We start from the raw sequence: 115,343 nt of genomic DNA, 5'->3' as shown, positions 1-115,343 counted from the left end.
CTCTTGAAAAAGCAGAAGACCTCCCAATGCCAAAGCCTGACAAAACGAATATTTCGAAATGGAATTTAACGAATTTCAAACAGCATACAGTCGAAAGTGCGCCATTTGAATCATTAGAAGAGCTTCCTGAAGAAGTGAAATCTCTCATTGATTTAGAGGACACAGATAAGACAGTTTACATTCAGCGTGATCAAACGCCAGCCTATTTGTCTCTTTCAGCTGAAGCGAAAGACAAAGGTGTGATCTTCACGGATCTTCATACAGCGATCCGTGAGCATGGAGATTTAGTGAAACAATACTTCATGACAGATGCAGTGAAAGTGGATGAGCATAAACTAACAGCTTTACATGCTGCTTTAGTGAATGGCGGGGCTTTCCTCTATGTACCGAAAAACGTAGAGCTTGAAGCACCAATTCAAGCTGTTTATCTTCATGAAAATGACGAAACGACTTTGTTCAACCATGTCATCGTTGTAGCAGACGATCATAGTGCTGTGACATATGTAGAAAACTACATCAGTACAGCAAAACCGGAAGAAGCGATCTTCAATATCGTTTCTGAAGTGTTCACAGGCGCAAACGCCCGCGTCACATACGGTGCTGTAGATAACCTTGCAGAAGGAGTCACAGTATATGTAAACAGACGCGGTATGGCAAATGGCCGTGACAGTAAAATCGAGTGGGCTCTTGGCCTGATGAATGATGGAGACGTTGTGTCTGAGAACATCACAAAACTGATGGGCGACGGTACATTCGGTGATACGAAATCAGTTGTTGTCGGCCGAGGAAACCAAACAGAAAACTTCACAACAAGCATCATCCACTTCGGTAAAAATTCTGAAGGATATATCTTGAAGCATGGTGTGATGAAGGATCAAGCATCCTCTATCTTTAACGGAATTGGTAAAATCGAGCATGGCGCAACAAAGTCAAATGCAGAGCAGGAATCACGTGTCCTCATGCTGAGTGAGAAAGCACGCGGTGACGCAAACCCAATTCTATTAATTGATGAAGATGATGTGACAGCAGGGCATGCTGCTTCTGTTGGACGTGTCGATCCAATTCAATTGTACTACCTCATGAGCCGCGGGATTTCCAAAGAAGATGCAGAAAGACTTGTGATTTACGGCTTCTTAAATCCAGTTGTAAAAGAACTGCCGATTGAAGGAGTTAAAAAGCAGCTTGTTTCTGTGATTGAAAGGAAAGTAAAATAATGAATATCAAAGACGTTCGTGAGCAATTTCCAATCCTTCATCAGCAAGTGAACGGACATGATTTGGTGTATTTGGACAGTGCAGCGACTTCTCAAAAACCAAGAGTGGTCATTGATGCAATGAATGAGTATTACCGGTCTTACAACTCGAACGTCCACAGGGGTGTTCATACCCTTGGCACAAGAGCAACGGACGCATACGAGGGTGCGAGAGAGAAAGTTCGTGCATTCATCCGTGCTTCATCTGTTCAGGAGATTATTTTTACTAGAGGTACAACAACTGCGCTAAACACAGTGGCGATCAGCTATGCTAGAGCCAACCTCAAAGAAGGCGATGAGATTGTCATTACGCATATGGAGCATCATGCGAATATCATCCCTTGGCAGCAAGCAGCAAAAGCAACTGGCGCCACATTGAAATACATTCCGTTACAGGAAGACGGCACGCTATCGCTTGAAGATGTGAAGCAAACGATCACACATCAAACGAAAATCGTCGCTGTCACACATGTCTCAAACGTATTAGGAACCATCAACCCGATTAAAGAAATCGCCAAAATCGCCCACGATCATGGGGCAATCATTGTCGTCGACGGTGCGCAAAGCACTCCGCACATGCAAATTGATGTTCAGGATCTAGATTGTGACTTTTTCGCATTCTCTGGGCATAAAATGTGTGGACCGACTGGCATCGGTGTGCTTTACGGGAAGAAGGACCTTTTGAATAATATGGAGCCTGCTGAGTTTGGCGGTGAAATGATCGACTTTGTGGATCTATATGATTCCACATGGAAAGAGCTGCCGTGGAAATTTGAAGCGGGAACACCGATTATTGCTGGAGCAGTTGGACTAGGAAAAGCAATTGACTTCTTGAATGACATTGGTATGGAGGAAGTCAGCCGTTACGAGCATCAGCTTGCGACTTACGCGCTTGAGCGCTTTAAGGAGCTTGACGGTGCGACTGTTTATGGACCGCAGCACCGAGCTGGGCTTGTGACGTTTAACTTAGACGATGTCCATCCGCATGATGCATCAACTGTTCTGGATACGGAAGGTGTCGCCATTCGTGCTGGACACCACTGTGCACAGCCGCTTATGAAATGGCTTGGTGTATCAGCGACTGCAAGAGCAAGCTTCTATCTGTATAATACAGAAGAAGAGATTGACAGGCTCATTGCAGCGCTCCGTAAGACAAAGGAGTATTTTACGAATGTCTTTTAATGTAAACTTAGACACACTGTACAGACAAGTGATTATGGATCATTATAAAAATCCGAGAAACAAAGGTGTGCTAAACGACAGCATTGTCGTCGATATGAACAACCCAACGTGTGGTGACCGCATTCGTCTCACGATGAAAATCGAAGACCAAAAAGTCACTGATGCGAAATTTGAAGGAGAAGGATGCTCGATTTCGATGGCATCTGCCTCGATGATGACGCAGGCGATTAAAGGGAAAGATATTGAAACAGCTTTGAAAATGTCTCAGATTTTCTCCGATATGATGCTAGGAAAAGAATACGACGATTCCATTGATCTTGGGGACATTGAGGCGCTGCAGGGAGTGGCAAAATTCCCAGCCCGCATCAAATGTGCAACATTATCATGGAAGGCGCTTGAAAAAGGCGCATCTGCCGAAGATAACGGCAAATCATAAGATTGGAGTGAAAATGGATGGCTAAAAAAATGCCAGATGTTGGTGAATATAAATACGGCTTTTCTGATAAAGACGTTTCCATTTTCCGTTCAGAGCGCGGACTGACAAAAGAGATCGTTGAAGAAATTTCTCGTATGAAAGAAGAGCCTCAGTGGATGCTCGACTTCCGTTTGAAATCTCTTGAGCACTTTTACAACATGCCGATGCCACAATGGGGCGGAGATTTAAATGCATTAAACTTTGATGAAATTACGTACTACGTAAAGCCATCTGAGCGCTCTGAGCGTTCTTGGGATGAAGTACCTGAAGAAATCAAACAAACCTTTGATAAGCTTGGTATCCCAGAAGCAGAGCAAAAATATTTAGCTGGTGTATCTGCTCAGTATGAATCTGAAGTTGTGTATCACAACATGAAGCAAGACCTTGAAGATTTAGGAATTGTGTTTAAAGATACAGACAGCGCATTAAAAGAGAACGAAGACATCTTCCGTGAGCACTGGGCAAAAGTCATTCCTCCGACTGACAACAAATTTGCTGCGCTTAACTCGGCTGTATGGTCTGGTGGTTCATTTATCTACGTACCAAAAGGCGTAAAAGTAGATACTCCACTTCAAGCATACTTCCGTATCAACTCTGAAAACATGGGTCAGTTCGAGCGTACACTGATCATCGTTGATGAAGGCGCACATGTGCATTACGTAGAAGGCTGTACAGCACCAGTTTACACAACAAACTCACTTCACAGTGCGGTAGTTGAAATCATCGTGAAAAAAGGCGGCTACTGCCGTTATACAACGATTCAAAACTGGGCAAACAACGTCTTCAACCTTGTGACAAAACGTACAGTATGTGAAGAGAATGCAACAATGGAATGGATTGATGGAAACATCGGTTCTAAGCTGACAATGAAATACCCAGCGGTCATCTTAAAAGGTGAGGGCGCTCGTGGTATGACATTAAGTATTGCCCTTGCAGGTAAAGGTCAGCACCAAGATGCAGGTGCGAAAATGATTCACCTTGCACCAAACACATCTTCAACGATCGTATCGAAATCGATTTCGAAACAAGGCGGTAAAGTCACATACCGCGGAATCGTTCACTTCGGACGCAAAGCAGAGGGTGCACGCTCAAACATCGAGTGTGACACACTCATCATGGATAACAAATCAACATCTGATACGATCCCTTACAATGAAATCTTAAACGACAACATTTCATTAGAGCACGAAGCAAAGGTATCAAAAGTATCAGAAGAACAGCTATTCTACTTGATGAGCCGCGGAATTTCTGAAGAAGAAGCAACAGAAATGATCGTCATGGGCTTCATCGAGCCATTCACAAAAGAACTGCCAATGGAATACGCCGTTGAAATGAACCGCTTGATTAAGTTTGAAATGGAAGGTTCTATTGGTTAATAAAGAACATTGATGCACAACGCTTTTTGAAGGCATTTAATTTCGAGTGATACCACTTGTTAATTAAGCCTTCATGGCGTTGTGTTTTTTTATGGCTTTAGTTCGAGAAGCCAGGTCCATCCCTCCAAACGAACATAAATACTTGCAACATTCAAATTAGTACTGTATAGTTCTAATTATGACAAAGGTAAAATTAATGAATCAAAAACGTGTACTTGAAGTAGCTGCAACATTATTTTTGGAAAAAGGGTTTGCTTATACAAGTATGGATGAATTGGTACGTGTAAGCAAAGTGTCAAAGTCGAATGTGTATTATCACTTTTCTAATAAGGAAGAATTATTAGAAGGGGTCGTTGATTATTGGATTGACATGTATCAATCTGCAATTGATGACGTAATGTCTCAGACCCAATTTTCAGTTGAAGATCGTATCCAAATGTTTTTAAAGCAATTATCACAAGGCGTCCAGTCGAGAGAGTATCAGGGAGGCTGTCCATTTATTACTCTTTATATTCAAAGTCCTGCACAGGCCACGCAAATAAAAGAAAAAATAGGTCTTTTTTTTACAGGATTACAAAAGAAAGTTTCTCTATTACTGAAACAAGGTGTAGAGAACGGGGAATTCAGAGATACGATTCAGATTGATGAGGTGGCATCACTTTTTATTACAAATCTTGAAGGGGCGTTATTTATTTCAGAAACACTGAAGGATGCCACTGTCATCACAAAAACAGCAGATCATTTATTTAACTTGCTTCGATAAAGAAGCATTTTTTTTACATCAAATTAGTACTATGTAGTACTAAAAAGGAGCCTTCATATGAAAACAGTATTTTTAATTGGTGGAACAGGCTTTATCGGAAAGCAATTAGTCGAAGAATTAGCCAAAGAGGATGTGAACATTCTTCTTTTAGTGAGGTCGAAAAGTAAAGCGACACGCATTTTTCAAGAAAGAGGCATTTTAAAAGAGTCAGTGATGCACTTTGTTGAAGGTGATTTGACGAAAATAGATTTAGGTCTAAGTGCTGAAGATAAGGAAAGGGTATTGAAAACGGATGTGATCATTCACGCAGGAGGCCCCATGGATATTCAAGCGACAAGTAATGAGGCAGCTTCCGTCTTTTTAAATGGCGCCAAACATATGAGTGAATTAGCTAAAAGTATTCATCAATCGAAGGGCTTGCATCAATTTATTCATGTTGTTGGTTATATGAGTCCCTTTGATGATCAAAATAGCAAGGTTACAATTGATGTGTTTAAAGAAGGAAACAGCTATTTGAAAATAAAAAATCCATATGAGAGAACAAAATTTTTAGCAGATCTTTATATCCGTCAACAGGCATCAGCAATAGGTTATCCGCTGTCTGTCATTAATCCGCCAACTGTGGTCGGTAGTAGTAAAACAGGGAGTACAGAGCAGATAGCAGGATTAGGTTTGCTTGTAAAGAGTATGCGAAGAGGGCTCATGCCAGTGATTCCTGGAGGTAAAGGATATAGGCTGCCACTGATTTCAAACGATGAGTTTGCGAAGTTTATTGTGCAGGTTTTCAGGATGGAGCAGCCGGCTATTCAAACATTTACACTTGTTGAAGACAAAAAGCATGATCAGAACATTGCTGAATTATTAAGTGTGATGTCGGAAAGTATGAATATGAGGGCTCCTAAAATCTCTGTCCCAATGCCCCTAATGAAAGCTGTTATGAATAGTGGCGTAAGCAAAATCACTAAAATTCCTTCTGACGGACTAAATTTTATGACAAAACGAACATTCTCAAATGTTTCAGCGAAAAAAATAATGGGAGACGATTGGTTTAAGAAGACGAGTGTCATGAACTTTTTCCCTGCCGTAGCAGCTGATCTAGATTATCGAATGATGGATCAACATGGTGAGCATCATCATGTATTTGAGCGAACATTATGCGATAACAATACCCTTTACCAACTAAAAGGAGAGGGGAAACCATTTATTTTATTACATGGTTTATTGAGTGATGGAGAGGATTTATTTCCTTTAGCACAAGAGCTTCATGAAAAAACGGGTCAACCGGTATGGATCTTGGATCTTCCAGGTTTGGGACGTTCTCCATTTAAACGAGAGAAACATCTTCTAGATCTCTATTTGAATGTAGTGAAAAAGGTATTGGAGAAAGCGGCTAATGGTGCACATCTAATTGGCCATTCATTTGGTGCGTTTATTTTACTAGAAGCATTGGGACAAGGGTACATAGATAAGAAGTATTCAATCACTTTACTTCAGCCGCCTGTTGCTAAAAAAAATGCTAAATCGCTAAATGTTCCTCAATGGATGAACAAATGGTCTTTAAAATTAGCAACTCCTAAAATGATAGAGCGTTATTTATTAAGTAATGGTTTGTTTGAAAGGACGGAAAGCATCCCTGAACATTATATTGAAAAAATCAGAAACAGTTTTACGTCTCCTAGAATTTTAAATACGACGGTTCAGCTTAACCATTTACTATTGAAAAACGATCACGGTGATTTCAATGAAATAACAAAGGATAATCCTCATATTATCTGGGGGGAGTATGACAGAGGATATTCTGCTCCATCGCATTTTGGAAAAGTTGATGTTGTCCCATATGGTCATCATTTCCCTCTTAGCCATCCGAGTGAAACGGCAGCATTGGTTATAAAAAATAGTCTTTTTAGCAGTTGAGAATGTGGGATAAATAAAGTATGTCGTAATTGAAAAATCGCATTGCTTGTGGTTCCACCGATGCCCGCATCAACTGAAAGTTTATATAGCACCCTAAAACGAAAAAGGTGATTTTTATTAAAAAAAGCACGATTTTTCGTTTTGGGTCTTTTTGATTAAATAGAGGTTAATTAGGAGCATAAAACTCCTCTAAGGTTTTCGTCATATCATCAGATGCAGATTGTAAGATCGCATCTTGTTCTACAATCGCTGTTCCTTGTGCTCGGACAATATGAAATTGATGAAACCCCATCAAGTTTTGAAATATTTCTTTTAGGTAATAATGTGAAAATTCTAGAGGTGTATATCGATCGTGATTTGTGAAAATTGAGCCGCTTGCTTGAAGTAAAAGTACACGATAATCGTCAGTCATCAGACCAACAGAACCATTTTCTGTATATTTGAACGTTTCTCTCGCAATAAAGATATTATCTATATAATCTTTCATTCGTGAAGTCACATTGAAATTATGAACAGGTGACACGATCACAATTCGATGATGTGCTTTGAATTGAGCCAATAAAGCAGATGAAGCAGCGGCGATTTTTTCCTCGGCAGCCGTTAATGCTTGTTTGGATGCTTGCTTATCCCAAATTCCTAGCAGCTGTTCTTTTTCGATACGAGGGATTTCAGTTCCATATAAATGTAAAATGGTTGGTTCCTCATGAGGAAACCTTTCTTTAAATTGTTTTAAAAATAGTGTTTGCAGTTTGTTTGAATAACTTTCTCGATGAGTGAAATCTGGGTGCGCGTTAATGATTAATGTTTGCATGTACATGCTCCTTTTCTTTTGATAAGCTGAGTATAAATGATAAAGGTGACAAAAGAAGGCACCTTTTTAAGAGGGAAAACAAATGAAAAAATCAGAACGATTAAACCAAGAACTTATTTTTTTAAGCGATAAACACTCTTTTCAGTTAAAGGACTTACAGTCCGAATTCGTCATTTCTAAAAGGACGGCTTTAAGAGATATAGAAGAACTAGAGTCAATGGGCTTAGCTTTTTACGTTGAACCTGGCAGACACGGAGGATATCGACTGGTGAATCAATCTCCATTGGTTCCTATTTATTTCAATATAGAAGAAGTCCAAGCTATTTTTTTCGCTCTCAAAGCTCTTGACCTGGTGTCAGCAACACCTTTTAAAAAATCCTACTCACAAATTAGGCAAAAGTTGTTTGCCACAATGTCTGATGAGAGAAAGCAAATGATTACGGAGACTTTGGATGTGATTCATTACTATAATGTCGCACCAGTTAGTGAACAAAATCATTTGGAATTGATTTTACAGGCGATGATGAAAGATCAAATCGTGAAGATGACGTACACTCAATATGAAAATAAAAGAATCAGGCTGCAATTTCTTGAGTTGTTTTATCGAAATGGCATTTGGTTTTCTCAAGCATATGATGTTCAAAATAAAAAGTGGGGCATCTATAGATGTGACTTTATGAAGGACATGATGATTGAAGAAGAAATGAGAGACACATTTACGAAGGATGAATTAAAAGAACTGCAGCTCGAGTACGAAAAAACTTATCATGATATCTCATTTAAATGTCGATTAACGGAACAAGGAAAAGAAAAGTTTTTGAAGCATCATTACCCAAATATGAGATTGGAGATCATTGATCAGATTCCTTATATTGTGGGTGGGTACAACCAAGAAGAATTATCGTATATGACACACTATTTGATGTCTTTTGGGAAACATGTGAAAATTGAATATCCAGATGAATTGAAAGAAAGTTATTTGAATCAATTACGAGAAGTGATTGATCAGTATTGAAAGTAAACGAATTGTCTCTGAATCACAAAAACTTCACATATTAAAAGAGGCGAATTATAGCAATTCGCCTCTTTTTTTTACTTCGCCGCATGAAATGTATTTGTTTTCGGTTGATCATCAACCTTCCCATATGTCAGCTGCCGCCAAATAAATTCCATCGGTCCATACTTAAACCGCTTTAACCATAATGTACTAAAGAGCACGAGGAAGACATAAACCCCGAGTCCAATCATAAACGTGCCAGCCGGCTGAAGATGATCGGCAAGTCCGGCTCCATATTTCAGAAATAGCATTGTGCCAATGATGGAGTGAAGCAAATAGCAGGTCAATGACATCCGTCCAACTTTGGTAAAGACCATCAAAGCACCACGCAGCTGAGGGACATGAAGAAACAGCATCGCAAGTGTACTCATATAGAACATACTGCCCGTTAATCCGCCGTTTTGTTCAAGGGCAGAGGCTATGTTCATCCACAGTGTATTTTCAAAAGGATTGACCGCTGTTATGATCGTACTGCCTTGGGTGATGAGAAAAGCGATAGCAAAAATGATCCAAATGCGATTCCAAATCGCTTTTTTCGCCTCCATGTTTTTGAAAAACTTCATTTTCACAAAATACACACCAAGTAAAAACATGAAAAACATAGAATAGACGGTGGAAAAAGAACTGGAAGCCATTGTGACCATATCTGTCCACCGATCACTAATTGATGCTAAATAAGTCAGACTGTTGTGGCTGGTCAGCTCGAAATCAGCAAAATCCGGCTTGGCTGATGATGCTGTGTTCATGGTATTGAACAGCATCGTGAAAAAAGGTGTAAGCAATTGAATCACAAATAGTGTAATCAGCCAGTATAGGATGGTTTTAGCTGTGCGTTTGTAAAAGAAAAGCAATAAAAAGCCAGCGACTGCATAATAGGCCAAAATGTCACCAATCCAAACAAAGGTCAAATGCAGAAGGCCAAATCCTAAGAGAATGGTTAATCTGCGGGCAAACAGCTTGTTCGGGCTGTCCACCTTCTGAGCAGCTCGGTCCATAAAAATCATAAAACCAACCCCGAATAGAAAGGAAAACAGTGTAATGAATTTCCCTGAGGCGAACCAATTCACCACATTGTGAAAGACATCATTTGACAGCATGTCAAATCCCTTGGCTGAATCCACGATCAAAAAGTAATTGACTAGAATAATCCCCATTAAGGCGAATCCTCGTACGATGTCCAAGAAATGAACCCGTTCGCGCAGACTCATCGGTTGTCCGTGTGCTACTTTGTTTGCATTCATATCCATGCTCCTTTTCTTGTTATGATAAATGTAATGCGGATCAATTCATCGATCCTTACAATGAATCAATATACGGCCAAATTCTTAACAATTTATGAAGATCCAATTTTTTGAAAATGAATGTGACGAATTGATGGCAGATGATCAAATTCATAAACTGTTAAGGTTTATGCTGTATCTTTTCACATAGCTAGATGATATATAGTAAAGACATAAAAGAAAGAGCATCACATTACATGAGGTGAGAGACATGACCCATCGAATATTAGTCGTAGAAGATGATCAGGATATTGGTGACCTTCTGCAGGAATCCCTTACACGTGCAGGATATGAGGTGCTAAGAGCGATGAATGGCGAGCAAGCATTGAAGCTTGTGGAGGATTCGCTCGATTTGGTGATCTTAGATGTGATGATGCCGGGGCTCTCAGGCATCGAAACATGCCAACACATAAGAGCCTCATCTAACGTTCCGATTCTATTTCTGACAGCCAAGTCGAGCACATTCGATAAAACTGAAGGATTACTTGCCGGCGGGGATGATTATATGACAAAGCCCTTCTCAGAAGATGAGCTTCATGCTAGAGTCATTGCACAATTACGCAGATATACCATTTATCAGGAAAAAAAGGAGCAGGAAGATACGTTTCTTGTCGGGGGCAAGCTGAGGGTAAGTGAAGAATTTAATGAAGTATGGAAAGAAAGCCAGCAAATTAAGCTTTCTGATCTAGAATATCGGATGTTAAAGCTGCTCATGAGCAGGCGAAACAAAATATTTTCTGCTCAAAATATTTATGAAAGCGTGTGGGGGCAGCCCTATTTCTATTGTTCCAACAATACGGTGATGGTGCATATTCGAAAGCTTCGTGCCAAAATTGAAGATGATCCATCAAGTCCTGTATATATCAAAACTGAATGGGGAAGAGGATACCGGTTTGGCACATCGTAAATATACACTGGCCAAAAAGCTTGCACTGCTGATTTTGGCGGCTGCAATTGTGAGTGGTATTGTCTTTTTGACGCTGCAAAAGATCACCAATGATTTGATCGATGGATATTTGAGTTCAGACGAGTATTACGAGCAGGAGTCAGCCAAGTACATTCAAAAATTCAGCCGCTATGTGTCTGAGAATGAGCTGTCCTCAACGGATCGAAAAGCGTTTGGCGAGTGGGTGAAAAAAGAGAATTACATTAATTTGACCATCTTCAAGGATCAAGTGCTGCAATATGACTCTATTTATTCCGCTGACGATGAATCGGCGTACGGAAAAGAAAGGATGACCCAGTACGCTGAGCATCATTCATATCCGGTTCAGTTTAGCGACGGTAAAGGCTGCGTCATGGTGGACGGTTTCTATTCATCTCGCTACCACGATCTTGCCTTTACACTCGAGCTGCTCGGGGCGACGCTTATTTTTCTCCTCATTGTTCTTCTCGGTATTCGCAAAAGTCTGCGCTACCTGCAAACGATTCATCAAGAGATTCATATTCTTGAAGGCGGAGAGCTGGACTATGAAATGACGGTAAAAGGGCATGATGAATTAGCGATGATTGCCAAAAGTATTGAGGATCTGCGTAAAGCCTTTTTGGACAAGCTTCAAGCCATTGATGAGCTGCAAGAAGAGAGCCGCAGCTTGGTCACCGAAATGTCCCATGATATGAGGACACCGCTGACGTCGCTGATGATGAATCTGGAGTTTGCGAAAAAAGAGGAGACTGGAGCGGATACCCATAAAGATCAATATATAGCGAGTGCCTACGGGAAAGCACTGCAATTAAAAAATCTGTCTGACAATCTGTTTGCCTATTTTCTGCTGGATAAAGAACATGAATCTGAGCTTGAGACCGTTGCAGTCAAAGAGGTGATTTACGATCTTCTGTCAGATCAGGTGGCCATCCTGCATCAAGAGAACTTTAAGGTTCATCTTTTAGGAGAGCTGCCTGACAGCTATATCAATGTGAATGTCGAACTGCTTGGCCGAGTATTTGATAATGTGATGTCCAATTTACGGAAATACGCAGATCCTAAAAAGGATATCAATCTCACGTTTTTATCCGATCAAGAAATCTTTGAGATCCATGTCAGCAATGCGATAAAAGAGACAAAGGTTACGCCGGAAAGCAATGGACTTGGTGAACGAAGTATCAGACGAATGATGACCCGCATGCACGGGCAGTTTGAAAGTATAGAAAGGAACGATGTTTACTACATCGTGCTGCGATTTTGGAACATCAAAATGTAGAAAACAAATGAATATACTGGAATGGAGAGACAGCCCAATGAAACGATTCAACAATTTCCAAAAGATACCTGATCTCTTGCAAGGCCTTCTCAATATCTGTTTGTTCTTTTTGGCCATCGCTTTAAGCGTTCTCTTAATCAGTGAAACATGGTACATTGTCCAATTTGTTTATAAGACACTGTTCAACAAAGGAGAAAGCTATTATGGAATGCTTGGGGAACTGCTGATCTTCTTTATGTACTTTGAGTTTATTGCCTTAATTATTAAATACTTTAAATCTAACTTTCATTTTCCGCTTCGTTATTTTATTTATATAGGGATCACAGCTGTCATCCGTTTGATTATCATTGATCATGAAGAGGCAGTATCGACATTCTGGTGGGCGCTGGCCATTCTTGCCATGACCTGTGCACTCTTTATCGCGAGCAAAAGAAATGCTGCTCAAGAGCATGAGGAAGTGAAGTAAGGAAAGAAGACGAACGATGACCGTTCGTCTTTTTTGTATAGAATGATTCATGAAACACCGTGTGACGTACATGTAACAAGTGCCTTTATGTGTGATGACAAACAACATGTTCCTGGCTTATTTACTTACTGACACGTACACATATACAATTTTCATCGTATAGTGTTTGTTCAGCTAAGGAATTGGAGGAAGAACATGATTAAATTAATAATTACGGATTTAGACGGCACCTTTTTAAACCGCCAAGGATCATTTGATCAAGCTTTATTTCAGAAAATAAAAGCATTAATGGAAGAGAAAAATGTGGCGTTCGCTCCTTGTACGGGTAAGCAGTGTGAACGAGTAGAGGCATTGTTTGGTGATGATGCAAAGGATTTTTGGATTTTAGGGGATAGTGCAACGCGAATTAAAAAGGATGGGCAATTTGTTTATGAATCATTAATAAAAAATGATCTAGGTTTATCGATCATCCATAAGCTGGAGGAGATAAGCAAAGAGCAGACGATCATTGCATGTACGAAAGATGGTGCAGTGGTCAATGAGCATTTATCTGAGAGTGAAATGAGATTTGTGACGGGCTCTTATACAAATGTACTCAAGGTATCAAACTTTGCAGACATACAAGATGACTTTGTGAAAATTACCGTTCATGATCCTGAGGCAAAATGCGTACAGACAAGGGAGAGAATAAGTGAATTCTTTGAACAAGTATATGTTGTTGCTTCAGAGCATACGTGGATCGACATTGCCAATATTGGCGTTCACAAAGGAACCACCGTGAAACAGCTTCAGCACATATTGGGTGTGACAGAAGAGGAAACGATGGCATTCGGTGATGGTCGTAATGATCTAGAACTGATGGAATCCGCTCAATACAGTTTTGCTGTAAGAAATGCCATCCAAGAGGTAAAAGATGCTGCTCATTTTATTACGCTTTCAAATGAAGAGAGCGGGGTCATGCATACGATTCAAAAAATCCTAAGCTTGCAGCCTTAATCGTACTCAATTAAGAAGACGAACTTGTCCAGTTCGTCTTTTTTCATGTCTGGACATTGACGAGATGAACACTCGGTCGTTATCTGTCTATTAATGAACGGTTAGGGTCAGATTGACAATTGATTGTCATGCGTCTAAAAAGTAGAATATGAGTAACAATAAATAAACAGTTGTTCATTAATGAATAAGTGTTTGTTGTGGTGAGTGATCAGCTGGATAAAAGGTTTTTCCTGATGTACGTCTTCATATGGTATGCTTTAGAAGCCTTATCTTTCCATCGGCATCGATCATCATGATTCTATGAACAGGGGTCGATCATATGCGAAGTATTCAAAGTTTTTTAGTAGAACAGCTGCTTGTTTTGACGAAAAAGAAACTCAACGTAAATGATTATCTAGAAGAACGAAGAAGGGCAAATCAATTACCTTATGAATTGCCTGAAAAACTTAAGAATAAGTACAAAATCACTAAAAATCACTCGTTTCCAGTCGATACGTATATGCTGAAATCAAATGTCCAGCCGGATGACCATCAAGTGTTGTTTATACACGGTGGCGGCTATATTGAGCAGCCTTTGACTTGGCATTGGCGTTTTTTAGACCGATTGACGAAGCAATTAAATAGTACGGTGTATGTGCCGGTTTATCCAAAAGCACCAAACCATCAGTATATGGATGCGATCGAAAGTGTCCTTCCTGTGTACCAAGCTCTTTTAGAGAAAGGAACGCCTGAAAATATCGTCATCATGGGTGATTCTGCTGGCGGAGGTTTATCGTTAGCCTTTGCTCAATACTTGGCAAAAAAGGGATTGCCGCAGCCAGGGAATATCATTCTTTTATCACCATGGCTAGATGTTACATTAAGTAATCCTCATATCGCTGCTATGGTTCCAAAAGAACCAATGCTCAATCTAGCATTATTAATTGAAGCAGGAAAAAGATATGCGGGTGACATGGATGAAACACACTACTTAGTCAGTCCAATCTATGGAGAGATCAAGTCACTGGGACGAATTTCTGTTTTTATAGGCACTCACGAATTCTTCCTCCCAGATGCCCGTAAATTCAAAGAGATGGCAGATAAGCAGGGGGTTCCAATAAACTATATAGAATATCCTAAAATGAATCACGTGTTTCCTGTCTTCCCTATACCAGAAGCAAAAAAAGCGTTAAACCAAATTGTCGCGATTATTGAAAGTAATACCTTTCCTTTGAAAGAGTGCAATGAATAAGAAATAGAAATGAGGATGACTAGCGCGGCTGGCCATTCTAGTTTCTGTTTGAAGTAGCGAAAAAATTGACAGACACCAAGACCGAACCATTCTCGTTTGCAAGTATACAGCAGGCAGTCCCTGTACATATTCCAGAAAGACAATACATTTCATCACATGATGGTACAAGCCTTGCGTATTTTCCATTTTTATCAGAAAAGAAGACGCAGGCCAATGTGATCTTAATTCATGGCGGTGGTGCTCATAGTTTGGCTGGTTATGAGCATATCGCCCATACGCTGCAGCATGAATTTCATGTGAATACGTTTTTGCTCGATCTAAGAGGTCACGGCCATTCGGATGGAAAAAAGGGTGATACACCTAATATCACGGATGTGTGGCAGGATATTTCGCAGATCGTGGATGCGGTCAAACAGCAGCATAAAGGAGCTGTTTATCTTTGCGGTCATTCATCTGGAGCGGGATTGCTGTTAAACTATCTATCTTGGCAAGAAAAAAGAGAGGTTGATGGCTACTTTTTTATTGCACCTGAATTTGGCTATCAATCAGATACTGCGAGGCCAGATCAAATTCCTTTTGCGGCCGTTCAAGTATGGAAATTCGTTCTGTCTGCCATGACAAAAGGAATGTTGATGAGTCATTCTGAAGCCGTACGTTTTCATTATCCAAAATGGGCAGTCGAGCAGGATCCGCTTTTATTGACAGCTATCACCGTCAAACTATCACTTGCCTTAACCCCATCAGCACCTAAAAAACAATTTGCGAGAATGGATCGGCCATATGCGATGTTAGTTGGCAGCGAGGATGAACTGTTTGATATAGAAAAATTTCCTGCCTATCATGAGCTGCCAAATGAATCGATCCAACAACAATCAGTCTATCAAGTGCTGGATGGACACACCCATTTGTCGATTCTACTAGAAGTGGGAAAACAGATTGGAGGAACTATCCAAGTGTGGAATCGTTCTATTTAGCATGAACAACTAGTCAACACTCTCCCGTTTTCTTAAAAATTTACATTGACACCATCCTTTTCTATGATAAAATCATAGTGTGATAATGAGAATCGTTATCAAACGATATGACTACATATAGAATGGATAGGTGAGGTACATGTTCAAGAAATCTTTTTGGTCGCTTTTAGTTGTGCTCTCCATCGTTTTACTTGCAGCTTGCGGCAGCAATAGCAGTAACGGCAAGTCAGATAGTAAAGAGAAAACAAGAACTGTTGAAAGCGCTATCGGTTCAACTGAAATTAAAGGATCGCCTAAACGTGTGGTGACACTGTACCAAGGAGCAACAGATGCAGCAGTCGCTATGGGCATTAAACCAGTAGGTGTTGTTGAATCATGGCTTGAAGCACCTACGTATAAATATTTAAGAGATGACTTAAAGGATGTTAAAATTGTTGGGCAGGAAACACAGCCAAACTTAGAGGAAATTGAAAAGCTCAAGCCTGATTTGATCATTGCATCGAAAATCCGCCACGAGCAAATTTTTGATCAGCTGAAAGAAATCGCTCCAACTGTTGCAACTGAAACTGTGTTCACCTTTAAAGACACAGTGAAATTAATGGGTGAAGCATTAAACAAGCAAGACAAATCAAAAGAATTGCTGACGAAGTGGGATGACCGCGTCGCTGATTTCAAAGAAAAAGCGAAAAAAGACATCAAAAACTGGCCGATGAGTGTATCTGTGGTGAACTTCCGTGCAGATCATGCTAGAATCTATCAAACTGGTTTCGCAGGATCCATTTTAACAGAGCTAGGCTTTGAAGGACCTAAGAATGTCAAAGATAAAAAGCAAGACATCATTACTCTTACAGACAAAGAGAGCATTCCACAAATGGATGCAGATGTGATTTATTACTTTATGGATGATCAGGATAAAGCAGTTGAAAAAGCATATAAAGAGTGGACGAGTCATCCTTTATGGAAGCAGCTTGACGCAGTGAAAGCGAAACAAGTGCATAAAGTAGATGAAATCACTTGGAACATGGGCGGCGGTATTATCGCAGCAAACATGATGCTTGATGATATTTACGATCGTCTAGGAATTGATAAATAAGACATAACAGAGGAGAAAATGTGAACATACCATTTTCTCCTTTTTTCCATAACAGATTGAAAGCGGGAATCAGATGAGAAGTTTATTAAAAAAGGATTCAAGCAAGGCACTGCTTTTTGCTGGATTCATTGTGTTGATGTTGGTCTTTTTTATGCTCAGTATTTCCCTTGGGCAAACCTCTATTTCCCTCAAAGCCACCATCCATGCTTTTCTTCAATTTGATGAATCGGATCCAAACAGTGTCATTGTCATGACATCCAGATTATCAAGAGCTTTAATCGCAACGGTCGTTGGATCTAGCCTGGCGATTTCAGGTGCACTCATGCAGGCATTGACAAGAAATCCGCTTGCGGCGCCTGATTTATTAGGAATTAATGCAGGCGGGCTATTTTTTATCGTGATTTCGATTGTTTTCTTTTCAACAGAGTCGTTAACAGGCTATATGTGGACAGCCTTTCTAGGCGCAGCGATTGCTGGGATGCTCGTTTTTCTATTGGGCTCCATTGGAAGAGATGGATTGACGCCGGTCAAAATTGTCCTTGCAGGTGCGGCGATATCTGCACTGTTTGCGTCTTTTACACAAGGTCTTTTAATCGTGAATGAACAGTCGATTCAAAGTATTCTGTTCTGGATGGCTGGTTCAGTGTCTGGAAGAAGCATTGATATGTTAATCCCTGTTTTGCCTTATATTTTAGGTGCGACTATTGTGGCGCTGCTTCTGGGACGTTCTATTAATGTTCTTTTGTCGGGAGACGATATTGCCAAAGGACTTGGCCAGCGTACACTGCTGCTGAAAATCACGATGGGTGTACTCGTTGTCTTTTTAGCAGGTGGTTCCGTCGCTGTTGCTGGTTCAATTGGTTTTGTTGGTTTTCTTGTGCCGCATATTGTGAAAAAGCTTGTCGGGCCTGACCACCGCTGGGTACTGCCGTATTGTGCCGTAGTGGGGGCGTCGCTTTTACTTGCCGCGGATCTGGCGGCTCGTTTTCTGATCATGCCGCAGGAAGTGCCGATTGGTGTCATGACGGCGGTAGCAGGAGCGCCTCTATTTGTTTATCTCGTGCGCAAGGGGTTGAAGACAGGTGGCTAAAACATATACAGTGCGTTCTAAAGGCGGGCGCATTTCATTTCAATTTTCAAAGCGGACGTTTTTGATTTTACTTTTATTGACGGCCATTGCCTTTGGCTTATTTATTCTCAGTCTCAGTATGGGAAGCCGGTTCATTCAGCCGGTGGATGTGCTGCTTCATTTAATCGGTCAGGGAGAGGGAAACTCCTTTGTGTTAAATACGCTGAGGATTCCACGAACGCTGCTGGCTGTCTTAGTCGGAGCCGCGCTTGCGGTATCAGGGCTTATTTTGCAAGGGTTGATCCGCAACCCGCTGGCATCACCTGACATCATTGGAATTACAAGTGGTGCTTCGTTTGGTGCGATTATGTTCATTGTCTTTTGGATGGGCACTGTGCCCATTGCTTATCAATCCTTATGGGCGATTGCGGGTGCTTTTGCAGTATCGTGCCTGATCTATTTGCTTTCATGGAAAAAAGGGGTCAAGCCGATCACACTTGTCCTGATGGGAATCGGGATTTCTGCCATTATGAAGGCATGTGTGACGTTTACGCTTGTACTTAGTGATACGATGACAACGACAAAGTCATACATCTGGCTGACGGGCAGCTTATATGGTTCTACGATGAAAGACGTCACTGCGATGCTTCCTTGGGTGATGATCATTTTACCGATTGTCATGGTGTTAGCAAGAACGATGAATGTAAAAGAACTTGGCGATGATCTTGCAACAGGTCTCGGGGTAAAAGTGCAGGCGAAACGATTATTCTTTCTCCTGATGAGTGTGACATTGGCTGGTGTTGCAGTCGCATTTGCAGGCGGCATTGAATTTGTTGGACTCATGGCGCCGCACGTTGCACGGATGATTATTGGCCGTTCTTTCATAGCACTTGTCCCAGCATCTGCGCTTGTTGGAAGTATTCTCGTGATGCTGGCTGATCTTGTGGCTAGAACCGCATTTCTACCGTTAGACGTCCCAGCAGGTGTATTTACGGCGGCCATTGGTGCACCATTCTTTATTTATTTGTTATATCAACAGCGAAATCGATAAACAGAAGATGGGGGTTTTGATATGAGGCCAGAGTGGGTTGAGAGAGAATTACTTGATTTCGGGGTACACATCACAAATGGACCAATGACATCTGATCGCACACTTGCTGCGCTTTTTTCAGAATCAGCCGTCATGCGTTTATTAGAAGCTGAAAAGGAAGCGATGCATGCACCGAATCTGGCGGTAGCAGCTTCTATGTTTTCAAAGCGGTACGCCTACTTAGCCGTCAGTTCCTCTTTATACTTGATGACGATGTATGACGGTGTCTATCAGTTTCCACCAGCAGCATGTGCATTTAGAGAGGATCGGAAAATTGAATTGGATGAGACGGCGTCTTCGTTTGTTCCACTAGAAGGAGACCGGCATGAGTGGAGAGAGAAGGTCGTACGTGCACTGTTTACGGAGTGTGTCACGCCTCTTTTAGACGTGCTGAACCGCACATCAAAACTCTCTTATCGTATTTTATGGGAAAATGTAGCGGTTCGAATCAACTCTCTTTATCGAAGCATGATGCGGGAAGCGGAAGAACCTGCGGTGAAGCAGCGTGTGCGGGAGGATTATCTGTATCTGAAGCAAACGGCTGGTGATGTATTCGGAGCTCAGCAAAATCCATTTCAGCACAGCCTAAACCTAGACGACAGTTTACTAGAAACATCCAACCGGAAAACCTGCTGTATGTATTATAAGCTTGAGAAAAAATCGGAGAGTCTCGATTATTGTCTTGTTTGTCCGCTTGAACAAAAGAAAGGCACTGCTTGCTCGTAGCAGTGCCCTTTTTTTATTCCCAAATCTCGCTTGCCCATTCAGGATGATCAATAAAAGGATTGCGGTTGTGCTGATACGTTTGATAGATGATCTCATTGCGGTTCCGTTCGATTTGATCGACTGGGTCCTGCTTGTGCCATTTGAGAAGTACAGACATTTTGCCGTGAAGGGGAGAGCTTCCATTATTCACTTTGTCGTTCAATTCTAAATCTGGAAAGCGGTCATCGCCTTCGTAGCGAACCGCCATATAAAAGAGCATTCTCGCGACATCTCCTTTGACCCGGCTGTGAGGTTCGAATGAGTCGCTGTCGTAGAAGTTGCCCGGCGCTCCTTTGTATTCATTACCACCCGTGTCAAAATCTAAATTTCCGCGTGTGCTGTTCGTTTGCACATCTGTCGCACGAAGGTGATGGAGATCTGTCCCAGGCCCTTGGCTTGTCCCGAAATTGCCGTGAGACTTGGCCCAGACATGCTCCCGGTTCCACTGGCCCACATTTCCGCCATTCGACTGCTTTGAGCGGGAGGCACCACTATAAAGCAGCAGCACATTGTTTGGGTTATTGGGGTCTTCATCTGTTTCCTTTAATGCATTCCAAACCTGGCTGTAGGAGAGCTGCGTATGATCATCAATGATATCGTGTAAGGCTTTCTTAAGAGCGGGTCCTGACTTGCCAGCAGCAGATTGGTAATAGGAATCGATTTGACTTGTGGCGGCAGTTTGCGTTTGTTGTGCAGATGTTTCGTTTTGAAGCTGTAACGGGGAAAAGGTGATCGTTTGACTAGGTTCACTCAGATTGAAACCTTGAGCATTTGCAGCTGGAGGCAGCGGGGCGGCGAATGTGCCGAATATCATGATTCCGGCGGCCACAGTTCCAAATAAAGTTCTTTTCATTCGATTTCCTCCTTGATAGGGAATGTATTCTCTTTATTTCTATCATATTGCCATGAAGAAATAAATGGATTACTCGTAAATTTTATGTAATAAGTTCGTAGGAAAAGAGATTGCTATTTTAAGCGCATTCCTGTATAAGTGGGCTTATAAGGATGGACAGCAAGGGAGAGGATGGATCACGTGAAAGAACTGCAAACACCTTCAAGAACGATTATGACACCGGGACCCGTAGAAGTAGACCCGAGAGTACTCCGTGTAATGAGCACGCCTATTCTCGGTCAATTTGATCCAGCATTTACACACATTATGAATGAAACAATGACCTTATTGCGGTCACTTTTTCAAACAGAAAACAAATGGGCTTATCCAATCGACGGTACGTCACGTTCAGGGCTTGAAGCTGTGCTCGCCAGTGTGATTGAGCCGGGAGATTCAATGCTTGTGCCTGTCTTTGGCCGTTTCGGTCACCTGCTCATTGAAATAGGACAGCGCTACGGTGCTGAGGTACATACAATGGAATGTGCATGGGGGACGGTTTTTGATCCTGACGACATCATCAAAGAAATAAAGCAGCTCAAGCCTAAAATCGTTGCCATGGTTCATGGGGAAACATCCACCGGACGATTACAGCCGCTCAAGCAAATCGGGCAAGCATGCCGGGCTCTTGGTGCGCTGTTTATTGTAGACGCTGTGGCAACCATTGGCGGTGTCGAGGTAAAAGTGGACGAATGGAAAATAGATGCGGCGATTGGCGGCACGCAGAAATGTTTATCTGTTCCATCAGGTATGTCACCTATTACGTATAATGACCGGGTCGCAGCTGTCATTGAATCGAGAAAGAAAGTAGAAAAAGGCATTGCGACACAGGATGAATTACAAAAACAAATGGACATTTCTCCAATCAAAAGCAATTATTTTGATTTAAGCCAGCTTCAGGATTATTGGAGCCCAAGACGATTAAATCATCATACAGAAGCGACAACGATGCTCTATGCACTGCGAGAAGGGGTTCGTCTTGTGCTGGAAGAAGGGCTGTCTGAACGTTTTCAAAGGCACGCATATCATGAGAAAGCCTTGATGAAAGGTCTTGAAGCAATGGGGCTTGAATTGTTTGGTGATACAGATTGTAAAATGCCGGTTGTGACTTGTATTGTCATTCCAAGTGGTATTGACGGAGAAGCGGTCCGTGCCGATCTGCTCCATCATTTTGGGATTGAGATTGCAAGCTCCTTTGGACCACTTGCCGGCCGTATATGGAGAATTGGGACAATGGGCTACAGCTGCCGAAAGGAAAATGTGCTGTTTGTGTTAGCAGGGCTTGAAGCGATCCTCATCAAACATGGTGCGTCTATCCATTGCGGAGCAGGGCTTCAGGCGGCTCTTTCTATCTATGAACAAGCTGAATAACGATATCTAAAATACCCGCCATTGGTGGGTATTTTTATTTTGGAAAAGAACGCTAATTTTTGAAAAACTAGACTAATAGATGAGGTTATCGCTATACTGAAGAAGTTCTCACCACTTTTGTCATCATTTTCATTTATTTTGCAGAAAGAGGTTTTTATATGAAGAAGATGGGCAGATTATACATTTTGATGCTCAATATTTTTATTGCCATGCTTGGCTTTGGCCTCATTGTACCTGTTATGCCGAGTTACATCGAAGCCTTTGGTGCAACAGGGAAAACACTCGGTTTTCTTGTCGCTGCAACAGGTTTTACACAATTTGCGTTATCGCCGGTTGCCGGGGCACTGACCGATCGATTTGGACGAAGAAAATTGATCATTGCGGGGATTGCGGGTTTTACGATTGCTCAGTTTATTTTTGCTTTTGCTGATCAGCTTTGGATGCTGTTCGTGTCTCGGTTTTTAGGCGGTGCTGCTGGGGCTTTGCTCATGCCGGCCATGTTTGCATACATCGCTGATATCACAAGTGAAAAGGATCGAGGGAAAGGAATGGGTCTATTCAGTGCAGCGATGACACTAGGTTTTGTCATTGGACCGGGCGTAGGCGGCTATTTGGTTGAGTACGGGATCGCATTTCCATTTCTGATTGCCGGTTCCTTTGCTGCTCTTTCTACTTTGTTATCCATCCTCTTCTTACCTGAAACATTAACAAAGGAAAAACAGGAAGAGGCGCGGCTCAACAAGGATATTCATTTCAATCCTTTTGTACAAATGATCGAGGCTCTAAGGACATCTTATGGCTTTTTGTTTATATTGGCCTTTGTCCTCAATTTCGGAATCATTCATTTTGAATCGATTTTCGGCTTATATGTAGACCAAAAACACGGATTTTCACCGAAGGATATTGCGTTTGTGATTACAGTTGCAGGTCTTGCCGGGGTGCTTGTCCAGGGTGCGTTAGTGAATGTTTGTGTGAAACGATTTGGGGAGATGAGAGTCGTGCGTTATGCGCTGTTAGGTGCGGCTTTCATGCTGATCGCCTGCCGTTTTGCGCCGTCCTTTTGGTTGATTTTTACAGGTTCGATTTTATTTTTATCGGCTACGTCATTCGTCCGTCCAGCCCTCAATACATTGCTGTCCAAGATGGCAGGCAATCAGCAAGGGGTAGCAGGCGGTCTCAATACATCCTTTATGAGCCTTGCCAATATCATCGGACCGAGTCTTGCGGGTATATTATTTGATATGAATATTGAGTTTCCTTTTATGTTTGGAACACTGGTGCTTTGCGTAAGCTTCGCTGCATCCATCGTGTGGGGGAAAAAAGTGCAGCATGCTCATGCAGCGCAAGGAAGATTGTAGTTGTAGTTGATCTACAGTCTTTTTTTATTGAATGAAATGTATTTAGAAAAATTTCAATTAGAAATAGTATATGTTTTATATTTTATCTAAATGAATAGTAGAGTTTATCAATATTTAAATCTTTTTCTGAGAGGGAATCCATTAATAAAATACTAAATTATACATTTTATGTAAAAAGTGATTGATTGGTTTTTTCCGCAATGGTAACATCAATCTCGACAGCATGAGGTAACTGAGATAATCAAGAGAAAAGGGGATAGAAAATGAAGAAGTTTATTTTTGCCATTATATTTTTTATCGTCACCATGTTTAGTACAGCAGTGCCTTCAGCAGTTCATGCGGCAGAAATTGATCATGACAAGGTAGTTGGTTTTAGAGAAGTCAACCCAACAACTGTTACACAAAAAGCGGCGAAAAAATTTCAGCCTTATTTGAAAGTATGGCATGGATGTGTACCATTCCCAGCTGTAGATGCTGCTGGAAACACAAGCAGAGGGTTAAAAACGAGCGGTTCACATAATGGTGGATGCAGCAGTAATATCGGTCAAGTATATTCACGTTCAGATTGGTACAATGGCAGCTGGGCGATTATGTATGCTTGGTATTTCCCAAAAGATAATCCTTCACCAGGCTTAGGTCATCGTCATGATTGGGAATCCATTGTCGTTTGGATTGACAATCCAGCTGTAGTCAATCCGCGTGTTCAATCGATTGCTTACTCAGGTCATGGACAATATAAGAAAGTAGCACCGAGTGCAGCAAGTATTTTAGGGACAAATCCTTTAGTAGGTTATGATAGCAACTGGCCATTAAATCATGAGTTGAATGTAAGCGGCAATGTGAGCGGAAAAGGAATGCAGCCTTTAATTGGCTGGGATGATCTAACGCCGGCTGCAAGACATGCACTGAATACAACAGACTTTGGTAGTGCAAACGTACCTTTCAAAGATAGTAACTTTAAAAACAATTTAGCAAAAGCGTGGTATCGATAAGGGTTAACCATGATTAAAAACCGATCATCTAAAAATGATCGGTTTTTTTATAAACAAAATCGCATCATCTCTCATATTTCACGACAGGTGATTTTTCTTTATGAAGCGCACGAATCATCGCTTCATCTACGTGTAAATGCTCTTTCACTAATTGAGGCGGGGTTAAGGCCATCCACTGATTCAACGAAATATCTGCAAACCGGTCACTTTTAAAAATCTCTAAAAACCAAAGGCTCGTTTGGCCGATATTTTGGATGTAATGCCCCATGCCAAAAGGAACATATCCAACATCACCGGCTCTGTAATTAAAGGTGCGGGCAGTACCTCCTGCTCCAAAGACCGTCATTTTAGCTGTACCTGTTAAATAGTATTGCCACTCATCATTATTAGGGTGCCAGTGCATTTCTCTCATGCCGCCAGGTTTTACTTCAACAAGTGCAGCTGCAATCGTTTTTGAAATCGGGAAATTCCGTGAATCGACAATTCGGACGGTTCCGCCAGAGGTCGTTATCGGTTTTTGACGAAGAAGCTGGTGCGTAAATGGCGGCTTGATGCTGCCGTATGGATCAGATACCATTTGGCTTTCTAAGGATGACGGCGGCGAGCCTTGAAACATATAGCGCTGCTTTTTCGGAATATGGTCAAACAATTTCTTAGGAACACCAAAATTGGCGGAGAGAATCTCTTTCGGTGTATGGGCAAACCAGTCTGTGATCGTGAATGTATCAAATTCAGAAAAATCGCCATCATCAAATACAAGAAGGAACTCACAACCATCCTCAAGTCCTTGAATAGAGTGCGGGATACCAGGTGGAAAATACCACAAATCACCTTCTTCTATATCAGCGATCATATTTCGCCCTTCTGCATCTACAGATGTGATGCGGGCTTTGCCTAAAATCATATACGCCCATTCCGCCTGCTTATGCCAATGAAGCTCACGAACACCTCCGCGTGTGAGCCGCATATTGACACCTGCAATCGTTGTTGAAACCGGCAGCTCCCGCTTTGTAATTTCCCTCGACCAGCCGCCGTGATTCAAATGCATGTGTGTATCAGAAAATGAAAATTTTAAATTGGGGATTGTTCCGGCATCGGTTTTAGGGGGAACGAGCATATCTGGGTTCTCTATATCTCGAAGGACATCGCGCGGGCCTAAGTCGGTGGCACCCGCGCCATCCTTTCGAATGGGCTGCGGGATGTGACGGAGCTCATCATCCATTTATCATCCCTCCTTGAGTCTCATTTTTCTCCTCCAAACTATATGAAGTTTCAGAAGAAAAAATTCAATCAGGATGGGATGAGAGAAACATTTGAATACGGAATGCTAAGCGCAGCCGCAATGTTGCGTCAGAATCTTTTAAGCTGATTCGAAGCAATTCTTCACACTTCTCGAGGCGATAAATGACCGTGTTGCGATGAATGGACAATCGTTTGGCTGTTTCTGAAATGTGGCAATGGGTTTCTAAATAGACAGATAAGGTGTGAAGAAGGCTTTGATCGACTTGTGATGGTTCAGATAACGGGTGAAGGTGCAGCTGGTGAAACGTGATCATATCCTTTCTTGGAATGAGCCTTAGTAAATCTAGCACATCCTTCGCTTGATAAAATTGAATATATTCAGTACGCGATGAGAGATGTCCTGTTTGAAGAGCCTCTAATGCTTCATTGTAGCCTTCAGACAGATGGGAGATGAGGCAGCCCGTCAAGCTCACCCCAAAAGAAATAGTATGATTCACTTGCAGTTTAACAAGCATCTGCAACTGTTTTAAAAAAGAGCTGAGCCTGCCGCTAACCTCTGGCCAACTGCCAGTCTCCTCCATCAATACAACACCCATATCACCTTTTAAAAACAGAAAGGCAGGAAATGGGCAGCTTGGAAGTGCACTTTCGAGCAGATCAATCATTTGATCTAAAACCATTTGCTGCTTCATAAAACATGTGGAATCACTGCGCTCGTCAAGCTGACAGATCATACATAGATAGCGGCATTCGGCGTTTAATCCAAATGCCTGAGCGAAATGTAAGGGATCTTGCTGGGAAGACGATGCCCTCTCTATCCATTTGCGAAAGCCCTCATTTCTAGCACGCTTGGCCGTTTGCAGGGCGGCATATTGTCTCATACGTGCAATTGACATTTCTTTTACTGCTTTTGCAATGATCCCATGCAAAGTTTTATTCTGCGGGTGAATGAAAGCAAGGATGACCAGATAATCACATGTTTGTTCGTTTAGATCAATTGGAAAGATGGAAAAGGTTTGTTTTGCATGTATCATTGAAAAAGAATGAGTTGTCCTGCTTTGGAAAAAGGGGAGAATGTGCATCCATTCTGGGCTCGTGATCATGGGGTGCGAGGTATAGAGAATACGTCCATGCTGGTTAAACAAATAGATGGGCTTGTGAATCTTTTTGGCCATCTTTTGTAAAATTTCAAACTGATTATCGTCTATGTTCATATCCACTGGGTCTCCTTTATTGGTGAAGATGAATAAAAAAATGGACAATCACTGTCAACATCTCTGATATGCATTTTATGTTATCAGCTAAAATCATTTTAGATAGAAAGTTGTCAATTCATATAACAAACAAACAGAGCAGGACAAAATCACGTGCCGCCAGTCATCTTCATTCAGAATTACGAGCAAATATGATATGTTGTAGACAGAAGAATTTCTTTCAGAAATATGGGTATCACAAGGAATAAAGGCTTTGATGTGAGGAAGCCGTCTATACATGAGAGTGGCAAGAGGTGAGAAACATGATTTATATCGGATTAACTGGCTGGGGAGATCATGACAGTCTTTATCCGCCGAGAATCGGCAGCGCGCAAAAGCTGTTTCACTACGCATCAACGTTTCCGATTGTGGAACTGGATGCCAGCTTTTATGCGGTTCAGCCTGAGCGTAATCATGAAAAGTGGATAAAGGATACGCCAGATGACTTTCAATTTGTTGTGAAAGCATACCAAGGAATGACTGGACATCAAAGGGGCGAGATTCCGTTTGCTTCGAAGGAGGACATGTTTGATGCATTTATTCTTTCGCTGACTCCGCTCATTCGTGAAGGGAAACTGGCCATGGTGCTCTTTCAATTTCCACCTTGGTTTGATTGCAAAAAAGAGCACGTTCACTATTTAAGATGGTGTAAGGAGAAGATGGGCGATATTCCATGTGCACTCGAATTCCGAAACCGTACATGGTTTTCAGAGGAATTTTATGAGCAGACTTTGTCCTTTATGGAAAAGGAAGGATGGATTCATTCCGTCTGTGATGAACCGCAAGTCGGAGAAGGCTCCATTCCGCCAGTCATACAAGCTACACACCGTGATAAAACCTTGGTCCGATTTCACGGGAGGAATAAACAGGGCTGGCTTCACCCGGCAGACCATGAGAATTGGCGTGAAGTAAGATACTTATATTTATATAATGAAGCTGAATTAAAAGAGTGGAAAAAGAATCTCGACATCCTGCATCAGCAATCGAAAGATGTCTATGTCGTGTTTAATAATAACTCTGGCGGAGATGCAGCGGCGAATGGCCAGCAGATGATTGATTTGCTGGATATCACCTATTCAAACCTGTCTCCGAAGCAGTTAGATTTATTTAGTTAACCGAGAGCTGACTGAAGCTTTCAACCTGAATGAGACGGTCAGTGACAACTTGAGGGAGAGATCAACATGCTGCAGAAGCTATGGTTATATCATACAAACGACTTGCACAGCCACTTTGAGAACTGGCCAAAAATTGCAGCTTATATTGAAGAAAAGCGTCAAGTTCACGATCAGATGCTCTTGTTTGATATTGGCGACCATATGGATCGAGTGAACCTCGTATCCGAAGCGGATTATGGAAAGGTAAACGTCAAGCTCCTCAATCAGCTTGGCTATGATGGAGTCACGATCGGGAATAATGAAGGCATTACGCTGCCCCATGATCAGCTGGATCACTTATATGAGAATGCACAATTTCCAGTGGTCCTGTCTAATTTATTTGAGAAAGGCAAAAGGCCATCATGGGCAAAGCCCTATCATATGATCACAATGGAAAACGGACTGAAGATATGTCTCTTAGGCGTGACCATTGCGTATACACCTGTATATGAAAAGCTGGGCTGGAACATTACTGATCCGTTTGACAGCATACGGGACATGCTGCAGGAAGTGAAGGGACAGGCAGATGTCATTGTGCTTTTATCCCATCTTGGTATCATCCATGATCGAGAGGTCGCCCGTGATTTCCCTGACATCGACATCATCCTAGGCTCACACACGCATCATCTGTTAGAACAAGGTGAAATGGACAATGGTGTGCTGCTTGCATGCGCTGAAAAGTATGGGCATTATATTGGCTGTGTTGAGCTGACGATCGATACAGCGCGCAAAGAGCTGATAGAGAAAAAAGCGACAGTACAGTCAGTAGATCAGCTCATCAGTGAATCAGATGAAGCCATCACCACCTTACAGCAAGCAGAAAGAAGAGCGAAAGCACTCATGCAGGAAAAAGTGACAACGATTGAGTCGAAGCTAGAAACGAAGTGGTTCGACGAATCTCCGCTTCCGCAGCTCTTAACAGAGGCCATTAAAGATTGGTGCGGAGCAGATATTGGCATGATGAATGCAGGTATGGTGCTTGATTCATTAGAGGCAGGGATCGTCACAAGAGAAGAAATCCACCGGATATGTCCGCATCCCATTAATCCCATTCGGGTGACGCTTACCGGTCAACAGCTGATCGAAACAGTTCGACGGGGCTGTGAAGAAAAAATGGAACAGCTGCGCATCAAAGGCTTCGGATTTAGAGGTGAGCTAATGGGGAAAATGCTATATAGCGGACTCAGCTATACGTTAGAAGAAGGCGATGCCAAACGGGTGAAGGATGTCTTTGTACATGATCAATTGATCAAAAAAGATGCCTCCTATACAGTTGGCACAGTCGATATGTATACATTAGGCTCTCTTTTTCCTCATATCCGTGATCACGAACACATTGAATATTTTATGCCTGAATTTTTACGTGATGTTCTGACATGGCGGTTGAAGGAAGCCACTTGAAATCCGCTTCAGCCTAACAACACGCGCCCTCTTTTCACATAGATTGTGATGAGAGGAGTGAAGGGATTTGGTGAATTTAACACCTATTACAATTGATGGCCATTCCTTTACAGCGGTCACCGTCAAGCTGCCGAAGACAAATTTTATGGCAGTATCAAATGAACATGGGTATATTATGTGCGGTGCACTGGATGTCGGGCTCTTGAATGAAAAGCTTGCAGATAGAGGAATTATTGCAGGAAGAGCAGTTGGTGTAAGAACCATTGAGCAATTGCTCGATGCTCCTTTAGAATCTGTGACATACGCCGCAGAAGCGCTGGGCATCTCAGCTGGAACAATTGGAAGAGATGCATTATTAAAAATGGTGAAATAAAATAGAGAGATGATTCCTATCCCCCCGCCTGTCTGCATACACATGTAATGGAGAAGGGGGGATTTTTTATTGAGAATGAACCGCCGTTATCGCCCCTACAAGAAGGGCCCTTTGCCATTTCGTTACGTCATGCTGCTTGCGATCTTATTCTTTGTGCTCTCAACCGTGATTAGCTTATTTTTTATCAACCGATCCATTAAACCTACCCTTATTCACATTGCTGAACTCGAAACAGAGCGCATCGCCAATCACCTCATACAATATTCAGTGCAAGACTTTGCAGATGATCAGGAGAATATGAAGGATATGGTGGTCATGAATACAAGTGAGAACGGAAAAGTGACGACCATCGATTTTAATGCGCAAGCAACATCGAAAGCAATGGCTGACCTCTCGCGTCATCTTCAAAAAAATTTAGAGGACATTGAAAAGGGGAACTTTCAAAAAGAGGCAAAAGAAGCATTAAAGGATCAAACAGATGGACATGACGGCATTATATATAACATTCCGCTTGGGCAAGCATCCGGAAATGCACTCATCGCCAACCTCGGACCAAAAGTGCCTGTGCGCTTTAGTGTGATTGGTGATCCGCATACGGACGTTGAAAAAAACATTAAGCCTTATGGCATCAACAATGCCTTGATTGATATTAGTGTTCTGATCGAGGTCAAGGTAAGAGTCATTATCCCATTTGCTTCTGAAACAATTGTAGTTAAAAACTCTGTTCCTGTCTCCATACAAGCCGTTCAAGGAGACGTACCAGATTATTATAATGGCAGCGGAACAAACTCAGGTGCTCCATCAATTGTTCTCCCAGAGAAAAAGGAGAAAAAGGAATAACAGCCCAACAATGATTGGGCTGTTTTTTTACGATTTTCGTTTCCGTTCAGCTCTTTCCCACGCCCTCAAATGAGGATATGGATCAAATGACCATTCCGTTCTGCCGTTGTCTTTGTACATGCCATAGTGAAGATGCGGCGGAAACTTTCCTGCAGTGCCTGGAGGACCGTAACCGGAGCTTCCGACAGATCCAATCACCTGGCCAGGTTCAACAATTTGACCTGTCTTGAGTCCTTTCGCAAAGCCATTTAAGTGAGCGAAGTAATGATAATGATTATGAATATCTCGAATGCCTATCCGCCAGCCGCCAAAACGGTTCCAGCCTTTCATTTCAATCACGCCATACGATGTCGCACGAACGGGAAGTCCATAATGGGCAAATAAATCTGTTCCCTCGTGAATTCTTCTGCCTCCAAACCCTCTCGCATCTCCCCAGGTACTTCGGTAGCTGTAGTCAGCTCCAACTGGAAGAGGAAAAGCATGCTTTCCAAGATCAAGATGGCCGTAGTGCTTATATAGCTTCATAAAAGATGAAATGATTCCAACGGTTTGATCACGTCCATAATAGTCCCATAAGCCAATTTTTAATTGATCAATGCTGCTGCCGTAGTGAAGCAAGTATTGAGCAAACGTGAACAATACATCCTCATCGTCATCGCTGCTTGCTTTGCCATCCCCATTTCCATCAAGACCAATTCCGTCAAACACTTTAATGCTTAAAGGAGAGGTATCCTGTTTATTCGGGTTTTCTGGTCCAATCCACATTTCCCGGGGAATGTAGATGCCAATGACGCCTTTTTGTTTCGGTAAATCTCTTCTGCTTTTTCGAATATTGTGTTCATACTGATCAACTGCAGCAAGTACATACCATGGAACCTGTGTTGTGATGGAGACTTTTTCATATAGGGCCATTCTTTGCTTCAATTCATCTGGCTGCTTGCCCGTCCCTTTTGCATGAACAGGTAAAGGGAGCATTGAAAGAGCAATCATGATGGCTAAGACCACTTTCACAAACGTCCATCTCCTTTCATCGAGCATTGTCTTCTACCGTTTAGTGTGGTTAGATCACTCTATTTCATAAGAAGAAAATGTTAGTAATTTTCTTCTGTTTTTTTAGGAGGCTTTTGGGTATTTTTGCAGCTCATTCCCTTGTTGTTCAATCTGTACTATGTTAAAGTGTCTAAAGAAAAGGCTTTAGGCCGAAGATTCAATTTTTTGCAGCTTCTTGGCTGCATCCATCGTATATAGCAGGAAGATTTTTGTAGATGCACCTTTAACGAATTCATATGGAGATGATGGAATTGGCAAAGAAGGAAGAGCACGTAAGAAAACCGGACTGGCTTAAAATTAAGCTGAATACGAATGAAAACTATACCGGTTTAAAGAAAATGATGCGGGAAAACAACCTGCATACTGTTTGTGAGGAAGCAAAATGTCCGAATATTCATGAATGCTGGGCAGTGAGAAGAACCGCTACATTTATGATCCTTGGATCTGTTTGTACGCGCGCATGCCGTTTCTGTGCGGTGAAAACTGGACTTCCGACTGAGCTTGACCTGCAAGAGCCAGAACGCGTGGCAGATTCAGTAGCCTTAATGAATTTAAAGCACGCTGTCATAACAGCGGTTGCAAGGGATGATCAAAAGGATGGCGGAGCAGGTGTGTTCGCTGAAACCGTTCGTGCGATTAGAAGAAAAAGCCCATTCACGACCATTGAAGTTCTCCCTTCAGACATGGGCGGTAATTATGATAACTTGAAGACATTAATGGACACTCGTCCTGACATTTTAAATCACAACATTGAAACAGTTCGCAGATTAACGCCAAGAGTTCGTGCGCGTGCTACATATGATCGTTCATTAGAATTCTTGCGTCGTGCAAAAGAAATGCAGCCAGACATTCCAACAAAATCAAGCATTATGATTGGACTTGGTGAAACGAAGGAAGAAATCATTGAAGTCATGGATGATCTTCTTGCCAATAACGTGGATATTATGGCGATTGGCCAGTATTTACAGCCTTCGAAAAAGCATTTGAAAGTTCAAAAATACTACCATCCGGATGAGTTTGCAGAGCTGAAGGAAATTGCGATGTCAAAAGGTTTTAGCCACTGTGAAGCTGGGCCGCTTGTGCGCTCTTCCTACCATGCAGATGAACAAGTAAACGAAGCGTCTAAAAAACGTCAGGCGCAAGCATAACAAAGAAAACGCCAGAGCTCTCTGGCGTTTTTTCTCGTATTAATTTTGGCCGTAAGGGGCGTTTCTTCTCATCGTACGGTCGGAATTCGTCATCCCATTTGCATCTTCTTGATTTGATATGTTCCCGCCTTGAGGGGAATACTTCATTTGCTGAATCGTTTTGGTTAAAATTTGGTCAAAATCACGTGAATTGGTTTGAAGACGTGAAAAATTGGCAATGGATTGAAAGTGCTCTGGATTATCAGAGACGTATACATGATAATAACGAGGGAGAACAGAAACCGCCGTTTTCTTTACTTGATCGGCAGATTCATCACGGTTTTTGTTTCCTGTTCGATACACGATGAGTGCATCCTCATCTGTCACAAGTGTGGCTGCATCTTTGATGTTTGGCAGCTGCACCGTTAAACTTGTAATCACGTGGGCAAGATGCTCACGATTTAAAGCAGGGGTTCTTTCTTTTTGATCCGTTACTTGCTGGCGCTGATAACGAACATATCCTGCTCTGTTTGTATCTGCTTCTGGCATGTTGGAATTATTTCCTTCATGACGATCCGACAGACGGATGGTTTTACTTGAAGAATCTTCATCCACTTGCCGGTTCATACCTGATTGAAAGCCGCACCCGCCTAAAAGCATGCTGAGGAGAATCGCGGCTGTCAGTTGTTTCTTCATAAATGTGACCTCCTTTTTCCTTTAGCTTCGTCTAAATCGGAAAAAACATGCTTTAGCAATTGATGGAGTTCTTCCAATGAATTATCATTAAAGATGGATCGTTTAAAAAGAGGTGAGAAGATGATCGTCGTTCAGAATGCTACCTTTGATCTTGTAAGAGATATCAAAGACGGCTTTAATGAAGAAGCGTTTAAAGCAAGGTACTCAGATATTTTAAATAAGTATGATTATATTGTGGGGGACTGGGGCTATAATCAGCTCAGGCTGAAAGGGTTCTTTGATGACCAAAACCAAAAGGCCACATTTGATACTAAAATCAGCACACTCGATGAATACATTTATGAATACTGTAATTTTGGCTGTGCCTATTTTGTCTTAAAGCGAATCAGAAAATAACGCAAAGGGGAGCGTCATAATGTATTTCGTAGACAGAAAAAAGATTGAAGAGACATTACGTTTTTTCGAGGAGCAATATGGATTGATGCAGAGTCATCAAACATGGACAAGTCCTCTAGAGAAAAAAGCGCTGGAACGAATTGTTCATTTGCTCGTCGAATGTATTCTTGATACTGGAAATGACATGATTGATGGCTTTATTATGCGTGACCCAGGAAGCTATGATGACATCATGGATATACTTGTTGATGAAAAGGTTGTACCAGAAGTGGAAGGAAGTCAGCTGAAAAAGCTTGTCTCATCCCGCAAAACACTTGTGCAGCAATATCAGGAAGTGGTTCATCATGACTTATTGCAGGTGATCAGCGAAGTAGAGCAGGCGCTAGAGGTCTTTCCAAGCCGCATCCGTACCTACTTGGAACAGGAGCTTGGCCCAGTATCAGCGTTTAAATAAACCATTGGAGTTGTGAGCATCATGAAATACAAAGGCTATTTAATTGATTTAGACGGGACCATGTATAAAGGAACAGAAAAGATCGAGGAAGCAGGTCAATTTGTTCAAAAGTTAAATGAGTTGAACATCCCTTACTTGTTTGTCACGAATAACTCATCACGTACGCCAAAGCAGGTAGCGGAAAAACTCGTTTCATTTGATATTCCAGCAACAGAAGAACAAGTGTTTACAACAAGTATGGCGACGGCCAATTATATTGCTGAACAAAAGAAAGATGCGTCAGTTTACGTGATCGGTGAAGAAGGAATCAAGCAGGCCATTGAAGAAAAGGGGCTGACGTTTGGTCAGGAAGACGCAGATTTCGTTGTTGTTGGAATTGATCGAGGCATTACATATGAAAAATTAGCAGTAGGTGCGATTGCCATTCGTCAAGGCGCACAATTTGTCTCAACAAATGGAGATATAGCTATTCCAACAGAAAGAGGGCTTTTGCCAGGGAACGGCTCGTTAACATCCGTACTGACCGTGACGACAACGGTTCAGCCAACATTTATCGGAAAGCCGGAATCCATTATTATGGAACAAGCGATGCGTGTGCTTGGGACAGATGTGTCTGAGACGCTCATGGTGGGTGATAACTATGATACGGATATTATGGCAGGAATGAATGCAGGAATGGACACATTACTCGTCCATACAGGTGTGACAACAAAAGAGCTGCTTCAGAAGTATGAAAAGCAGCCAACCTATGTCATTGATTCATTATCCGAGTGGATCGAGCGATTATCATAAAAAAAGAGGACAAGCGTTATGCGCGCGTCCTCTTTTTCTTTATTCCGCATTTCTTGCACTATGTGCCAACCTGCTTGATGCGGCAGCAGCAATAGCGCCAACAATGTCATCTAAAAAGGTGTGGCATTCGCCTGTGGATTTATCGTTGAGTTTCCCCAGAATACCTGGTTTTTCTTTATCGATATATCCGTAATTTGTAAAGCCGATTGAACCATAAATATTGACGATAGCAAAGGATAAAATTTCATCAACGCCATACAGGCTTTCGTCCGTTTCAAGTATTGATTGAAGCGGCTCAGTCAGCTTTTTTTGTTCGGCGAGTACGTCTAGTTCAACGCCCGTTAATATCGCATTTTGGACTTCACGTTTTGCGATGACACGCTCCACATTGTGGATGCACTCTGTCATGTCTAAGCCAGGATGATATTTTTCCTGTAAAAAGTAGACAAGGTCTGCTATATCTTGAATGGTTACGCCTCGTTCTTGTAAACGGCGTCTTGCTGTTTTTTCTACTTCGTTCATCTCATGATGATGCGGCATGTATTCCTCACCCAATCCTCGTAATTTGTCCACAACGTGTAAAAAGCTTCGGATAGTAAATAGTATTCATAAATCCCTCAACCTGCGACTACGATATGATAAGAGATTGATCATAGGAACGCAGGTGAAAACATGAAAGAAACCATTTATCACACATTTGGTAATGATGTTCGTCAATTTACGCCATATGGCAGTTATCAGAGCTTTCAAACGGCGGAGGCTCTCTTCCTCATTGTTCCTGTGTCTCATTTGCGAGAAGAAGAACTCTCGGAGTTGTATCATATCAGTCAGTATTTACTGAATGCTGGAGACCCATACGTCGCTGTGTTTGAATTAACAAATGAAGAGAAACCCACCTTTACTCATGGGAAGGAGCAGTATGCTTTATTAAAAGCAGCGCCTCCGCTCTCAAGCCGCTCGTTTCAGCAAGCGTCAGAGCTGGCAGCCTTTCATGTCAGGGGAAGAGGCTTTCCATATGAAGTATCCGAAACAAAACGTGTCGGTGCCTGGAAGGAATTATGGGCAAAACGATTAGATCAGCTCGAAGGCTTTTGGATGCAGCAAATGCATCAAAAACCGCTGGAACGGTTTGAACAAAAATTCATTGAATCGTTTCCGTATTATCTTGGATTAACGGAGAATGCCATTCAATATTTAGTCGATACTGAGCTTGATGATGAACCGAAAGAAGGTGACTCAGGCACTGTCTGTCATCAGCGCTTTTCACGTATGACATGGCCGCATGAGCAGCCGCTGCGTTTACCTGTGGATTGGGTCTTTGATCATCCAACCCGTGATATTGCCGAATACTTAAGAGAGACCTTTGTACAGCATAAGGAGGATTTAATTGAAGAAGGCTTTTCCTTTCTTCAGCAATATGAGGAGGTGACACCTCTTTCCTCCTTTTCAAAGCGTTTGTTATACAGCCGCCTGCTGTTTCCGCTTCATTACTTTGAAATTGTGGAAGGCTACTATATGTCAGGAGAAAATGAAAAGTCATACTATGAAGAGCGGTTAGATTACGTCTTAAATGATGCCAATCGCTATGAATACTTTCTAAAGGTCTTTCAAGAAATGAGTGCCATGCGAAGCGGCGGGAGCCCCATTCCGGCTGTTGGCTGGATTCAGCCTGCAGCTGATTTGAAGTTTCAGTGAACAGACGAAACGTCTCTTTTCTCTTGAGGCGTTTTTCGTTATGCTTAAAGAAATCAATTAAAGGAGTGTTCTTCTTGCCAAAACCTTATGTCTATATCACAAGAAAGCTGGATGAAGCATCACTTACACCATTAAAAGAAGTCGCTCATGTTGAGATGTGGCCAAGCGAGGATGAGCCGTGTCCAAGAGAAGAGTTAGAAACACAAGCTGCTAAAGCGGATGCGCTTCTCACCATGCTGTCAGATCAAATAGATGAGCCGCTTTTATCAAAGGCTCCGAATATCAAGGTGGTTGCAAACCTTGCTGTTGGCTATGACAATATTGATCTTGAAGCAGCCAAAAAGCACGGAATCACCGTATGTCATACACCAGACGTCTTAACAGAATCGACGGCGGATTTAGCCTTTGCTCTTCTGATGGCGTCAGCTAGACGCATTGTCGAGGCGAGTGATTGGATTAAGAATGGAAACTGGACAGGCTGGGGGCCGCTTCTTCTTGCCGGTGCTGATGTTCATCACAAAACGCTCGGGATTGTCGGAATGGGCAGCATTGGAACAGCACTTGCCAAGCGGGCCAAAGGCTTTAATATGAATGTCCTTTATCATAATCGTTCAAGAAAACCCGAAGCAGAAGCGCAGCTTGGCGTGACCTATGCGGCTTTTGAGGAACTTCTCAAGCAGTCTGATTTCATCGTCTGTCTGACGCCGTTAACCCCGGAAACGAAAGACATGTTTAATGAAAAAGCATTTGATCTGATGAAGAACTCTGCTTATTTCATTAACGTATCAAGAGGACAGACTGTGGATGAGGATGCTTTATACGAGGCTGTCACGAAAGGAAAAATTGCCGGCGCTGGTCTGGATGTATTTAGACAGGAACCTGTCAGTCCGTCTCATCCGTTAACGACATTACGTAACGTCACAGTCCTCCCTCATATTGGAAGTGCTAGTGTCGAAACGAGAAAAACGATGATGCGTTTATGTGCTGAAAATATTGCGCTTGTCTTACAAGACGAGCCAGCCAAAACGCCGGTTCGTTCATAATAGAAGGCTTCCCGGTGTTCGGGAGCTTTTCTGACAAAAATATTTTGAAAATATAGAATCTTGATATAAATAGCTGTTAAGCGGTTTCATTATGACAATCTCGTATTTTATTACCTTGTCAAAATGAGGATACCCCTTTATAATGTGTGTACATTGAATGTCTGTGTAAGGTTAACAAATGTCTTTTTAGAGAGGACATTTACGTAGAAAGGTGGAATTTCAGGTGAAGGCAATTCGAGTTGGGCTATTAGGATTAGGAACAGTGGGAAGCGGTGTCGTAAAAATTATCCAAGACCATCAGGATAAATTAATGCACCAAATCGGCTGTCCGGTATTAATACAAAAAGTGCTTGTGAGCAATCCCGATAAAAAAAGAGATGTGGATGTCGCAAGAGAGGTCTTCACAACTGAAGTATACGATGTGATTAGAGATCCAGAGGTCGACGTCATCATTGAAGTGATGGGCGGCATTGAAGAGACAAAACAATATTTAATAGATGCGTTGAATGAGAAGAAGCATGTCATTACAGCCAATAAAGATTTAATGGCGCTTTACGGTACGGAGCTTTTACATGTAGCGAAAGAAAATGGCTGTGATCTTTATTATGAAGCAAGTGTCGCCGGAGGAATTCCGATTCTGCGTACGCTGGAGGAAGGGCTGGCCTCTGACCGAATCACGAAGATGATGGGGATTGTGAACGGTACAACGAATTTTATTTTAACGAAAATGAATGTCGATAAAAGCGCATATGAGGACGTCTTAAAAGAAGCACAGGATCTAGGCTTTGCAGAAGCAGATCCGACAGCTGATGTAGAAGGACTGGATGCAGCAAGGAAAATGGCGATTCTTGCAAGGCTCGGCTTTTCCATGAATGTAGATTTAGAGGATGTAAAGGTGAAAGGTATTTCTGATATCTCTGATGAGGATATTAATTTCAGTAAGCGGTTTGGCTATACAATGAAGCTGATCGGAATTGCTCAGCGGGATGGAGAGAAAGTAGAGGTCAGCGTTCAGCCAACCTTACTTCCTGATCATCATCCATTATCATCTGTCAACAATGAATTCAATGCGGTGTATGTCTACGGAAGTGCTGTAGGAGAAACGATGTTTTACGGACCTGGAGCAGGAAGTCTGCCGACAGCAACAGCTGTTGTATCAGACTTAGTCGCAGTAATGAAAAACATGCGCCTTGGCGTGAACGGAAGCGGATTTATCGCACCGCAGTTTGAGAAGAAGATCAAATCGTCATCAGAAATATTTGCTCAGCAATTTTTAAGAATTCATGTTAGAGATCAAGTCGGGGCATTCTCCCGCATTACATCTATTTTTTCTGAAAGAGGGATCAGCTTTGAAAAGATCCTTCAGCTTCCTGTGAAAGGACATGATGAGCTGGCTGAAATTGTGATTATTACACATCAGACCTCAGAAGAAGATTTCTCAAATATCCTGCAAAAATTAAACGACCTCGACGTGGTGGTTCAAGTGAAGAGCACGTACCGAGTAGAAGGGAACGGTTTAAGCCGATGAAATGGAATGGACTCATTGAAGAATTTCAAGAATTCTTACCAGTAAACGAATCTACACCTAAACTAACATTAAATGAAGGGAATACACCGCTGGTCCACCTCGCCAAGCTTTCAGAAAAGCTGGGGATTGAGCTTCATGTGAAAACAGAAGGCGTTAATCCAACAGGTTCTTTCAAGGATCGAGGAATGGTCATGGCTGTTGCAAAGGCTAAAGAAGAAGGCAACGATACAATCATGTGCGCCTCAACTGGGAATACCTCTGCAGCAGCAGCGGCTTATGCAGCCCGTGCGGATATGAAATGTATTGTCATCATTCCAGACGGGAAAATTGCCTTCGGTAAGCTTGCACAGGCCGTCATGTACGGAGCAGAGATCATTGCCATTGATGGCAACTTTGATGATGCACTGAAAATCGTCCGCAGCATCTGTGAAAAAGCACCGATTGCCCTTGTTAACTCGGTCAATCCTTATCGAATTGAAGGACAAAAGACAGCAGCATTTGAAATCTGTGAGCAGCTAGGCTCTGCCCCGGACGTACTGGCGATTCCTGTTGGTAATGCCGGGAACATCACGGCCTACTGGAAAGGCTTCAAGGACTATCACGAGAAAAAAGGAACTGGACTGCCTGTCATGCGTGGTTTTGAAGCAGAAGGTGCAGCGGCAATCGTTCGAAATGAAGTGATTGAGCAGCCAGAAACAGTGGCAACGGCTATCCGTATCGGAAATCCAGCGAGCTGGAAACAAGCTGTGGCAGCCGCAGATGAATCAAATGGAAAGATTGATGAAGTAACAGATGAGGAAATTCTTCATGCGTATCAATTGATTGCACGTGAAGAAGGCGTGTTTGCAGAGCCGGGTTCTTGTGCGTCGATTGCGGGCGTGTTAAAGCAGGTGAAATCTGGAGAAATCAAGCCAGGCAGTAAAGTTGTTGCGGTACTAACAGGCAACGGACTGAAAGATCCAAATACGGCTATCGATATTTCACAAATCAAGCCGGTCACACTCGATGCAGATGAAGATCAAATTCTTGAACACTTAGAAAAGGCCGCACGCGTATGAGTGAAGCCTCCATGCTTTTTTCAATCACAGTACCGGGAAGCACTGCCAATTTAGGACCAGGCTTTGATTCAGTTGGAATGGCGCTCAGCCGCTATTTAAAGCTATCGGTCTATGACCATGATAGCTGGCTGTTTGAAGCAGAAACAGATGTCGTGTCTGGGATTCCATCAGGCACCGACAATCTGATTTATCAAACAGCCAAAAAGGTCGCAGATGACTTTGGAAAAACACTCCCGCCTGTTCATGTCAAAGTGTGGAGTGATATTCCATTGGCACGGGGGCTTGGCAGCAGTGCTGCTGCCATCGTGGCCGCCATTGAACTCGCCAATCAGCTTCTTGAATTAAACATGACAGATGATCAGAAGCTCTTTTATGCAAGTGAGGTAGAAGGTCATCCAGATAATGCGGGTGCCTCTTTATTTGGTGGTTTACTGATTGGTCTCCACGAAGAAGACAAAACACATGCCGTTAAAGTGCAGCATGTGGATGTAGATGTCGTCGTGGTGATTCCTTTTTATGAAGTGCTCACAAAGGATGCCCGTGATGTCCTGCCAGAGGATTTTTCCTATAAACATGCTGTCAGTGCGAGTGCTGTGAGCAACGTCCTTGTAGCCGCCTTAATGACGCAAAACTGGCCGCTTGTTGGAGAAATGATGAATAAGGATTTATTTCATCAGCCTTACCGCACAATGCTCGTGCCAGAGCTGTCGAAGGTAGAGCATGTCGCTTCTCTAAAAGGAGCGTATGGAACGGCTTTGAGCGGTGCTGGACCGACGATCCTCACCTTAGTGGAAAAAGGGAAGGGAGAAGCGCTGAAAGAGCAGCTAGCCCAAAATTTCCCGCATTGCGAAGTTGATTTGCTGACGGTGCCAGTAGAAGGTGTTGTCGTGCAGCATCATCCTGTTAATCAAGTAAAGAACGTGCTGTGAATCTGCACGTTCTTTTTTTATGCTTGTTTTTATGGGAAGAAGCAGGGATTATTATTTAGAGGATCGAACTATTTTTTGAGCATAAAAGGGGGAGATACGTTCATGAAGAAATTGATGACGGCAGAAGATTTAACGAAGATTGTTTCTCTTTCCCATCCGGTTTATTCACCAGATGGAAAAAAGGCAGTCTTTACAAAAGTCACTGTGAATGAGAAAAAAGACGATTACAACATCCATTTATGGGTTCGAGATGAAGAGACAGAGGAGCTGGCACAATGGACATTTGAGGATGGAAAGCATCATCAGCCAGTTTGGTCAAAAGACGGCAGGCAGCTTGCTTTTATTTTACAAAAGCCAAAGGAAGTCCCTCAGCTGGCGCTCATGAAGAGCGAAGGAGGCGGCGTGCGAACCTTAACGACGATTCCTTACGGAGTATCTCATCCTGTCTTTTCTCCAGATGGTGCTTTTCTTTATGCGGCTGTGTCATTGAAACAATCAGAATCTGTTCATGATGAAAAAAAGGAAGAGCAAGATGACTTTGCTCCAGCGGTATATGATGATTTGACCTATAAAGCAGATGGAAGAGGCTTTTTAGATGGGCGTGTCACGCAGATCGTGAAGGTAGATATCGATTCAGGAGAGATAGAGCCTGTCACGAGCGAGCAGGTTCATCATATGAATCATACGATTTCTCCTTGCGGCAAATGGCTTGCCTTTATTCAATTAAATCCACAGATACCTTACATAAGTGACGTGTGTCTTCTGTCATTAGAAGATGGTCAAACAAAAAAGATCACACAAGCAAACGGCGCTTATTCCACCGTATCTTTTTCTCCAAATGGAGAGAGTCTTTTGTATATTGGACATGAGCGCGAATTTCAAAATGCCACCTTCCCATCACTATGGCTGTATGATCTGAAGGAAGAAAAGACGGTTCAACTGTCAGAAATGCTGGATATGTATGTTGGGAACTGTATGGCAGGAGATAGCGTGATGGGAGAGGTCTATCAGCTTCCGCAGTGGACAAAGGACAGCCAAGGGTTTTATGCGCTTGTTTCTGATCAAGGCAGTACAGGAATTTATTATTTCTCTATTGAAGGTTTAGCCTATCCTGTTCGACTAGAGGCGGAACATATCACCAATTTCAGCCTTCATCCAAATGAATCCAAATTGCTGCTCAGCCGGCTTTCACCTGTCTCACCAAGTGAGCTGTATGAGATGACATTAGGGGAGACAGAACTAAAGCAAATCACATTCGAGCATCATGATTTTCTAAAGGAGCATATCGTATCGGAACCTGAACCATTTTCTTTTCATTCAAAAGATGGAGACGAGGTGCATGGCTGGTTTATGAAGCCTTCCAAGATGGAAGAGGGAAAGAAATATCCGCTCATTCTAGAGGTTCATGGCGGACCGCATGCCATGTATGGTTATACGTATTTTCATGAATTTCAAATGCTCGCTTCTGAAGGCTACGCCATCGTGTATATCAACCCGCATGGCAGTCATGGGTATGGACAGATGTTTACTGACCGTGTGAGAGGAAACTATGGTGACGTTGATTATGACGATGTCATGCAGGCTGTTGATCATGTGCTCAAAGCCTATGATTTCCTTGATGAAACAAGGCTTGGCGTGACAGGCGGCAGCTATGGCGGTTTTATGACCAACTGGATTGTTGGTCAAACTGACCGCTTCCGGGCAGCTGTCACACAGCGTTCCATTTCAAACTGGATTAGCTTTTATGGCATCAGTGATATCGGGTATTTCTTTACAAGGTGGCAGATTGATGGGGATATTTATGATTCTGTCGATAAGCTATGGGATCGTTCGCCGCTAAAATATGTGAAGCAGGTGAACACGCCGCTGCTCATCCTGCACAGTGATGAAGATTATCGCTGTCCAGTTGATCAAGCAGAGCAGCTTTTTGTGGCATTGAAGGAGCTTGGGAAAGACACAAGATTGGTCAAATTCCCGAAGGCATCTCATGATTTATCCAGAAGCGGCCATCCGGGACAGCGTATTCAAAGACTGACTTTTATAAAGGAATGGTTTAGAGAAAAGCTAGCCTAATAAAAAACGACCCTTCAGCGTGCTGACAAACCCTCGCATTCGGTGTCAGTCCTGCGTGCTGGTGCTCACGAATAGAAAATTCGCTCCGCGCCAGTACTCGTCTTTCCTAGACTTCAAGGGTTTTCATATCACGCTGAAAAGAAGACAAAGGGCTAAAGCCTTTGTCAATCATGAAAAAAACGACCCAAATCGGGTCGTTTTCATGTCATATATGAATTAGAAAACCTGTTCAACTTCTACAACGCCAGGCACTTCTTCTAATAATGCGCGCTCAATACCGGCTTTCAATGTAATGGTTGAACTTGGGCAGCTGCCGCATGCACCAAGAAGACGTAATTTCACAATGCCATCTTCAATGTCTACAAGCTCACAGTCTCCACCATCACGTAATAGAAATGGACGAAGTTTGTCCAGTACTTCCTGTACTTGGTCTTTCATTTCGACTTCAGTCATTAGATATAATCGCTCCTTTCACAACATATCACCATTATATTCATCTGGACGATAAAAATCTATTGATTGGTTTCAAAGTTTCCTTTTCATTATAGCACAATCTTATCTTGAAACAAAAAGTGATTTTTGCTTTTTTCATCCAGAAAATTCAGCTAAAATGAAGTAAGAATAGGGGGCTTGTCAAATGAACAAAACCGTCGATCTTTATGTATATGGAAGAGATGTACTGTGCGCCAGCTGCGTGAATCTGCCTTCTTCAAAAGATACGTTTGAATGGTTAGATGCAGCATTAAAACGAAAATATCCGAATCAGCCATTTCGCATCACATATATTGATATTGAGCACCCGCCAGAAAATGAACAACAAAAGGAATTGTCTGAACGAATTCTTGATGATGAATTCTTTTATCCGCTTGTCTTAGTAGAGGATCAAATCGTTGGAGAGGGCAATCCAAAATTAAAAGACATTTATCAAGAAATGGAGAAATACGGGTACAGGGAGAGCAGTGAATAAGCTGTTCTTTTTTTGAGAAATATAAACGAACAAGCGTTCCTTTTTTAGGTTGAAAAAGAACGTTTGTTCGTTTATAATGAAATGAAAGGAGCGTGAGCATCATGAATTATTTACTGAAACAATCTCTTCATCAGCAAATACCGATTGAGATGATTTATATGAAGAAAAATGGAGAGTGCACAAAGAGAAAAATCATTGTCCACCGTCAAACGGATCAGCTCATCCAAGCATATTGTTTATCGAAGAAAACGATGAGAACCTTTCGTAAAGACTGCATTCTTGCCCTTGCTCCGATCAAATGGACCAACTCATCGGCACATGCCGTTTCATAGAAAAAAGCTCCCTCGTCACGAAGGAGCTTTGAGAAAAAATTCACATAATTTTAGCCGTTGTGATGTTTGTACATCCAAAGGAGTCCAGATTTCAGAAGTCTTGGCACCCGCCCAACAAGCGGACGATCAGCCACTAAGCCAAAGCCGGCTTTTTTCCCTAAAGAACCTAAAACACCTTTTAGCTTAAACTGTGGATAAGCCTCAGGAAGCGGCTCATTTTTCCAGCGTTTTTGCAGCGATTGGACAATTTGTTCTGCCTGCGCCTCAGCAAGCTGTGCACTTGGGGCATGCGGCAGACTTGCGCAGTCACCTACAACATATACATGCTCATCCCCTGGGAGGTTGTGATGAGGAGTTAATACGACGCGGCCTTGTGCGTCTTTTTCAACATCCATCTCACGTACCACTTTGCTTGGCTGTATTCCTGCTGTCCACACGATGACATCTGCTTCAATCGCGTCATCATGGTTGTAAACGACACCTTCTTCAACCTTTGTAATATTGGCACAGTTAATGATCTTTACGTCATTTTCTTCAAACCACTTTTGCACATACAAACTTAATCTTTTTGGAAAGCTCGATAGAATCAGCTCTCCGCGGTCGAAAAGAATAATGTTTAAATCAGCACGGCTTTCTCTTAGTTCACTGGCCAGCTCTACCCCGCTAAGTCCAGCACCGACGATGCCAACCGTTGCACCTGCGCTCAAATTGTTTAATTTGTTATACGCATGTCTTGACTGATCAATGGTTTGAATGCTGTATGTATGTTCTTTCGCACCAGGGACATTATGATACTTGTCCTCACAGCCGAGTCCAATCACCGTGTCATCATACGGAATCGGTTCACGGTCGCTGAATAAAATCTGTTTGTTTTCAATATCAATTTTTTCTACTTCCCCGTATTGAATATCCAGCTTCGGATGCTCTGGAAAAGATACTCGAATGTGATGATCAGAGATCGTTCCAGCAGCAAGTGCATAATATTCTGTTTTTAAACAGTGGTAAGGATTTCGATCAATTAATGTGATAGTGACATCATCAGGTAATTGATTTGGCAATAAGCGGTGGAGAACCCGCATATTCCCGTAACCTCCGCCGATCAAGACTAAATTTTTCATGACGATTCTCCTTTTCCCCGTAGACATTGAAAAACACTTATACTAAAAAACTTTAAGTTAAAATACCAAATAAAATTATATCGAATTTACTGTGAAACCACAATAATTGTTTCAAAATAACCTACATATTCATCAGTTAGTCCTAAATAGTAAAACATTTTACGAGGAATAGGCGTAACGATACAGATGAAGCTCATATTTTGACTAATACAAGGAATTTCGGTAGGATGGTAAGGCAATGTGAGGTGAAGCACAGTGTTTCCACTGATCGAATTTTGTGTAAGTAATCTTGCACAAGGGTCTCAAGAAGCAAAAGAGAAGCTTGAAAAAGACCCAAACCTAGACGTAATGGAATACGGCTGTTTAAGCTATTGCGGCAAATGTATGGACTCCCCATTTGCACTTGTGAATGGAGAATTTGTTTCAGGAGAAAATGCAGAGCAGCTAGTCGAGCGTATTTATGCTTTTATAGAGGAAAACGACATGTTTTAAATGCACCACATGGGTCATGAGGTGCATTTTTTTCACATTTTCATCTTCCATTTTTAAGGAGAATTAATAGAAAGCGCATCCAATATGTTATGCTAATAAAATATCATCAATATGAAGCATCACACGAGAGAAAAAGAGGCATATGCATAATAAAAGCTCTTTGCCATGGCAGCAAAGAGCTTCTATGTATGAAAAACGGGGGATGATAAGATTGTCTCCTGAATCGACTCCTTTTATACTATAAAGAAACAACATTTTTGGAGGAAGCTCATGACATCATTTCAATTCACGAAAATGCACGGATTAGGAAATAATTATATTTACGTCAATCAGATGAAGGAACAGCTTCCAGAAGAGCAGCTATCAGAGATAGCGATCCGCGTTTCTTCTGTTTATACAGGAATCGGTTCTGACGGGATGATCCTTATTTGTCCATCAGATGTTGCACCTGTGAAGATGCGTATTTTCAACAATGATGGATCAGAGGGCAAAAACTGCGGTAACGGGCTGCGCTGCGTTGCAAAGTATGTGTATGAGCATCAAATTGTGACGGACACAACGTTCCAGATTGAGACATTGTCAGGACTCGTTGAAGCGACCGTTCACGCTCAGGATGGTTACGTTCAGCTAGTCACAGTAGATATGGGAAAACCACGTTTTGAAAAAGAAGCGATGCCAATGCTTGGTGAACCGGCCAGCACAACGATTAATGAGGCACTTGATTTTGGCAAGGCAGTTTTAAATGGAACGGCCGTTTCAATGGGAAACCCGCACATCGTTTTTTATTTAGAGGACATTGAAAAAGCACCGCTTCATACACTTGGACCAATCATCGAAAAACACGACATGTTCCCAGAAGGCGTCAATGTAGAATTTGTTGAAGTTGTCAGTGAAACAGAACTGCATTTTCGTGTGTGGGAAAGAGGTTCAGGGATTACACAGGCCTGCGGAACAGGGGCCTGTGCTGCGGCTGTATCCACAATTGTGAATGGTCAGGCGAAAAAAGAAACAGACATGACCGTTCATTTAGCAGGCGGAGACCTCATCATTCGCTGGAAAGACAATGACCACGTGCTCATGACAGGACCTGCTGAAACGATTTGTGACGGCACATTTTATCTCTAAACCATTTATTTGAGAAAAGGCATCATCACGTTTATAATTGAAAAGAAACATCCAGTCAAAAGGAGGGATGATCATGAGTACACCAGTAACCATTACAGAAGCTGCTGCACTGCAGATTAAAGATATGATGAAAGAACATGAAGAAGAAAATGCGTTCCTTCGAGTGGGCGTAAAAGGCGGCGGCTGCAGCGGTCTCTCATACGGCATGGGCTTTGACCATGAAGTCTCAGAGAAAGACACGCAGTTCGAACAGCACGGCATCAATGTCCTTGTCGATTCCGAAAGCCTTGATATCATGAACGGAACCATCATTGATTTCAAACAATCATTAATGGGCGGCGGTTTCACCATCGACAATCCGAATGCCATCGCGTCATGCGGATGCGGTTCTTCTTTCAGAACAGCGACGAATACCGGTACGCCGGAAGAGTGTTAAGGGGTAAAACGATTCATTCTGTAAATCTATTTGTATAATTAAGACCTCCTCAAATTGATTATTTTTTTGAGGAGGTTTTTTTGTGTTGTTTTTAAAGATGCGAAAAAAGGACATGACTTAAATCACACAGCACGTCCTTCTTTATAAAGGTATTTAAGTAGAAAAAAGTTCGCAGTTTCTTAGTATTTCCTCTGTACCCAGTAAGGTCGCTTCTTCAATACCTATATCATTAATTCTCATGAAAGATTGTACAGCTTGATAACCTACTGCATAACCGGCAAAGGGTGATAATCCTACAGGTTGAAAGCCTTGTTCTTTGGCAATGGTATCACCAAACATATAACTACTGACCTCAGCAAACCCTTTTGTATGGATAGCCTCTTTTATCACTTCTTTTGAATAGTCAAATTCCTCTTTATCAAAAAAAGTGACCCAAGGTCCTAAAACATGTTCACCATAAAGCTCTTTTGCAAATGATTCAGCTAAACCCTCTATAATTAAATAATCTCCAACTGTGACGTTTCCGTAATCCCATTCAAAATGTGAAAAACGGATATTATGGTGGAATTCATGTGCAATGAGAGCAGGAATTCTTGGGATATTATATGAATTTGGATATAGTGATACTTGAATAAATCCAGGAATTCCTCCAAAGCCACAATATCCTTTTTGCAGTTCAAGCTTTTTCGGATCAGCTATATACAGACCAAATCTCAACTCATCAGCATTTATTTGAAGGTTATGCTTTTTTATGAAATCCATACAATGGTTTAAGGTGATATCTGCTGTTTGAAGAGCCTGAATTTCTTGTAGTCTTTTTAATGCTTGTTGTCCAGTTTGTGTATCTGTTACATCAAGATAGCCAAGCATCTTGGTTGCCATTATTACATCATAGCCATTTTGCTGTTTAGCTTTTAGCGGAACGTTTATCATATTCCACATCTTTTCAAAAGGTTTCATCATGGTGTGTCGGAAAAAATTTTCTTTATTGTGTTTCGTTGAGAATAACTTTTCGTATTGATCGATTGTATTCTCAATCATAATTTTCATAGCTGTTCCCTCTTTTATGAAGAGTAGTAAAGACTTTCATCGCTTCGCTCATAAATGATGCCAAGCCCTCACCATAACGATCTATATTCTTTGTGAAACGTTCATCTTGAATATAGAGTTGGCCTAAACCGTAAAAAGCATCAAGAGAGTAATAACGAAAGTTTTCGTTTAAAAAGTCGTACCATTGTTTGATGACGATTTGCACCTCTTTGGATTTAGGGGAATGGCTGCGAAGAGAGGCTAGTTTATTCAATATGCTATCCCAGCTATCAGATAATTCAATTTGTTCATCTTTAGACAAATGACTTAGTTTTGAGCTGACTTCATCAACAGCTTGATTTCCCCAACGGTGACGAGCTTCTTCTTCATATTGGCTAAAATTCATATTCATATTCTCAAACCTTTCTTTATAGGTGTATTGAGTTACTCCCGTTAAATGCTGCAGCGTCTTATCAATATTACCGATCATTTTATCGAGATTATCTCGTTTCTCTATTAACATTTTTCTTTGTAGCATAAATGCTTCTTTCTTATTAAATGAAGGATTGTGCATCATCTTTTGGATTTCCTTCAATGGAAATCCAAGTTCTCTGAAAAATAATATTTGCTGCAATGTTTCAAGGTTTTCTTCTGAATAGAGTCGATAACGATTATCTGTGACTTCACTTGGGGTCAATAAACCAATCTTGTCGTAATGATGAAGTGTACGAATGCTAATACCAAATAATTCAGCTACTTCTTTTACTTTCATTTCAATTCACCTCTCTTGATATCCACTATAAAATATGACGTTGCGTTAGGGTCAATCATCTTTTTTAAAATTTAAATCATGGATTGTTGATCTTGTTTGAAGCAGCGGATTCAAGGAGCTATGTTTTTTTCTCGCAAATCGCTCAATTTTGTTACAGCTTGCCCGAACAACTGGCTATTTCCACTCGAAAAGAGTATCATGAGAACCAAACATAAACTGTAGTCAGAAAAGAGGTTGCTGAGGTTTGAGTGAACAAATCAATTGCAGGAACTGTCATGAACTGATTCCGTATCGGTCCAAAACGTGTCCGTCTTGCGGGATTGAGAAGCCGCTTCCGAAAAAGGAACGTGTGAAGGATCGGGTGATTTTGGTTGTGGCAGGGATTGTTGTGGTGCTGCTTGCTGCAATGGTACTTGGGATGGCAAATGCCTATATTGGGATTTTTAAATAAACGAAAAAGGAGTTCCGCGAGTGGGAACTCCTTTTTTGATCCGCTCTTATTTGTTTTCAAATAAGCTTGTGGAATGGAGAGGCTGTACACGGGCTTTCGGGTCCATGTAAGCTTTCGCATTGTTGACAGCAGTTGGTGCTTCACCAAATCCGCTTGCGATCAATTTGACTTTTCCTTCATACGTACAGATGTCTCCTGCCGCATAGAAGCCTTCAATGTTTGTTTCCATTGTAGATTTCACCACGATGGAGTTCTTTTCGATTTCAAGGCCCCATTGTTTGATTGGTCCAAGGGAGGAAACAAAACCGAAGTTGACGATCACGTCGTCCACATCAAGCACTTGTTTTTTGTCGCCTTTGACTTCTTCGAGCACGATCTGTTCAATGCGGTCTTCACCAATGAGCTCAGTTGGTACAAATGGTGTCAGTACATTGACCTTCGAGTTGTGCAGGTTTTCTACACTGTGCTCATGCGCGCGGAATTTATCGCGGCGGTGAATAATGGATACTTCTTTTGCGATTGGTTCAAGCATAAGTGCCCAGTCCACCGCAGAGTCTCCGCCGCCAAGAACGGCAACACGTCTGCCGGCAAATTGGTTCAAGTCATTAATGAAGTAATGCAGGTTGCTTCCTTCAAATGATTCTGCTGCATCTAGTTCAAGCTTTCTCGGTTGGAATGCACCGTTACCAGCTGTGATGATGATTGTTTTAGAATAATGAATCTCTTGATTTGTCACAAGTTTAAAGATTCCATCTGCCTGTTTTTCAACCGTTTCAACTGCCTGCTCTAAGCAAATGGTTTGATCAAATTTATCCATTTGTTCCTTTAAGTTATCAACTAATTCTTGTGCGCGGATTTTTGGGAATCCAGCCACATCATAAATATATTTTTCAGGGTAAAGAGCGGAAAGTTGACCGCCGAGCTGAGGAAGGCTTTCAATGATTTTCACACTTGCCTGTCTCATGCCTCCGTAAAACGCAGTAAACAATCCAACTGGGCCGCCCCCGATAACGGTAATGTCATATACCTTAGAATCTTCTTGCATTCCTTTAATCCTCCCAAATGAAAATTGTTATCACTATATCATATCATACCACATATCGTCGTTTGACTTGTTTTGAAAAACTTGTCGTTTTTTGATGCTGAAGCTTTGAAAAGGAGGAAAAAGTGAGAAAGACCGTTTATCATAAGGATTTTCAGTTTAAAGCCTTGAAAATTGGAGCAGAACTCGCTATTATTGTTAAGGGAACTAAATATTAATTTTTTATGAATTTTTGTCGGATACGGTCAAATGCTTTCGTTTTATGTAGGTGAAAGTTCAGATTTTCACATACTTATTTTTTTGTTTAAATTTCATAAAATGCCGCAAAGCGGTTGAGAATAACGATATGTAATTCTTTATCCGTTTTACAGCAAATTTAAAAAAGGTGGATGTGATTCCAGTGAATAAACCGAAAATCGTTGTATTAGGTGCAGGTTATGGCGGATTAATGACTGTAACAAGATTAACAAAACAGCTTGGCACAAATGATGCGGACATTACTCTTGTGAACAAGCATAATTATCATTACGAAACAACATGGCTTCATGAAGCAAGTGCAGGTACTCTTCATCATGACCGCTGTCGTTATCAAATCAAAGATGTGATTAACAGTTCCCGTGTCAACTTTGTACAAGCAACAGTTGAAAGCATTGATAAGGAAGCGAAGAAAGTTGTGACATCAGAGGGCGAACTTTCTTATGACTACCTTGTTGTTGCACTTGGTGCTGTTCCTGAAACATTTGGTATTGCAGGACTGAAAGAATACGCATTCTCAATCTCTAACATCAACTCTGCTCGTCAGCTTCGTGAGCACATTGAGCTTCAATTTGCGACGTATAATACGGATGCTGAAAAACGTCCAGAGCGTTTGACAATCGTTGTCGGCGGCGCAGGATTCACAGGTATTGAGTTCCTTGGTGAGCTTGGAAACCGTGTGCCTGAGCTTTGCAAAGAGTATGACATTGATCAAAAAGACGTGCGTATCATCTGTGTAGAAGCTGCGCCAACAGCTCTTCCTGGATTCGATCCAGAATTGATCGACTATGCGATGAACTACCTTCAAGGTAAAGGTGTTGAGTTCAAAATTGGTACAGCGATCAAAGAATGTACGCCTGAGGGGATCATTGTTGGAAAAGACGATGATACAGAAGAAATCAAAGCTGCAACTGTTGTTTGGGCTGCAGGTGTACGCGGTAACCCAATCGTTGAAGAAGCTGGTTTTGAAAACATGCGCGGCCGCGTAAAAGTGTCTCCAGATCTTCGTGTACCAGAAAATGATGATGTCTTCATCATTGGTGACTGTTCATTGATTATCAATGAAGAAATCAACCGTCCATACCCACCAACTGCACAAATCGCTATGCAGCAAGGTGAAACAGTAGCGAAAAACCTTGCAGCACTAGTAAAAGGCGGTTCTCTTGAAAGCTTTAAGCCAGACATCAAAGGAACAGTTGCTTCTCTTGGTGAACACGACGCTGTAGGTGTTGCGTTTGGTAAAAAACTTCAAGGAACAAAAGCTTCTGCAATGAAGAAAATCATCGACAACCGTTCTTTATTCATGGTTGGCGGACCAGGACTTGTTCTGAAAAAAGGAAAATTCAAGTTCTTCTAAACCATTATAGACAAAAACGTGTATCCTCGTGATACACGTTTTTTTATAAGTTGTGGTATATTTTCTCACTTGGTCATCGGCAGCAAAATATGTTATGATAAATTATCAGAAAATTTAGATTAAGGAGTGAGCAATATGAATGCACAAACAAAGGAAAAAACATCAACCTGTCAATATTGTTCAGGAAAAGGGTACTTTCAGCTATTGCTCGGCGGATCTGAAACGTGTGAGGAATGTAAAGGGACAGGAAAGAAGCGTTAATCGATCTGCTTTTTCCATTGATTGACTTCATCTCTATTTCCAAGTTAAACTAATGATGGGATATTTGGGGGTGGAGATGAAGTGATCAGTTTACCAGTCGTTATCATTTCAGTTATTTTATTTTTCGTGTTATTCTTCGGCATTGGCTTTTTGCTCAATATGCTGCTGAGAATGTCATGGATTATGGCTATTTTATATCCAATTGTATGCCTTTTCATTATCAACAATCAAAAGATGATCGCTTATGTAAGAGAGCCTGGCACCGCTTTTTCAGGAATAGGAGACCGGATCGTCTCACTCGCTGCGGCAGATATCATCATCTTATTAAGCGGCCTGATCGGTGCAATCACATCAGGTTTTGTCATTAATGCACTTCGAAAAAGAGGGTATCAAATGTTTTAACTCACTTGTGGACACGCAAGTGGGTTTTTTTGTTTCTCCTTTGCATAGTTTCCATTTTGTTTGGAAACAAATAGATGGGTAGAGGAGTGACAAATAGAGATGAAAACATGGATGAAACGATTGTTCATGACAGCCCTATTCATGCTTGCACTTTTGACAAGCTTTACGGGCATATCTGGAGTCGAACCAAGTGATTTAGCTGCGTGGGTGAAAGAGACCGATGCGGGCAGGCAAGTATCTTCTTTTTTTCAGCAGCCAAAAAGGGAAACGATGGCACTCAAAAGTGAAGATGCGCGGTCTGTTTCTCTCGAAGAGGCGTTTAATTGGAACGATTACCCGAAACAGAAGGTTGTGGCAACCGGCTATACAGCAGGTGTGGAATCAACAGGCAAAACGAAGGAACATCATGCATATGGCATTACATATTCAGGCGTTAAAGTGAAACGTGATTTATATTCAACAGTGGCAGCCGACCCATCTGTTTTTCCGATTGGAACGGTGCTGTTTATTCCGAACTATGGCTATGGTGTGGTTGCAGATACCGGGAAAGCCATTAAAGGTCATAAGCTTGATTTATACTATGAAACCGTTGATGATGTGTATAGAGAATGGGGTAAAAAAGTGCTCGATGTGTATATCATCAAAAAGGGTGAAGGGACGTTAACGGAAAAAGACTTAAATCAGCTCAATGAAGCAGAATCGATGCAAGTATTCCGTCAGCAGTTTCAAGCCAATAAAGAATAAAAAAGCTTTGGGCCGTTTAAGGTCCAAAGCTTTTTCGCTTCTACATGAAGTAATAATCTAAGATGAGTGTCAGCAAGATCCCTGTTAAGCCGCCGAAGAAGACTTCAATCGGCTTATGACCAAGAAGCTCTTTTAATTTCTTTTGCTTTTCTTTTTCTTCCGCATTTGGGAAATTCTTTGCTTCGGAAACAAATCGGTTAAAATCTGTTACGAGCTTGTTGAGAACAGTCGCCTGTTCTCCTGCCTGTCTGCGAACGCCTGTCGCATCAAACATGGTAATAATGGCAAAGATGGCGGAAATGGCAAAGATAGATGTATCTAGCCCGTGCTCTAAAGCCACTGCTGTGGAGAGTGCTGTTACTGCTGCGGAGTGTGAACTTGGCATTCCGCCTGTGCTTGTAATGAGCGACCAATCTAGTCGTCTAGAAATGATAAATTGAATCGGTACTTTTACAAATTGTGCAAAAAAGATGGCTGCTAGGCTGGCAAGCAGCGGAAAATTCGTCAGTACGCTCATGAACAAGAAACATCCTCTCTTTAAGAAAAAATATCGTGCGAAATGATGAACTAAAAATCCTAGTATGATGAAAAAATGATAGCAGTAAAAAAAGCTGCCAAGTCCATGTTCATTATAACATTAAAGAAAGTAGATGTGGAACGAGGAGAACACGGACAGGCTGCTCAGGTTTTCGCCGCTTTTTCATGATGCCCTTCCGCGTGTGAAAATATAAATGTTCATCAAGTAAAGACAGACTGGCAATGATCGTATAGGAACGCAAATTTTGATATAATAGAAGTTCCAATGTGAAAAATGGAGTTCATTAAGGAGCGTGTGATAAATATGTTTTTCTCGACAAATGAATTGCAGCATAAAGATACACTGGCGATCGGACTTTTTCAAAAGAGCCAATTATCAGGAAAAGCAAAAGAAATGGATGAATTACTTGAAGGAAGAATCACTGAATTATTAAAAGAAGGCGACATTTCATCCAAACGAAATCAGCTTTCGAAGTTTTTCCCATCCCCTGAAACAGGCATCAAACGCATTTATTTTGTCGGGCTTGGGAAGGAATCAGATTACACGTTTGAAGAGGCAAAAGAAGTGTTTGCCCATTTATTCAAAAAGCTTCATCAAGATAAAAAGCAAGCGGTTTCTGTCTTGCTGGATACGTTTATTGGAAAGGATCTGCCTGCTCAAGATGCAGCTCATGCCCTTTCTGAAAGCTGCCTTTTAGCTACATATGAATTACAGGATTTTAAACATAAAACAAATGAACCGGATCGTTTTATCGAGTTTGTTTATGCAACGACAGAGCATGATCAAGCTGAAATTCAGGCAAGTTTGAAAGTCGGCGAAGTGTACGGACAGTCAGTCAATTCAGCTCGTACCCTTGTGAATATGCCGCCAAACATGCTCACATCCTCTGATCTGGCTTCGTATGCGGCAGAGCTTGCATATAAATATGAATTTGAGATTGAAATTTTAGATAAAGAACAAATGGAAGAGCTCGGAATGGGCGGTATTTTAGCCGTCAATAGAGGCTCAACAGAACCGCCAAAACTCATCGTATTGAAATATCAAGGCAAGGAAGAATGGACAGACGTCATCGGCCTTGTCGGTAAAGGCATCACGTATGATACCGGCGGCTATTCTTTAAAGCCAAGAGCGAGTATGGTTGGCATGAAAACAGATATGGGCGGCTCAGCGTCTGTTTTAGGTGCAATGGAAATCATCGGCGAACTTCGTCCAGAGCAAAATGTCATTGCGGTCATTGCCTCAACCGATAATATGATCTCGGCAGACGCTATGAAGCCGGACGACGTGATTGTGTCACTAAGCGGTAAAACAATCGAAGTGCTCAATACGGATGCAGAAGGCCGTCTTGTTTTAGCAGATGGGGTGACATATGCGAAGCAGCACGGTGCCTCTGTCCTTGTAGATGTGGCCACATTAACAGGCGGTGTCATTGTGGCGCTTGGAAATGAGACAACAGGCGCGATGACCAATAACGATGAGCTGTACGCTCAGTTTAAAGAAGCATCAGAAGAATGCGGTGAAATGATCTGGCAGCTGCCCATCACGGAAAAAGATAAGAAACGAGTACGAAACAGTAAAATGGCGGATCTCAATAACTCGCCAGGCCGTGATGGTCATGCGATCATGGCAGGTGCTTTCATTGGCGAATTCGCAGAGGATACCCCTTGGGTTCACTTAGATATTGCAGGAACAGCTACAACAGAAAAACCTTCATGCTTTGGACCAACAGGGGCAACAGGTGTAATGGTAAGATCACTCGCAACATTTGTGGAACGATTTGAAGGAAAGAAATAAAGGAGAAGGCTCTGCCAAGTGGCAGAGCTTTTTTATGTAGGACATACGCCATTTGACGAAGTTTTTTTTCTATGGTAACATACGTTGGTACTTTAATTATCTACTACATTAGTAAACTAAAGGATTTCGGGGGTTTCACCATGAATGCAGTTGTTTTAGCGGTTGTTTTAATGTTGATATTAAGCTTGCTGCGGGTCAATGTCGTGATTGCGCTGGCAATAGGCGCTTTAGCTGGCGGACTTGCAGGTGGATTAGGCTTGGGAGGAACAGTGGACGCCTTTACGGACGGACTCGGAGGAAATGCAACAGTGGCGATTAGTTATGCGTTATTAGGAGCATTTGCTGCGGCACTGACGAAAACAGGTCTTCCAGATGCCATGGTTGAAGGAGCAGTGAAGCTTCTAGGAAAAGAAGGTGATTCAAGACGGAAAACACTATCAAAAGTGCTCATCGTTCTTGTCATTTTGATCGTGTCCTGTTTTTCACAGAACGTCGTTCCTGTTCACATTGCCTTTATCCCAGTCCTCATTCCGCCGTTATTAAAGGTGTTTAACGAGCTTCAGATTGACCGCAGACTGCTAGCGTGTGTCATTACCTTCGGACTCACTGCACCATATATATTACTTCCAGTCGGTTTTGGACAGATTTTCCACGGAATGCTTCGTGACAATATGAAGGAAGCGGGTCTGACTGTAAACCTTGCAGATATTCCATATGCCATGCTGATTCCTGTAGCAGGAATGGTTCTTGGCTTGATCGTTTCCATTTTTGTATATCGAAAGCCGAAGGTATATGAGAATCGTGAAATTACAGACGTAGAGAAATCGGCTTATACGAAAAAAAGCTTATTCTTTGCCGGTCTTGCTATTCTCGTTTCGTTGATTGTCCAGCTTTATCTATCACAAAGCCTTGGTGTGGAAGGAATGATCTTCGGTGCACTCGCAGGACTGCTTGTCTTGTTTGTGACTGGAATGATGAAACGGGATGAAGCAGATGAACTGATTACATCTGGAATGAATATGATGGCATTTATCGGTTTTGTCATGCTTGTTGCGGCTGGGTTTGCCAACGTTTTAACAAAAACAGGAGACATTGAATCTCTTGTCAAAGCATCTTCCCAATTTATCGGAAACAGCCAGAGTCTTGCGGCGATTTTAATGCTGCTCGTTGGTCTGCTTGTGACAATGGGAATCGGATCATCATTTGCAACGATTCCGATTATTACAACCATCTTTGTTCCACTTTGCTTACACTTAGGTTTTAGTCCAATGGCTACCATTGCCATTATTGGCTCTGCTGCGGCTGTTGGAGATGCAGGTTCACCTGCAAGTGACAGTACGCTTGGACCAACATCTGGATTGAATATGGATGGACAACATCACCACATTTGGGGAACTTGTGTCCCGACTTTTATCTATTATAATATTCCGCTTGTTCTGTTCGGCTGGCTGGCGGCGATTATTCTGTAAAATGAAAAGCTTGTAGAGAAAACAATGATGTTTTTTCTATAAGCTTTTTTTGTTGTTCGCAGATGAAAAAATAATTAGGACAAAAGTACGAATTAAATGAATCTTTCTTTCTCAATCTTACGTATATATGCTGATAAAAATGAAAAGGGGAAGATGGGACATGTCATTTTTTAAAAAGCTAGCGGCAAGTGCAGGAATTGGTGCGGCAAAAGTAGATACCATTTTAGAGAAAAACGCTTATTATCCAGGACAAGAAGTAACGGGAACTGTCCATGTAAAGGGCGGAAAAATTGCTCAGGAAATCCGCCATATCAATGTTAAAATTGAAACACAGTATGTGATTGTAAAAGATGATGAAGAGCGTAGAAAATATGCAAACATCCATTCTGTACGGGTGGCGGATTCTTTTACCATCCAGCCTGGAGAAAAGTATGAATTTCCGTTTTCTTTTATTCTTCCTATCGATACCCCGATGACGATCGGAAAAGTTGAAATTGCAGTGGAGACAGACCTTGATATCCAAGGCGGAATCGATAAATCTGACTATGACCGCATTTTCGTTGAAGCACACCCTTGGGTGAGAAATGTACTGGAGGCCACTAGAAATCTTGGCTTCCACCTGAACGAAGCAGACTGTGAGCAAGCACCTTACTTTCAGCGGCGCCTGCCATTCGTCCAAGAATTCGAGTTCATTCCGACATCAGACTACTATCGCTATATGCTTGATGAGTTAGAGCTGATTTTTCTGATAGATGAAGGCGGATTAGACATTGTTTTCGAAGTCGACCGTAGAGCAAGAGGCCTGAGAGGCTGGCTTGAGGAGATGTATAATGATGGGGAACAGCTTGTGCGCTACCGCTTCAGTCCATCAGATCTTGAAAATGTAGAAGTGCTTGAAGGAATGCTGGAAGAAATCATAGATCAATACGCTGAGTAATGATGAAAAAGAGCCTGAATGAAGACAGGCTCTTTTTTCTATGATACAGCTTCTTGTTTTCGAAAGGATGTGGCTTTGGATACAGAGCGATAAATTTTAGGTGCCAGCATCGCAAGTAATATCGTCAATGCGTAGTCTTTTACCATAAACCAGATCATAAAGAACCATGTGGTTTGATAGGAAATCGGTGCATTAAGCCATACATTTAATGCGAGGTATGTATAGGTCGTTCCGATCACATACATCACGGTCGTACCAGCAATGGCTGCAAGCAAAAAGCGGCCAAAGCCAGGGTTTTTTCTTTTTTCTAGAATGAATCCGGCAAGCCAGGCAGCAGGGATGTATGATAATACAAAGCCGCCGCTTTTGCCTAAAATGACCCCAAAGCCCGCAGAGAACTGGGCGAATACAGGTGCACCAGCAATTCCAACCAAGGCATAGACAATCATAGCTAATGCGCCAAGCCGTCTGCCGAGTAAGAGACCAGCAAGCACACAAAAAAACGGCTGCATCGTAAGTGGAATTCCGCCGACCTGTAAAAATGGCACAATGGATGTGATATTGGCTCCGATAGCCATGAGTGCAGCAAACATTCCCACTAGCACAAAGTCAGCAGTTCTTGTCTTCTTTTGCATGATGTTTCCCCCTGTCTTATCTGTACAAATAGATTAAGGGGAAGAAGGATTTTTGTCAACTTGTTTTTATTTTAGGTTAACAATAAAACCCGCCCATCAATAGGGCGGGTAGCTGATTAAGCTTCGGTCATAAAAGTGGCATCGATGGCTTTGCTGACAGGTACGTAATCATAGCCGAGATCACGAGCGACCGCTTCGTACGTGATATGTCCGTTCATCACATTGACACCTTCTGCGATGGCATTGTTTTCTCTAATAGCTTTTGCAGCGCCTTTATTCGCAATTTGCAGCGCATATGGAACAGTGACATTCGTTAACGCAACAGTTGATGTCCGCGGAACCGCGCCTGGCATATTAGCGACAGCATAATGTAAAATGCCATGTTTTTCATAAGTAGGCTGATCATGGGTTGTGATGTGATCAATGGTTTCGACAATGCCGCCTTGATCAATCGCTACATCCACAATGACAGAACCAGGCTTCATTTGTTTCACCATTTCTTCTGTCACAAGCGTCGGTGCTTTGGCACCAGGAATCAGCACCGCACAAATGAGAAGGTCTGCCTCACTGACTGAATCTGCAATGTTGACAGGATTGGACATTAACGTTTTCATTTGATGGCCAAATTGGTCGTCCAGCTGACGCAGGCGTTCTGCGTTTACATCAATCAGGGTGACATCTGCGCCAAGTCCGATCGCCATTTTCGCTGCGTTTGTTCCAACAACACCGCCCCCAATAATGGTGACCTTTCCTCTTGATACCCCTGGTACACCTGCAAGTAAAATACCCTTTCCGCCTTTTGGCTTTTCTAAAAATTGAGCCCCAATTTGAGCGGCCATTCTGCCTGCTACTTCAGACATTGGTGTGAGAAGAGGGAGTGTTTTTCCGTCCGTTACTGTTTCGTAAGCAATGGCTGTAACGCCTTTTTGTTTTAATGCTTCAGCCAAGGAGGGCTCTGCGGCTAGATGCAGGTACGTAAATAAGATAAGTCCTTCTCTGAAATAAGGATATTCCTCAGGTAATGGTTCTTTTACTTTCATGATCATATCAGAAGATGCCCATACATCTTTCGCCTGATCAAGAATCTCTGCACCAACAGATACATAATCGTCATCAGTGAATCCGCTTCCAAAACCAGCGTTTGTTTCAATTAAAATCTGATGTCCAGCTGAAAGCAATTGAGAAGCTGCTCCTGGTGTTAAAGCCACTCGGTTTTCATTGTTCTTAATTTCTTTCGGAATGCCGATGATCATGTTTATTCCTCCTATGCTTATCTATTGATATTGTATGTCTAGTGTATCCGGAAAGTTTAGAAAATTCTTCGGTTGAAATAAAAAATAAAAAAACGCCTCTTTGTGAAATTTCACAAATGGACGTTTTTTAGCTTCATATCAAGGTAGATGGTCATTTTCTCATTCATGTTTTTTAAATCAATTTCTGCGATGTCTGTAATCCGTTTTAATCGATAATTTAAGGTATTGATGTGGATGTTTAATTGCTTTGCGGCAATATTGGCATTGCTGTCACAGTCAATAAACCGCTCAAGGGTTTCGACAAGGTTGGAATGATGCCTCAGGTCGTAATCCTCCAGCTTTGATAAAGAGTAACTGGAGTAAGAAGAGCCCTTTCGCTTCTCAGCAAGCACATCAAGATATTGATAAATGCCTAGTTCAGAAAAGCTGTTTAAACGTTCTGTTTCAACTGGAAAGCGTTCTTTCGTCTTTAATACAGCCAGTGCTTCTTTATAGGAAGGCTGAATTTGAGAGATGTTATCGTAAATTCCTCCAATTGCTGCCTGAACATGCTGAATATGATACCGGTCCGCAAGCTGCTGCAGCATGCCGCTTGTGAATTGCTTAATATCTTGAAGCGGATGTTCTGTTTTTGGTGAGACAAGAATAATGAATTCGTGAAAATCAACAGTCGTTAACAGTACCTGTACTTGCTGTGTTGTTTCAAGCAGATAGGACAGCTTTTTTTCTGTCTCCTCTGTGAGTTCGTCACGAAGACGGAAGATGATGATGGCATATGTGTCTGGACATCTGATGCCAAGCCTTAAAAATAGGTCAAGCATCTCATCCTTTTCATGAATATGACCTGTGAGCATCTTCCAGAAAAGCTCCTGATTACGTTCTTCTGTTTTCGTTTTTCGAATTTGCAAATTGAGTAATTTGTTTTTCACGGCATGCGCTGCCATTTTGAGAAGGTCCATTTCTTCTTCTGAAAAAGGCTGTGCGGATTCAATCGCCCAAATAAATCCGAGCACTTCTTTGTCCTTCCAGATCGAAATGGCGACCCTGCTAGATAAACCCACCTCTGCAATTTGAGGGACACGAAGCGGTTCGTCTGTTTTAAGGAGTGTAGGAATGATGCCGTCCTTCCAAAGCCGATTAATGACTTTTTCCGGTACCCGGCGGGAGATGATGGTTGAAGTTCTGGCGGGATCAGTAAAATCATTGTGTGTGCTATATGCCAATAATCGATGATGAGTATCTTCTATAGTAATAGGGCAATTGAGCACATCACTAATTTGGTCTGCCACATCCTCTAAACGATCAAGGCTATACTTAAACGGATCTGTCTTTTTTGTCATAAAAAACCCCTGCTTTTTCGAATATTTCACGTACTTACATTATGAAGAGAATGAGGTACGTAAATCAACAAAAAACTGCCATAAACTTAAAAAAACAAAAAGTGTGAGAAGCAAGCAAATGGATGTTGAAGCACGCTGAAAAAGAAATAGTACAATAATAACGTAGTAAAAAATCAATAGGCGGAAAGATCCACCGAAGCAGGTGGATACTTATTATGAATATATGACCAAAAAACTGTTAAATACTAGATAAAAAGCGAAAAAACAGTAATTCTATAGACTCATTTTGTAAAATAAAAACAGATTTGTTTGACTGTGTATCATTTCTGTTTTTATAATAATAACGTCAAAAAATAAGTGGATTAGCCCATTATATGGCGGCTATGCACGGGAGGTAATGAGGAATATGTCAGGAATTATTCGCGTAACCCCAGAAGAACTAAGAGCGACCGCTAAGCAATATGGTGTTGAAAGTCAAGAAGTGTTAAACCAAGTTGATCGTCTAAATAGAATGATCTCTGATTTAAAAGGAATGTGGGAAGGTGCTTCTAGTGAAGCATTTGCTGATCAATACGAACAGCTTAAGCCTTCATTTATCAAAATGTCTGATCTATTAACAGATGTCAGCAATCAGCTTGATCAAACGGCAAATACACTTGAAAGCACTGACCAAGACATCGCAAGCCAAATCCGCGGCTAATCAAAGGGATTTCCTTTCTAAGTGTGAAAAGCAGAAACAGCGCCGAGTCTGTCAATGGATGCCGGCGCTCTTTCTATTTTGTGAGGTGGAAATTTGTGTATATCGATATTACCATCGACTTAAAAAATTATGATGGCAGTGTGTTTGATTTGAGACTATCAAATTATTTACATATTAAACAAGTCATCCATATCGCCTGGCAGGCAAAACAAATCTCGCTTCCAAAGCGGGAAGGCGGATGGGTGCGAGTAGTCAATAAGAAAGCTGTGTTTTCAGGCGAATATAAGCTGTCAGACTGTGGAATTACCACAGGAGACAGGCTGGAAATACTATGAAAGGACTTTTGTAAATGGCAGATAAAAAGAGTTCCTATTTAGAAGAACAATTAGAAGCAGTCATGAAAAAAGAGGGAGGCACCTATACCTTTATTTTTCAAAAAGAGACGATTAAACTCTTAGACGGTTTAGAAGCGGCACCGATCAAAGACATCAATCCTTCATTTCAGAAAGAGATTCAATTAACTGAAGATGAGGTCATCATTTCTATACAACCGCCTCCTGCCTATCAGGAATTTCGTTTCATCCATGCAAAGGATGAAAAAAGCAAATGGATTTTTTCATACCAGCTTGTCGATGCAGTTCTTAAACACGACGTGAAGCGGCTGCATCCTATTGTTTCTCCTGAAAACATTGTTTTTCATCAAGGCTTAGCTCCTGCATTTTTGCATTATGGGGTTAAAGAAAGCATTCCGCCATATGAAACCGATGAGTATCGCCTGTTAAAAGAGGTCAAGGCTGTTGTTCTTCGAGTGGTCGACCATGAATATCAATTTCAAGAATATGCGGCTTACAATGAAACGTTGAAATTATCTGAGCTGGCAAAAGAAATTAGTGAAACGAAGTCGCTGGAAGAATTGTCAGCATTGATTGAGCAAAAGATCAAAGCAATCGATGCGAAAGAAAAAACGCTCTTAACCATACCTAAAAAGAAATGGAAGATCGAGCGATACATCGGACTAGGTCTGCTTGTCCTGTTAATCCCTGCATTGGTGTACACCATTTACACCTTCTTTTTTGCCATGCCAAAACAAGAAGCGTACGTCGAGGCAAACAAATATTATCTCAACAAGCAGTACAGTCAAGTGGTGGATACGTTAGAGAAATATCCAGCCAATCAAATGCCAGTCTCTCTTCAATATGAACTGGCCATTTCGTATGTACAAACGAACCAAGGCAGTCTGTTGCTTGATCAGCATAAAAAAGAAATCACAGAAACGTACACATTGCAGACAGATCCGCAATATTTCCTTTTTTGGATTCATATTGGACAAGGGAATAGCAAGGAAGCACTTGATATTGCACGGGTACTTGGAGACGACAGGTACATATTTACGGCACTTGTCGCCTACCGCAATGAAATTCAAAACGATGACAGCCTTTCTGCTGAAGAAAAACAAAAACAGCTAGATCCGATCATTAAGGAAATGGCGAAATATGAAGAAAAAGAAACAACCGAGACAAGCACAAGTGACTCCTCAGACGCAAGCCAAACAGATGAAACAGCTGAACAAAAAGAGCAGTCAAAAGCCGATCAAGAGAAAAAAGAGAAAGAATCTGAAGCGAAAAAGAAAACCTCTCAGACGAAAAAAGATGAGAAAAAATAATTCTTTCGATACAACTGACAGTTGGTGCTGTCCCATGAGGAGGTGGAGCGTTTGAGTCTTCTTTGGGTTTTTTATGAGGAGGATTATCAAACTGTCCGTTTAGATGAGCAGTTCAATCGAGAAGCTCTGATAGGACCTGAAATAGAGCATACGGTGACAATCCCTTCACTTTCGTTTGATGAAGGGGTCATTCGTTTATCTCCTGAAGAACCGAATGATGGTTTTTATATTTATCAGGGAGATGAGAAGAAGGGCAAATTACTTCCACATGAACCATATCAGCTTGGTTCACTTACACTTTTTTTAATGGATGCACATCATGATCAACATATTTATTACCTAGGAAATAGAGTGGAGCTGTCTTTTTCACGTGAAGAGAAAGATGAGATAGATGTGTGGAAAGAACAAGCCCATTCCATGTTTCAAGATGCCAGCCAGTTCACTTTAGAGAAAATTGAAGGAACATGGTATGTCATGCCTCAAGACGAGAAGATTTACGTGAACGGAAAGAAAATTCACGGTCCAGAGGAGGTATATGCAGGAGATGAGCTGTTCTGGAACTTTCTGACGGTGACATTTAAAGACGATGATTTATTACAGGTGACAGCTTACGAACCTTTTCATACACGTTTGGAAAAAACAAGACCGCCAAGTACGGAAACAAAACAAAAATACCCTTCATACAGACGTACACCGCGTTTGATTTATGATTTGCCAGATGACAGGGTATCCTTTAGCTTTCCTTCGCAGGAGAGTGAAAATAACAGCAGAGGGCTTTGGCTTGTTGTCCTTCCGCCGCTTGTGATGCTCCTTGTGATGGGGATTGTTGCCCTAATCCAGCCGCGCGGAATCTTTATTATCGTGTCGATGGCGATGTTTATCATGACGTTAATTACATCGTCCGTTCAATACTTTAAGGAAAAATCACAGCGCAAAAGACGAGAAGAGAAGCGTCAGCGAGTCTACTCTCTTTATTTAGAAAATAAGCGGAAAGAGCTGCAGGAGCTGTATGACCGCCAGCAATATATTTTGACGTATCATTATCCGTCATTTGAACAAATGAAGTATTTAACATCAGAAATCAGCGGACGCATTTGGGAAAAGACGCTTGTGAGTGACGACTTCTTGCACCTGCGTCTTGGCACAGGCGCAGTCCCATCAAGCTACGAATTATCGATGAGCGGCGGCGATATGGCCAATCGAGATATTGATGACTTAATGGAACAAACGCAGCACATGCAAAAAGTATATCGTGAAGTGAAGAATGTCCCGATTACATTCGGTCTTGCGGATGGTCCAACAGGATTAATTGGGAAGCCTGCGATTGTGAAAAATGAGCTTCATCAGCTTGTTGGACAGCTTGCTTTCTCACACAGCTATCACGATTTAAGATTTGTCTTTATCTTTCATGAGCAGGAGTATGAGAATTGGGAATGGATGAAATGGCTTCCGCACTTCCAGCTGCCTCATACATATGGCAAAGGGTTTATTTACAACGAACAAACACGCGATCAGCTGTTGTCCTCGATTTATGAAATTTTACGCGAGCGTGATTTAGAAGAAGAAAAAGACAAGAAAATCTTTACGCCTCATTTTGTGTTCATCGTGACAAATCATGAGCTCATTGCCGAGCATGTGATTTTAGAATACTTAGAAGGCAGCCGGACAGATCTTGGTATCTCCATTCTCTTTGCTGCAGAAACAAAGGAAAGCTTAGCTGAAAATATTTCAACGCTTGTCCGTTATATTAACGAAGAAGAAGGAGATATTCTCATTCAGCACAAAAAGGCAGTACGCATTCCGTTTCAGCTTGATACACATCAGCGCGGGGACAATGAACTGTTTGCCAGAACACTGAGAACATTAGATCATCAAGTTGGTATGACCAATTCGATTCCTGAGACGGTCTCATTCCTTGATCTTTTCCATGCCAAACAGGTAGATGACATTGGCATTCGTGAAAAATGGCTGACTTCAGAAACGGCCAAATCATTATCAGTGCCAATCGGCTATAAGGGGAAAAACGACATTGTCGATCTGAACCTGCATGAAAAAGCGCACGGCCCGCACGGACTGTTGGCGGGGACAACGGGATCGGGGAAAAGTGAATTTTTACAGACGTATATTTTATCGCTCGCTGTACATTTTCACCCGCATGAAGTTGCTTTTCTGTTGATTGACTATAAAGGAGGCGGAATGGCGCAGCCGTTTCGAAATATTCCTCATTTACTTGGAACGATCACCAATATTGAAGGCAGCAAGAACTTTAGTGAAAGAGCACTTGCCTCAATTAAAAGTGAATTGAAGAAAAGGCAGCGGCTGTTTGATCAGTATCACGTGAATCACATCAATGATTATACGAAGCTCTACAAGGAGAAAAAGGCTGAGCAGGCAATGCCTCACTTGTTCTTAATCTCTGATGAGTTTGCTGAATTAAAAAGTGAAGAGCCAGACTTTATTAGGGAGCTTGTCAGCGCTGCACGTATCGGCCGAAGCCTTGGGGTCCATCTCATTTTGGCTACCCAAAAGCCAGGCGGGGTCATTGATGACCAGATTTGGAGTAACTCCCGTTTTAAGGTCGCACTAAAAGTACAAGATGCGTCAGACAGTAAGGAAATTTTGAAAAATAGTGATGCAGCGTCCATTACGGTCACAGGCCGCGGTTATTTACAAGTGGGCAACAATGAAATTTATGAATTGTTCCAATCGGCTTGGAGCGGTGCACCATATATGGAAGATGGCTACGGCTCAGAAGATGACATTGCCATTGTGACAGATACTGGTCTTATTCCGTTATCAGGGGTAAGCACAGAGCCAGCAGTGAAAAAAGAGACAGTGACGGAGATTTCCGCTGTTGTGGATGAAATTGAACGTATGCAGCAGGAGCTTGGAATTGAGAAGCTGCCAAGTCCATGGCTTCCACCGCTTGAAGAACGGATTCCAAAAACGCGTTATGCGTCGAGTGAAGAGCATGTCTTCCATTTTGCGCTTGTTGATGAACCAGATCAGCAAAGCCAGCATCCACTTTCTTATCAAATGATGGAAGATGGGAACATTGGCATCTTCGGTTCCTCCGGCTACGGCAAATCACTTGCTGCTACAACACTGCTGATGAGCTTTGCGGAGAGGTATTCACCTGAAGAATGGCACGCATATATTTATGATTTCGGAAACGGAACATTGCTTCCGTTAGCCAAACTGCCGCATACGGCGGATTATTTCTTAATGGATCAGATGAGAAAGATCCAAAAATCAATGAAGCGTCTGCGGGAAGAGGTTGAATATCGCAAGCGGTTATTTAGACAGCAAGAAATGAGTCATATCAAAATGTACAACGCCTTAAATGAGAAAAAGCTTCCATTCATTTTTATCGTGATTGACAACTTTGACATTGTTAAAGACGAAATGCATGATCTCGAATCTGAATTTATTCAGCTGAGCCGTGACGGACAATCACTAGGTATATACTTCTTGATTACAGCAACCCGGGTAAATGCAGTGCGTCAATCGCTGATGAACAATTTGAAAACAAAGATTGTCCATTACTTAATGGATCAAGGAGAGGCGTACTCGATTATTGGCAGACCGAAATTCAGCTTAGAGTCGATCCCAGGACGAGTCATTATTAACAAAGAAGAGCTTTATTTTGCGCAAATGTTTCTGCCAGTTGAAGGAGAGAACGATCTCGAATTGTTTGAGCATTTGAAACAAGAGATACAGCTTCTTCATAACCGCTTTGAAGCATCCGAAAAACCAAAGCCTGTGCCAATGCTTCCTGATAAGCTGACAGTTTGGGAGCTTGAGAGTCGTTTAGATGAACAAAAACCGCCTTATGACATTCCAGTCGGATTAGATGAGGAATCTGTGGCACCTGTTTATTTTGACTTGAAAAAGAATAAACATTGCCTCATTATCGGTCAAACGCAGCGCGGGAAAACAAATGTGACAAAACTGATGCTCGATCAGCTTTTAGTGGCAAAGCCTGAAAAGCTGGCTGTCTTTGATTCAATTGATCGAGGTCTATCCCATTATGCAAAAGAAGAGAACATTGATTACCTTGAAACAAAGGATGATATCACCGAATGGGCAGAAGAAATGGACCGCATATTCAAGGTGCGGGAAGAAATGTATGTCGAAGCTGTGCGCCAAGGGGAGACCGATCAGCTGTCATTTCCTCAAATTGTGCTTGTGATCGATGGCATTACGCGTTTTCAGCAGACGATCGATCCGCGTCTTCAAGATCAATTGGCTGATTTCATGAAGTCATATGCACACCTAGGCTTCAGCCTGATTGCATCAGGGAATCATACCGAGTTCAGTAAGGGCTATGATGCACTCACAAACGAAATCAAACAAGTTCGTCATGCCATGTTACTCATGAAAAAATCAGAGCAAAACATCATACCGCTCCCGTATGCAAGACAAGAACCAGAGATTCAGCCAGGTTTCGGGTATTTGGTTGAAAACGGAAAAGAGAAGAAAATCCAGGTTCCTTTATGTGCGGTAGAAAGGAAGAGTGTTCAATGACAGAGCAGCAAAAAAGCTCCATCAAAATCGTATCCACCATGATATTGATTCTTGTGCTGCCGGTTTTATTTTTCCACCTGATTGGAGATGACCCGGCAAAACAGAAGAAGAATGCCACACGAAATATTGCAGTGGTCAATGAGGATATGGGAGCGAGCGAAAGTGAAAACACGGCTCGTTTCGGACAGGATGTTGTGGCAGCATTGTCAGAACGTCCTGATTATACATGGACTGTAGTGAATCGCAGTGCGGCGGAAAATGGACTGAAAAACAGAAAATATGACGCTGTCCTTTATATTCCGTCTGATTTCTCTAAAAATGTGCTGAGCTATGATAAAGACCATCCTGAAAAGGCGTCCATTCAATTTTCAATTCAAGATCAGCTCAATGCAGTCAATAAAGAGAAAGTGCAAAGAGAGCTGGAAAATGCACAAAAGAAAATGAATGAACAGATGTCGACGCTATACTGGAGTTTTGTATCACAGGAAATCGGCAATGTAAGAGAAGAGTTTGAGCATATTGTCGGCAAAGAAGTCGAATTCCAAAACACGATGTACAACTTCTATAAACCGAACTCAAACAAACTATCAGATGCCGTCCAGCAGCAGAAGAAACAAATAGAAGAATTAAAAAATGCGATGGCCGATTCACAGAAAGAGTATAAAGACGGCTTGAGTACCACAGAAGAGGCAAAGAACCAGTTAAAGGACTTTGTGAAAGCAGTCGATCAATATCAGCAGTATCAAGACAAACAAAAGGATCTCTTGATCAAAGCGCAATCAGCAAGTCAAAAGAAAATCCAGCAAGGGCTCAAACAGCTCGCTGACATTCAAAACCAAAATGCCCGCAGCTTTAGTGATCAAATGGGCGGACTAAAAACAGACATCAACGGGGTACAAAGTCAGCTGAAAACAACGGACAGCGCCATCCAATCTGTTCAAAAGTCGAGAGAAGACGTTATTCCTAAGCAATCCACGGGGTTAAAGGAACTTGTGAAGACGTCTCAGGAAGAACTGATTAGAAATTATGAAGCTCAATATCTTGCATACATAGGGGATAAAATTACTCCATTGCAAGAGCAATTGAAAGCTTCAAGAAAGGCATTGCTTGAAGCAGAGAAACCGAAAGAGGATCCGAATGAGGATTCGAATAATCAAGGTGAAGACCAAAAAGACTCGACAGACGATTTGAAAATCGATCTTGAAGAAGAGACGAAGAAATTATCTGAAATCTCAACAGAAATAAATCAAGTGGCAGATGAGTTGTCTGGAAATGAAGAAACGCCACCTACTCCAGAAATTGGTGAAGAAAATCCAGAACAAACTGGGGAAACCAAATCAACGTCAGTTCAATCAAAAGAGCAACTAAAAGCACTGTCCCTAAAATTAGAAGAAGTGAAAAAGAATATCGAGGAGAAAACCACAGCTCATAATGATCAATTACAAGGAAAAGTCGATCTTTTGAGTAAAGTATTAAAATCTTTAACAGATAAAATAGATAAACTAGAAGAAAAAATAATAAGAATAGAAACTAGCAACAATAAAAACATAAGTGATATAAAGAAATCCATCATCAAACAAGAATCTGCTATTACAAGAAAATTAGAACGAATAGAAACAACTCAATCTCCATTAAATCAATATACATCGAAAATGGATAAACTTGGGGATTTTAATACAAAATCAGAAAATGCATCAGAATTATTAAAGTATTCAAATGAATTAGTACATTATGAAGCATTACTTAACAGCTTCTATCAAGAGAAGGATCCTTCTTCTTTGGTCGACACCAAACCAGATGAAATCCAATCCATCCTCTCCATCAAAAAAGAAGAAACTGAGAACTGGGATAAGCTCAAAAACCAGATGCTGACATCAAACGATGATGTGTCTACTTTTATTGATGAGATGCAGAAGTTTTCAGATGGTTATTCGGAGTACATTACGACTCAGCAGGCAAGCATGGAACAGGAATTACAGACAATTTCTGAAAGTGCGGACAATGTAGCTGAGCAAATGGCTGATCAAGGAGATGCGGTGTATACAGCTGATCTTGCAGGCAGTTCAATTGTTGTCAGTGCACAGGATTCAATTGGTCAGGAAGTGCTTCGTCTTTCTGAAAATATGAGTTCGTTAACCGATCGCCAAAAAGGGGTGGCGGATTATACGAATAACATTGAAGAGAGTGTCACAACAGTTCAAGAAAAAGCAGATACGCTGAATGAAAACTGGAGCAAGAATGTCGACTCTACAAAGCTTGTTCAGCAAGATTTAAAGGGTATTTTAGGAAATACATTAAGTGATCAAGGCAACAGCAACTATGTGTATAACCATTTAGCCAATCCGCTGAAAATCAGCGGCGATGTGCCGGAGGAAAAAACGCAGACTGTACCGCCGGTCGTCATTTTGGTCATTGTGATGATCAGCAGTTTGTTAATTGGCTTTTTCAGCTCGTATTATGCGTCAGCTCCGATGCTGGTCAAAGGTGCACTGTTTGGCATCTTGAATCTATTAGTCGGGCTCATGATCAGCTTGTTTGGACTGAACATTTACAAGCTTGCAGATGATCAAGCCATTCAATGGTCGATCTTCACCATTTTGTTGTTAGTGGCGTGCTCTGCCTTTATTCGCACGGCCTTCCTTTTCGGTTCCATTGCCGGATGGATGGCAGCAACGGCACTGATTTTCTTCTTTGTCGCACCGTTAATTGATTTGGTGATGCCGAATTTCCACTTTACCAATCCAGTGACAGACGTATACCTGTCGATCCAATATGGAAATGGAGACACCTTTGGAATGGGCGTCACAGGGTTAGTGATTTTAACTGTCCTTTTCATGGTCGTACCGCTTGTGAAAAAGCTATGGAAAGATAAAACAGAGGAACGTGATGTGACTCATGAAGCTTAATCTATTCGTGAAAGGGGCGGCACTCGTTGCCGTTTCCCTTTTTCTCCTCATCCCTGCTGCTTTCGCTGCTGGTGAAGATACGGATACGAATGTCAAGCCGAATGAATATCAGGAAAAGGAACTTAATATTAACTCGAGTATATTGAGGGATCAAACGAAATACGAACAAAGCAAAACGACGTCAAAAATCAAAACAGACATTCATTTTGCTGAACCGCCCAAAGCCCCGGGGGGATCTCTTTCTCCGCAGCTTTTTAGTGATCTAAAGGAGAACCCGCCCAAAACACCAGCTCGTATGATGAAAGAGATGAATATCTCTTTTAGTGATTCGGCTGTATCAGCACCATCTGAGGATGATCATGAGAAGCAGACATCGGCACTGCTTCCGATGATCTTTGGTTTCTTGATAGCCCTTGGTCTCGTTGTGATGATCATCCTGATTCCAAAGGTGAATGTGAAGGCTGAAAAGAAATAGTCTGTCTCTTTTAATAGAGGCAGGCTTTTCTTTATGCAGATTGCTTGATGTCATACCGTTTCACTACGTAAAATAGTGATATCAAGGGAGGAGATTGTCATTCGAATTTCAATCGTTACAGGCGGATCAAAAGGCTTTGGCTTAGCACTTGTGAACAGGCTGCTTTCACGTGGGGATCATGTGTACACAGCAGCAAGAAGTGCATCGCCGATATCCCATCCGAAGCTTACACATACCCAGGTTGATCTGACCGATGAAGAAGCAGCGGCCAAATGGATTCAAGATAGTCTCACGCCGCAAACTCTGGCAGATGCTGATGACATCTTACTTGTCAACAATGCAGGAATGGTCACACCTATCAAGCGCGTTGGACAAGGCGGACAGGATACGCTTCATCAGCATTACAAGCTGAATCTTGTCATTCCTGTTTTACTGAGCCATATGTTTGCTAAGCAGACTCAATCATTTAACGGAAAGAAAACGATCGTTCATCTTTCTTCTGGAGCGGCGAAAAACCCATATAAAGGCTGGAGTGCGTATTGCAGTTCAAAGGCAGGACTCGACATGTTTATGAGGACTTTTCATGAGGAACAACAGGACGAGGCGCATCCGATCAACACGTTTTCCTTTTCACCCGGCACGATCGATACAGATATGCAGGGGGAAATTCGGAAGTCATCAAAACAAGACTTTGAACAAATAGACCGTTTTCAGCAATTATATGAAACAGGCACGCTGAAGAGCCCAGATGAAGTCGCAGGTATTTTGCTCGATCTTTTAGCGGATGATCCAGCTGGCGGATGTGTCTACGATGCACGTGAGTATGGGAAAAAGCAGTCATAACGACTGCTGCAGCGTGAAGAAAAACCCTCGCATTCGGTGTCAGGCCTCGGTGCTGGTGCTCACGAATCTCAAATTCGCTCCGCGCCAGTACTCGGTCTTCCTAGACTTCAAGGGTTTTTATATCACGCTGAAAAGGAGAAAAAAAGCAGTCATAAAGACTGCTTTTTTCGTATTGTACAAGCAAAAACAGCTCATTTGACATAAGCTGTTCTTGAGACTCATAGAAAATATAACAGAACATTTGAGTTTCTTTTCAGAATATGTTAGGATGCTAAAAATATAGATAAGGAGGGGTTTCCATGAGAAAGGTTACATTAATGGATGTTTACACCCATCCAGTCGCTCAAAAATATTTAAATCGTTCAGGAAAAGCCCATGCGATTGCTTGTGCTTATCACGCATTCAAACTGGCGGTGCAGGCTGGGATTAATCCAGATCTCGCTGTGAAAGCAGCCCTCTTGCATGACATCGGCCACTATGAATGGTATACAGCTGGCGGAGAATGGGATTACGAGACATATAGACGGAATGATATCCATGCCATTAAAGGCGCAGAGCGGGCTCACAAACTGCTCATACGCCTCGGTGAGGAACCAAAGGCAGCCAAAGATATTGCGCTTGCGATTCTGCTTCATACAGATTCATATTTGCCAGAGGGCGACCTTCATAAAGACACACTTCAGCAAATCGTCAAGAAGGCAGATGAAATGGATGAAGAGCCTGGCGGACATCACCATTACAGACAAATAGACGAGTCACTTGCAATGAAAAAAATCACGGAATTGGATCAAAAAGTTCAGCAGGCACTTCAGCCTATGAAACGCTCTGTTTAGTATGGAATGTCTCCATGAATATTTCCATCCTGATCGACATACAATGTGCGAATAACGGTACGGTTAAATGCAGATGTACCTGATGCAGTGAGTCCGGTGTAATGAACCGTGACAGAATAAGCACCTTCTTTTTTCAATTCAACAGCGGATGAAGCAGTTGTTTTGAGTGGATGATCTTTTTGGGCATCCTTAAAGTAAAAGGTTTCTACTTTCTTGCTTAATCGTTTAATCAGACCGCTTGAATGGGTCGATGCATTATCCCCTGATTTCGCTGCCTCTGCTTTGATTTCGTCATTTAATGGTGAATCAAAGGATACGAGCAGCAAATAAGGAGCCTTTTTTCCTGAATTTGATCGAATCGTCCATTTTCCAGGAACGGGTTTATTGATTTGCACATGGTGCGAAAATGCGCCTTCATATGGGAAAGATGCTTCCGATGTCTTCAGATTTGTTAAGACGTCTCCATTTGGGGCGATGATTTCTGGCCGCGCCTCATGCCTTTCATTTAACCACTGAATCGATAAGCCATTCGTTCCTTCCTCTACATAGAACGCTTCTGTTTTCTCCTTTTCACTTTCACCGCCTTTCACATAAACATCTGTATTCAGCTCAGTAGAGTTCGGGCTCTCTATATTTTCTTTTTCAGCGCTTGCGGCATTTGCCAGTAGCTGATGCTGAAACACAGGGAACATGCTTGTGCCGTTTTTAATGGAGTTGTGATCCCATTTCCCTGTTAAAATATTGTTTGCATATGATAGTCTTGTGCTGCTTACCGTGACGGCGCCATCATTTGCACCAAAGCTCTTTAAATACATGCCGCCTAAATACAGCACTCCGCCAAATGTTCCCCATTCCGATCCCGAATACGTGATGTATTTTTGAGGAAACTTCTCCAGCTTGTCGGTTTCACTTCGAAAAGCCGCCATGAGCCCCGTTTGCAAAGAATAGAGCGCGTCGCTTTTTTGTCCAAGAATTTCTGCGAGCCAGCTTCCGCCCTTGCTATACGCTAAATCTGCCAGCGGCGTCCCGTAATGAGGGGAGCCGAGTGTGATGACCTTCTCTACATATGGATGGGCATCGTGATACACGAGTGCGGACTGTGTATCCACCCCGCCTTTACTATGACCAATCACAATAAGTTTTCGACCGAACACATCATAGATTTCTTTTAGCTTTTCTGCTAATAGTTTGCCATTCTTTTTCGTATCCTGATCTGGATACAAATCTATGAATGCGCTTTCGTATCCGTTCAGAACAGCTTGCTTTGCCATGTCGTTTCGGTCGAACCATGTGGAGGAGGAGCTGTTAATGCCGTGAACAAAAACAAGTGGTGGTTTTGACTCGTCTTTTTGAACCGGCTCTTCTCCTTTAAACCACTTTCCTGGTGTCCCAGGTTCATCTCCAATTGATCCTGCATACGCATAACTTGCAAAGGAAAAAAAGAGCATGACAGCAGCGAGACAGATGAGTTTTTTCAAGATCATTCACCTCTTCAAATGATTTAAGTTGTTGGCAGCACCAATCTATTATACTTCCGAAAAATGTAAAATTGAACAAAATGTTAAAATATGGTATTTGAGTTGTGGGTTTGCCCTGAGTGACATTCACATGGGTCATTGCATACGCTGTGGGTAAATACACAAGTAAAGGGGCAGGTAGGATGGCACAACAAGGAAGTCCGCAGCTTGTTTCATTAGTTGATCCATATGTTTATCAAACATTGCAGAAAGTGATCGGTATGAGATTGATTGTTCAAACAGTGAAAGATACAGTGCGCGGAAAATTGAAGGAAGTCATGCCGGATCATATTGTCATTGAGGCGGGGACAAAATCAGTTTTTTATGTGCGGATCCAGCAAATTGTATCGGTGATGCCTGATCACAGTGAAAGAGTGTAACAAGCAGACGCAAAGGTGTCTGCTTTTTTCACGCTTATAGAATGTATATCTGGAAAAAGTGCATGATATACTAATTGTTCTTTTTTTTACAAAAAATAAGGTTCTAAAACAAGAAGCAGTTGACAGAAGGTGGGTGGAATAGTAGTTTTTTAATAAGATCAATACGTAACAGGAGGAGCATCTTTGTTAAAATCTAAAGTTCATTTTTGGACATTCCAAATATTACTTGTTTTACTCATTGTTTATGTATCTACAAAGGTTTCGTTTTTATTTCAGCCGATTATTTTATTTGCATCTACCTTGTTTGTTCCCATCTTGCTGGCTGGAATTCTCTTTTTCATCTTTAATCCAATTGTTCGATTTTTGTCCAGGAAAATTCCTAGGACACTTGCTATCCTGATCATTTATCTTTTGTTCATCGGCCTCATCACGTTCATTGTGAATGCTGCGGGACCGGTTATTGTCACGCAGGTTGGTGGACTTGTCAAAAGCTTCCCTGGTTATGTGACGGATATGCAGAAATTTATCAACGACTTCTCGCATTCTAAAACATTTACTTGGATGATGAACCAAGATTATGTCTCCGTCTCGAAGTTTGAACAGACAATTGTTTCGACATTAAAAGGTTTGCCGGAAAATATTGCTTCAAGTATGTCTGCTGTGTTTGGTGTGATTGCCAATATTGCTTTAGCTGTGATCACAGTTCCGTTCATTTTGTTTTATATGTTGAAAGATGGACATAAGTTTCCGGACAAGCTCGTTCAATTTTTGCCAATGCCTTGCCGTAAGGAAGGATTGAAAATCTTTAAAGAATTAAACGATACGCTTGCAGCTTACATACAAGGGCAGATTGTTGTCTGTTTATTTGTTGGAGTGGCTTGTTTTATCGGATACTTATTAATCGGTGTGAAATATGCGCTCATTCTCGGCATTATCATTGCGGTCACAAATGTGATTCCGTACCTTGGGCCATATCTTGGCGCGGCACCAGCTGTGCTTATTGCGTTTCTTGATTCGCCTGGAAAAGCGGTGGTGACAGTCATTGTCATTCTTGTCGTTCAGCAAATTGACGGAAATGTCATTTCTCCATTGATCATTGGGAAACGCCTCAACACACATCCTTTGACCATCATCCTGCTATTAATTGGGGCAGGAAGCTTTGGCGGAATCCTTGGCATGATTTTTGCGGTCCCTGTCTATGCACTGCTCAAAGCCATCACCTTGAATATTGTCAGATTGGTGCAGCTGCGTCAGCGATCTCGCAAAGAACAGCATTTAAACGTCTAGGACAGATGCACACCTTTTCCCTTCTTGCATAAGATGATTGAGATAAGCAGATAGGGGGAGATTCTGATGCCTGCAATCGTTGGACCTATTCATATCGAGTCGTTAGGAGGAAACGGTGCAGCTACTTTCGGTGATGTCCTGGCCATTGCCCCTTTGGCTGTAGACCACTCTACTGGCGGTGCGGGAGCCTTTAATTCAGGTGATTATATGTCACTTACAAGTGATCCGAATGCCACGATGCTTTGGGACTTTACATTGTTTGGCCAGCCTCAATCATTTAATGCATAGGAAGACAGCTGATACTCACAGATCAGCTGTCTTTTTTATTTTTCATACACGTATTTTTGAGCTGGGCATATGATGTGGGGAGAAAAGGTGGTGGAAAGATGCCAGCGATTGTTGGGCCTATTCATATTGACCGTGTGATTGGAAATGGTTCTGCACATTTCGGTGATGTTTTTGCCATTTCGCCAAAAAGTGTCGATCACTCCGCCGGTGGATCAGGTACCTATAATGCAGGGGACTTTGTCCAATTTTTTAGCACTCCAAACGTTACGTTTATGTGGGATATAGACCTGATCAGCCAGCAAAAGAGCTTTAATGCATAGCCAGCTTTGAAAGGGAATTCCTTTTCAGAAGCTGTCTTTTTTTATGGTACAATGGATATGGATGTAAGAAGAAAAAGAGGTGTGAACTGAGTCAAATGAAAATTAGAAAAGCACACATCACAAGCGGACAACCAAAGACCTACAATGTATATTTACATGAAAATAAAAAAGAATATAAAACGCTTGTAGCCGTACCTGACATTGAATGGAGTATTTCCATTGCGTATGAGGACGAAAAGGAGCAGCTCATCCATACGCTTGAACAATCCTTAATGGAAAGAGTAGAAACAGACGAAGCCCGTGACCTCGCACTCAAGATTGTGCACTGGGTCACAGAAATGTAAATTTAGAAACCAGGAGTGAACACGGCGATGAAAGAAGAATCCGTAGACTTTTATTTGCAGCAAGGGATATTTGGACATGCTGAAACAAAACCTGATGAACGAAGAATGTTTCTTGGTTCATTAAGGGAACGAGCGCTTCTCGCCCTGACAAAGGGACAGGTATCAAGAAATAAACCGTATCAAGAAGTCGAACAAATATTGAAGGCCAATCGCCAGGCCACAGTTCTTTTAAATGGTGAACTTTCCTATGCTTCTTATTCTCAATATGTCAAAATGGCAAATGCCGCTGGATGTTCCTTTAAAGTGGTGAATCATCACGAAGCGCACTCTCCTTTTGGTCTTGTCATAGAGATGCCTGATGCGGTCAATCAGGAGCATATCTATATAGAGGATGAGCTGTTTCAAAAAGCTTTTTCTCATGAATCTGTTGAATAGGTTTCCCTAGTGAAATGAATAAGCTATAATGATTCAAAAGAGCATATGGGAGAGATGCGGATGGGCAAAGCGTTGATTTGTATAGATTATACAGTTGATTTTGTTGCAGACGATGGAAAACTGACATGCGGAAAGCCTGGGCAGGCGATTGAGTCTAAGATCACAGAAATCACTTCTTCATTTATTGATGAAGGCCACTTTGTCGTCTTTGCTGTCGATCATCATGAAGAAGAGGACCCTTATCATCCAGAAACAAAGTTATTTCCGCCCCATAATATTCGCGGAACAGAGGGTATTGAACTTTATGGACAACTAAGTTCACTATTTCACACGTCAAAACATTTAAAACATGTCTACTATATGGAAAAAACAAGATACTCTGCTTTTGCAGGCACTCAATTAGAAATGAAACTGCGCGAGCGCGGCATCACGGAACTTCACTTAGCCGGCGTATGTACCGATATTTGTGTACTTCATACAGCTGTTGATGCGTACAATAAAGGCTTCGAACTTGTGATTCACCAAAATGCTGTGGCGAGTTTTAATGAAGCGGGGCACGAGTGGGCACTTTCTCACTTTGAGCAGTCGCTTGGTGCGAAAGTGGTTAAGTAAGGGAAGGAGAATGGAAGTTGGAGCATCGGTTTAATGACGACAGTTTATCACTACATACAGATCTTTATCAAATTAACATGGCAGAAACGTATTGGAGAGACGGCATTCATGAGAAGAAGGCAGTCTTTGAACTCTTCTTTAGAAAGCTTCCATTTGACAATGGCTTCGCTGTATTTGCTGGCTTAGAGAAAGCGATTGAATATTTATCGGACTTTTCCTTCACCGAAAGCGATCTAGCGTATTTAAAAGATGAACTCGGTTATAAAAGCGATTTCATTGACTATTTAAGCGGATTGTCCTTTACAGGTACACTTCATTCAATGCGAGAAGGGGAAATTGTCTTTGCGAATGAACCGATTATGCGCATCGAGGCAACGCTTGTTGAAGCTCAGTTAATCGAAACGGCATTGCTCAATATCGTGAATTTCCAGACGCTGATTGCAACAAAAGCGGCCCGGATTAAAGGAATCATAGAAGATGAGACAGCATTAGAATTCGGAACAAGACGTGCGCATGAAATGGATGCAGCGATGTGGGGAGCAAGAGCGGCACTCATCGGCGGCTTTCAGGCGACAAGTAATGTTCGTGCTGGGAAACGCTTCAACATACCAGTATCAGGAACACATGCCCACGCACTTGTACAAGCATACCGCGATGAATATACGGCATTTAAAAAATATGCTGAAACACATACAGACTGCGTCTTTTTAGTCGATACGTATGATACCGTCAGATCAGGTATTCCGAATGCGATTAAGGTAGCGAAAGAATTTGGAGATAAAATCAACTTCATTGGTGTCAGACTTGATAGTGGAGACCTTGCATACTTGTCTAAAAAAGCTAGAACAATGCTTGATGAAGCAGGTTTCCATGATGCTAAAGTCATTGCATCAAGCGATCTTGATGAACACACCATTATGAATTTAAAGGCACAGGGCGCCAAAATTGATGTGTGGGGTGTTGGGACAAAACTGATCACAGCATTCGATCAGCCAGCCCTCGGTGCAGTATATAAGCTGGTGTCCATTGAAGAAAACGGCAAAATGAATGATACCATCAAAATTTCATCCAACCCAGAGAAAGTGACAACACCAGGCCGTAAACGTGTGTACCGGATTATCAATCAATTGAATCATCATTCTGAGGGCGACTACATTGCACTTGAAGAGGAAGATGTTCATAGTGAGGACAAACTAAAAATGTTCCATCCTGTGCATACGTTTATTAGTAAATTCGTGACAAACTTTGTGGCGAAAGATCTTCACGTCCTGATTTTTGATCAAGGAAAACTTGTCTATGACAATCCAGATATTCAAACGATTCAAGCCTACGTGCAGGACAGTCTTGGACTCTTCTGGGAGGAATACAAACGAATCAGCAAACCAGAAGAATATCCAGTCGATTTGAGTCAAAAATGCTGGGATAATAAAATGCAGTTTATCCATGATGTGAAAAATAAAATCAAAAAAGAGCTTTATGAAAGCGAATGATTTAAAGAAAGGGAGACCATCAAGCCAAGTGGTCTCTTTTTTTTATTTTGACCGATTGAAATTGAACTAAAAGCGCAATCATTTGGTATACTGAAAGCACATCTTGTTTGTCATGGCATAAAGGAGGATTGGAGCAGTTGAGGGTGTTTGTTGCGAGACAGCCTATTTTTAACAGAAAAGAACAAGTCGTATCATATGAGCTGCTTTATAGAGATAGTGAAACCAATACATATAGCGCTGAAGACGGTGATCAAGCGACAACGGACCTCATTATCAACAGTTTTCTAAATATCGGCATCGAAACACTGACAGAAGGAAAACGATGCTACATTAATTTCACCGAAAGCTTGCTTTCATCTGATCTGCTCACCTATTTTGATCCGCATCAGCTTGTGATCGAGATATTAGAAAATGTACCGATTACCCCGGCACTTATTATGAGATGTAAGCAGTTAAAGAAATGGGGATATACGATTGCACTCGATGATTTCTTCCTAAACGGAACACATTATAGTGACAAGCTGCTTGAGGAACTCCTCTACTGCATAGATATTTTAAAAATTGACTTTCTGAAAACCACAACGCAAGAACGAAGAGATATTCTGCATTCGTATAAAAAGTATCGCCTTCGATTCCTAGCAGAAAAGGTAGAAACGAGAAGAGAATATGAAGAGGCGCTTGAAGCGGGCTTCCACTTGTTTCAAGGGTATTTCTTTAGTGAGCCGCATGTGATATCGGGACGAGCATTATCGACCAGCTTCCATGCGTACCATCAGCTTTTAAATGAGTTAAGCAAGGACCAGCCGAATATCCAGACCGTGACCCATTTTATTGAAAGTGACCTTTCGCTATCATATCAATTATTAAAAATGCTGAATTCAGGCGGCATGAGACGTCTTTATCAAATTAAAAGTATCCGGCAGGCGATTATCCTGCTTGGGTTTAATGAAATTCGGCGCTGGATCTTTATCCTTTCATTTAAAGAACTGAATGTCCAAGCTAATTCAAGCCAAAAAGAAATCATCAAAATGTCATTCATTCGTGCCAAAACGTGTGAACTGATTGCTTCTCGTACTGAACGAGAGCACCCCGCCTCTTATATGCTGACAGGTATGTTTTCTCTGATTGATACGCTTGTCAGGGCAGATATCACAGAACTTGTGAAGGAACTGCCGCTTTCTGATGAAGTTGGTGAGGCACTGCTTGGCTATGAAAATGATTATTCTTTTGTACTAGGTGTGGCCAAACGTATTGAACGAAATGAATGGGATGATGAGATGTTAGATGGAAATCTCCCGAAACAGGAAGCCTATGGCTGTTATATAGAAGCCATTGAATGGTGCCATAAAATGTTTGAATCTTAAGAAAAGCCGCTCGCGTGAGAGCGGCTTTTTCTTTGTCATGCCCACTTTAAAAGAAGGAAAAGTCTGCTGGAGGCAAGAGACAAGTAGATTCGAATCCCTTCTGGACTAAAGCGGATATCAATGCCGCTTTTCACACCGATTTGCTTCAGCATTCGGATGACACTTGTTGAATCAGAGCGCTCAGCAGCCTCCATGATGCGCTGCGCAAACGGAAGGGAGCTGGAAATTTGCTGCGTAATGAGTGAAGCATCAGCAACGAGGCGGGCTGATTCTTTTGCGGCTCGTTGAAATGAGTGGGCATCTACTGGAGGAAAAGTCATTGGCGTGCGCGGCGGGTATGCGCGGCTCATTGCGGGAACCTGCAAAGCAGGATAAGGAACATAGTAAAACACATGGTCACCTCTTCTCTCATTGACGTGAAATTGGACGGATATCTGTTCTAAATGTATGTAGAAAATCAGAATAAAGAATCAAAATGATCTTTCTATCTTTGTAATTCCAGCATAAAAATAGGTACTTTTGCGGTCAATTTCGGTGAATGTCGCCAAAAAATTGCGGTGTCCACAATAGCATCTGTCGTCTGACCTATGACACGCAAAACCGAAGATACAGAGGGGATCGTACGTTCTATCGGGAGAGAAGTGTGACGAATGATGCTTATTCCTGTCGCAAAAATGACGCAATTCCTTTGAAATTGAGATAAAAGTATGATTTGAAAAGTCAGAAAATGATGAAAAAAGACCTATTGAATTTTGCGGTATCGCGCACACGTTTTGTGCATACTTTTCGGTGAAAAAATACTCAATTACATTTACACTGTTAGTAACAGATCAAATACTTATGACCCAATCACCATACACAAATACATTGATCTTCCAAAAAAGGAGAGTGGAATCGATGGAAAAGTATGAAATCGAAGAACTTAAACAATTATTATGGAAACTTGAAAACGAAATCAGAGAAACAACGGCTTCTCTTCATAACATTAACAAAAGCATTGATCAATACGACAAATATGAATATGTGAAAATTTCTTAAAGACTTGATAATCATCAAGTCTTTTTTTTATCCAAATACATACAAAAAAAGGATATATTATTATATAATTGTTAAATAGTGATGTCAGTGGACATTTGCTCATGTCTTTTTAGTAAAATAAAAGGCGGAAGGGTGAGGTACAAGATCGAGTATGCTAAACTATCTAGAGAATACAAAAATCAAGCAGAATATGTCTGATTTTATTCAACATGCAGTCTGGCAGAATGATTTACAAAAGCTGCTTCATGAATTTACAGATATAAAGAATGAATTTCCTTTTGGACAATTGGCTTACCAGCATTATGTGGCATTTGGCGGTCAAGACAAGCAAGCGATTACAAAACTGGCAGCAGGGATTGAACTTCTCATCTTATCAGCCGATATATTAGATGATATTGAAGATCAAGACAAAGATTCGTATCCTTGGATGAAGTGTCAGAGCGGAGTTGCGATGAATGCGGCAAATGTTCTTTTTGCATTGAGCTTTGAAGTCTTTTCAAAGCTTGATCATGCAACGGAGCTTTTAAACAGTGTATACTCTTATTCCATTCAGTCAATGCAAGGACAGCATTTGGATATGACAGTGGAGCCGGAGAATGAGCAGGATTGTTTAAATATCATGAGATTAAAGGCAGGATCACTGTTTGTGTTACCCTGTATGTTAGGGGTTATCTTGGCAACAGGTTCTTTTGAAAAAAATGTAGAACAATATGCTTATTATCTAGGCATGGCAGAGCAGCTTGAAAATGACTATGTAGCTCTTTTTAATAAAGAGAATATTGATTTTAAAAGAATGCAAACATTACCGCTAGTATATTTAAAAAATGAATTTAATCCATCCAGTTCTGACTTGCTCAGTTATTATCAATCAGAGGATAAGAGCATTGGCTCTGAAGAATTAAAGGATAAATTAAAAGAATCTGGCGTTCAACAATATGTATTTATTATGAGAAACCTTCTCAGAAATAAGTTTAAAGAAGCATTCGAAATACTACATTTAGAGGCTTCTAAAAAGGAAAAGCTGATACTTTTTTTAATTGGAGATGGAGAAGATGAACATTCAGAACCTAGTTAGTTATCTAGTGGAGAATCCCTCGGCATTAAAGCAAGTTGCAAATGGAAATGCATCGTTACTTCACGTTGATCAAGTGACTGCAAGCATTATTGTTGAAGGTTTTCAAAAAGAAGACACCATTAGATCAAAAAAATGGAAAGATGCTGGGTGAGTATAGAGGGTCTATGCAAAAATTTTACTCGAAATTAACTGTTATATTAATGATCCTTAGCTTTATTTATGTGATTTATATTTCCTACATTAATGTGTTTAATATTTTTGTAGGAGCAGTCGTTTCGGTGAATAGTGACGGCCAACTTGAAATAGTGGATGTTGTTGATTTTACAGACAGCTATTATGCTGGTGTTAGGAAAGGCGATATCATCCTTGAAGTGAACGGTAACAAAGAACCAACCGAAGAAGTAAGACGAGGTTATTTAGCGAATGTCAAGAGTTTAGTTGTTGATAGACATGGTGATGAAATTGAAATAGAGAATGTAAGCTTATTGAGTCAAGAAAATCTGTTTATTTATATAATACCTATCATTTTTTATTCGATCTGTCTATTTTGTATATTTATGATTTTAAAAATCAATAAATCTAGGAAAAAAGAGTCTGCATATATTCTAGCTCTCTTTTTGCTAGCTGTTGCTGTAGCCTATGTAAGCTCTGGGGGCTCTGGTAAAGGGGAATATATTAGCAGCTTTGTCGTAATTTTTACGATGACTAGTGTACCGTCGTTATATATGCACTTTATGTATCAATATTTAAAGGAATTAGGAACGGTAATTATTAGTTGGCGTGTACTTCTTTGTTTGTATGCCGTCCCTTTTATAAATATTGTATTAGAAATTCTGTTTAAAAATATGGTTTTAGCTGCTTTTAACTTACTATCATTCTTTGCACTTGCATTTATTACGATTATTATCACATTAAGGGCTGCTAAAAAGTTGAAAGGGACTGAAATCGGAAATGTCCTTAGTGCCTTTGCACTTATTTTGATCTCATCATTCAGTCCATTTATGCTATTTTTTATTATTCCTTATTTATTTCATAAATATTTTATTTCACCTTATATCCTAGCATCGTTCGCTTTATTGATTCCGTTTTTCTTAGTCTATCAATTTATGACAAATAAATTATATAATGTTGATTTCTTTTTAGGGAGAATCAAATATTATAGTCTTTTAGCCATCACACCTACTATAGTGGTAGTCGTTATATTTGATTTCATTCAAAAGCCAAGTGCTAACTTTTATACAATGAAATTTACGATTATCACGTATATTCTTATGCTCACTGTCTTCTATTTTAAAGAAATCATCGACTTCCGTTTTCGTCTGAAGCGTTTTTCAGAGAAGCATAATTACCAAGATAGCGTGTTTAAATTCACGCAGCTCATTCGTGAGGCGTCATCACTTCACCAAGTGTTATATCATTTAAAATACACCATTTTAGAAGTACTTGTTGTAAATAAAGCCTTTGTGCTTGAAGTGAAGGCAGATGGACAGGTTGAAGAGATTGATGAATCGACAGAGGACAGTAAGCTATGGAAAAAGTATGTAGACCAATTTCAAGAATTATTAGATGAAGTCGGGAAAATCATTGCGCTTGATAAAGGGTTTATGATGAAAATTGGTGAGCGGGGCGGTCACTCGTTTGTGATTTGCTGTTTATCTAATTTACGGACACCGAAATTGTCGCGTGATGAGATTTCTTGGTTGAAAACATTGGCCTTTTATACAAGTGTCAGTTTAGAAAATGTTGTCAAAATCGAAGAGTTGATGGAGCATCTTGACGATTTGAAACAGCGTGAGGCCAATCCTGCCTGGCTGAAGAAAATCATGTTTGCTATGGAAGAGAAGCAGCGTTCAGATTTAGCGAGAGATCTTCATGATTCCGTGCTACAGGACTTGATATCACTAAAAAGGCAGTCGGAGATGTTTTTAACGAATTTCCAAAACAACCAATGCCCGACATCTATTGAAAATTCGCTTATCTCATGGAATGATCAAATGTCCAAAGTCATTCAAACGACGAGAGAAACGTGTCATGAGCTTCGGCCGCAGCTGCTGTATGATTTAGGTTTAGTAAAGGCGATATCGAAGCTGACTTCTCAAATTCAGGAGGAAGCGCCGTTTCATATTAGGCTGAATACGACACGCTTTGATAAAGAATTGGACATTGATATTGATTCACAGCTGAATATTTACCGAATTGTTCAGGAGCTGTTATCCAATGCCCTGAAGCATTCAAAAGCTACTCAAGTGTTAGTGATGCTGATTTGTATTAAAGATCAGGTTGTTCTTCACTATGAGGATGATGGAGTCGGTTTTGATGCCAGTCATCTTGATCAGCATACAATGAGCATGGGGCTATCGGGTATTAGAGAACGAGTCAAAGCGTTAAATGGAAAGCTTCAAATTCACACAGCCCCGGAAAAAGGGCTCAAGGTGAAAATTGAAATGGAATTGTAACGATTTATTAAGGATTAAGACTTGGCATCAGCCAAGTCTTTTATATAAAATGGAAGTGAGTGATTTAAAGGGAGGAAGACATGAAGAAGATATTGGTCATTGATGATCATCCGGCTGTCATGGAAGGGACAAAAAGCATATTAGAATCAGACCAGCAGCTATCAGTCGATTGTTTAAGTCCTGATGCAGAAGCCGCCTTTTTAAAGACGCATGACTTTTCCATCTATGATGTGATTTTAATGGATTTAAATCTCGGGGATATCAATGGAATGGACATTGCGAAACAAATTTTAGAAACCAACCATCAAGTGAAAATTATCATTTATACAGGGTATGAAGTAGATGATTATTTTGAAGAGGCTATTCGGGCTGGATTACACGGTGCAATCAGCAAAACAGAGACGAAAGACAAAATTATTGAATACATACACCGGACATTGCAAGGAGAAGTTGTCATTCAGCTGTCCTATTTAAAGAAATTAATTTCACAGCAGCAAGAAAAGCCAGAACAGGCGCAGCAGACTGATCACGATCTCTTAACCGAACGGGAGTGTTTGATCCTTAGAGAAGTAGAAAAAGGATACACGAACCAGGAGATTGCCGATGTGCTTCATTTGAGCAAACGGTCAATTGAGTACAGTTTGACATCCATCTTTAATAAGCTGAATGTTGGATCTCGTACAGAAGCGGTGTTAATTGCCAAGTCTGAAAGTGTGCTGTAAACGTGTGAAGGGAGAGGGCCTTAATGGATGTGAGCGGATCAAATACACTGCTTGAGGCACTAGGCATTGAAATTGTAGAGTGCAATAAATCACGATGCGTTGCAACAATGCCAGTCGATCACAGAACAAAACAGCCATTTGGACTGCTGCACGGAGGAGCATCTGCTGCTCTAGCAGAAACAGTGGCGAGCATGGGGGCTGCGGCTCATTTAGACTTAACGCAGCAAGTTTGCTCAGGTATTGAAATCAATGCCAATCATTTAAAATCTGTACGCGATGGAGTTGTGACAGCGACAGCTGTTCCTGTACATGTAGGCCGTCGTACAATGGTATTTCAAATCGATATAAAAGATGATCGAGACCGGCACATCTGTACGTCAAGATGCACACTTGCTGTCATTGATCGCATATAAAAAAGCTCCCGGTGCAGCGGAAGCTTTTTTTGTATGCTGTTGAGAGGTAAAAAAAGAATGGCCCAACATGGCAGGCCATTCTTTTTTGCTTTTTATAAATAAGAATCTTCTTTTCGCTTAATCACAAAGTTACGGAAACCGCCATAATCATCTTGAACGCTGCGTTTGTCGAGCTTAACACCAGTATTGTAGGCGGCTCTTCCGATTAAGTGTGCGCCGACTGGTGCTGTCAGGAAGATAAATACGATGCCGAGAAGGATTTTTGCAGAAATAACGCCTGCAAGAAACCATTCGTGAAAAAACACACCTACTAGAATCAGAACAACGCCAAGGGTCGATGCTTTTGATGCAGCATGCATACGTGTGTAAACATCCGGCAGGCGAAGGACACCAATGGCTGAAATCAAACAGAGGATAGCGCCTAGCAGGATAAAGAAAATCACGATGGCTTTAGCGATGACGATCATTTTCAATCACTTCCCCTTTCTCAAGGAATTTGGAAAAAGCGACAGTACCGATAAAGGCAAGGATGCCGAGCAGTAAAATAATCTCAAAGAATGCAGTGGTTTTCAGTAAAATTGAAACGATGGCTGTCATCCCAATTAAATTGATTCCTATCGCATCAAGTGCACTTACACGATCAGGAATAGAGGGACCTTTGATCACTCGTATCACAAAAAGCAAAGTAGACAGTGCCAGAATGCCAAGTGACATTTGCAAAATGAGTTCCATTACTTACCGCTCACCTCCTGAATCGCTTTTTCAAATGAAACCCGGATATCGTGAATGGCTTTTTCAGCATCTTCAATATCCATCGCATGAATGTATAAAATGGACCGATCATCGGAAATATCAATCACTAGTGTACCTGGTGTCAATGTAATCATATTTGCCAGTATGGTGATTTCCCAATCTGTTTTCAAGTCCGTACGAAAGGCGAAAATACCGGGCTTAATCGTGAGCTTTGGAGATAATACGGTCTTTAATACACTTAAATTGGCAAGAAGCAGCTCGCGAATAAAAATGATGATCAGCTTGAAAATCGCATAAAGGGCATAGCCGTAAAAACGCTGCGGGAAAAATCGACGCAGCATGAAAATGGCGATCATCCCTAATGCAAAACCTGATACAAAGTCTGCGGCTCTGTATGTATCATTCATAAACATCCATGTAAAGGCGAGGAGTGCGTTTAGTAATATTTGAAAGGCCATGTTCATCTACTCCTTCAGCACAGCTTGAATATATTTTTCTGGTGTAGAGAGCATTTCCGCTGCTTGATTGATATAAGGGGCAATGAACTCTGTCCCTAACCCAATGGCAAGCGATAAAACGACAAGCAGTACGCCAGGGTACACCATTCCTTTAATTGACGGCTTTCTTCTTCGCATATCCTGTTCCTCGCCCCAAAATGCGGACATGAAAATCTTCATAATAGAGTAGAGGACAAGAAGACTGGACAGTAAGACCAGGATAGAAAACGTCATGTGTCCAGCAGAAAATCCACCTTCCACAATTTTTAGTTTTCCAACAAAGCCACTTAGCGGCGGAATTCCTGCAAGCGATAAAGCCGATATGAAAAACATCCATCCTAATAGAGGCTGGGATTGAATCAGTCCGCCCATTTTTTTCAGTTGATTTGTACCAGCATACACAAAGAGGGCACCTGCCAGCATAAATAAAGCCCCTTTGATCACCATGTCGTGAATGAGATAATAAATGGCCCCTTGGAGTGATGCAGGTGTGTTGGCTGCAAATCCAAACAAAATGACCCCAACAGCTGTGACAATGTTATAAATCACGATCTTCTGCACATCAGAATAGGCGATCGAGCCTATCACACCGAATATCACCGTCAGTGCGGCAAGCCACGCCATGAGTGTATGGGTGAAGCCTGTATCGTGTATAAAAATTAATGTAAAGACTCTTGCAATCGCATATAAGCCAACCTTTGTCAGCAAAGCCCCAAATAGAGCTGAAATCGCTGCTGGCGGCGCATGATACGATCCTGGCAGCCAGAAATAAAGCGGGAAGATCCCAGCTTTTAAGCCGAATACAATGAGGAACAGGATGGAAATAACAGTGATTAATCCTGTTTGCCCTGATTCAGCTATTTTCACACTTAAATCAGCCATATTGAGCGTACCCGTCACTGCATATAAACAGGCGACTCCGACAATAAATAATGCCGACGAAATGATATTAAACACAATATATTTGAGTGATTCACGAAGCTGAGGCTTTGATCCGCCTAATACAATAAGCATATAAGATGCCATCAGCAGTAATTCAAAGAATACAAACAGGTTGAAAATATCTCCCGTTAAAAAGGCTCCGCTCACGCCAGCTAACAAAAACTGTACGCCAGAATAATAGAAGAGCCGCTCTCTTTCTTTCCCAATCGTTTGAAAGGAGAAGAGGACTGTCACAAGCCCGACAACGGAAGCGGTCAGCACAAGGAGTGCAGCAAATTGATCGGCCACAAGGGCAATCCCAAATGGCGCTTTCCAGCCGCCCAAATAAAGGGTTTGTATCCCATTTGTGAAAATCGTTTGAACCAAATATGCATTACATATAATGGCTGAAAGAGATGCCAAGACACTAAAGACTCTTGACAGCATGATGTTTTTATTCATAAAGATCAATAGTGTAGCAGCTAGTAATGGAATTAATATAGGCAGGATCACGAGATTATTCATGCTGATCATTTCCTCTCATTTGATCCATGTCATCTGTTCGCAGCTCTTGGAAGGCACGGAAGGCCATGACAAGTAATAAGGATGTCACACCAAAAGCAATGACAATGGCTGTTAAAATTAATGCTTGTGGCAATGGATCCACATAGGATGTGAGCCCCTCTTTTAGAACGGGAGGCGCTCCTTTTTTTAAACCGCCCATTGTTAAAAGAAGCAAGTGGACGCCGTGACTCAAAACAGCAGTACCGACGATGACCCGCAGAAGGCTCTTTGACAGCATCAAATAGGTCGCCGCCATAAAAATAATTCCGACGATAATAGACATTAGAAATTCCATTATTCCTTCTCTCCAATCATTTGAATAATGGTCATGGTGACACCGACAACAACCAAATACACACCGATATCAAACAGGACAGCTGTCGCCAGTTCTGTTTTCCCTAAAAATGGTAATTGGAAATAATCAAATGCATGGGATAGAAAAGGTGCACCGAATAGAAAGGATCCCATACCTGTCAGGATCGCAACGAGCAAACCGGCTCCAGTTACATAAATAAAGTCAAATGGCAAAATGCGTCTTACTGTCTTCAGATCATAGGCTAAAAGCAGAAGAACGACAGCCGCAGCACTCATCAGGCCGCCAATGAATCCGCCGCCAGGATTGTTATGTCCCGCAAGAAATAGGTGAAGGGAGAAAAGCAAGATGATGAATGCTGTGATTTTTGTTGTGACTTGCAAAAGCATATCATTCGTATCAATCTTTCTCATCGCCGCACACCTCTCTTCCGTTTTGCCTGCGTTTTTAATAACCCATAAATACCAAGTGCCGCAATGGCGAGCACGGTAATTTCAAAAAGGGTATCAAAGCCCCTGAAATCTACTAGAATGACATTGACAATATTGTCACCGCCAGCAAGTTTGTAGCTGTTTTCAATAAAGTAAGTTGAGATGGTGTCAAGTGACTGCTGACTTGTGGAAGCGAAAGCTAGACAAGTGACAACAACCCCAACGCCTAATGAAATGATGAAATTGGTCATTTTGAATCTTCTTGTTTTTTGCTTTAAGCTCAGCTTCGGCAAATGATAGAAGCAAAGCAAAAACAGTGCGACAGAAATCGTTTCAATAATCAGCTGCGTCAGCGCAAGGTCAGGTGCTCTGAAAATCACGAAGAATAATGACAGCGTGTAGCCCATGACACCTAGTGCAATAATAGCTGTTAATCGTGAACTTGCGAATACTGTGGCAATCGTCGCCGCCACCATCACAAGTGAAAGAATCACCTCATACGTGCCAATTGAGGCAGCCTGATCAGTTTGAAATGAAAAGGCCTGCTGATAAAACATCACGCCGCCAATAACGATAATCATGAACCCAAACACATAGACAAGATAGTCACGAAGAAAACCAGTCATATAACTGTTTGTCAGGCGGTATGAACCTTTTTCTAAACCGATAAGAGAGCGGTCGTATAAAGCGTTAAATGACCACTTTTCCTTAAAGATGTTGTACATTGGACGCCATTTTGCAAGCGTCAAGTAGCCGATTGTGCCGAGTACAACAACACCTATTGTCATATAGAGTTCTGGCTGGAAGCCATGCCATGCTTCAATTTTCACAGAAAAACGGCTTCCTGTTTCAATCGCTTCAGGAATGATCGCCGCAATTGCAGGTTCAATGACAGAATAGGCAAGAATATTAGGGAAAAAGAAGAAGGTGACCACAAGTGCAGCTAGAATGATGGGCGGAATGAGCATGCCGATCGGTGCTTCATGCGGTTTTTTCTCCAATTGGTCTATATTCAGACGGCCTCTAAACGTTTTAAAGAGGAGCATCATACTATAAATGAACGTAAAGACACTAGCGAGCCAAGCGAGTGCTGGGAAGATGGCACCCCATGTTGAAACGTCTGTAAAGCTGATATCAGAAATCCGTATCATACTTGTGAAAAATAGCTCTTTACTTAAGAAACCGTTAAATGGCGGTAATCCGGCCATTGAAAATGTACCGATTAACGTAATTGTGAAGGTAATCGGCATGATCGTCATTAATCCGCCTAATTTCCGAATGTCACGAGTCCCTGTTTCATGATCGATAATACCAGCTGCCATAAAGAGACTGCCTTTAAACGTAGCATGGTTAATGAGGTGAAAAATAGCTGCAAGAACGGCTGCGCCAAAAAAGGCAGGATTCTTTTCATGAATTGCAGCTGCACCGACGCCAAGCATGAGCATAATCATGCCGAGCTGGCTCACTGTCGAATAGGCCAGAATGGCTTTCAAATCGTTTTGCCGGACGGCGTGGAATGATCCCCAGAATAATGTGACAAGTCCCACGATGGAAATGGTCCAGAACCATACCTCTGATATAGCAAAGATTGGACTGAAGCGGGCAACAAGATAAATACCGGCTTTCACCATCGTAGCAGAATGCAGATAACTGCTCACAGGGGTCGGTGCTTCCATTGCATCAGGCAGCCAGATATAGAATGGGAACTGCGCTGATTTCGTAAACGCACCTAGTAAGATTAGGATCATGGCAGGGATAAAGTAAGGTGATGCCATAATGAGCTGAAGCTGATTGACTGCTTCACGAATACTGAATGAATCAGTAATCAGGTAAATGAGGATGAAGCCACCAAGCATAGCTAATCCGCCAAAAACAGTAATAAGCAGTGATTTCGTTGCTCCATATCTAGAGCGCTCCCGCTTATACCAATACCCAATTAAGAGGAAGGAAGAGATACTCGTTAACTCCCAAAACAAGTATAAAACCACCATGTTGTCAGAAAGAACGACACCCAGCATCGCGGTCATAAACATGAGCAAGTACGTGTAGAAAGAGCCAAGCTGTTCTTTTTCCTTTGATAAGTAGAAAATACTGTACAGCACCACTAGTGAGCCGATACCTGTAATTAATAAAGCAAATAACAGGCTGAGACCATCGACATACACAGTGAAATTCATCCCTAAAGATGGAATCCATTCAGCCTGTGAGAAAAGCGTTCGTCCATTCGAAGTGATGTGTAACATTTGGATGAAATAGGTAAATAAAAGAATCGGCAAGATGAGAACAAACCATCCTGTATGTATACGCTTCACATATTTGTAAAGGAAAGGTACAACAAAAGCGAGTAAAAAAGGTGATAGGATGGCGAAGTGAATAAGCTGCAAGAAAATGAACCTCCTTTGATCAATATAAATTCACGTTCTAAAGAACTGGTAATTAAAATTATAGCGTAAATACAGCCATAGTGCATTGGTTTGAAACGATTTCAAGCAAACTGTATTTGTTTTAGGTTCTTTTGACCACAAAAATAATTTTATCAAAAATGATACTCATTGTATATTGTTTTGTTTTTCGTACATGCTTTTCTTAAAGGAGCTGATCAAATGAAACGAAAGATCGTCATCAGCTTAAGCCTATTCTGCACGATTTTAGGAGGAGCATTCTTGATTGACCGAAATGATCAAAAAAGGTGGCAGGCCGGGAGTGAATGGCCGCTGTTTTCTGAGCATCTTCTTCACATGAGCTATCAAGAAACCAAGCTGTATCCTTTTCAGCCCAGGGAATATTTACGAATTGTATTAGCTGATGAATAAGATCCTATAGGAGAAAAGAAATATAAAAAAAGCATGGGCCCATGTGAGAGCCCATGCTTTTTATGTGTGGTAGTTTAACTAAACACTCTGAGTAAGATCGTTGCACAGATAACAGTTGCTGCTCCGCCAAGTCGTGTAGATACTTGTGCGAAAGGCATAAGACCCATTCTTCCAGAAGCTGAAAGAATCGCAACGTCGCCAGTACCGCCAAGTCCGCTGTGACAGCCAGTGACAATAGCAGATTCTACTGGATACATGTTCATTAGTTTTCCAACGAAGTAACCAGAACCAACCATTGCGAGTACAACAGCGATACATACGCATACGAATGGAATGGAGATGACAGTTGCTACATCATCAAGTGGAATGTATAGAATACCAAGACCAACCATTAGCGGCCATGTAAAGCTTTTAGATACAAACTTGTAGAACTGCTGTGAGCCGTTTTGAAGATGCTGAGGCATCACGTTTAAGTATTTGATTAAAGCGGCAAGAACAATCATTAAGATTGGACCTGGAATATGAACAAAGCTTTCTAACAAACCACCAAAGATGAAGGTTGTACAAGCAACGAGTACACCAGCACCCATTAACCCGAAATCAACTTTTGCATCCAAATCTGGCTGCTCGAAAATTTCGTTTGCTTCTTTAGATTTCACAAGACGGCCATTTCCGTTTAGTTCTGGACGTTTCTCACCAAGCTTCTTCAATGCGCCAGCACAGATAATGGCAATGACGTTCCCGATGACAGCCGCAGGAATTAATTGAGAAATTAATGACTCTGCTGATACATCAAGAATTTGTGAATAAGCGATAGATAATGGCAGAATCCCTTCTCCAACACCACCGGCAATAATCGGTACAATAATAAAGAAGAATGAATGATGCGGTGTGAAGCCAACTAAAAGGCCAACAAGGATACCAGCACTCACAGCTGCAATTGTACCTGCAACGAGAGGAACAAACATACGAATAAGGCCTTGTACTAAAACAGTTCGCTGCATCCCAAGAATACTACCTACTACAAGAGCAGAGATATAGAAGTAAAGGAAGTTCGACGTTTTCATAAGAGACGTAACCGCTTCCAATGAGTTCGGATTCAGAACATTAAAAAAGACCAGGAACGATGGTACGAATAAAGAAAGAATCGCCGGTCCACCAATATCTTTTAAGATTGGAATACGTTGTCCTACATCTCCAAGGAAAATCCCCAAAATCATAATAACAGCGAAACCACCAAGCATATTTGCTGGAATTTTATTAAAATAAGCGGCAGTTAAAATAATCGCTGCAAGTACTAAATACACAGGTAGATCAATAACACCAATTTTCCAAGACATGATCTTACGGAAAACGCTTTTATTATTGTCAGAATCGTCTGTAATCGATTTCAATTGTTGTGCATTAGCCACATAAACACCCCCAAATGCTATTTGTCTCAATTGTAGAAGATTCAATGACACTCTTCTATTTATTAAACTAAAATAAGTGTAATAAAAGTAAAATAAACAGGAGTTTTTGAGTTTTTTATCATACAAAAATCCCCTGAAAGTAGTTTGTCCTTCAGGGGATTGATCATACATCGTATTTATCGTTTTCCTTTTAGATAAGGCGTACCAAGTGCTTTCGGTGCATCGGCACGTCCGATGAAGCCAGTAAGTGCTAAAATGGTGAGCACATATGGTGCTATGAGCATATACACATTCGGTATATCTTGGAACAGCGGCAGGAGAGAGCCAATGATGCTTAAACTTTGAGCAAATCCAAAGAATAAAGCAGCGCCCATTGCGCCAAATGGATGCCATTTACCGAATACAAGCGCAGCTAGTGCGATGAAGCCTTGTCCAGTAATGGTGGCATGTGAGAAATCAAGCGCGATCGTTGAGGCATAAACAGCTCCGCCAAGACCGCCAAACAGTCCACTAATGAAAACAGCGATGTAACGCATCCGGTACACTTTGATACCCATTGTATCAGCTGCCATTGGATGCTCTCCGACTGCACGAAGACGAAGACCAAACGGCATTTTAAATAAAACAAACCAAGCAACAACCGCAAGAGCTAAGGCGAGTATAGACGTATAATAAACATCTTTAAAGAAAATATCACCAATGATCGGAATGTCACTTAAAAGGGGGATATCTCCTTTATAGAAAGGCTCTGTAATTTTATCAGTTTGTGCTTTCCCATAAATCAGTTTGACGACAAACAATGTAGCGCCAAGTGCCAGCATGTTAATCGCCACACCACTGACCGTTTGATCAGCTCGGAAGGTAATGGTCGCCACTGCATGAATCAGTGAGAACAATCCGCCAACAGCCATTCCGACGAGAAGCCCAAGCCACGGGGTCAAGGCTCCAAACGTATCAGCAAAAAATAAGTTAAAGATAATACTGGAAAATGCTCCGACGACCATCAACCCTTCAAGACCGATATTGACAACACCTGATCTTTCTGAAAAGACGCCTCCAAGAGCGGTTAAAATAAGTGGTGCAGCATAAACAAGTGTAGCTGGGACGATGATTTCAAGTATTTGCAGAAATCCCACTTATTTTCCCCCCTTTTTCTTCATTTGTTGAATCACAAGACGGATAATATAGCTTGAGGCGACGAAAAGAATGATGATCGCAATGACAATATCAACAACCTCAGTCGGTACGCCTGATTCAAGCGGCATATTTAATGCACCGACCTTCAATCCACCAAGCAATAATGCAGCAAGGACAACACCAACAGCCGTATTTCCACCTAATAAAGCGACGGCAATTCCATCAAAACCTACGCCTGTAAATGAGCCTTTAATAGAGGCATATTCAAATGTACCAAGACCTTCCATAGCGCCTGCAAGACCTGCAAAAGCACCTGAAATAAGCATCGCATAAATGATATTGCGGCGAACGTTCATACCAGCATAATGTGATGCCTGCTGGTTCATTCCAACTGCTCGTAATTCAAACCCTTTAGACGTTTTTTGAATAATGATCCACATCACGACCGCAGCAATAATGGCAACAAAAATACCGTTATGCATTCGGGAAAAATCAGTGATCTGCTCAAAAAATCCAGAGCGGAGCGAGGCAGTGGCATCGATTTTATCTGTTTTATCTTTATTATCTGTTAAGACATTTGAGATTAAATAGTTTGTGACATGAAGGGCAATGTAGTTCATCATGATAGTAACGATGACCTCATGCACATAAAAACGAGCTTTTAAAAAACCAGGAATAAAGCCCCATAAAGCACCTGCAGCAGCTGCGGTGATGAGTGCAAGCGGCAGATGAATATACATAGGTGCATGGACAGTTGTTCCAATCCATACAGCAGCTACCCAGCCAACAAGCATTTGACCTTCTACACCGATATTAAACAGGCCTGTCCGAAATGCAAAGGCAACAGCAAGACCTGATAATATATAAGGTGTCACTTGCCTGATGGTTTCTCCCATATAATAGGTTTCACCGAAAACGCCATTCCAAAGGGCGCTATAGCCTTCGATGACACTATAACCGCTTGCCAGCATAATAATGGCCCCAACCAAAAGACCAAGTACAATGGCTATAAGCGGAATCAGCAGATTTGTTAAGCGATTAGACATTTGCTTCTTTCCCCACTTCCTGTTGCGTACTTCCAGCCATTAATAGACCAAGCTCTTGCTCTGTTGTTTCTTTTGGATCAACAATGGCGACAATGCTGCCTTCGAAAATAACAGCGATCTTATCACTGACATTGATAATTTCATCAAGCTCAAAGGAGATGAGCAAAACGGCTTTGCCTGCGTCTCTTTGCTCGATTAGACGTTTATGAACAAATTCAATCGCACCAACATCAAGTCCTCGTGTCGGCTGAGCGGCAATTAATAAATCAGGATTGCGGTCAACTTCACGGCCGATAATGGCTTTTTGCTGGTTACCGCCTGACAGAGCGCGCGCTTCTGTATATTCACTCGGTGTTCTGACGTCATATTCCGCAATGATTCGTTTTGCTTTTTGATAAATATTTTTCATATTCAATAAGCCGAATTTTGAATAAGGACGCTGATAATACGTTTGTAAGGAAATGTTTTCTCCAATTGAAAAATCGAGTACAAGTCCATGTTTATGACGATCCTGAGGAATATGTCCAATCCCAGATTCGGTCACTTTACGAGGCGGGAGATTTTGAATGGCTTTCCCGTTTAGCATGATTGTGCCAGATTCTGATTTCTTTAGACCGGTAATGGCTTCAATTAATTCAGACTGGCCATTGCCATCTACCCCAGCAATTCCGACAATTTCGCCAGCCTTCACTGAGAGGTTCAACTGTTTGACCGCTTCAATTCCTCTGGCGTCTTTTACTGTGAGGTCTTGAATTTGAAGAACTTCCTCAGCTGGAGAAGCAGCTTTTTTATCTGTTTTAAATGACACTTCACGACCAACCATGAGGCTTGCAAGTTCATCTTTATTTGTGCTTGCCACATCAAGTGTACGAATGCCTTGGCCTTTTCGGATAATGGTCACGCGATGACAGGCATCCATAATTTCTTTCAGCTTATGGGTGATTAAAATAATGGATTTTCCTTCATTGATTAAGTTTTTCATAATTTGTATGAGTTCTTTGATTTCTTGAGGTGTTAAAACGGCCGTTGGTTCGTCGAAGATCAAAATGTCAGCGCCCCGGTAAAGTGTTTTTAAGATTTCTGCACGCTGCTGCATGCCGACAGAGATGTCAGATACTTTTGCGGCAGGATCTATTTTCAAACCATAGCGGTCAGAAAGCTCTTGTACTTGCTGTATGGCTTGTTCTTTGTCAATCTTTCCAAACTTCTTGGGCTCTTTACCTAAAATGATGTTTTCAGCGACAGTGAAGGTATCGACAAGCATAAAGTGCTGATGCACCATTCCGATGCCTAAATCACTAGCATCATTTGGACTAGAGATGGTCACAGGTTTTCCGTGTACCTTGATTTCACCTTTTTCAGGCTGGTACAGTCCGAAAAGCACGTTCATGAGCGTTGATTTTCCAGCGCCGTTTTCACCAAGCAGCGCATGAATTTCGCCCTTTTTTAGCTGCAGCGTAATGTTGTCGTTTGCTACAATGCCAGGGAATTCTTTGCGTATATTCAACATTTCAATGACATAATCCACAGGTTTAACCGCTCCTTTTTTAGGGTGCTGATGAAGATAAAAACTAGCAAAAGAAAAGCTGCAAAACGAGGCTGCAGCTTTTCTTTTACCACCTTTTACGAATAAAGAGGAGGTAAAGGAGAGGCAGGGGATAAGGCGCGCTTATCCCGCTGCTCAAATTAAGCTTTAAAATCTTTTAGTTCATCACGTGTTGCAGGGATTTTCACTTCACCCTTGATGATTTTTTGTTTCCATTCTTCAACTTTCTTTAATACATCTTTATCAAGGTTTTCCTTAGATGGAGAGATGTCAAGAGCGCCTTCTTTCAGACCGTATGTGATCACTTCGCCGCCAGGGAACTTACCTTCTTTTGCTTTCGTTGTTAAGTCTTGTACCGCTGTGTCTACTTTCTTAACCATAGAAGTAAGGGTGACACTTTGTTTTGTTCCAGGTACTTTTCCTTCGTCATACTGGTCTTTATCTACACCGATAACCCAAACTTTACGGTTAGGATCTGCTTTTTTCAGGTTTTTCGCTTCTGTGAAGACACCAGTTCCAGTGCCGCCAGCAGCATGATAGATGATGTCGACGCCAGATTTGTACATGCTTTCAGCTGTTGCTTTCCCGATGTCAGCCTTATCGAATGCACCGGCATATTTCACTTCAACTTTTGCTTTCGGGTTAGCTGCTTCAACACCTGCGCGGAAGCCAACTTCGAATTTTCTGACTAATTCAGAATCAACGCCGCCTACGAATCCAATTTTGTTTGATTTTGTAGAAAGAGCAGCCGCAACACCCACAAGGAATGATCCTTCGTTTTCGTTAAACACAATGCTTGCCACGTTGTCTTTTTTCACGACTGCATCAACGATCGCAAAGTGGTTTTTCTTACGTTGATCCGCAATTTCAGAAATAGCATCTTCCATTAAGAAACCAATTCCGTAAATCAGGTCGAATTTCTCACGAGCAAGTGTGTTTAAGTTTGTTGTATAGTCAGCATCTGATTTAGATTGTAAGTAATCAAAGCCGTTTTTACCTTTTTTTAGATTGTTGTCTTTCCCAAATGCTTGTAAACCTTCCCAAGCTGATTGGTTAAACGATTTGTCATCGACACCACCGACATCAGTTACCATTGCAACAGTGAATTGATCTTTATCTTTTTTGCTTTCACCGCTGTTTGAGCCAGAGTTGCCGCATGCTCCAAGGATGGTTCCTGCTGCTACGACTAAGGACAATGCTAGTCCAATTTTGCGCTTCTTCAAAACATAACCCCCTATAAAATTTAAAAGTTTCAGAAAAGTCTCGCGAAAAAAGACCGATTTATCTCTTCTCACCCTTCTGAAGAGGGTATTTTATCCTGCTTTCTCATGAAACTTATAGAGGGCAGGAGAGAAGATGTAAGACATCAGACTTATATCTCGTTGAACTAATCAATCATAATTTATCATTTCCGATCGAATAAATAAATAGAAATTTGTTTTATTTTTAAAAAAATGTTAAATGGCTTTATTTGATGTCTTTTTATCTGCTGAAATATGATATAATGCCGCTTTTGTGATGTGCTCCGCTACAGCAGAACCACTGATATCAAGGGGTTTGTTACATCGTATGCCATAAAAAAACATCTGGCCTTTGTGAAAGGTCAGATGTAGTATTTTAAAGATATTGCTGAATCAAATTCATATTGCTCGTGTTCAGTTTATATTGGAAAACAGGACGTCCTATTGTCCCATATGCCATTTCAACATCCACCACTTCGATATCCTCAAGGAATTTCAAGTATTTTCTAATGGAGACTTGAGAGATTTCTGTATGATTGGCTAGGTCTTCGGTTGTGAAAGCCTGCTGGCCAAATGATTGAATGCTTGTCCAGATGAGTTTAAGTGTGCTTTTGGTCAGTCCTTTTGGCAAGAGGACTTTTTCCGCCTCTGCTTTTTTATGAAAAAGCTTCGCATCTAAATCATTTTGCGAAATGCTGTTCATGGATTGATACAGGGCGTGTTTCCGTTTATACTCTGCCAGTGCTGATTGGAATCGTTCGAACTCAAACGGCTTAATTAAATAATCAACTGCCCCGTTTCGCATCGTTTGCTGTACAACATCGACTTCATTTGCAGCCGAAATGACAATGACATCAACGGCATGATTTTGCTGGCGAATTTCTGTTAGTAATGCCAGTCCATTTTGTCCAGGCATATAAATATCGAGCAGTACGAGGTGAATGATTTCTGTTTTTAACACTTCAAGTGCCTGCTGAAACGAGGTGGCAATCCCCTTTAACTCAAAGCCGTCGATTTGGGTCAGGTAGCGTTTGTTCAGCTCCCCAACCATTGGATCATCTTCTACTATTAACACATTAATCATGTGAATCCTCCTTTTGTTTATACGGAATGCGGAGACTAAAGGTCGTTCCTTCTCCTTTTTCACTCGTGACAATCATATGTCCGTTCAATTTCTTGATGCTTTGGTCAACGAAGTAGAGTCCGAACCCTCGGTCTTCTCCTTTAGTTGAAAAGCCTTGATCAAACATGATGTCTTGTTCTTCTTTCGTGAGACCAACACCTGTGTCCGTGATTTCAATGTGAAGCTGCTCATGGACGTATCTGAAGGAGATCGAGATGTTTTTCGTGTCAGTATGTGAAACAGCATCGAGTGCGTTATTTAACAAGTTGCCAATCACGGTAATGAGATCATGCGTCACTGCCGGGTCCTCCGTATTTGGCACTTGTGTGCTGCAAATAACCTCCAAGGCAGCGCCTTGTTCCCTGATATAGCTTTGTTTTCCTAGTAAAAATCCTGCTAAAACAGAGTTTTTCACATGGTTGATGATTTCATTTGTTTCCGTTTGCTGATAGATCGCAATATCTTTGATATAGGTGCCAAGGTCATCGTAGTTTTTGAGCTGAACCAATCCTAAAATGACATGCAGCTTGTTCATAAATTCATGTGACTGGGCACGGAGCGCATTCGCATACATTTTGACCCCGCTAAGCTGCTCAGCCAGATGTTTCACTTCTGTTTTGTCACGGAAGGTGGCGATGGCTCCGACAATTTCACCTTTTACCGTAATTGGCACTTCATTAAAGACGAGTTCCAGTCCATTCATTCTCACGTCACGATCAAGCAGCGGCTTGCGTGTTTCAATGACCTGTTTTAAGCCGCTTGAAGGGAGGAGAGTTTGAACATCTTGTTCTCTAGGATCAACCATAATGCCCATATTATGAAAGAGCCGTTTGGCCTCTGCATTGGCCAGTTTGATTTTACCGTGCTGATCGACGGCCAGAATCCCTTCTTTTGTTGATTCTAGCATGGCACTTCGTTCTTTTAACAATGTGGCGATCTCATCCGGCTCAAGTCCAAACATAATCTTCTTCACTTTTCTTGCCACAATGAGTGCTCCGATGATGCCAGATAGAAGGCTGAGTGATGTGACGAAGTAGAGTGGAAGTAAGCTTTGATGAATAATCAAGTCAATTTCCTTTAACGTAATCCCTACGGCCACAGCCCCAAGCTGCTTTCCATTTTGATCATAAACAGGAACAAAAGCACGCATGGATCTGCCGAGTGTTCCAGAAGCCGTACTAATATGTTCTTTTCCCTGTAATGCTGCTTTTTCATCACCGCCGGCAAACCGCTTTCCAATTTTCTGCGGATTCGGGTGTGTTTTGCGGATACCGTTCATATCCATGACGACAACGAATTCGGTTTTGGTGATTTGCTGAACACTTGTTGTATATTTTCGTAATGCGGAATATGAATGATCTTCTAATGATTGTGCTGTGATCGGTGCCTCTGCGACCATTTTGGCAGTAGAAAGAGCAATGTCACGTTCCTGCTGATGGATGTTCTTGGCTGTTTCCGACCATATCGTAAAGAATGTGATACAAAGGGAGATCAGGACAACGATGCACACAAAGATCGTCAGCCGTGTTTGCAGTCTTAAAGTTTTTTTCACGAGTATACCCCTAACGCACGATTTTTTCGTAACAGTAATACTTTAACGGGAAAATGTAAGTTTGTGAAGGAATGTACGTGCAAAATCATAAATTTGATTTTGCTGTCGGTTTACTTTGAAAGCATCTTGTCAATCCGTTTTAAGTGAGCCATAATAAATGTGAGCTTATGAGAAAGGATCTATTTATGAAAAATACATATTTGACTGGATATTTTCCGCTGATTTCAATTTTACTATTCAGCTCTGCTTTTTCGATTTTCACAGTAGGTGTCACAACTGATTTCTTGACTCAAGCAGGGATTTTAAAAGGAATGCTTGAATTTTTCTCTGAACAGGGCATTCGTCTTGCTCTCTTTGCTGCTTTTGCACTTGTTTATTTTATGATCTTATCTGCCTTAAAACTGATTGCAGATACGGTATTAGAGCTGGCGTTACTCTTTTTCGCTAAGGACCCTGAAGGGGAGAACTTAAAGAAAATTCGGATTGCATCCGTTGTTTATTTATTTGCCAGCTTGCTAGCTTTTCTGTTGACGCAGCAGCTCATTCTGCTAGTCGGACTTTTTGCATTAGCAAGTCTTGTCTATTTTATCTGGGTTGTGGTTCGCATTTATCAATCGCTTTCTATGCTGAATTTGATTGGATTTATGATGTTTATTCTGCTGTTTTGGGCGACGTTTTTGATCGGTATTTTGTACTTATTTATTAAGCTTTATAACAGTGTGATGGCAAGTCTGCCTTCATAAGCAGACAAAGAAAGCATCCTCCAATAATGGAGGATGCTTTCAGCGTTTAGACAAACCCTTGCATTCGTTGTCAGTTCTGCGCGCCGATGCTCACGAATGTTAAATTCGCTCCGCTTCGGTGCTCGTCCTTCCTAGACTGCAAAGGTTTTCAGGTCACGCTGAAAAGAAGAAAAAGAGCTAAAATAAAGATCATTTTAGCTCTTTTTCAACAATCTGAGCATCCTCCAATGATGGAGGATGCTTTTTTTTATGAAAGAAACCGTTTTTGAATATCGGGTGTAGGCATCATACAAGATGTTTTTTGACCAAACCATTTGTAGCGATTTTTTGCTATCAACTGATAAAACCAATCACGGATTGGGCGAGGTATGGCAAGGAGTAAAAAGCTCCATCTGTATATCCCTTTTAAATGCCGCGCGGCTTTTAAGATGCCTGTCGACTTCGTATAAAGGGTCCCTTTTTCAATATAAATGAATGAATTGAACTCATCTAAAGGCAAACCGTTTTCCTTTAAAATACGCTGCCCTGTATCTGATTGTAAGGAAGCGAACATCATCCGTTCATTCGGATCGCGCTTAATCACAAACTGAACAGCGCCGCTGCACACGTTGCAGACACCGTCAAATAAGATTAAATGGGGTGGATGTGTTGAATGCATCGCAATCAAACCTCCTGTTTATCTGGCGTATTGCATCGTATTTTTCCAAATACGTAAGTGCGGGCTTGAATGATAAATCGATTCCACCGTTCCTCTATCTCTTCCAACCCAGACACCCATTGTGTACTGATCTGTCAGTCCCACAAACCAAATATCTTTGTAGTCATTGGATGTCCCTGTTTTACCACCGATGTAAGGGGCGTTGAAATTCGCTTTTTTCCCTGTCCCACTCTTCACAACAGAGGTAAGCAGCTTACGCATCGTTTCATTTGTACGCTGAGAATATACTTGCTTTGGCGACTCTTTCCACTTGTAAAGGGTCTTACCGTTTAAGTCTGTCACTTTTGTGATCGAATGACTTTGTGTGTAGGCTCCTTGGTTGCCAAAGACGGTATATGCATCTGTTATTTCTAGCGGTGAGAAGCCTTTCGTAAATCCGCCAAGTGCAGAAGGAAGACGGTAATCTTCCGCTACAATATGTTCGAATGAGAACTTCTCTAAATAGCTGAAGCCTTTTTTGACACCCACTGTATCCAGCATTCGGATCGCAGGGGTATTGTAAGAATGTTTAAAGGCTGTTTCAAGTGTGACTGTTCCATACGTTTTATGATTATAGTTCTGCGGACAGTATCCGCTGCTGCAAAACTTGCCGGCACTGATGGTGCTTGAAGCCGTTGCACCGGTTTGATCAATATAAGGCGCATAGTCTAAAAGCGGCTTAATCGCAGAACCAGGCTGTCTTTGCGCTTGATAAGCGTAGTTAAAATCAAATTTCTTATAGTTTTTCCCGCCAGCAAGTGCAACAATTTGATGCGTTTCATGATTAATGACGGCTGATCCGCCTTCCACACCTTGGTAAGGCAATTGAGCATTGAGCTGATAGACGGCTCTTTGCTGTAAGGAAGGATCAAGCGCTGTATAAATTTTCACACCATCCTGGAGCAGGGCACTGACCTTTTCAGATAATTCCTTTTGAATCGCCTTTTTCGCTTCAGCTGTTTTGGCTTTCTTCAATCGTTTTGTAAAGCCCTCCTGATCAGACACAAGATCGGTAAACTCTTCATTGGCATATGTCACATAGTCAGGGTATAGGTTTTTCTTTTCACTTAAAGAAAGGCTGATTTTTTCTTTGACGGCTTTTTTGTATTGCTTTTTGGTGATGACGCCATCTTTCTTCAAAATACCAAGCAGTCGTTCTTGGCGTTTCTTTGTGTGCTTGAACTGTTTTAATGGGTCATACAGTGTTGGGTTGTTTGGAATAGCAGAGATAAATGCCATTTGTGCCAGTGTTAAAGAACTAAGCGGCTTATCAAAATAGTAATTAGCCGCTGAACCGACACCGTAAACACCATTACTGAAATAAATCGTATTTAAATAGCTTTCGAGAATTTCATCCTTCGAGAATTTCCGCTCAAGTTCATAGGAATAGAGCAGCTCCGTAAACTTTCGGCTGAACGAACGTTCATGGCTTAAATATAAGTTGCGGGACAGCTGCTGTGTGATCGTACTCGCTCCTTGGCTGATGCCATGGTTTTTGACATTTGCAGCAAGGGCACGAACAACCCCCATAAAGTCAATTCCCTTATGGTCATAAAAGTTGCGGTCCTCTGAACGAAGGAACAGCTCCTTCACAGGTTCAGGAATGTTATCGTATTTCACGAACACTCGGTTCTCATCGTTTGAGACGATCTCGGAGATAAGAGAACCATCCCGGTCATACATATAACTGTTTTGGGAAAAATCTATCTTTTCCAGCTTGATTTTTTGATCAAGCACTTCGTTAACAGGCTTTACACTTGCAGCTTCTTCCTTTGATAGATAAAAAGTCAGAGCAAATAATGGGATGAGGGCAGCAAGTAATAACCAACCAATGATTGCACGAAACATGAGGTCACTCACTTTCTTCAATTTTCTAGCCATATCGTACCATTCTTTTGCGAATACGAGAAGGTTATTTTTAGAAAAGAAAGGGCGTGAAGTCTAGTGAATCAGGCTTTTCCGCAAGAAAAAAGAGTATCTGAAGATGATCAGACACTCCTTTCCTTTGTTTTCGCATGTGAGCGGACCGCCCATAAAAATAACGCGCCAAACAGAAAAATGCCGGCAGTGACATAAAAGACAGCTGGAATCCCGTAATGACTCGCCACAATGCCGCCGATTACCGGACCGACGACATTCCCAAGAAAGCGGAAGCTGACATTGTATCCGAGCACTTCCCCTTGCATAGAAGCAGGTGCTTTAATCCGGATATACGCCGTCGTACACGGAATAATTCCGCCAAGTGCCATCCCGTATAGGAAACGGAAAATGACTAACATGACGTACGAATCCGCCATCGCTTGCGGGATGAATAAAATAGAGGAGAGGATGAGAAGGGCAAGCAGCACCTTGTCATGACCAATTCGATCTCCGAGATCTCCCCATTTTCGCGTAAACAGCAAATTGCCGAGTCCAGTTGCAGAAAAAGCAAGCCCCGCATAAAAAGCGAGATTGACAGGACCATGTAAATCATGAATGTATAAAGCCAAAAGCGGCTGAATGCTAAAGTTCCCTACTTGTGTAATAAACGTTAAAAGCATCGTGACGACAAGCAAAGGCTGTTTGAAAATGTGAAAGAGTACATCCTTCCGTGAGTAAGAAACACGCTTTGCTTCTTTTGACCGGATCGGCTGTTCTTTCACTCCGAAGATAATCACAATAGCTGACACATAAATGACAGCCGCTGTCAGGAAAAACGTATAAATAAATCCAACGCTGTCTGCCATGAATCCACCCATTAATGGACCAAACAATCCTCCGGCAACATTACTCATCTGCATCGTTCCAAGGGTTTTACCGGCAGTTGCCTTTTCGGTCTGTGCAGAAATCAGTGCCATTGAAGTCGAGATAAAGCCTGTGACAAGCCCCATGAAGAGCCTTAGTGCGAATAGCTGATACACGGTGTGCACAAGCCCCATTAATAGAATACTTGTGGCGATGCCAATTCCGTTAATTAATAAAATCTTTTTATAGCCATGCCGGTCGCCAATCCGCCCCCAAATCGGAGAAATCAGGAAGGCCGTTAAAAACGTGACTCCAAAGACATAGCCGCTCCATCTTTGAACAAATTCATTTGAATAGCTGCTATCAAGAGATTCTATGTAAAGTGATAAAAAAGGGACGATCATTGTAATGCTCGCAGATACAAAAAAGTTCACAAACCACATGATGTACAAGTTTTTCTTCCTGTTTGTGATAGAGACCACCTTCTTTATTTATTTCGTGTTCCTTAATAATTATAAAGGAAAATAAACGATCTTTCATCAGATGAATAGGTTGGGCATAGTGAATCTGCATTATTTTCACAAAAATGAAGTGATTTCAAGGTCCGTCTTAATATAATGGTATGAGAATGAAAAGCTGACGAAAAAGTGAGGTGAAACTGGTGGAACAGAAGACGGTGCTTGTGGTCGATTTTGAATTTACGATGCCTGATGGAAAATATCATCCGCAAAATTTTTTTCCTGAAATTATTGAAGCTGGGGTAGTGAAAGCAGCAGATGAAACGATCATAGACACATTCTCTAGCTACGTCAAACCGAAAAAGTTCCCGAAGCTGACGAAGCGCTGTAAATCTTTCCTCGGAATTACGCAGGAGGATGTAGAGAGCGGAATTTCATTTGAGGAATTTATCGAGAAGCTCGTGTCACTTGATGGGGGAGAGAATTGTGAAATTATTACGTGGGGCAACATGGACATGAAGGTATTGAAGCAAAATTGTATGCTCAATCACATTGCCTTTCCTTTTAAGGGGAAGCTGAGGGACCTGGCCTTTGAATATAAAACCTTTTTTGGTGACCGCACACTGACAGGGCTTCGAAAAGCAGCAAAGGAATACGGCAGTGAAGGAGCTGGTAAGCATCATAAAGCACTCGATGATGCCATGACGACTTATCAGCTGTTAACCCTTTTTGAAAAAGACAGAGCCTATGTGGAAAATCCGCAAACAACCAAAATTGGTGAGCTGATCGATTTCTCACATTTTTTTGATTCGGCTGATTAGCGGACGTCTTCTGGAAAATAATCTTTCTCAAGAGAAGATAGGCACGCTCTTGATTTTTCAGCCCATTTGGAATCATCCGCACGGAGTGCTTGTTTCAATTTATCTACAGCTTCTTTCAGTGACTCTTCATAATCAGGGATATCGCCATCATAAGGCTTCACCATATGATGAGGGATATTTGTCTGTTCTCTATAGGCCAAAGCCCGCCTCTCTTGGAAAAAAGGCACGTCTGCTTCTTTCGGATGATGCAGGTCGCCTTGAGTGGGATGTGTCAGAACGGCTTTTACTTGAACGAGATAGGTCGATGGTTTCACTGCTGTCACTTCCCCAACGTATACACCTGTTTTATAAAAACCTTTCACAACTTGTCCAATTTGAATGTCTGTCATGTGAAATTCCTCCATTTCCTTCTCATAGGAAGGTATTTCATTTCTTTTAGCCAATATAGTGAAGTAAACGAGCAAAAGGGGGAATGGCGAGATGTCATTCATCGTACTTTTTCTACTATATTTTCCTGAAGATAAAAGGGAGTACATCCCAGCGGCTATCACCACGGTGATTTTCTTTATTGCTGCGTTTATTTGTTTTCGTCTCATCGTTCGTGCGTCTAAGAAGCAGGAGCAGATAGATGAAAAAAGAACAAAAAAAATGGATTAATCATTTTCTTCTTGTATCTTCAGGAAATTTCACGGTGACGGTTGTTCCAGACTGCAGCGAGCTTTTGAAACGAATCGTTCCATGGTGATTTTCAATAATTGAAAAAGTCACTGTCAGCCCAAGTCCAGTCCCTTTATTTTTCAAGGTGTAATAGGGTTCGCCAAGTTTTTTCATCTGACTTTCTGTCATACCTACACCGTTATCAACGAAATAAAGGCAGATTTTATGATTTTCTTTTGAAGCAAAAAGTTCAATTTTCCCTTCATGTTCAGGAGCTGCTTCAATTGCATTTTTGATTAAATTAATCATGACTTGCTTGATCTTCGTTACGTCACCTTGAATGTATAAGTCAGGTTCAATGGATTGATGAATCGTGACCGATTTAAAATTCGCATAGGATGTCATCAGTGATGCACATTCCTCAAGTAATTTAGAGAGATTAAGAGATTCAATTTGATAATAGTTTTGTTTTGCAATGTCAAGATAGCTCGTGATAATGTCCTGCGCCCGGTCTAACTCGGACAGAACAAGATTTTTATAATCTTTATTGGCAGGTGGCTCTTTTGTATTATCATTCGAAAAGAGCAATTGAATAAAGCCTCTCACAACTGTCAGCGGATTGCGTACTTCATGGGCAACGCTTGCAGCAAGTTCACTTACAATGGTCAGTTTTTCTGACTGGACAAGCTGTGATCTCATTTCCGCATTTTCCTTAACGAATTCAATGGAATAGATACTGAGCACAAGAAAGAATATGTAGTAAAGAGTTGAGAAAAATAACTCAAGGAGCTTTTGCTGCATAATAAAAGCTGGGCTGTATGCCATTAAGCTGACCACAAAAAGTCCAATGTAAATAAAGAATCCTTTGGATAAACCGATAAGCACTCCGTAAAACAGCTTATTTGGCTTCGAATATTGATGCCATTTTCGGTAGAACAGGAATGGGATGAAAAAGTAAATTGGGACAACGATGAGCCCAATCCATAAGAAAGAGCCGTACATCACGAATTTGACTATGATGCTTATCAAGATGGCAACGATCCCCGCCATGTATCCTCCGTATAAAATAGCAAGCACAAGGGGAATGGATTGAAGCCCAGTCTGCAAATCTAAAATCGAACCAACTGGATACATAATACATAGTGCTGAAGAGATGGATGCGAATACTGTGATGAGCAGTTTATTCGTTTTTGGGAAATGAGCAGGGGTCCGGCTTAGCCATAGCGCATGATATAAAAAGATTGGAAATAGAATAAAAGATACATGGAGCAGAAAATCCTTGAACATTTCCATTTAAATGCTCTCCTCGTAAATAATTGTAATTCCTCTCATTATATCATTTCATTTACAAAGTAGATATGATAAAAGGAGGGTTTTTTTCTTTAAAAAGAACACCCGTTAGGATGTTCTCAGATTGTTGACAAAGGGCTAAAATGATCTTGATTTTAGCCCTTTGTCTTCTTTTCAGCGTGATAGAAAACCTTTGAAGTCTAGGAAGGACGAGTACTGGCGCGGAGCGAATTTGACATTCGTGAGCACCAGCACGCAGGACTGACAAAGAATGCGAGGGTTTGTCTACACGCTGAGAACACCCGTTAGGATGTTCTTTCTATCGTATAGGTCTTATTCAGCTGATAGCGTGAACGCTTGGTGGAGACGTTTCAGTCCTTCTCTGACTGTTGCAGCAGGACAGCCGAGATTCATCCGAATAAAGCCGTCTCCTTCGTGTCCGTACACGTGGCCAAGCTCTAGGATCACTTTCCCTTTTTTCAGCAGATTCCGTTTCAATTCCGCTTGACTGAATTGATAATCCCGAATGTCCAGCCACAATAAATAAGAAGCATCTGGTTTCATATAACGCATATTTGGAAGATTTTCGTCGATATAGTCCATCGCCGTCTTCATATTGCCTTCGAGATAAAGAACAAGGGCATCAAGCCACTCATCCCCGTGTCGGTATGCTGCTTCCATCGCTGGAATCGCAAAGGCATTCAGTTTGGACAGTCCGTTTCTTTGCACTTCATTGTTGAAAAGAGTTCTTTTTTCTTTATCTGAAATGATAATAGCAGATGCCTGAAGCCCCGCTAGATTAAAGGTTTTACTCGGCGCAATACACGTTACCGTGATATGTGCAATGTCGTCAGAAAGGCTGGCGAAGGGCACATGCTGCTTCCCGTAAAGCATCAAATCCGAGTGAATCTCATCTGAAACGACTGTGACTCCATGCTTTACACATAGGTCTCCGACTCGCTTTAATTCCTCTTTTGACCATGCTCTTCCGGACGGATTATGCGGATGGCAAAGGAACATGAGCTTTGCTTGTGGTCTGCTCAGTTTTTTCTCTAAATCATCAAAATCCATCATATAGCGGTTGTTTTCTATTTTTAAAGGATTGGTTGAGACTGTACGTCCATTTCGCTCAATCATTTGATAAAAAGGTGTATACACTGGTGACTGTATAACTACTTCGTCGTGCGGTGCTGTAAAGGCTTGAACAGCAAAACTAAGTGCCGTTACGATTCCTGGTGTGAAGGTGACGGCATCTGTCTGGATTGTCCATCCATGTCTTCTTTTGAGCCAGCCAGCGACTGCCTGCTGCGTATCCTGATCCTGAAATGCATAGCCAAATACACCGTGATCTAATCGCTCTTTCAATGCATCAAGGACGACCTGCGGTGCTTTAAAATCCATATCGGCTACCCACATCGGAAGGGCATCTGTTGTCAGGAACAAAGACTCTGCCTGATCCCATTTCACTGATTTTGAACCTTTACGTATGATCTGTTCGTCGAAATTCATGAAACCCACCTCTAGCTGTTTTTCAACCATTCTTGGTTGTGCTAAAATAAACATCACAAAATTTATTATAAGCGGTGATACCGATGAAAGATAGTCAAGCTGTAGAAGAGATGATTCAATTCATTAAGGCATGGGACCCTTTTCATTATGGAGAGGATTTTTATGAAACGGAGCCTGCTGACGTCATCAGTGCATTATATGACGCAGAAGACCCGTTATCTTTAGCAAAAGAGATTCAAGCCATCTACCATCACTCATTTGAACAGCTTCTTCCGATAGAGAGCTGTCAGCATATAGCGAATCAGCTTTTTGTCATACGAGACAGCAGCTCCTGTTCACGCTAAGACAGGCTGAAATGTCCGATTTGATCAGACACAAAGACCGGATTTTCCTCAGGGATGAGGTGCCCGGTTTTTTTTAATGCATGTAAGGTCGAATTTGGCAGATCTTTGTGCAGTCTTTCGCCTATTTGAATGGGAACGATTCGATCTTCCTCGCCCCAAATGAGCAGCACGGGTGTTTCCATTTTCTTTAAAACGTCCGAGGTCAAATCTCCTTCGCGGTGCCGAATCAAACGAAATATCCCCCGAAAGATTTGATCATCTGAAAATGGCTTTAAGTATCCATCGACCATCTCTTGATCAATGATGGAATGATCATGCACAACAGCCGTTAAATTTTTCATAATGCCTTGCTTTAAAAGCTTTCTTTTTAGATACAGATAAAAATAAGGAATATAAGTGCTGTAAACAAGTGATCTTTTTGACTTATTCAAATAGCCTGAACTGCACAATAAAACCGCCTTTTCAAATAGGTCCGGCCTTTCAGTAGCAGCGTATAAGGCGATTTGTCCGCCCATTGAATGGCCCACTAGAATTGCATGCTGAATCTGTAAATAACCAGCTAGCTCTATAATAATTTTTCCCATGTTGCGATAGCTGTAAATAAACGTATTCGACTTCTCGGACTGTCCAAATGGCGGCAGATCAATCGCAATTAAGTTGAAGTCCTGTTTCAGAAGCGGGATGAGCTTTCGATAGCTGAAGGTAGAAGAGAAGAGACCGTGAATTAAGATCAATGTCTTCTTGCCTTCATTTGGATAGTGCTCGTAATAGATATCTAAACCGAATGTACTTTTCATATAAGCTGGCTGCACAATGTCCACATTCTTCACTCCGATACTTGATACTCTCTCTGTTAGGTGACTGTATTGTACCCTAAAAAGTGGATTTTAAGCTATCATTAGAATCTTTTCCCTGCTTAGCATAATGGGAAAAACGTGCTATAATGTTCAGAAGATTTTTTAAAACTAGCTTTTATAATCTGAGGTGTGAAATCAAATGAAACTAACAGAAAAAGAAACTGAAATATTAGAGATTTTAGATGAAAACAGCCGCGCCGATTTAAATACAATTGCAAAAATGGCAGGCGTGACAACAGAAGAAGCCGAAGCCATCATTCAAAAACTTGAAGATCAAAAAGTTATTATTGATTATTCAACCATGATTGACTGGCGAAAAGTGGATGGTCATGAAGGCGTTACAGCAATGATTGATGTAAAAGTGACACCAAAAAGAGGCGTCGGATTTGATGAAATTGCTGAACGGATTTATCGGTTTCAGGAAGTGGAGTCTGTCTATCTCATGTCAGGTGTTTACGATCTTTCCGTTGTGATCCGCGGAAGATCAATGTCTGATATTGCCCGCTTCGTATCTGAAAAATTATCGACACTTGATTCCGTTGTTTCAACAACTACCCACTTTATTTTGAAAAGATATAAACATGATGGGAAAGTGTTTGAAACAGGAGACGATGACAAAAGAATCGTGGTGTCTCCTTAAATGAAAAAGTCTTATTTATCTGAAACGGTACAAAGCATTCAGCCGTCAGGTATTCGGAAATTTTTTGATTTGGCAGCCACAATGGAAGGGGTTATCTCCCTTGGTGTCGGTGAGCCGGATTTCGTGACAGCTTGGAATGTCAGAGAAGCAAGTATTATGTCATTAGAACAGGGACTGACCTCTTATACGGCGAATGCCGGTTTAATTTCTTTGCGAAAAGAACTGAGCCACTATTTATATAAGCGGTTTCACATTGATTACAGTCCAGAAGAAGAACTCATTATTACAGTTGGCGGAAGCCAGGCACTTGATTTGGCCTTTCGTGCGATTTTAAACAGCGGGGATGAAGTAATCATTCCAGAGCCTTGTTTCGTAGCATACGGGGCACTTACGACACTAGCAGGCGGAGTGCCTGTCTATTTAAGTACAACCGCTGAAAAAGATTTCAAAGCAGATTCTGCTGATCTTCGCACAAAGCTGACACCGAAGACAAAAGCCATTTTGCTTTGCTCGCCATCAAATCCGACTGGGTCTGTTTATTCAAAGGAAGAGCTTGAAGATATTGCTCAATTTGCGAAAGAGCATGACCTGCTCATTATTACGGATGAGATTTATGCAGAGCTGACGTACGATGAAGCTTTTACAAGCGTCGCGGCTATTCAAGATATGAAGGAAAGAACGATCTTGATTTCAGGTTTTTCTAAAGGGTTTGCCATGACGGGCTGGCGTTTAGGATATGTGGCGGCACCACCTGTACTGCGGGATGCCATGTTGAAAATACATCAATATTCTATGATGTGCGCACCGGCGATGGCACAATATGCGGCAGAAGAAGCATTAAAAAATGGGCTTGAAGATGTAGAGAAAATGAAGAAAAGCTACAGAAGACGCCGTAATTTGTTTGTCGGCTCCTTAAATGAACTAGGACTGACATGCCATCAGCCAAACGGAGCGTTTTACGCGTTCCCATCGATTAAAAGCACAGGCATGACATCAGAACAATTTGCTGAGGAGCTGCTCCTTAGTGAAAAAGTCGCTGTTGTGCCTGGGAATGTATTCGGACCGAGTGGTGAGGGTCATATCCGCTGTTCATATGCTTCGTCACTTG

General features: G+C 41.6%; 116 protein-coding genes and 1 pseudogene (2 of these 117 running past the window's edge). 77 read left to right on the top strand and 40 right to left on the bottom strand.

The window, feature by feature from the left end:
• The 6 genes from sufD to NST65_RS15160 all read left to right on the top strand — a co-directional run.
• A protein-coding gene (sufD, locus tag NST65_RS15185) for a Fe-S cluster assembly protein SufD (protein WP_041115742.1) crosses the window boundary here: on the top strand, positions 1 to 1,214 show its 3' portion. The gene continues 100 nt to the left of window position 1, outside the view; 1,214 of the gene's 1,314 nt are visible here — the last part of the coding sequence; the start codon falls outside the window, past its left edge; its stop codon occupies positions 1,212 to 1,214.
• On the top strand, positions 1,214 to 2,434 hold the full coding sequence (locus tag NST65_RS15180) for a cysteine desulfurase (RefSeq protein WP_046313268.1): 1,221 nt from the start codon (positions 1,214 to 1,216) through the stop codon (positions 2,432 to 2,434). The genes sufD and NST65_RS15180 overlap by 1 nt, the downstream gene beginning before the upstream one ends.
• The gene (gene sufU, locus NST65_RS15175) at positions 2,424 to 2,870 is read left to right on the top strand and encodes a Fe-S cluster assembly sulfur transfer protein SufU (RefSeq protein WP_034280837.1); all 447 of its coding nucleotides are present in this window, start codon (positions 2,424 to 2,426) and stop codon (positions 2,868 to 2,870) included. The genes NST65_RS15180 and sufU overlap by 11 nt, the downstream gene beginning before the upstream one ends.
• Positions 2,871 to 2,887: 17 nt before the next feature.
• The gene (gene sufB / locus NST65_RS15170; protein WP_007500362.1) at positions 2,888 to 4,285 is read left to right on the top strand and encodes a Fe-S cluster assembly protein SufB; all 1,398 of its coding nucleotides are present in this window, start codon (positions 2,888 to 2,890) and stop codon (positions 4,283 to 4,285) included.
• Positions 4,286 to 4,481: 196 nt separating this feature from the next.
• Positions 4,482 to 5,048, top strand: coding sequence for a TetR/AcrR family transcriptional regulator (locus tag NST65_RS15165; RefSeq protein ID WP_065215198.1), 567 nt, complete (start codon positions 4,482 to 4,484; stop codon positions 5,046 to 5,048).
• A gap of 57 nt (positions 5,049 to 5,105) precedes the next feature.
• Positions 5,106 to 6,962, top strand: a complete 1,857-nt coding sequence (locus NST65_RS15160) for an alpha/beta fold hydrolase (RefSeq protein WP_342489059.1) — start codon at positions 5,106 to 5,108, stop codon at positions 6,960 to 6,962.
• A 166-nt stretch (positions 6,963 to 7,128) separates the two neighbouring features.
• On the opposite strand, the gene NST65_RS15155 is transcribed toward NST65_RS15160, so the two are convergent.
• Positions 7,129 to 7,773: an NAD(P)H-dependent oxidoreductase gene (locus tag NST65_RS15155; RefSeq protein ID WP_326483736.1), complete on the bottom strand. Its 645-nt coding sequence runs from the start codon at positions 7,771 to 7,773 to the stop codon at positions 7,129 to 7,131.
• 82 nt (positions 7,774 to 7,855) lie between these two features.
• Here NST65_RS15155 and NST65_RS15150 point away from each other — a divergent pair, with 82 nt between their 5' ends.
• Entirely contained in the window at positions 7,856 to 8,788 is a 933-nt protein-coding gene (locus NST65_RS15150) for a WYL domain-containing protein (protein WP_065215201.1), read from the top strand.
• Between the two features lie 77 nt (positions 8,789 to 8,865).
• Here the strand turns inward: NST65_RS15150 and NST65_RS15145 are convergent, their stop codons facing one another.
• The gene (locus NST65_RS15145; protein ID WP_034280827.1) at positions 8,866 to 10,071 is read right to left on the bottom strand and encodes a DUF418 domain-containing protein; all 1,206 of its coding nucleotides are present in this window, start codon (positions 10,069 to 10,071) and stop codon (positions 8,866 to 8,868) included.
• Between the two features lie 250 nt (positions 10,072 to 10,321).
• Here NST65_RS15145 and NST65_RS15140 point away from each other — a divergent pair, with 250 nt between their 5' ends.
• The 10 genes from NST65_RS15140 to NST65_RS15095 all read left to right on the top strand — a co-directional run bounded on the left by NST65_RS15140 (position 10,322) and on the right by NST65_RS15095 (position 19,956).
• Positions 10,322 to 11,017: a response regulator transcription factor gene (locus NST65_RS15140; RefSeq protein WP_034280825.1), complete on the top strand. Its 696-nt coding sequence runs from the start codon at positions 10,322 to 10,324 to the stop codon at positions 11,015 to 11,017.
• The gene (locus NST65_RS15135; RefSeq protein ID WP_041115756.1) at positions 11,004 to 12,311 is read left to right on the top strand and encodes a HAMP domain-containing sensor histidine kinase; all 1,308 of its coding nucleotides are present in this window, start codon (positions 11,004 to 11,006) and stop codon (positions 12,309 to 12,311) included. Before NST65_RS15140 ends, NST65_RS15135 begins: the two co-directional genes overlap by 14 nt.
• A gap of 37 nt (positions 12,312 to 12,348) precedes the next feature.
• Positions 12,349 to 12,777, top strand: a complete 429-nt coding sequence (gene psiE, locus NST65_RS15130) for a phosphate-starvation-inducible protein PsiE (protein WP_046313283.1) — start codon at positions 12,349 to 12,351, stop codon at positions 12,775 to 12,777.
• A gap of 195 nt (positions 12,778 to 12,972) precedes the next feature.
• Positions 12,973 to 13,773, top strand: a complete 801-nt coding sequence (locus NST65_RS15125; RefSeq protein ID WP_111926679.1) for an HAD family hydrolase — start codon at positions 12,973 to 12,975, stop codon at positions 13,771 to 13,773.
• Between the two features lie 319 nt (positions 13,774 to 14,092).
• Positions 14,093 to 15,004, top strand: coding sequence for an alpha/beta hydrolase (locus NST65_RS15120; RefSeq protein ID WP_111926677.1), 912 nt, complete (start codon positions 14,093 to 14,095; stop codon positions 15,002 to 15,004).
• Positions 15,005 to 15,069: 65 nt separating this feature from the next.
• A complete protein-coding gene (locus NST65_RS15115; RefSeq protein WP_111926675.1) occupies positions 15,070 to 15,978 on the top strand; it encodes an alpha/beta fold hydrolase in 909 nt (302 codons plus the stop codon).
• 139 nt (positions 15,979 to 16,117) lie between these two features.
• Positions 16,118 to 17,071: an iron-siderophore ABC transporter substrate-binding protein gene (locus tag NST65_RS15110; RefSeq protein WP_041115763.1), complete on the top strand. Its 954-nt coding sequence runs from the start codon at positions 16,118 to 16,120 to the stop codon at positions 17,069 to 17,071.
• A gap of 73 nt (positions 17,072 to 17,144) precedes the next feature.
• Entirely contained in the window at positions 17,145 to 18,161 is a 1,017-nt protein-coding gene (locus NST65_RS15105; RefSeq protein ID WP_034282660.1) for an iron ABC transporter permease, read from the top strand.
• Complete coding sequence (locus tag NST65_RS15100) at positions 18,154 to 19,191, top strand: iron ABC transporter permease (protein WP_061110041.1); 1,038 nt, start codon at positions 18,154 to 18,156, stop codon at positions 19,189 to 19,191. Before NST65_RS15105 ends, NST65_RS15100 begins: the two co-directional genes overlap by 8 nt.
• A gap of 21 nt (positions 19,192 to 19,212) precedes the next feature.
• On the top strand, positions 19,213 to 19,956 hold the full coding sequence (locus NST65_RS15095; RefSeq protein WP_065215203.1) for an IucA/IucC family C-terminal-domain containing protein: 744 nt from the start codon (positions 19,213 to 19,215) through the stop codon (positions 19,954 to 19,956).
• Between the two features lie 13 nt (positions 19,957 to 19,969).
• Here NST65_RS15095 and NST65_RS15090 read toward each other — a convergent pair whose 3' ends face one another.
• On the bottom strand, positions 19,970 to 20,848 hold the full coding sequence (locus NST65_RS15090; protein WP_065215204.1) for an endonuclease: 879 nt from the start codon (positions 20,846 to 20,848) through the stop codon (positions 19,970 to 19,972).
• A 171-nt stretch (positions 20,849 to 21,019) separates the two neighbouring features.
• Between NST65_RS15090 and NST65_RS15085 the strand changes: the two genes are divergently transcribed.
• From NST65_RS15085 to NST65_RS15075, 3 genes are all read left to right on the top strand, one after another.
• Positions 21,020 to 22,255 (top strand): alanine--glyoxylate aminotransferase family protein, encoded by a 1,236-nt coding sequence (locus NST65_RS15085; protein WP_111926673.1) that lies wholly within the window; start codon positions 21,020 to 21,022, stop codon positions 22,253 to 22,255.
• A 158-nt stretch (positions 22,256 to 22,413) separates the two neighbouring features.
• Positions 22,414 to 23,613, top strand: a complete 1,200-nt coding sequence (locus NST65_RS15080) for a tetracycline resistance MFS efflux pump (RefSeq protein WP_034282649.1) — start codon at positions 22,414 to 22,416, stop codon at positions 23,611 to 23,613.
• Positions 23,614 to 23,876: 263 nt separating this feature from the next.
• Positions 23,877 to 24,605 carry an NPP1 family protein gene (locus NST65_RS15075; protein WP_111926671.1) on the top strand — a complete coding sequence of 243 codons (729 nt, stop codon included), beginning with the start codon at positions 23,877 to 23,879 and terminating at the stop codon, positions 24,603 to 24,605.
• 64 nt (positions 24,606 to 24,669) lie between these two features.
• Here the strand turns inward: NST65_RS15075 and NST65_RS15070 are convergent, their stop codons facing one another.
• Entirely contained in the window at positions 24,670 to 25,827 is a 1,158-nt protein-coding gene (locus NST65_RS15070) for an oxalate decarboxylase family bicupin (protein WP_034282645.1), read from the bottom strand.
• A 64-nt stretch (positions 25,828 to 25,891) separates the two neighbouring features.
• Entirely contained in the window at positions 25,892 to 27,061 is a 1,170-nt protein-coding gene (locus tag NST65_RS15065; RefSeq protein ID WP_111926669.1) for a helix-turn-helix domain-containing protein, read from the bottom strand.
• A 302-nt stretch (positions 27,062 to 27,363) separates the two neighbouring features.
• On the opposite strand from NST65_RS15065, the gene NST65_RS15060 reads away from it, so the two are divergent.
• The 4 genes from NST65_RS15060 to yunB all read left to right on the top strand — a co-directional run bounded on the left by NST65_RS15060 (position 27,364) and on the right by yunB (position 30,868).
• A complete protein-coding gene (locus tag NST65_RS15060; RefSeq protein WP_034282640.1) occupies positions 27,364 to 28,215 on the top strand; it encodes a DUF72 domain-containing protein in 852 nt (283 codons plus the stop codon).
• Between the two features lie 66 nt (positions 28,216 to 28,281).
• Positions 28,282 to 29,655 carry a bifunctional UDP-sugar hydrolase/5'-nucleotidase gene (locus tag NST65_RS15055; protein ID WP_342489057.1) on the top strand — a complete coding sequence of 458 codons (1,374 nt, stop codon included), beginning with the start codon at positions 28,282 to 28,284 and terminating at the stop codon, positions 29,653 to 29,655.
• Positions 29,656 to 29,722: 67 nt separating this feature from the next.
• Positions 29,723 to 30,028 (top strand): DUF1805 domain-containing protein, encoded by a 306-nt coding sequence (locus NST65_RS15050; RefSeq protein ID WP_034282637.1) that lies wholly within the window; start codon positions 29,723 to 29,725, stop codon positions 30,026 to 30,028.
• 69 nt (positions 30,029 to 30,097) lie between these two features.
• Positions 30,098 to 30,868 carry a sporulation protein YunB gene (yunB, locus tag NST65_RS15045; RefSeq protein ID WP_080701219.1) on the top strand — a complete coding sequence of 257 codons (771 nt, stop codon included), beginning with the start codon at positions 30,098 to 30,100 and terminating at the stop codon, positions 30,866 to 30,868.
• Positions 30,869 to 30,895: 27 nt separating this feature from the next.
• Here yunB and NST65_RS15040 read toward each other — a convergent pair whose 3' ends face one another.
• Positions 30,896 to 31,843, bottom strand: a complete 948-nt coding sequence (locus tag NST65_RS15040; protein ID WP_240491056.1) for a M23 family metallopeptidase — start codon at positions 31,841 to 31,843, stop codon at positions 30,896 to 30,898.
• Positions 31,844 to 32,169: 326 nt separating this feature from the next.
• Here NST65_RS15040 and lipA point away from each other — a divergent pair, with 326 nt between their 5' ends.
• Positions 32,170 to 33,066, top strand: coding sequence for a lipoyl synthase (gene lipA, locus NST65_RS15035; protein ID WP_008360456.1), 897 nt, complete (start codon positions 32,170 to 32,172; stop codon positions 33,064 to 33,066).
• A gap of 39 nt (positions 33,067 to 33,105) precedes the next feature.
• On the opposite strand, the gene NST65_RS15030 is transcribed toward lipA, so the two are convergent.
• Positions 33,106 to 33,741, bottom strand: coding sequence for a YhcN/YlaJ family sporulation lipoprotein (locus tag NST65_RS15030; protein WP_024425978.1), 636 nt, complete (start codon positions 33,739 to 33,741; stop codon positions 33,106 to 33,108).
• 120 nt (positions 33,742 to 33,861) lie between these two features.
• Between NST65_RS15030 and NST65_RS15025 the strand changes: the two genes are divergently transcribed.
• Genes NST65_RS15025 through NST65_RS15015 form a run of 3 tightly spaced genes read left to right on the top strand, consistent with a single transcriptional unit; the run spans position 33,862 to position 35,383 of the window.
• Positions 33,862 to 34,137 carry a YutD family protein gene (locus tag NST65_RS15025; protein WP_024423368.1) on the top strand — a complete coding sequence of 92 codons (276 nt, stop codon included), beginning with the start codon at positions 33,862 to 33,864 and terminating at the stop codon, positions 34,135 to 34,137.
• A gap of 19 nt (positions 34,138 to 34,156) precedes the next feature.
• Entirely contained in the window at positions 34,157 to 34,591 is a 435-nt protein-coding gene (locus NST65_RS15020; RefSeq protein ID WP_034282630.1) for a DUF86 domain-containing protein, read from the top strand.
• 18 nt (positions 34,592 to 34,609) lie between these two features.
• Positions 34,610 to 35,383: a TIGR01457 family HAD-type hydrolase gene (locus tag NST65_RS15015; protein ID WP_087978090.1), complete on the top strand. Its 774-nt coding sequence runs from the start codon at positions 34,610 to 34,612 to the stop codon at positions 35,381 to 35,383.
• Between the two features lie 39 nt (positions 35,384 to 35,422).
• Here NST65_RS15015 and NST65_RS15010 read toward each other — a convergent pair whose 3' ends face one another.
• Positions 35,423 to 35,923, bottom strand: a complete 501-nt coding sequence (locus tag NST65_RS15010) for a phosphatidylglycerophosphatase A (RefSeq protein WP_025094161.1) — start codon at positions 35,921 to 35,923, stop codon at positions 35,423 to 35,425.
• A 132-nt stretch (positions 35,924 to 36,055) separates the two neighbouring features.
• On the opposite strand from NST65_RS15010, the gene yutH reads away from it, so the two are divergent.
• The 6 genes from yutH to NST65_RS14980 all read left to right on the top strand — a co-directional run bounded on the left by yutH (position 36,056) and on the right by NST65_RS14980 (position 43,709).
• Positions 36,056 to 37,078 carry a spore coat putative kinase YutH gene (yutH, locus tag NST65_RS15005; RefSeq protein WP_342489054.1) on the top strand — a complete coding sequence of 341 codons (1,023 nt, stop codon included), beginning with the start codon at positions 36,056 to 36,058 and terminating at the stop codon, positions 37,076 to 37,078.
• Between the two features lie 74 nt (positions 37,079 to 37,152).
• A complete protein-coding gene (locus tag NST65_RS15000; protein WP_342489053.1) occupies positions 37,153 to 38,121 on the top strand; it encodes a D-glycerate dehydrogenase in 969 nt (322 codons plus the stop codon).
• Between the two features lie 223 nt (positions 38,122 to 38,344).
• A complete protein-coding gene (locus tag NST65_RS14995) occupies positions 38,345 to 39,649 on the top strand; it encodes a homoserine dehydrogenase (RefSeq protein WP_041115785.1) in 1,305 nt (434 codons plus the stop codon).
• Positions 39,646 to 40,707, top strand: coding sequence for a threonine synthase (gene thrC, locus NST65_RS14990; protein ID WP_340890499.1), 1,062 nt, complete (start codon positions 39,646 to 39,648; stop codon positions 40,705 to 40,707). Before NST65_RS14995 ends, thrC begins: the two co-directional genes overlap by 4 nt.
• Positions 40,704 to 41,636 carry a homoserine kinase gene (gene thrB / locus NST65_RS14985; RefSeq protein ID WP_024423360.1) on the top strand — a complete coding sequence of 311 codons (933 nt, stop codon included), beginning with the start codon at positions 40,704 to 40,706 and terminating at the stop codon, positions 41,634 to 41,636. The genes thrC and thrB overlap by 4 nt, the downstream gene beginning before the upstream one ends.
• Before the next feature lie 102 nt (positions 41,637 to 41,738).
• On the top strand, positions 41,739 to 43,709 hold the full coding sequence (locus tag NST65_RS14980) for a S9 family peptidase (protein WP_065215215.1): 1,971 nt from the start codon (positions 41,739 to 41,741) through the stop codon (positions 43,707 to 43,709).
• Positions 43,710 to 43,925: 216 nt separating this feature from the next.
• On the opposite strand, the pseudogene NST65_RS14975 reads toward NST65_RS14980, so the two are convergent.
• A pseudogene (locus NST65_RS14975) lies at positions 43,926 to 44,225 on the bottom strand (NifU family protein).
• 121 nt (positions 44,226 to 44,346) lie between these two features.
• On the opposite strand from NST65_RS14975, the gene NST65_RS14970 reads away from it, so the two are divergent.
• Entirely contained in the window at positions 44,347 to 44,676 is a 330-nt protein-coding gene (locus NST65_RS14970) for a YuzD family protein (RefSeq protein ID WP_024423358.1), read from the top strand.
• Between the two features lie 101 nt (positions 44,677 to 44,777).
• Positions 44,778 to 45,008, top strand: a complete 231-nt coding sequence (locus NST65_RS14965; protein WP_065215216.1) for a hypothetical protein — start codon at positions 44,778 to 44,780, stop codon at positions 45,006 to 45,008.
• A 50-nt stretch (positions 45,009 to 45,058) separates the two neighbouring features.
• Here the strand turns inward: NST65_RS14965 and NST65_RS14960 are convergent, their stop codons facing one another.
• Entirely contained in the window at positions 45,059 to 46,126 is a 1,068-nt protein-coding gene (locus NST65_RS14960) for an NAD(P)/FAD-dependent oxidoreductase (RefSeq protein ID WP_034282611.1), read from the bottom strand.
• A 255-nt stretch (positions 46,127 to 46,381) separates the two neighbouring features.
• Between NST65_RS14960 and NST65_RS14955 the strand changes: the two genes are divergently transcribed.
• The 3 genes from NST65_RS14955 to NST65_RS14945 all read left to right on the top strand — a co-directional run bounded on the left by NST65_RS14955 (position 46,382) and on the right by NST65_RS14945 (position 48,179).
• Complete coding sequence (locus NST65_RS14955) at positions 46,382 to 46,618, top strand: YuzB family protein (protein WP_008346813.1); 237 nt, start codon at positions 46,382 to 46,384, stop codon at positions 46,616 to 46,618.
• Between the two features lie 270 nt (positions 46,619 to 46,888).
• On the top strand, positions 46,889 to 47,743 hold the full coding sequence (dapF, locus tag NST65_RS14950) for a diaminopimelate epimerase (RefSeq protein WP_065215217.1): 855 nt from the start codon (positions 46,889 to 46,891) through the stop codon (positions 47,741 to 47,743).
• Positions 47,744 to 47,816: 73 nt separating this feature from the next.
• Entirely contained in the window at positions 47,817 to 48,179 is a 363-nt protein-coding gene (locus NST65_RS14945; RefSeq protein WP_024423354.1) for an iron-sulfur cluster assembly accessory protein, read from the top strand.
• Between the two features lie 153 nt (positions 48,180 to 48,332).
• Here NST65_RS14945 and NST65_RS14940 read toward each other — a convergent pair whose 3' ends face one another.
• A complete protein-coding gene (locus tag NST65_RS14940; RefSeq protein WP_034282608.1) occupies positions 48,333 to 49,229 on the bottom strand; it encodes a DUF2268 domain-containing protein in 897 nt (298 codons plus the stop codon).
• Positions 49,213 to 49,980, bottom strand: coding sequence for a MerR family transcriptional regulator (locus NST65_RS14935; RefSeq protein ID WP_181566855.1), 768 nt, complete (start codon positions 49,978 to 49,980; stop codon positions 49,213 to 49,215). Before NST65_RS14935 ends, NST65_RS14940 begins: the two co-directional genes overlap by 17 nt.
• A gap of 244 nt (positions 49,981 to 50,224) precedes the next feature.
• Here NST65_RS14935 and NST65_RS14930 point away from each other — a divergent pair, with 244 nt between their 5' ends.
• Complete coding sequence (locus tag NST65_RS14930) at positions 50,225 to 50,431, top strand: hypothetical protein (RefSeq protein WP_024425965.1); 207 nt, start codon at positions 50,225 to 50,227, stop codon at positions 50,429 to 50,431.
• 46 nt (positions 50,432 to 50,477) lie between these two features.
• Here NST65_RS14930 and yumC read toward each other — a convergent pair whose 3' ends face one another.
• Entirely contained in the window at positions 50,478 to 51,476 is a 999-nt protein-coding gene (gene yumC / locus NST65_RS14925) for a ferredoxin--NADP reductase 2 (protein ID WP_034282604.1), read from the bottom strand.
• A 391-nt stretch (positions 51,477 to 51,867) separates the two neighbouring features.
• Between yumC and NST65_RS14920 the strand changes: the two genes are divergently transcribed.
• The 4 genes from NST65_RS14920 (at position 51,868) to NST65_RS14905 (ending at position 54,492) form a co-directional block, all read left to right on the top strand.
• The gene (locus NST65_RS14920) at positions 51,868 to 53,085 is read left to right on the top strand and encodes an NAD(P)/FAD-dependent oxidoreductase (RefSeq protein ID WP_170825856.1); all 1,218 of its coding nucleotides are present in this window, start codon (positions 51,868 to 51,870) and stop codon (positions 53,083 to 53,085) included.
• 135 nt (positions 53,086 to 53,220) lie between these two features.
• Positions 53,221 to 53,346, top strand: a complete 126-nt coding sequence (locus tag NST65_RS14915; RefSeq protein WP_157840088.1) for a YuiA family protein — start codon at positions 53,221 to 53,223, stop codon at positions 53,344 to 53,346.
• Positions 53,347 to 53,427: 81 nt separating this feature from the next.
• Positions 53,428 to 53,748, top strand: coding sequence for a YuiB family protein (locus tag NST65_RS14910; RefSeq protein WP_024423349.1), 321 nt, complete (start codon positions 53,428 to 53,430; stop codon positions 53,746 to 53,748).
• A gap of 99 nt (positions 53,749 to 53,847) precedes the next feature.
• Positions 53,848 to 54,492: a 3D domain-containing protein gene (locus NST65_RS14905; protein ID WP_034282599.1), complete on the top strand. Its 645-nt coding sequence runs from the start codon at positions 53,848 to 53,850 to the stop codon at positions 54,490 to 54,492.
• Between the two features lie 40 nt (positions 54,493 to 54,532).
• Here NST65_RS14905 and NST65_RS14900 read toward each other — a convergent pair whose 3' ends face one another.
• A complete protein-coding gene (locus NST65_RS14900; protein WP_024423347.1) occupies positions 54,533 to 55,009 on the bottom strand; it encodes a divergent PAP2 family protein in 477 nt (158 codons plus the stop codon).
• Positions 55,010 to 55,333: 324 nt separating this feature from the next.
• Between NST65_RS14900 and NST65_RS14895 the strand changes: the two genes are divergently transcribed.
• The 3 genes from NST65_RS14895 (at position 55,334) to NST65_RS14885 (ending at position 59,230) form a co-directional block, all read left to right on the top strand.
• Entirely contained in the window at positions 55,334 to 56,824 is a 1,491-nt protein-coding gene (locus NST65_RS14895) for a leucyl aminopeptidase (protein ID WP_034282598.1), read from the top strand.
• A 140-nt stretch (positions 56,825 to 56,964) separates the two neighbouring features.
• Entirely contained in the window at positions 56,965 to 58,293 is a 1,329-nt protein-coding gene (locus NST65_RS14890; protein WP_024425962.1) for a Na+/H+ antiporter family protein, read from the top strand.
• Between the two features lie 160 nt (positions 58,294 to 58,453).
• Positions 58,454 to 59,230, top strand: a complete 777-nt coding sequence (locus NST65_RS14885) for a sporulation protein (RefSeq protein ID WP_111926659.1) — start codon at positions 58,454 to 58,456, stop codon at positions 59,228 to 59,230.
• A gap of 38 nt (positions 59,231 to 59,268) precedes the next feature.
• On the opposite strand, the gene NST65_RS14880 is transcribed toward NST65_RS14885, so the two are convergent.
• The 3 genes from NST65_RS14880 to NST65_RS14870 form a co-directional block, all read right to left on the bottom strand.
• Positions 59,269 to 59,865, bottom strand: a complete 597-nt coding sequence (locus tag NST65_RS14880; protein ID WP_034282595.1) for a biotin transporter BioY — start codon at positions 59,863 to 59,865, stop codon at positions 59,269 to 59,271.
• Positions 59,866 to 59,981: 116 nt separating this feature from the next.
• Positions 59,982 to 61,118, bottom strand: a complete 1,137-nt coding sequence (gene ald / locus NST65_RS14875) for an alanine dehydrogenase (protein ID WP_111926657.1) — start codon at positions 61,116 to 61,118, stop codon at positions 59,982 to 59,984.
• Positions 61,119 to 61,228: 110 nt separating this feature from the next.
• Entirely contained in the window at positions 61,229 to 62,458 is a 1,230-nt protein-coding gene (locus NST65_RS14870; protein WP_024423341.1) for a PucR family transcriptional regulator, read from the bottom strand.
• Positions 62,459 to 62,864: 406 nt separating this feature from the next.
• Here NST65_RS14870 and NST65_RS14865 point away from each other — a divergent pair, with 406 nt between their 5' ends.
• The 8 genes from NST65_RS14865 (at position 62,865) to NST65_RS14830 (ending at position 74,405) form a co-directional block, all read left to right on the top strand.
• The gene (locus NST65_RS14865; RefSeq protein WP_003213769.1) at positions 62,865 to 63,158 is read left to right on the top strand and encodes a WXG100 family type VII secretion target; all 294 of its coding nucleotides are present in this window, start codon (positions 62,865 to 62,867) and stop codon (positions 63,156 to 63,158) included.
• 95 nt (positions 63,159 to 63,253) lie between these two features.
• Positions 63,254 to 63,493 (top strand): EsaB/YukD family protein, encoded by a 240-nt coding sequence (locus NST65_RS14860; protein WP_003213579.1) that lies wholly within the window; start codon positions 63,254 to 63,256, stop codon positions 63,491 to 63,493.
• A 14-nt stretch (positions 63,494 to 63,507) separates the two neighbouring features.
• Positions 63,508 to 64,821, top strand: a complete 1,314-nt coding sequence (gene essB, locus NST65_RS14855) for a type VII secretion protein EssB (protein WP_111926655.1) — start codon at positions 63,508 to 63,510, stop codon at positions 64,819 to 64,821.
• Between the two features lie 51 nt (positions 64,822 to 64,872).
• Positions 64,873 to 69,348 (top strand): type VII secretion protein EssC, encoded by a 4,476-nt coding sequence (essC, locus tag NST65_RS14850; protein WP_342489050.1) that lies wholly within the window; start codon positions 64,873 to 64,875, stop codon positions 69,346 to 69,348.
• The gene (gene esaA / locus NST65_RS14845; RefSeq protein ID WP_342489049.1) at positions 69,345 to 72,254 is read left to right on the top strand and encodes a type VII secretion protein EsaA; all 2,910 of its coding nucleotides are present in this window, start codon (positions 69,345 to 69,347) and stop codon (positions 72,252 to 72,254) included. Before essC ends, esaA begins: the two co-directional genes overlap by 4 nt.
• The gene (essA, locus tag NST65_RS14840) at positions 72,244 to 72,729 is read left to right on the top strand and encodes a type VII secretion protein EssA (protein WP_041115809.1); all 486 of its coding nucleotides are present in this window, start codon (positions 72,244 to 72,246) and stop codon (positions 72,727 to 72,729) included. Before esaA ends, essA begins: the two co-directional genes overlap by 11 nt.
• A 99-nt stretch (positions 72,730 to 72,828) precedes the next feature.
• Entirely contained in the window at positions 72,829 to 73,572 is a 744-nt protein-coding gene (locus NST65_RS14835; RefSeq protein ID WP_034282708.1) for a (S)-benzoin forming benzil reductase, read from the top strand.
• A gap of 299 nt (positions 73,573 to 73,871) precedes the next feature.
• Complete coding sequence (locus NST65_RS14830; RefSeq protein ID WP_024423336.1) at positions 73,872 to 74,405, top strand: HD domain-containing protein; 534 nt, start codon at positions 73,872 to 73,874, stop codon at positions 74,403 to 74,405.
• Here the strand turns inward: NST65_RS14830 and NST65_RS14825 are convergent.
• The gene (locus tag NST65_RS14825; protein WP_280806594.1) at positions 74,402 to 75,889 is read right to left on the bottom strand and encodes an alpha/beta hydrolase; all 1,488 of its coding nucleotides are present in this window, start codon (positions 75,887 to 75,889) and stop codon (positions 74,402 to 74,404) included. The two genes, NST65_RS14830 and NST65_RS14825, sit on opposite strands and share 4 nt — an antisense overlap.
• A 176-nt stretch (positions 75,890 to 76,065) precedes the next feature.
• On the opposite strand from NST65_RS14825, the gene NST65_RS14820 reads away from it, so the two are divergent.
• From NST65_RS14820 to NST65_RS14780, 9 genes are all read left to right on the top strand, one after another.
• Positions 76,066 to 76,302 carry a YuzF family protein gene (locus tag NST65_RS14820; RefSeq protein ID WP_034282580.1) on the top strand — a complete coding sequence of 79 codons (237 nt, stop codon included), beginning with the start codon at positions 76,066 to 76,068 and terminating at the stop codon, positions 76,300 to 76,302.
• Between the two features lie 183 nt (positions 76,303 to 76,485).
• A complete protein-coding gene (locus NST65_RS14815; RefSeq protein ID WP_342489048.1) occupies positions 76,486 to 77,589 on the top strand; it encodes an AI-2E family transporter in 1,104 nt (367 codons plus the stop codon).
• Positions 77,590 to 77,655: 66 nt separating this feature from the next.
• Complete coding sequence (locus NST65_RS14810) at positions 77,656 to 77,877, top strand: spore germination protein (protein ID WP_003213446.1); 222 nt, start codon at positions 77,656 to 77,658, stop codon at positions 77,875 to 77,877.
• Between the two features lie 98 nt (positions 77,878 to 77,975).
• On the top strand, positions 77,976 to 78,197 hold the full coding sequence (locus tag NST65_RS14805; RefSeq protein ID WP_101676626.1) for a spore germination protein: 222 nt from the start codon (positions 77,976 to 77,978) through the stop codon (positions 78,195 to 78,197).
• A gap of 95 nt (positions 78,198 to 78,292) precedes the next feature.
• A complete protein-coding gene (locus tag NST65_RS14800; RefSeq protein ID WP_024423330.1) occupies positions 78,293 to 78,541 on the top strand; it encodes a YueH family protein in 249 nt (82 codons plus the stop codon).
• 27 nt (positions 78,542 to 78,568) lie between these two features.
• The gene (locus NST65_RS14795) at positions 78,569 to 78,976 is read left to right on the top strand and encodes a YueI family protein (protein ID WP_034282575.1); all 408 of its coding nucleotides are present in this window, start codon (positions 78,569 to 78,571) and stop codon (positions 78,974 to 78,976) included.
• Between the two features lie 60 nt (positions 78,977 to 79,036).
• Complete coding sequence (locus NST65_RS14790; RefSeq protein ID WP_024425949.1) at positions 79,037 to 79,588, top strand: isochorismatase family cysteine hydrolase; 552 nt, start codon at positions 79,037 to 79,039, stop codon at positions 79,586 to 79,588.
• Positions 79,589 to 79,605: 17 nt separating this feature from the next.
• Positions 79,606 to 81,078, top strand: coding sequence for a nicotinate phosphoribosyltransferase (locus NST65_RS14785; protein WP_046313339.1), 1,473 nt, complete (start codon positions 79,606 to 79,608; stop codon positions 81,076 to 81,078).
• 137 nt (positions 81,079 to 81,215) lie between these two features.
• Positions 81,216 to 82,442: an HDOD domain-containing protein gene (locus NST65_RS14780; protein WP_024423326.1), complete on the top strand. Its 1,227-nt coding sequence runs from the start codon at positions 81,216 to 81,218 to the stop codon at positions 82,440 to 82,442.
• 35 nt (positions 82,443 to 82,477) lie between these two features.
• Here the strand turns inward: NST65_RS14780 and NST65_RS14775 are convergent, their stop codons facing one another.
• Positions 82,478 to 82,834 (bottom strand): hypothetical protein, encoded by a 357-nt coding sequence (locus NST65_RS14775; protein WP_041115816.1) that lies wholly within the window; start codon positions 82,832 to 82,834, stop codon positions 82,478 to 82,480.
• 505 nt (positions 82,835 to 83,339) lie between these two features.
• On the opposite strand from NST65_RS14775, the gene degQ reads away from it, so the two are divergent.
• The 6 genes from degQ (at position 83,340) to NST65_RS14745 (ending at position 88,146) form a co-directional block, all read left to right on the top strand.
• Positions 83,340 to 83,480 carry a degradation enzyme regulation protein DegQ gene (degQ, locus tag NST65_RS14770; RefSeq protein WP_003213123.1) on the top strand — a complete coding sequence of 47 codons (141 nt, stop codon included), beginning with the start codon at positions 83,340 to 83,342 and terminating at the stop codon, positions 83,478 to 83,480.
• 151 nt (positions 83,481 to 83,631) lie between these two features.
• Entirely contained in the window at positions 83,632 to 84,555 is a 924-nt protein-coding gene (locus NST65_RS14765; protein ID WP_065215228.1) for a polyprenyl synthetase family protein, read from the top strand.
• Positions 84,533 to 84,706 carry a competence pheromone ComX gene (gene comX, locus NST65_RS14760; protein ID WP_046313343.1) on the top strand — a complete coding sequence of 58 codons (174 nt, stop codon included), beginning with the start codon at positions 84,533 to 84,535 and terminating at the stop codon, positions 84,704 to 84,706. Before NST65_RS14765 ends, comX begins: the two co-directional genes overlap by 23 nt.
• 13 nt (positions 84,707 to 84,719) lie before the next feature.
• Positions 84,720 to 87,011, top strand: a complete 2,292-nt coding sequence (locus NST65_RS14755; RefSeq protein WP_065215229.1) for an ATP-binding protein — start codon at positions 84,720 to 84,722, stop codon at positions 87,009 to 87,011.
• Positions 87,012 to 87,091: 80 nt separating this feature from the next.
• A complete protein-coding gene (locus NST65_RS14750; RefSeq protein WP_024423322.1) occupies positions 87,092 to 87,733 on the top strand; it encodes a response regulator transcription factor in 642 nt (213 codons plus the stop codon).
• A 23-nt stretch (positions 87,734 to 87,756) separates the two neighbouring features.
• A complete protein-coding gene (locus NST65_RS14745) occupies positions 87,757 to 88,146 on the top strand; it encodes a hotdog fold thioesterase (RefSeq protein WP_024423321.1) in 390 nt (129 codons plus the stop codon).
• Positions 88,147 to 88,238: 92 nt separating this feature from the next.
• On the opposite strand, the gene mnhG is transcribed toward NST65_RS14745, so the two are convergent.
• From mnhG to NST65_RS14710, 7 genes are read right to left on the bottom strand one after another with little or no spacing between them, the layout of a single operon-like run.
• Positions 88,239 to 88,613: a monovalent cation/H(+) antiporter subunit G gene (gene mnhG / locus NST65_RS14740; protein ID WP_024423320.1), complete on the bottom strand. Its 375-nt coding sequence runs from the start codon at positions 88,611 to 88,613 to the stop codon at positions 88,239 to 88,241.
• Complete coding sequence (locus NST65_RS14735; protein ID WP_024425942.1) at positions 88,597 to 88,878, bottom strand: Na(+)/H(+) antiporter subunit F1; 282 nt, start codon at positions 88,876 to 88,878, stop codon at positions 88,597 to 88,599. The genes mnhG and NST65_RS14735 overlap by 17 nt, the downstream gene beginning before the upstream one ends.
• Positions 88,878 to 89,357 carry a Na+/H+ antiporter subunit E gene (locus tag NST65_RS14730; RefSeq protein WP_024425941.1) on the bottom strand — a complete coding sequence of 160 codons (480 nt, stop codon included), beginning with the start codon at positions 89,355 to 89,357 and terminating at the stop codon, positions 88,878 to 88,880. Before NST65_RS14730 ends, NST65_RS14735 begins: the two co-directional genes overlap by 1 nt.
• 6 nt (positions 89,358 to 89,363) lie before the next feature.
• Complete coding sequence (locus NST65_RS14725; RefSeq protein ID WP_024425940.1) at positions 89,364 to 90,842, bottom strand: Na+/H+ antiporter subunit D; 1,479 nt, start codon at positions 90,840 to 90,842, stop codon at positions 89,364 to 89,366.
• The gene (locus tag NST65_RS14720; protein WP_024423316.1) at positions 90,835 to 91,176 is read right to left on the bottom strand and encodes a Na(+)/H(+) antiporter subunit C; all 342 of its coding nucleotides are present in this window, start codon (positions 91,174 to 91,176) and stop codon (positions 90,835 to 90,837) included. The genes NST65_RS14725 and NST65_RS14720 overlap by 8 nt, the downstream gene beginning before the upstream one ends.
• Complete coding sequence (locus NST65_RS14715; RefSeq protein ID WP_024423315.1) at positions 91,176 to 91,607, bottom strand: Na(+)/H(+) antiporter subunit B; 432 nt, start codon at positions 91,605 to 91,607, stop codon at positions 91,176 to 91,178. Before NST65_RS14715 ends, NST65_RS14720 begins: the two co-directional genes overlap by 1 nt.
• Complete coding sequence (locus NST65_RS14710) at positions 91,604 to 94,009, bottom strand: Na+/H+ antiporter subunit A (protein ID WP_111926647.1); 2,406 nt, start codon at positions 94,007 to 94,009, stop codon at positions 91,604 to 91,606. The genes NST65_RS14715 and NST65_RS14710 overlap by 4 nt, the downstream gene beginning before the upstream one ends.
• Positions 94,010 to 94,228: 219 nt before the next feature.
• On the opposite strand from NST65_RS14710, the gene NST65_RS14705 reads away from it, so the two are divergent.
• Positions 94,229 to 94,438, top strand: coding sequence for a hypothetical protein (locus NST65_RS14705; protein ID WP_024425938.1), 210 nt, complete (start codon positions 94,229 to 94,231; stop codon positions 94,436 to 94,438).
• A gap of 74 nt (positions 94,439 to 94,512) precedes the next feature.
• On the opposite strand, the gene NST65_RS14700 is transcribed toward NST65_RS14705, so the two are convergent.
• The 7 genes from NST65_RS14700 to malK form a co-directional block, all read right to left on the bottom strand.
• A complete protein-coding gene (locus NST65_RS14700; RefSeq protein ID WP_024425937.1) occupies positions 94,513 to 95,850 on the bottom strand; it encodes a 2-hydroxycarboxylate transporter family protein in 1,338 nt (445 codons plus the stop codon).
• A 176-nt stretch (positions 95,851 to 96,026) separates the two neighbouring features.
• On the bottom strand, positions 96,027 to 96,986 hold the full coding sequence (locus tag NST65_RS14695) for an ABC transporter permease (protein ID WP_024423311.1): 960 nt from the start codon (positions 96,984 to 96,986) through the stop codon (positions 96,027 to 96,029).
• Complete coding sequence (locus tag NST65_RS14690) at positions 96,987 to 98,033, bottom strand: ABC transporter permease (RefSeq protein ID WP_024423310.1); 1,047 nt, start codon at positions 98,031 to 98,033, stop codon at positions 96,987 to 96,989.
• Positions 98,026 to 99,561: an ABC transporter ATP-binding protein gene (locus tag NST65_RS14685; RefSeq protein WP_024425936.1), complete on the bottom strand. Its 1,536-nt coding sequence runs from the start codon at positions 99,559 to 99,561 to the stop codon at positions 98,026 to 98,028. The genes NST65_RS14690 and NST65_RS14685 overlap by 8 nt, the downstream gene beginning before the upstream one ends.
• 158 nt (positions 99,562 to 99,719) lie before the next feature.
• Complete coding sequence (locus tag NST65_RS14680) at positions 99,720 to 100,802, bottom strand: BMP family protein (RefSeq protein ID WP_024425935.1); 1,083 nt, start codon at positions 100,800 to 100,802, stop codon at positions 99,720 to 99,722.
• A gap of 394 nt (positions 100,803 to 101,196) precedes the next feature.
• Positions 101,197 to 101,904 carry a response regulator gene (locus tag NST65_RS14675; RefSeq protein WP_111926645.1) on the bottom strand — a complete coding sequence of 236 codons (708 nt, stop codon included), beginning with the start codon at positions 101,902 to 101,904 and terminating at the stop codon, positions 101,197 to 101,199.
• Positions 101,897 to 103,495, bottom strand: coding sequence for a malate sensor histidine kinase MalK (gene malK / locus NST65_RS14670; protein WP_024423306.1), 1,599 nt, complete (start codon positions 103,493 to 103,495; stop codon positions 101,897 to 101,899). Before malK ends, NST65_RS14675 begins: the two co-directional genes overlap by 8 nt.
• 185 nt (positions 103,496 to 103,680) lie before the next feature.
• Between malK and NST65_RS14665 the strand changes: the two genes are divergently transcribed.
• The gene (locus tag NST65_RS14665; protein ID WP_034622124.1) at positions 103,681 to 104,238 is read left to right on the top strand and encodes a YufK family protein; all 558 of its coding nucleotides are present in this window, start codon (positions 103,681 to 103,683) and stop codon (positions 104,236 to 104,238) included.
• 247 nt (positions 104,239 to 104,485) lie between these two features.
• Here NST65_RS14665 and NST65_RS14660 read toward each other — a convergent pair whose 3' ends face one another.
• The 3 genes from NST65_RS14660 to NST65_RS14650 all read right to left on the bottom strand — a co-directional run bounded on the left by NST65_RS14660 (position 104,486) and on the right by NST65_RS14650 (position 108,102).
• Positions 104,486 to 104,896: a thiol-disulfide oxidoreductase DCC family protein gene (locus NST65_RS14660; protein ID WP_024423304.1), complete on the bottom strand. Its 411-nt coding sequence runs from the start codon at positions 104,894 to 104,896 to the stop codon at positions 104,486 to 104,488.
• An 18-nt stretch (positions 104,897 to 104,914) separates the two neighbouring features.
• Entirely contained in the window at positions 104,915 to 106,816 is a 1,902-nt protein-coding gene (locus NST65_RS14655) for a transglycosylase domain-containing protein (protein WP_111926643.1), read from the bottom strand.
• Between the two features lie 107 nt (positions 106,817 to 106,923).
• The gene (locus tag NST65_RS14650; protein WP_220396324.1) at positions 106,924 to 108,102 is read right to left on the bottom strand and encodes an MFS transporter; all 1,179 of its coding nucleotides are present in this window, start codon (positions 108,100 to 108,102) and stop codon (positions 106,924 to 106,926) included.
• 218 nt (positions 108,103 to 108,320) lie between these two features.
• Here NST65_RS14650 and kapD point away from each other — a divergent pair, with 218 nt between their 5' ends.
• Positions 108,321 to 108,938 (top strand): 3'-5' exonuclease KapD, encoded by a 618-nt coding sequence (gene kapD / locus NST65_RS14645; RefSeq protein WP_025094192.1) that lies wholly within the window; start codon positions 108,321 to 108,323, stop codon positions 108,936 to 108,938.
• Here the strand turns inward: kapD and NST65_RS14640 are convergent.
• Positions 108,935 to 109,327, bottom strand: a complete 393-nt coding sequence (locus tag NST65_RS14640; protein ID WP_025094193.1) for a kinase-associated lipoprotein B — start codon at positions 109,325 to 109,327, stop codon at positions 108,935 to 108,937. The two genes, kapD and NST65_RS14640, sit on opposite strands and share 4 nt — an antisense overlap.
• Before the next feature lie 91 nt (positions 109,328 to 109,418).
• Here NST65_RS14640 and NST65_RS14635 point away from each other — a divergent pair, with 91 nt between their 5' ends.
• Complete coding sequence (locus NST65_RS14635) at positions 109,419 to 109,595, top strand: hypothetical protein (RefSeq protein ID WP_171464640.1); 177 nt, start codon at positions 109,419 to 109,421, stop codon at positions 109,593 to 109,595.
• Here NST65_RS14635 and NST65_RS14630 read toward each other — a convergent pair whose 3' ends face one another.
• Complete coding sequence (locus NST65_RS14630) at positions 109,596 to 110,888, bottom strand: HAMP domain-containing sensor histidine kinase (protein WP_034622120.1); 1,293 nt, start codon at positions 110,886 to 110,888, stop codon at positions 109,596 to 109,598. It abuts the gene before it with no gap.
• Positions 110,889 to 111,218: 330 nt separating this feature from the next.
• Positions 111,219 to 112,394: a MalY/PatB family protein gene (locus NST65_RS14625; RefSeq protein ID WP_025094195.1), complete on the bottom strand. Its 1,176-nt coding sequence runs from the start codon at positions 112,392 to 112,394 to the stop codon at positions 111,219 to 111,221.
• 83 nt (positions 112,395 to 112,477) lie between these two features.
• Here NST65_RS14625 and NST65_RS14620 point away from each other — a divergent pair, with 83 nt between their 5' ends.
• Complete coding sequence (locus NST65_RS14620) at positions 112,478 to 112,738, top strand: YugE family protein (RefSeq protein WP_024423298.1); 261 nt, start codon at positions 112,478 to 112,480, stop codon at positions 112,736 to 112,738.
• Here NST65_RS14620 and NST65_RS14615 read toward each other — a convergent pair.
• Positions 112,735 to 113,559 (bottom strand): alpha/beta hydrolase, encoded by an 825-nt coding sequence (locus NST65_RS14615; RefSeq protein ID WP_024425926.1) that lies wholly within the window; start codon positions 113,557 to 113,559, stop codon positions 112,735 to 112,737. The genes NST65_RS14620 and NST65_RS14615 overlap by 4 nt on opposite strands.
• Positions 113,560 to 113,734: 175 nt before the next feature.
• On the opposite strand from NST65_RS14615, the gene NST65_RS14610 reads away from it, so the two are divergent.
• Both NST65_RS14610 and NST65_RS14605 read left to right on the top strand, forming a co-directional pair.
• On the top strand, positions 113,735 to 114,235 hold the full coding sequence (locus NST65_RS14610) for an Lrp/AsnC family transcriptional regulator (RefSeq protein WP_003213765.1): 501 nt from the start codon (positions 113,735 to 113,737) through the stop codon (positions 114,233 to 114,235).
• On the top strand, positions 114,236 to 115,343 hold the 5' portion of the coding sequence (locus NST65_RS14605; RefSeq protein WP_041115831.1) for an aminotransferase. The gene runs 86 nt beyond the window's last position; the window shows 1,108 of its 1,194 coding nt (coding positions 1–1,108); its start codon is at positions 114,236 to 114,238; its stop codon lies beyond the right edge, outside the window.

Origin of the sequence: Bacillus sp. FSL P4-0248 (assembly GCF_038593305.1) — a bacterium.
GTDB classification, from domain to species: Bacteria; Bacillota; Bacilli; order Bacillales; family Bacillaceae; genus Bacillus; species Bacillus safensis.
Note: the sequence above shows the minus strand (reverse complement) of the source record. Positions and strands in the feature narration are given on the sequence as shown.

Excerpts from the sequence above, each read along its gene's own strand:
- NST65_RS14825 (WP_280806594.1), bottom strand. The coding sequence starts at position 75,889 with ATGATCTTGAAAAAACTCATCTGTCTCGCTGCTGTCATGCTCTTTTTT.
- esaA (WP_342489049.1), top strand. The coding sequence starts at position 69,345 with ATGACAGAGCAGCAAAAAAGCTCCATCAAAATCGTATCCACCATGATA.
- NST65_RS14895 (WP_034282598.1), top strand. The coding sequence starts at position 55,334 with ATGTTTTTCTCGACAAATGAATTGCAGCATAAAGATACACTGGCGATC.
- NST65_RS14915 (WP_157840088.1), top strand. The coding sequence starts at position 53,221 with ATGAATGCACAAACAAAGGAAAAAACATCAACCTGTCAATATTGTTCA.
- NST65_RS14900 (WP_024423347.1), bottom strand. The coding sequence starts at position 55,009 with ATGAGCGTACTGACGAATTTTCCGCTGCTTGCCAGCCTAGCAGCCATC.
- ald (WP_111926657.1), bottom strand. The coding sequence starts at position 61,118 with ATGATCATCGGCATTCCGAAAGAAATTAAGAACAATGAAAACCGAGTG.
- NST65_RS14750 (WP_024423322.1), top strand. The coding sequence starts at position 87,092 with ATGAAGAAGATATTGGTCATTGATGATCATCCGGCTGTCATGGAAGGG.
- NST65_RS14940 (WP_034282608.1), bottom strand. The coding sequence starts at position 49,229 with ATGAAAATTATGATTGAGAATACAATCGATCAATACGAAAAGTTATTC.
- NST65_RS15070 (WP_034282645.1), bottom strand. The coding sequence starts at position 25,827 with ATGGATGATGAGCTCCGTCACATCCCGCAGCCCATTCGAAAGGATGGC.
- NST65_RS14735 (WP_024425942.1), bottom strand. The coding sequence starts at position 88,878 with ATGGAACTCATTTTGCAAATGTCACTTGGCATTCTGGCACTGTCTACT.
- NST65_RS14865 (WP_003213769.1), top strand. The coding sequence starts at position 62,865 with ATGTCAGGAATTATTCGCGTAACCCCAGAAGAACTAAGAGCGACCGCT.
- NST65_RS14790 (WP_024425949.1), top strand. The coding sequence starts at position 79,037 with ATGGGCAAAGCGTTGATTTGTATAGATTATACAGTTGATTTTGTTGCA.
- dapF (WP_065215217.1), top strand. The coding sequence starts at position 46,889 with ATGACATCATTTCAATTCACGAAAATGCACGGATTAGGAAATAATTAT.
- NST65_RS14745 (WP_024423321.1), top strand. The coding sequence starts at position 87,757 with ATGGATGTGAGCGGATCAAATACACTGCTTGAGGCACTAGGCATTGAA.
- NST65_RS15065 (WP_111926669.1), bottom strand. The coding sequence starts at position 27,061 with ATGAACATAGACGATAATCAGTTTGAAATTTTACAAAAGATGGCCAAA.
- NST65_RS15030 (WP_024425978.1), bottom strand. The coding sequence starts at position 33,741 with ATGAAGAAACAACTGACAGCCGCGATTCTCCTCAGCATGCTTTTAGGC.
- NST65_RS15150 (WP_065215201.1), top strand. The coding sequence starts at position 7,856 with ATGAAAAAATCAGAACGATTAAACCAAGAACTTATTTTTTTAAGCGAT.
- NST65_RS14945 (WP_024423354.1), top strand. The coding sequence starts at position 47,817 with ATGAGTACACCAGTAACCATTACAGAAGCTGCTGCACTGCAGATTAAA.
- NST65_RS14625 (WP_025094195.1), bottom strand. The coding sequence starts at position 112,394 with ATGAATTTCGACGAACAGATCATACGTAAAGGTTCAAAATCAGTGAAA.
- NST65_RS15125 (WP_111926679.1), top strand. The coding sequence starts at position 12,973 with ATGATTAAATTAATAATTACGGATTTAGACGGCACCTTTTTAAACCGC.
- NST65_RS14810 (WP_003213446.1), top strand. The coding sequence starts at position 77,656 with ATGCCTGCAATCGTTGGACCTATTCATATCGAGTCGTTAGGAGGAAAC.
- essA (WP_041115809.1), top strand. The coding sequence starts at position 72,244 with ATGAAGCTTAATCTATTCGTGAAAGGGGCGGCACTCGTTGCCGTTTCC.
- NST65_RS14730 (WP_024425941.1), bottom strand. The coding sequence starts at position 89,357 with ATGGCCTTTCAAATATTACTAAACGCACTCCTCGCCTTTACATGGATG.
- NST65_RS15075 (WP_111926671.1), top strand. The coding sequence starts at position 23,877 with ATGAAGAAGTTTATTTTTGCCATTATATTTTTTATCGTCACCATGTTT.
- sufU (WP_034280837.1), top strand. The coding sequence starts at position 2,424 with ATGTCTTTTAATGTAAACTTAGACACACTGTACAGACAAGTGATTATG.
- NST65_RS15110 (WP_041115763.1), top strand. The coding sequence starts at position 16,118 with ATGTTCAAGAAATCTTTTTGGTCGCTTTTAGTTGTGCTCTCCATCGTT.
- NST65_RS15180 (WP_046313268.1), top strand. The coding sequence starts at position 1,214 with ATGAATATCAAAGACGTTCGTGAGCAATTTCCAATCCTTCATCAGCAA.
- NST65_RS15060 (WP_034282640.1), top strand. The coding sequence starts at position 27,364 with ATGATTTATATCGGATTAACTGGCTGGGGAGATCATGACAGTCTTTAT.
- NST65_RS15040 (WP_240491056.1), bottom strand. The coding sequence starts at position 31,843 with ATGCTCCCTTTACCTGTTCATGCAAAAGGGACGGGCAAGCAGCCAGAT.
- NST65_RS14660 (WP_024423304.1), bottom strand. The coding sequence starts at position 104,896 with ATGCATTCAACACATCCACCCCATTTAATCTTATTTGACGGTGTCTGC.
- NST65_RS15055 (WP_342489057.1), top strand. The coding sequence starts at position 28,282 with ATGCTGCAGAAGCTATGGTTATATCATACAAACGACTTGCACAGCCAC.
- NST65_RS14830 (WP_024423336.1), top strand. The coding sequence starts at position 73,872 with ATGAGAAAGGTTACATTAATGGATGTTTACACCCATCCAGTCGCTCAA.
- thrB (WP_024423360.1), top strand. The coding sequence starts at position 40,704 with ATGAGTGAAGCCTCCATGCTTTTTTCAATCACAGTACCGGGAAGCACT.
- NST65_RS14725 (WP_024425940.1), bottom strand. The coding sequence starts at position 90,842 with ATGAATAATCTCGTGATCCTGCCTATATTAATTCCATTACTAGCTGCT.
- NST65_RS14610 (WP_003213765.1), top strand. The coding sequence starts at position 113,735 with ATGAAACTAACAGAAAAAGAAACTGAAATATTAGAGATTTTAGATGAA.
- NST65_RS14885 (WP_111926659.1), top strand. The coding sequence starts at position 58,454 with ATGTCATTTTTTAAAAAGCTAGCGGCAAGTGCAGGAATTGGTGCGGCA.
- degQ (WP_003213123.1), top strand. The coding sequence starts at position 83,340 with ATGGAAAAGTATGAAATCGAAGAACTTAAACAATTATTATGGAAACTT.
- mnhG (WP_024423320.1), bottom strand. The coding sequence starts at position 88,613 with ATGATCGTCATCGCTAAAGCCATCGTGATTTTCTTTATCCTGCTAGGC.
- NST65_RS14890 (WP_024425962.1), top strand. The coding sequence starts at position 56,965 with ATGAATGCAGTTGTTTTAGCGGTTGTTTTAATGTTGATATTAAGCTTG.
- NST65_RS14870 (WP_024423341.1), bottom strand. The coding sequence starts at position 62,458 with ATGACAAAAAAGACAGATCCGTTTAAGTATAGCCTTGATCGTTTAGAG.
- NST65_RS15160 (WP_342489059.1), top strand. The coding sequence starts at position 5,106 with ATGAAAACAGTATTTTTAATTGGTGGAACAGGCTTTATCGGAAAGCAA.
- NST65_RS14765 (WP_065215228.1), top strand. The coding sequence starts at position 83,632 with ATGCTAAACTATCTAGAGAATACAAAAATCAAGCAGAATATGTCTGAT.
- NST65_RS14690 (WP_024423310.1), bottom strand. The coding sequence starts at position 98,033 with ATGTCTAATCGCTTAACAAATCTGCTGATTCCGCTTATAGCCATTGTA.
- NST65_RS14705 (WP_024425938.1), top strand. The coding sequence starts at position 94,229 with ATGAAACGAAAGATCGTCATCAGCTTAAGCCTATTCTGCACGATTTTA.
- NST65_RS14905 (WP_034282599.1), top strand. The coding sequence starts at position 53,848 with ATGAAAACATGGATGAAACGATTGTTCATGACAGCCCTATTCATGCTT.
- NST65_RS15155 (WP_326483736.1), bottom strand. The coding sequence starts at position 7,773 with ATGCAAACATTAATCATTAACGCGCACCCAGATTTCACTCATCGAGAA.
- NST65_RS15105 (WP_034282660.1), top strand. The coding sequence starts at position 17,145 with ATGAGAAGTTTATTAAAAAAGGATTCAAGCAAGGCACTGCTTTTTGCT.
- NST65_RS15010 (WP_025094161.1), bottom strand. The coding sequence starts at position 35,923 with ATGCCGCATCATCATGAGATGAACGAAGTAGAAAAAACAGCAAGACGC.
- NST65_RS14630 (WP_034622120.1), bottom strand. The coding sequence starts at position 110,888 with ATGGAAATGTTCAAGGATTTTCTGCTCCATGTATCTTTTATTCTATTT.
- NST65_RS14805 (WP_101676626.1), top strand. The coding sequence starts at position 77,976 with ATGCCAGCGATTGTTGGGCCTATTCATATTGACCGTGTGATTGGAAAT.
- NST65_RS15085 (WP_111926673.1), top strand. The coding sequence starts at position 21,020 with ATGGATCACGTGAAAGAACTGCAAACACCTTCAAGAACGATTATGACA.
- NST65_RS14935 (WP_181566855.1), bottom strand. The coding sequence starts at position 49,980 with ATGAAAGTAAAAGAAGTAGCTGAATTATTTGGTATTAGCATTCGTACA.
- NST65_RS15120 (WP_111926677.1), top strand. The coding sequence starts at position 14,093 with ATGCGAAGTATTCAAAGTTTTTTAGTAGAACAGCTGCTTGTTTTGACG.
- essB (WP_111926655.1), top strand. The coding sequence starts at position 63,508 with ATGGCAGATAAAAAGAGTTCCTATTTAGAAGAACAATTAGAAGCAGTC.
- NST65_RS14620 (WP_024423298.1), top strand. The coding sequence starts at position 112,478 with ATGAAAGATAGTCAAGCTGTAGAAGAGATGATTCAATTCATTAAGGCA.
- NST65_RS14880 (WP_034282595.1), bottom strand. The coding sequence starts at position 59,865 with ATGCAAAAGAAGACAAGAACTGCTGACTTTGTGCTAGTGGGAATGTTT.
- psiE (WP_046313283.1), top strand. The coding sequence starts at position 12,349 with ATGAAACGATTCAACAATTTCCAAAAGATACCTGATCTCTTGCAAGGC.
- comX (WP_046313343.1), top strand. The coding sequence starts at position 84,533 with ATGAACATTCAGAACCTAGTTAGTTATCTAGTGGAGAATCCCTCGGCA.
- NST65_RS14980 (WP_065215215.1), top strand. The coding sequence starts at position 41,739 with ATGAAGAAATTGATGACGGCAGAAGATTTAACGAAGATTGTTTCTCTT.
- NST65_RS15140 (WP_034280825.1), top strand. The coding sequence starts at position 10,322 with ATGACCCATCGAATATTAGTCGTAGAAGATGATCAGGATATTGGTGAC.
- NST65_RS14675 (WP_111926645.1), bottom strand. The coding sequence starts at position 101,904 with ATGATTAATGTGTTAATAGTAGAAGATGATCCAATGGTTGGGGAGCTG.
- yumC (WP_034282604.1), bottom strand. The coding sequence starts at position 51,476 with ATGCAAGAAGATTCTAAGGTATATGACATTACCGTTATCGGGGGCGGC.
- thrC (WP_340890499.1), top strand. The coding sequence starts at position 39,646 with ATGAAATGGAATGGACTCATTGAAGAATTTCAAGAATTCTTACCAGTA.
- NST65_RS15090 (WP_065215204.1), bottom strand. The coding sequence starts at position 20,848 with ATGAAAAGAACTTTATTTGGAACTGTGGCCGCCGGAATCATGATATTC.
- NST65_RS15095 (WP_065215203.1), top strand. The coding sequence starts at position 19,213 with ATGAGGCCAGAGTGGGTTGAGAGAGAATTACTTGATTTCGGGGTACAC.
- NST65_RS14720 (WP_024423316.1), bottom strand. The coding sequence starts at position 91,176 with ATGGAATTTCTAATGTCTATTATCGTCGGAATTATTTTTATGGCGGCG.
- NST65_RS14650 (WP_220396324.1), bottom strand. The coding sequence starts at position 108,102 with ATGTGGTTTGTGAACTTTTTTGTATCTGCGAGCATTACAATGATCGTC.
- NST65_RS14820 (WP_034282580.1), top strand. The coding sequence starts at position 76,066 with ATGGCACAACAAGGAAGTCCGCAGCTTGTTTCATTAGTTGATCCATAT.
- NST65_RS14665 (WP_034622124.1), top strand. The coding sequence starts at position 103,681 with ATGAAAAATACATATTTGACTGGATATTTTCCGCTGATTTCAATTTTA.
- NST65_RS15080 (WP_034282649.1), top strand. The coding sequence starts at position 22,414 with ATGAAGAAGATGGGCAGATTATACATTTTGATGCTCAATATTTTTATT.
- NST65_RS15165 (WP_065215198.1), top strand. The coding sequence starts at position 4,482 with ATGAATCAAAAACGTGTACTTGAAGTAGCTGCAACATTATTTTTGGAA.
- NST65_RS14715 (WP_024423315.1), bottom strand. The coding sequence starts at position 91,607 with ATGAGAAAGATTGATACGAATGATATGCTTTTGCAAGTCACAACAAAA.
- NST65_RS14960 (WP_034282611.1), bottom strand. The coding sequence starts at position 46,126 with ATGAAAAATTTAGTCTTGATCGGCGGAGGTTACGGGAATATGCGGGTT.
- NST65_RS14965 (WP_065215216.1), top strand. The coding sequence starts at position 44,778 with ATGAATTATTTACTGAAACAATCTCTTCATCAGCAAATACCGATTGAG.
- NST65_RS14755 (WP_065215229.1), top strand. The coding sequence starts at position 84,720 with ATGCAAAAATTTTACTCGAAATTAACTGTTATATTAATGATCCTTAGC.
- NST65_RS14800 (WP_024423330.1), top strand. The coding sequence starts at position 78,293 with ATGAAAATTAGAAAAGCACACATCACAAGCGGACAACCAAAGACCTAC.
- yutH (WP_342489054.1), top strand. The coding sequence starts at position 36,056 with ATGAAAGAAACCATTTATCACACATTTGGTAATGATGTTCGTCAATTT.
- NST65_RS15145 (WP_034280827.1), bottom strand. The coding sequence starts at position 10,071 with ATGAATGCAAACAAAGTAGCACACGGACAACCGATGAGTCTGCGCGAA.
- NST65_RS14655 (WP_111926643.1), bottom strand. The coding sequence starts at position 106,816 with ATGGCTAGAAAATTGAAGAAAGTGAGTGACCTCATGTTTCGTGCAATC.
- NST65_RS14640 (WP_025094193.1), bottom strand. The coding sequence starts at position 109,327 with ATGACAGACATTCAAATTGGACAAGTTGTGAAAGGTTTTTATAAAACA.
- NST65_RS15025 (WP_024423368.1), top strand. The coding sequence starts at position 33,862 with ATGATCGTCGTTCAGAATGCTACCTTTGATCTTGTAAGAGATATCAAA.
- NST65_RS15020 (WP_034282630.1), top strand. The coding sequence starts at position 34,157 with ATGTATTTCGTAGACAGAAAAAAGATTGAAGAGACATTACGTTTTTTC.
- NST65_RS14635 (WP_171464640.1), top strand. The coding sequence starts at position 109,419 with ATGTCATTCATCGTACTTTTTCTACTATATTTTCCTGAAGATAAAAGG.
- NST65_RS14970 (WP_024423358.1), top strand. The coding sequence starts at position 44,347 with ATGAACAAAACCGTCGATCTTTATGTATATGGAAGAGATGTACTGTGC.
- NST65_RS14795 (WP_034282575.1), top strand. The coding sequence starts at position 78,569 with ATGAAAGAAGAATCCGTAGACTTTTATTTGCAGCAAGGGATATTTGGA.
- sufB (WP_007500362.1), top strand. The coding sequence starts at position 2,888 with ATGGCTAAAAAAATGCCAGATGTTGGTGAATATAAATACGGCTTTTCT.